Genomic DNA, 96,972 nt, shown 5'->3' on the forward strand with positions numbered 1-96,972 from the left:
CCTTCCTGGGCATGGATGTCCGGGTCCGGGACTCCGGCCAGAAGCGAGGCCGACGCCGGCTCACCAAGCAGGGAGACCCGGAGCTGCGACGCCTGCTCTACATGGCGGCCATGCAGGCCAAATCCAAACCCGCCTGGAGCGACTACTACCAGCGCTGTCTCGATCGGGGATTGGCCACGACGCAGGCCCTCAATGCCCTGGCTCGCAAACTCGCCCGCGTCGCCTTCGCCCTCATGAAAAACCAGACCGACTACCGACCCCCGAACCCTTGCACGCAGACATAGAATCTCCTACGTGGCCGGGTGCAACCGTAGGAGCCAGCCCGCTGGCCGATTAAAGGCCCGATCGGGCAGGGCGCCGGATACAAAAAAGGCCCGACCGGAAGGCCGGGCCCGGGGGCAGCGCGAGGCTGCCGGTGCGTTTCCTGGACGGGATCAGTTACGGGCGCAGGCCACCCATTCGTCGACCAGCCCGGCCTCGTCATTGAAGAACTTGTCCACCGCGTGGCCGGTGGACTCCTCGTCGGCCAGGTACATGTACTCGTTGAGCAGGTCGATGTCGATGTTCATGCAGCCGGCAAAGGCGGCGACCTCGGGATGGTCGTCGGCAAAGCCGGTGCGCGACATGGCGTGGATGGATTCGGCACCGCCCAGGGCACCCTTCGGATCCTCAAGGTACTCAAGCTCGTAGGCACCCAGCTTCCAGTGCGGGCTCCAGCCGGTGACCACGATGGCGTCGTCACGACGGATGGCGCGGTCGAGCGCGGCGGTCATGGCGGCGTCGGAGGCCTCGATCAGGGTGTAATCCAGCTCGTATTCCTCGATGGTGTCGTGCGACAGGCGGGTCAGGCCGGCGCCCGGGTCGATGCCCTGGATCTCGCCGTTGAGGCGATCGCGCCATTCGTCATCGCGCAGGTCTTCGATGGAGGTCAGGCCTTCGGCGTGCAGCGAGGCGGGCACCAGCCAGCCCAGCTTGGCATTGTCGTACAGCACGCCCAGGTCAACGATGTCATCGCCGAACTGGTCGATGTAGTCCTCGTGGGTGATCGGCTGCCAGGACATCAGCATCAGGTCGAGGTCGCCGCCGGCCAGACCGGCGTACTGCGGGGCGATGTCGGTCTGCACCAGCTCCACGCCGGTGTCCAGGCGTTCCTGGATCACGCGGTCGGCGACCTGGGTGATGAACTCGGCATCGGCCCAGGCGGTCCAGCCGATGCGCACGTCGTCCGCCTGCGCGGCGGAGGTCGCCATGCCCAGGGACAGGGCAGCGGCCGTGGCGGTCGTCAGCAGTTTCTTCTTCATCATGGTTACGGTTCTCCTTGTTGCTTCTTGAGCATCCGGCCGCCGGGATTCTCGGCGGCCGCGTGGATGAACGGATGATCAGGCATCGGCCTTCTGCCGGCCGCTGAAGAACCAGCGCAGCAGATTGCCGTAGGCATTGCCCTCGCGCCGGCGCTGGCCAAAACTCTGACTGATACGGTCGAGCAGAATCGCGAGGAATACCACGGCCAGACCGCCCTCGAAGCCGACGCCGACCTGCAGACGCTGGATGCCGGTGAGCACGGTGCCGCCGAGGCCGCCGGCGCCGATCATCGACGCGATCACCACCATGGACAGCGCCAGCATGATGGTCTGGTTGATGCCGGCCATGATCGACGGCATCGCCAGCGGCAGCTGGATCTTGAACAATAGCTGACGCGGGGTGCAGCCGAAAGCCTGTCCCGCCTCCACGTGCTCGCGGCTGACCTGGCGGATGCCGAGGTTGGTCAGACGCACCGCCGGCGGCATGGCGAAGATCAGCGTGGCGATCGCGCCGGGCACGGTCCCCAGACCGAAGAAGATCGCCGCCGGGATCAGATACACGAACGGTGGCATGGTCTGCATCAGATCCAGCACCGGGCGTACCAGCATCTCCACGGTGTCGTTGCGCGACATCGCGATGCCGATCGGCAGGCCGATGATCAGGGCGGCGATGGACGAGGCGACCACCAGCGACAGGGTGCGGATGGTCTCCGGCCACAGCTCCATCGAGAAGATCAGCAGCAGCGCCACCGCCGCGAACAGGCCGAAACGCCAGCCGACCCGCCAGATCCCGCCAAGAACAATCAATACGGCGAGTACCCAGGGTGGCGGGAACCACAGCAGCGCCTGAACGGTTTCCGAGAACACCCCGAGGCCAAAGGCCACGAGCAGCGCGCCGGTGGTGACGGCGCCGGCCTTGAGGCCGAAGCGCATCCACACGCCCGCGGCGATCAGGAAGGCGGTCAGCCACAGCGGGTAAAGCAGGAGGAACTCGGTCGCGTCCACCAGGGCACGGATGACCGCCTCGATCCCGTCCAGCAGCCCCTCGAGGTTGTCGCTGATCCAGTCGACCCCGTCCTCGATCCAGTCACCGATGGTGATCGGTTCCAGTACGGTCTCGCTGAACCACTCGGCCAGTGATTCGAGCGGTCCGACGGTTTCGTGGTCCTGGATGTCCGGTTCGTCTTGCGTCATGGGGGATGGGCCTACTGATGGGTCCGGTCGAGGGTTTGCAGGAGGTCGCGCTGCGAGAGGGTCCCGATGAAACGGCCGTCTTCCACCACGACCAGCGGCCAGTCACTGGCGGCGGCGCGGCCGAGGACATCGGACATGGCGGTGGAGGCCTCCACCGTGTCGATGCCGTCGATGCGTGCGGCGTCGAGATCGGCGGCGTCCGTCAGGCTGCGTGCGGAGACCAGGCCGCGGAAGCGTGCCCCTTCGTCCAGCAGCACGGCACAGCCATCGGCACCCAGCTGTTGCCGGGTCCCGGCGGCGTCCGCCTGCCCGGTCTGCAGCAGTGGCATGGCATCGTGGCGGGCGATGTCGCCGGCGGAGTACACCTGGCTCACGTCCACGCCGTAGAAGAACGAGCGGACGTAGTCGTTGGCCGGGTTCGACACGATCTCCTGCGGCGTGCCGATCTGGACCACCTGCCCGCCCTGCATGATTGCGATGCGGTCGCCGATGCGCATGGCCTCGTCGAGGTCGTGCGAGATGAACACCACCGTGCGGCTCTTTTCCTGCTGCAGGCGCAGCAGCTCGTCCTGCATCTCGGTGCGGATCAGCGGGTCCAGCGCGGAGAAAGCCTCGTCCATCAGCAGGATGGTGGGGTCGGTGGCCAGGGCGCGGGCCAGGCCGACACGCTGCTGCATGCCGCCGGAGAGTTCGTCGGGGTAGCTGTTGGCGTGCGCGCCGAGCCCCACGGCCTCCAGGGCCTGCAGGGCCCGTTCGTGCTGGCGGGCACGATCGAAACCGGAGACGTCCAGGCCCAGCGAGGCGTTCTCGATGACGGTCTTGTGCGGGAGCAGGGCGAACGACTGGAATACCATCGACATGTCGCGCCGGCGCAGGTCGATCAACTGCCTGCGGCTCATGCGGGTGATGTCCTCGCCGTTCACGTACAGGTGTCCGGCGGTGGGTTCGATCAGGCGGTTGAACATCCGGACCATGGTCGACTTGCCCGAGCCGGACAGGCCCATGATCACGAAGACCTCGCCCTCGCGGATGCTGAAACTGGCCTCGCGCACGCCCACGGTATTGCCGGTGCGGGCGAAGATCGCGTCCTTGTCCAGACCCTGCTCCATCAGTTCCAGGGCGCGGTGCGGGCGCGGCCCGAAAATCTTGTAGAGATCTTCTACGACGAGCTTGTCACTCATGCGCGTACCGTTCGGGGTTCGGGTGGGGCGTTGTGGTGCGGCTCGCGGACCGGGTGCTTCCGGCGGTTCCGCATATACTGATACAGAAGTTGTCGCTTTCCTGCAACGTGTTCCCCGTATTTGCAGGGAAGTGCATGGATCTGTGGTGCCCGTCCCGGTCTTTTCGGCGCCGGACTGCTATACAGAGAAGAACGCTCGGTATCTCGAGGCAAGTATGAATGAATTGCTGCACGTCGTCTGCCCGCATTGCGATGCGGTGAACCGGATACCGTCCGGCCGGCTCGCCGAGGCGCCGGGCTGCGGCCGATGCCACGGGGCGCTGTTCATCGCGCGCCCTGCGGAGCTCAACGGACACAATGTCGACCGTCACCTGGAGCGCAGCGACATCCCGGTGCTGATCGATTTCTGGGCGCCGTGGTGCGGGCCGTGCAAGATGATGGGCCCTGAATTCGAGCTCGCGGCCGCCGAGCTGGAGCCGCGGGTGCGGCTGGTGCGGATCAACACGGACGCCGAGGAAACCCTCGGCAACCGGTTCGGGATCCGGAGTATCCCGACCCTCGCGCTGTTCGAACAGGGCCGGGAGGTGGCCCGGCAGCCGGGGGCGATGCGCGCCCCCGACATCGTCCGCTGGGTCCGCGACGAACTCTGACGCCGTCCCGGCCTACTCGGGGCGGCAGATCTCCCCGGCGCGGGCCGCCTTCAGGGTGCGCAGCGCCAGGCCGACGATCAGGATGGTGGTCAGCGCCAGCAGGATCACGCCCAGGGTTTCCATCAGCGGCAGGGCCGCATGCCTGCCGAATTCCATGGTGGCGATGCTGAATGCCGCGACCGGGAACGAATAGGCCCACCAGGAGAGGAAGAAGGGCAGGCGGAAGAACGCCGGCAGCCGCACCAGCAGGAGCAGGAACAGGAACGCGCCGGTGTAGTAGAGGATGCGCGCGAAGGCGTCCACCTCGCCGGTCAGTTCGATCCACGCGAGAAAGCCCACCGCCGGGGGTGCCAGCAGGATGGCCAGGGTCGGCATCATCCGCTCGGGCAGCGGATCGTGGAAGATGAAGCGATAGAACACCAGCGTCATCAGCACGATCCAGAACACCAGGCCGATGCTGAAGAAGAACCACGACAGCTCGATCAGGCCGAAGGCCACGCCGGGCAGCGGGATCAGGATGTTCCCCACCACCGGAATGAACCAGGCCGGGTTGATCGACTCGATCGGCATCGGCTGGGCTCCGGTCCAGCGCGCCATCGCAGTCAGTGTCAGCAACAGGTGGGCGATCACGCCGACGATCCACAGCGCCAGCGCCCAGCCTTCGGCCACCGGCAGCCAGAGCATGGACAGCAGGATCAACGAGATGGAGGTGGCGGCGAAGAAGTTCAGCTTGACCGGATGGTTGAATTCTTCTTTCACCTTGTCCGGCCAGCCCTTGAGTTTCGACAGGTAGGCGATCGCGAGGAAGATGAACAGCACCGTGGTCAGTCCGGTCAGTGCCGCACTGATCGTGGACGGGCCGTCCCAGACGATTTCGCCGGTGCGCCAGGCCAGTGTCAGGCCGGCCATGCCCATCACGGTGGCGAACAGGGGTACGGGCAGGTTGGGGAGTCGTCCCTCGGTGTTTTCCGTCATGATCGTCCTCGCTTCCATTGTGGTGCCCGTATCCTAGGGAAACGCCGATCAATGTGCACGTTCGCGCCCGGCGTTTGCCGGCTACTCCTCCAGCAGGCCGCGGATCTGTTCGACGACCCCGGGTTCCATCCATTCGATGGCCCCGTACAGGGCGTAGCGCACGCGCCCCTCGCGGTCGATGACGTAGCTCGTGGGGAAGGCCAGGGCGCGCCAGTCTTCCAGCGATTCCTGCTGCGGGTCGAGCAGGATGGTGAAGTCGGTCTGCACCTCGTCCTCGATGAACGCGCGGATGGTGTCTTCCGGTTCGCCCAGGTTCACCGCGAGGATGCGAAAGCCCTCGTCGCGCAGTTCGTCTTCCAGGCGCTGCATCGACGGCATCTCGTGCACGCAGGGCGGGCACCAGCTGGCCCAGAAGTTGATGAGAATGACCTCGCCGCGGTAGTCGCGCAGGTCGTGTTCCTCACCGGCCAGATCGGGACGGATCAGTTCCGGCGCGTCCGGTTGCTCTTCCACCGGATTGAGGCGGGCGTCGGTGCCCGACGGGGTGCGCACCGCGAGATCGACATCCGCCGCGGGCACGCGCGGCTCGCGTGCCGAGGGTGTGCGGGCCAGCAGGTCCATGCCGCGCAGCAGTTCGCCCGGCAGTGCCTCGCGTGCGAGGCGTTCGCCGGCGGTGGCGTCCGGCCGGAAGAAATAGCGGTCGCGCAGCTCGGGGAGCAGCCTCACGCCCACCGAACTGCCGGCATCGGCCAGCGCCGCGCGCACGCGGCCGAGGTGCTGGAACTGCGGAGACTGTACGGGCTGCAGGATGAAGACCGGCAGGTTGCTGTAGTGGACGATCGGCTGGAGCTCGGGCTCGGCGGCGTCCGCCCCGGTATGCAGGAACGGGCTGAGCATCAGCACGCCGGCGAGATCTTCCGAGTCGGGGTTGGCCTGCTGCCACTGGTGCAGCCCGGTGAGCAGCCAGGGCCAGGCGCGGTCGCTGGCGAAGACGAACACCGGGCGCTCGGTCTCCTCGCGTGCGGCGTCCAGCAGATCCGGGACGGTGGCCAGCGGCATGTCGTCGAACGACGAGGCGGCCTCCGGCAGGAAATGCCCGGTGAACGGATCCGCCAGCCAGACTTCGACGCCGCGTGCCTGCAGGGCCAGGGCCTGTTGGCGGTGCTCGTCCTGCAGGCCATGCTCGGAGGGAAACCACAGCAGGACGGGACCGTGTTCGGCAGGGTAGCGCTGCACCGGGACGGGCTCACCCCCGGCGGTGACGGTGGTGGCGGCCGGGGAATCGGCAAGGGCCGTTCCCGACCCGGCAATGCCGGCCGTCAGCAACAGCAGGCACAGCGCCGGCAGCAGCCGAAGGACGGGCAGGCGAACGCCTCGGGGCCTCATCCGGGCTTGCGGAGAGGGGATCAGTCGGCGGGTGTGCGCTCGACGCGGTCACGCGAGCGCAGGTCGCCGGAGGTGCGCTCCAGCTCGCGATCCAGGGTCAGCACCATGGTGTCGTCGCTCTCTTCCATGGTGACCTGATCGGCATCCACGCCCGGCGGCGGGAGCTGCGGGCGGAATTCCGTGACCTCGGCCGAACCCGGCGCTTCGCTGCCCGGCCAGTCCACCTGAGACCACTCCGCCTGGGTCACCGTGGCCACCGGGGAGTCGTAGCCCGGCGGGGCCCAGAACGCCAGCACCGCGGCAGTGGCTGCCACCAGCAGGTTGAGCGAACGGCGCCGGGCGCGCAGCTCGCGTTCCTGTTGCCGGGGATCTTCCTGGATGGCGTGCATGGATCGAGGCCTCGAAAACGTTGTTCTCACGGACTCAAACGTTACGCCGGCGGCGTCCGTGCTGCAACATACCCCCGCGCTATACGGATTTCATGACCCAGTCGGTCAGGTGCCGGAAACCGCGCTTGCGCATGGCCTTCTGGATCGCCTGATAGCCGGCCTGGACCTGTTCTTCCCTGGGATATTTCTGTTCCACGGCGAGGATGTCGGCATAGATCTTCGACCATTCCTCGACGGCCTCGCGTTTGGGGCGGATGCGCACCGAGCTGTAGCCGGTGATTTCGCCGCTCGCCGAGGTGCGCGGGGCCACCCGCACGAAGACCCAGTAGTTGTCGCCGCTCTTTGCGCGGTTGTTGACGAAACCGAAGAACTCGTCGCCTCCCTGGATGATCTGCCACATCGCATAGAAGGCGGAGCGCGGCATGTGCGGGTGGCGCAGGATGCTGTGGGGGGCGCCGATCAGTTCCTCGCGGCTGTACTGCGAGATGCGCACCATGGTGTTGTTGGCCAGGTCGATGACGCCGCGGGTATCGGTGCGGGACTGGATGGTGTCGTGCGGTTCGAGAATGATTTCGTGCCCGGTCAGGCTGCGGTCGACCATGCTGGCCCCCTCGTTCTGTTGGGTGAAAAGAATCACAACCGTCCGGGGCCGGTCAAACCGGAAGCCGGCGCGGGCGGGTATCCGGGCGCTCGGGGAGCCGGTCTATACTGGGGCTCATTTTCCACATCCAGGAGCGCTCATGGCGGGGAAGCGGAATCCGACGGTGGAACGGATCCTGCGCGGGCTGCGTTCGCGCTATCCCATTATCTACCTGCAGGGCTGGGACGAGGACCGCATCGAGAGGCTGCTGCAGCAGGTGGCCCGCAAGTACTACGGCGAGGAGGGGCGTCTGCAGGTATGGTCCGCCGCGCGCGGCTTTGCCGCCCCGGAGGAGGCGGTTTCCGGTGCGGCGGTGGAGGCCGAGCCGGCGGTCCATGATCCCGGGGCGGCGCTGACACGCATCGCCGGTCATCGTGATCCGCCCCGCATGAGTCTGTTCAAGGATCTGCCGGTGTGGTTCGACCAGCGCCCCGGGCTGGTGCGCGGGCTGCGCGATCTTTACTACGAGCTGAAAGGCACCAGCAATGTGGTGTTTGTCAGCTGCCCGCAGCTGCATCTGCCGGACATCATCAAGAAGGAGATCTTCCTGGTCGACGTGGATCTGCCCACCGAAGAGGAACTGCTGGAGTTCCTCGAGGGGCGTCGCGGCGCCGAGGCCCATTCGCGCGAGCTGCTCTTCCGTCTGGCGGCGGGCATGCGCGGGCTGTCGCTCAACGAGGCCGGCCACCTCGCCTCGCGCCTGCTGCGCATGCAGGACGTCGACGAGGATACCCTGCTGCGCGAGGTGCAGGAGGAGAAGGGCCAGATCCTGCGCAAGGAGAGCGTACTGCAGTTCTACCCGCCGCAGCGCTCGCTGGAGGACATCGGCGGTCTGGATGTGCTCAAGGAATGGGTCACCACGCGCGCCGACCTGTTCTCGGAGAAGGCCTACGAGGACGGCGTGCCGCTGCCCGCCGGGGTGCTGTTCATGGGGGTGTCGGGCTGCGGCAAGAGCATGGCGGCGAAGGCCATCGCGGCGGCCTGGGACCTGCCGCTGGCGCGGCTGGACATGAGCCTGGTGCTGTCGGGCAGTTTCGGCACGCCGGAATACGCGTTCGCCCGCGCGACCCGCATCGCCGACGAGATCGCGCCGGTGGTTTTGTGGATCGACGAGCTGGAGAACGCCTTCGGCTTCGATTCCACCGGCAGCGGTGGCAACGTGAACATCTTTTCCAGCTTCCTGACCTGGCTGCAGGAGAAGTCGCCCAAGGTGTTCGTGGCGGCCACCGCCAACCGCATCGAGCTGATGCCGGCGGAACTGATGCGCAAGGGGCGCTTCGACCAGCTGTTCTTTCTCGACCTGCCCAATGCCGACGAGCGCCGGGAGATCCTGGAGCTGCACATCCGCCGCCATGGCGGCGATCCGGGCCAGTTCGACCTGGGGTATCTGACCGCCACCACCAAGGAATGGAGCGGGGCCGAGATCGAGCAGGTCGTGCGTTCGGCGCGCATCGAGGCCTATCGCGAAGACCGCGCCTTCAACCAGAAGGACATCATCCGCGCGGCCATCAACACGGTGCCGCTGTCGAAGACCATGGTCGAGCAGATCCGCGAGCTGCGGAACTGGAGCTTCAAGCGCGCGGTGAATGCTTCGAAGTCCGAGAGCAAGAAGAAACCCGCCGGTTCCTGAGCCGGTTCCCGAGTCGGCTCCCGAGGCTGGCTCCGGCCACCGGCGCCCGGGTCAGTCGGCCGGTGTCAGGGGCTCCACCGATACCTCCATGCGAGTGGGGATCGCCGGCGGTCCGAACAGATGATAAAGCGGGACATCGGCGGCATCGCGGCCGTAGGCCAGGCGCACCCGGCCGTTGCCCGGCTGCGCCTGGGTCGGGTCGAAGGTGTGCCAGCGTCCGCCGACCCAGGCCTCGAACCAGGCGTGCAGGTCTATCGGTTCCAGTCCGTGCACGTAGCCCACGGTCAGCCGCGCGGGGATGCTGAGGCTGCGGCAGAGCGCCATGCCGAGATGGGCCAGATCGCGGCAGACGCCACTGCCCCGGTTCAGCACCTCGCTGGCGGAGATCGGTGCCGGGTCGGTTTCCGGGCAGTAGCGGATGTGCTCATGGATCCAGCGCGAGATCGCGGTCACCTGCTCGTGGCCGGGCCGCCGCCCGTCCACGATCTCCCATGCCCGGGTACCCAGCCGGTCCGCTTCGCAGAAGCGGCTGGGCAGGAGATAGACCAGGACCTCGTCGGGCAGTTGTTCCACCGGCACGAACGGGGCGTCGGTGACGTCGATATCCTCCGGGCGGATCCGGACATCCGCGCTGACGTGCACCGCGAAGGGGCCGGCGGGCGCCATCAGCCGCTGGCACAGGTTGCCGTGACGGTCGGTGTATTCGGCGACGTGGATGTCGGGGGTGACCCGGTAGCGGTCGCTGGCCACCCATTGGTGGGCGTCGCTGTGCGGCCGCAGAAGCAGCAGCATCGGGCTGGCCACCTGCAGGTTCATCTCGAGTTCGGTGGTGACCCTCAGCCACATGATGATTCCGGCCCCTCGCCCGCGGTTGTGGTGACAGTTCGCCGCAGTGTAACCCGGGTGGCGACCTCCCGGTGGAGGGGCCCGGTAGAGGGACACACGACGCTGTGGCATGATCCCGCGTCGACGGCATGCCCTTTCGGGCTGTCGACAGGGGGAACGGGGGGAGAGGCGATGCGGGCAGTGCTGCCCACGGAAGCGGATGACGCCGGGCGTTGCGGGTGCGTCGCGCGGCGGCTCCCGGCGGAGTGGGAACCGCGGGCCGGAACGCTGCTGGCCTGGCCGTCGGCCGAGCAGGCCTGGCGCGGGCAGTACGCCGGCGTGCTGGCGGCCTTTCGCGCGCTGGTCGCCGAGTTACGCCAGGTGGAACCCGTCTGCGTGCTGGTATCGCCCGAGGAACGCGAAGATGCGGCTGCGTTGCTGGGGGGCGAGGACGGGATCTCGCTGCGGCTGGAGCCGCTGCCGGTCAACGACATCTGGATGCGCGATGCCGGTCCCCTGTGGGTCCGCGAGGGTTCACGGATGTTGCTGGTCGACGGTGGCTTCAACGGCTGGGGCAACAAGCACCCCTGCGAACTGGATGCGCTGGTCCCGCTGCTGCTGGCGCGTCGCTGGGGGCAGCGGCGCGAGCGTCTGCCGCTGACGCTGGAGGGCGGGGCCCTGGAGTCGAACGGGGCCGGAGATCTGCTGACCACCGAATCGGTGCTGTGCGCGCCCGCGCGTGACAATCCCGACATGCCGGAGATGGAACGGGCCTTGCGCACAACCCTGGGCGTGCGGCGGGTGCACTGGCTGCCGCGTGGCCTGAGCGGGGATGATACCGACGGTCATATCGACAACCTGGCCCGTTTCGTGGCCCCGGATCGCATCGTGTCGATGCGTTCGGCGGACGGGGCGCATCCGGACGCGGCGATGCTGGAGGACATGCATCGGCGTCTGAGCGCGCTGGACCTGGTGGCCGGCCCGCCCGAGGTCGTGAGTCTGCCGGCCCCCGTGGTGCAGGGTCCCGATGATGAATGCCTGCCGGCGAGTTACGCCAATTTCTACATCGCCCCCGGGCGCGTGATCGTGCCGCAGTTCGGGGTGCCCGAGGATGCGGTCGCGCTGGGAGTGCTGGCCGACTGCCTGCCGGATCACCGGCCGGTGGGGCTGGATGCCCGCGCGCTGGTGCATCTGGGCGGTGCCTTTCATTGTCTGGCCCAGCCGCTGGGCGTGTTTCCGGATGGGGCGCGAGATGTACACGGATCATAAAGTCTATCTGTTGCAGAAGATGATCGGGCCCCTGATGATCGGGGTGTGGGTCGGCGCCCTGTCCGCGGTCTTTTTTTATGAGGCCGACATCTTCTGGCCGGACACCGGTGTGGTGTTCGGGATGGCGCTGGTCATTTCCTTCTTTGGCCTGCTCTGGAACCGTGCCTCGCGCCTGCACCCGTTGTATCGGCGGGGCAATGCGGCGATCGGCGCGGTGCGTCTCGGGATCATCCTCGGTTTTGCCTGGTGCCTGTGGGTGCTGGTGCATCACGCCGACCCGACCATCCAGGGGTTCTGGTTCGTGCTCTACGCCCTGATGGCGTTCGCCGCGATCAAGGTCTTCGGCCAGGTGGCCGGGCAGCTGTTCGGCCCGCGCCTGCAGGTGGACGTGTTCGAGCGTGGCAATCTCGCCGCCGGGGTCTTCCTCGGTGCGTTCGTGCTGGCGACCGGGATGATCTTCGGCGGCGCGAGCTGGGGCGATCTGGAGGCCGGCGGGCTGGAGTACGGCTGGATTTTCGAGGTCCTGCCGGGCTACGAGGATGGCTGGTGGATCACCCCGTGGTTCTTCGGCATGGGCTGGCTGATCCTGGTCGTCACGCTGGGGCTGTGGATCCGGCGGGAGAAGACCGATTTCTACCGCCGCGTGGTGCGTGACCGCAACATGGAGGACGCCAAGGCAGCCGCGTATTTCATGATCGCCTGTGCCATCACCCTGACCTACGCGGTGCACGGCGACTATCGCGGATTCGGTGATGCGCTGATCGGCTTCAGCGTGATCGCGCTGCCGGTGCTGGGCCACGAGGTCATGCGCCCGCCCGCGCCGCTCCATACCGGTAATCAGGCCGGTGATCAAACCGGAGACGAGGGCGTGCCGGCGGTCCGGTCGCGCGATCGCGAGGGCGTGGTCTACATCCTGCTGGCGCTGGGCGGGGTCGTGCTGGCACCGCTGGTCTCGACCCTGCTGGGACTGCGCGGGTGAGGACCGAGCCCTGGCCGCTGGAGCCGCCGCAGGCGAGCCGCCTGCTGGATCGGCTGTCGCTGCAGCTGGGCAAGTGGGACATGCACCAGGCCGGCGATCCCACGGTGCTGCCGGATTTCCTGGTGCTGGGCCCCGAAGAGCACCGGGCGCTGGTGCGGCGTGCGCAGACCGCCTGGGCGGCACAGTGCGAGATGGAGGAGGCGGTGTGCGCGCAGCCGGCCTGTCTCGAGGCGGTGGGCGTGCCGGCCGAACTGTGCGAGGTCGTGGCCACGGCGCCCGCGCCCGGACCGCGGCTGACGCGCTGCGACTTCCACTGGAGCACCGACGAATGCTGGCGGATCAGCGAGTTCAACCAGGACGTGCCCGGCGGGCTGGCCGAGACCGCGGAGCTGGACGCCACCGTTGCCGCGGCCACGGGCGTGCGCGGGATGCAGCCGGCCGGGGACCTGGCCGCCGCGATCACCGCCGCGCTGGCGCCGTGGCCGTGTATCGGCCTGGTCCACGCAACCGCCTGGTCGGTGGATCTGCAGCAGGTCGCCGCGGTGGCGCGGTGGCTGGAGGCGGCCGGGCATGCGACGGTCATCGGCTCGCCGGCCAATCTGCAGTGGCGGGATGGTCGTCCGCACCTGTTCGATCGGCCGGTGGATGCGCTGTTCCGGCACTACCCAGCGGAATGGATCCCCGGGCTGCCCGACCCGCAGGCGTGGCTGCGGGTTGCGCAGGAGGTGCCCTGCATGAACCCGCTGACCGCCGTGGTGGCGGAGAGCAAGCGCTTTCACGCGGCCCCGGCCGAACATGCGCTGGGCCTGTCCGAGGACACGCTGGCCACGCTGGCGCGTGACTTCACCCGGTCGTGCTATCCCCGGGCGGCGGGGCGTGACGCCTGGCTGGCCGAGCGCGAGGAATGGGTGCTGAAACGCAGCTACGGACGCATGGGCGAGGGCATCCGGATTGGCGCCGCGCTGTCGGCGCCGGCCTGGGAAGAGGCCCTGGATACCGCGCTGCAGGACCCGCAGGGCTTCGTCCTGCAGGAATTCTTCGAACCCGCACCGCTGTGGTTTTCCCATGGCATGGGCTACCCGGTGGTGGGGGTCTTTCTCGTGGACGGCGAATTCGCCGGGTATCACACCCGGGTCAGCCGCCACCCCGTCATCCGGCACGATGCGAATTATGTCCCAACGATGGTTGAAACTGCTTGAGCGCCTCGGGTCCCCGCTGGGGACCGGCGCCGAAGACCCCGATGCCGCACCGCCGGTGGAGGGTCAGACGGTCTCCGAAGACTGGCGTGACTACATGCACCATGAACGGCTGTACCGCCTGTACGGGCCGCATCCGGAGGGGCCGTGGCGGCCGTATCACTGCCCCACGCTGTTCGCCGGGATCGACCGCCTCAAGCTGCAGCCACACGAGCAGCAGCTGCACGAGCGGATTGCCGCCGAGCGTCCCCCGGGCACCTGGGACTGGCTGCGTCCGGATACCCTGACGGTGGTGGATCTGCCGGGTGGACTGAGCGTGCAGATGGCGGCGACGCTGTTTGCCGAAGGGACCTGTCAGCTGATCGCGACCTTTGATCACTGGCCGCGGGCCAACTCCGAGCCCGCGGGCATGATACGCCGGCTGGACGCGGAACCCACGGCCGCGCCGCCGCACGCGGGGGATCCCCGCATCATGGTCGACTCGCGTGAAGTCGTGAACGCGATGGTGACCATGGCGCCGCGCGTGGCGGCGCGCTGGGCGCGCGGCGTGCCCGCGGACGCGCCGCCGGTGTGGGTCTGCGATGCGCGACGACTGACGCACGCGGAGCCGGAGGCGGGCGATTACGACAACCGCTATTTCATCGATGACTCCATCCTTCCGGGGCCGGAGCGCCTGCGCTCCGCCGGGATCGCGCGGGTCGTACACGTGGCCGCGGACGCCGACGCCACGCCCGAGGACGACCTGGCCAACTGGCTGCACGAGCTCTACACCGCCGGCTTCGACACCGCCCGCATGACCCTGGGCGACCCCGAGACCTGGGTGATCCCGATGCCGATCATCCCGGCGCGGGGCGAGCCCATCGCCGGCCGGGTGAACAACCGCTCCGATCGTGGCGGGTTCGGCCAGACCATATCCGAGCGGGGCAGTTCGGGTGGCGTCTACTCGGGCGCCGGGGCCGGGGGCTGAGCGGATGCAGGTCGCGGAGTTCATCGAACGCCACTACGCGCATTTCAATGCCCGCGAGCTGCGCGCGGCGGCGCGCGCCTGGCGCGACCACGCCGATGCCGGCGGGCGCATGTTCCTGTCGATGTCGGGAGCGATGTCCACCGCCGGGTTCGGTCGCATCCTCGCGCGCGCCATCCGCGCCGGCCTGATCCACGGGATCGTCTGCACGGGCGCGAATCTCGAGGAGGACGCCTTTCGCCTGATCGGCGCCGACACCTACGAGACCCTGCCGGACTGGCGCACTCTGGGGCCGCAGCGCGAGGCCGAACTGTACGCCCGCGGGGTCAGCCGGGTGACGGACACCGGGATCCCCGAGACGGCGATGCAGCCGATAGAGTCGCTGCTGATCCGGCGCTGGGAGGCGGCGGCCCGTTCCGGGCGCCAGGCCTCGCCCGCCGATTTCCTGCAGGACGTGCTGCGTGACGCGTGGCTGCGCGAGCGATTCATCGAGCCCGAGGCCAGCTGGCTGCTGGCCGCCGATGAATGCGGCGTCCCGATCTGGACCCCCGGCTGGGAGGACTCCTCCACCGGCAATGCGTTTTCCGCCGCGGTCATGCGCGGCGACGTGGCCCGTCACGACTGCGTGGAGCCGGGCACCGCGCAGATGAACCGCCTGGTGCGCTGGTATCTGGAGAACTGCGACCCGGCCCCCGGGATCGGCTATTTCCAGATCGGCGGCGGGATCCCCGGCGACTTCGCGATCTGCGTGGTGCCGCTGATCACCCGCGAGCTGGGACTGGAAGACACCCCGACCTGGGGTTATTTCTGTCAGGTCACCGATGCCGAGACCACCTATGGCGGCTATTCCGGTGCGCCCCCGGACGAGAAGATCACCTGGGGCAAGCTGCGCCCCGGGACCCCGCGCTTCGATATCCACTCCGACGCGACCATCGTCGCGCCGCTGATCCTGGCCTACATGCTGGAGGACTGACCTTGCGACGTTTACCGATCCTGCGCCCGGCCGCATGGCCGGGCCTGTTGCCCGTTGTGCTGCTGCTTCTCGTCAGCGGCTGTGCCACGCCTCCGTCGCCGGGCGAACGTCTGGTGGAGACGGTCAACGAACACCGCGAGGATCGGGGGCTGGAACCGGTGGCCTGGTCACCCGCGCTGGCGGAGGTCGCAAAGATCCATCTGGAGGATCTGGAGTCCGCGGATGCCGCGGAGGGCGAACAGTGCAACCTGCACAGCTGGTCCGAGGAAGGAGACTGGACGGCCTGCTGCTATCGCCCCGGCGACGAGGCTTCGGCGGACTGCATGCGGCGCAAGCCGCGCGAGATTACCGGCGAGGACTATCCCCATGCCGGTTACGAGATCGCGGCCTGGCGCAGTTCCGGCATGGACCGCGAGGAGGCGCTGCGGATCTGGCGCGACAGCGACGCGCACTACGAGGTGATGGTCAATCGAGGCGTATGGTCCGGGGTCGAATGGGAGGCCATCGGCGCCGCACTGTCGGAGGAATATGCCCTGGTGTGGTTCGGCGAAGAGCCCGAAGGCGACGCGGCCGGCGCCGAATAGCGAACGGGACGGCGTCCAGCATGCGCCGCTCGCGGGAATGCGTTCAGGTGGTCGTGCGCGGGGTCGTGCCGGAGTCCGGGCCCGGTAGCGGGTCGGGCGGGGGAACGACGCGGTTGCGGCCTGCGGCCTTGCCGGCGTAGAGCTGGCGGTCGGCGCGGGCGAGGAGAGATTCGCGGTCGTCTTCCGGGGTGAATTCGGCCACGCCCAGGGTGGCCGTGATGCCGAGGCCCGCCACGGGCTCCTCGGCCAGGGCCCGCCGGCAGCGCTCGGCCAGCGCCGTGGCCTCCTGCAGGTCGATGCCGGGGGCGATCACCAGGAGTTCCTCGCCGCCCCAGCGGGCGGTCAGGTCGCTGTCGCGCACGCGCGCCTGCAGCCGGGCGGTGACCTCGCGCAGCACCCGATCGCCATGGGCATGGCCGTGGGTGTCGTTCACGTCCTTGAAATGGTCGAGATCGGCGATGATCACGCTCATTGGCTGCCCGTAGCGGCGCGCATAAGCAATCTCGCGTTCCAGCCCGGCCTCGGCGGCGCGGCGGTTGGCCAGCCCGGTGAGCGGATCGGTGGTCGCCCAGTCGTGCAGGATCTCGGCGCGCAGCAGGGCGCGCTGCAGCTGGTCGCGCATCCCGGCGACCCCGGCCAGCAGGGCCAGCAGCAGGCCGAGGAACACATGTACGCGCACCAGGTACATCAGGGTCTCGGCCGCGGGCGGGGTGGCTGCCATGTATTCCCGCAGGACCCCGGTGACCGTCAGCAGGATCGAGATCCCGAGGATGGCGAGCCCGGCGATCACGCCGCGGCGCCGGTCAAGCATCACGAAGGCGCCGGCGATCAGCAGTCCCACGGCCCAGAAGTGGCCGCCGACCAGCACCATCAGTTGCTGCTCGATCCCGGCGGCGAAGTGCATGTGCCAGGCCAGCCGCCCGAGGATCAGCGCGGAGGCGACCAGTACCATCAGCCCTTCGATGTGTTCCAGCGTCAGCCATTGCCGCCACAGCACCACCAGCAGCCCGGCGAGGGCAGCCGCGAACGGCGGATAGACCCGGGTCAGGAAGGGATCGTCGGGACCGCGGAACCACCAGCTGAGAAGGGTGATCGTGATCCCGCCGACAAGCACCAGGGCATACACCAGGCGCTTGCGGGCCCGGAGTTCGCGGATCTCGGTGCTGGATTCGTCCGGTTGTTCGGTCATCGGGCTTCGGTCGCGTGCGGGCACGGGGCCCGTTGCCGGGGTCCCGGCCGACAGGTGGCGGCCGCCCCGTTTATAGTGATGGGTCATAGTGACATTTCGAACGCGGGCGGGCCATGGCGAGAGGTGACCCTTGATGGCGGGATACGGACGGTGGATCGCGGCCGGGGGCATCGTGCTCCTGGCGGTGGCCTGGATCGCCTCGGGTGTGCTGACCCGCGAGCCGCCGGCGGAACCGGAGCCCCGGGCGGCGCAGTCGATGGCGGTGGCGGTGGAAACCCGGGCGGCCGAACCGGTGGAGCGGATCCTGGTCCTGCAGGGACAGGTGGAACCCGACCAGCGGGTGCGGGTGCGCGCCGAGACCGCCGGGCAGGTGGCCGAATGGGCGGTGACACGGGGGGCCGAGGTGGCAGCGGAGGACCTGCTGGCCCGTCTGCGCATCGACGACCGCGAGGCACAGCGTCGCCAGGCCATTGCGCGCGAACGCGGCGCCGAGAGCGACTTCGAGGCGACCCGTCGTCTGCATCAGCAGGGGCACGCCTCGCGCACCGAGCTGGATGCGCGCGAGGCCGAGCTGGAGGCGGCACGTGCCGCGCGCGAGGCGGCCGAGCTGGATCTGCGCAACACGCGCATCCGCGCGCCACTGGCAGGTATCGTGCATCAGCGGCTGGCGGAACCGGGGGATTTCGTCGGCCGCGGTGACCCGGTGGCCGAGATCATCGACAACGATCCTTTGCTGGCGGTGGTGCAGGTGCCGCAGCACCAGATCGGGCGGGTCGAACGCGGGCAGATGGCGCGTATCCGCTTCCTCGACGGGCGCACCGCGGAGGGCGAGGTGCGCTTCGTCGCACGAGTGGCCGAGCCGGGCACCCGCACCTTCCGCCTCGAGGTCGAGGTCCCCAATCCCGATGGCGCGTTGCCGTCGGGCCTCAGCGCCGGTGTGGAGATCCCCACCGACATCGTCCGCGCCCATCGCGTGTCGCCGGCGGTCATGTCCCTGGGCGATGACGGTCGCGTCGGGGTGAAGACCGTGGACGATGCCGATCGGGTGGCCTTCCACCCGGTGGAAGTCGTGCGGACCGCGGCGGATGGCGTGTGGGTGACCGGTCTTCCGGACGAGGCCCGGGTCATCACCGTGGGGCAGGGCTTCGTGACCGAGGGCGAGCGGGTGCGTCCGCAGGCGGCCGGGGAGACCGAGCGGTGAATGCGCTGATCGCCTGGGCGGTGACGCATGCCCGGACGGTCCTGCTGTTCCTGCTGCTGATCCTGGTCACCGGGTCCATGGCCTGGGTGGTGGCGCCGAAGGAGGCCGCTCCCGAGATCGACATCCCGATCTTCTTCGTGTCCGTGCCCTACCCGGGAATTTCGCCGGAGGATGCCGAACGCCTGATGGTGCAGCCGCTGGAGCGCGAGCTGCAGGGCATCCCCGGGGTCGATGAAATACAGTCCTGGGCCGGCGAGGGCTTTGCCCTGCTGCGCATCGATTTCGAACCCGGCTGGGACAACCGCGAGGCTCTGTCGGATCTGCGCGAGGAGGTCGATCTGGTTCGTCCGGAGCTGCCGGACGGGGCCGAGGAGCCGTCGGTGTCCGAGGTGGACCTGTCGCTGTTTCCGGTGGTGACGGTGAATCTCTCGGGGCCGCTGGAGGAGCGCACGCTGGTGCGCCTGGCACGCGAGCTGCGCGACCGCGTGGAGGCGCTGCCGGGCGTGCTGGAGGCCGACATCGGCGGCGACCGCGAGGAGCAGATGGAGGTGCTGGTCGATCCGCTGGTGCTGGAGACCTACGAGCTGTCCTTCGGCGATCTGAGTCGCGCGATCGAACGCAATAACCGGCTGGTGGCCGCCGGCGCGGTGGACACCGGGGTGGGACGCATCCCGTTGCGGGTGCCGGGCACCATCGACGACATCGATGACGTGCTGGACACCGCGGTACGGGTGGAGAACGACACCGTGGTGCGCGTGCGCGACGTGGCCGAGGTGCGCCGCAGTTATCGCGATCCGGAGGGCTTCACCCGCATCGACGGGCAGCCGTCGGTGTCGCTGGAGATCCGCAAGCAGACGGACGCCAATATCCTCGAAGTGGTGTCGGCCGCGCGCGCGACCATCGAGGCCTCGCGCGCCGAATGGCCCGACTCGCTGGAGGTGACGTATACCCAGGATCAGGCGAAGGACGTCGCCGATCTGCTGGGTGATCTGGAGAACAACGTGATCACCGCGGTGCTGATCGTGGCCCTGGTGATCCTGGTGATGATGGGCGCGCGTGCCGCGCTGCTGGTGGGACTGGCGATCCCCGGGGCCTTCCTCGGCGGGATCCTGGCCATTCATCTGCTGGGCTTCACGCTCAACATCGTCGTGCTGTTCGCGCTGATCCTGGTGGTGGGGATGCTGGTGGACGGCGCGGTGGTGGTCGTGGAACTGGCGGACCGCTATATCGCGGAGGGGCGCGGGCGGGTCGAGGCCTTCCGCGCCGCGGCTCAGCGCATGGCCTGGCCGATCACGGCCGCCATCGCGACCACCCTGGCGGTGTTCGCACCCATGCTGTTCTGGCCGGGGATGGTGGGCGAGTTCATCGTTTATCTGCCGGCGACGGTGATCGTGACCCTGATCGCCTCTCTGGCAATGGCGCTGGTGTTCATCCCGGTGCTGGGTTCGGTGATCGGCCCGTCGCATCCGATCAACGCGGAACAGACGCGTTTCGTGCGCGCGGCCGAGGAAGGGCGGTTCGACCAGCTGCATGGCTTCACCGCCCGCTACATCCGTATGCTGCGGCCGCTGGTGGACCGGCCGGGGCTGACCCTGGGGGCCACGGTCGGGTTGCTGGTCCTCGCGTACGCCGCCTATGCGAGTTTCGGTCGCGGGGTGGAGTTCTTCCCGTCGATCGAGCCGGAGAACGTGCAGGTCCAGGTGCAGGCGCGCGGCGATCTCTCGGTGCGCGAGGCAGACGCGCTGGTGCGCCAGGTGGAGGGCCGCCTGATGGCGTCGCCCGAGGTGAAACACGCCTATGCCCGCACCCTCGGGACCCAGCTCGCGCGCCTGCAGGGCGATTATCCGGAGGACGTGGTCGGGGCGATCCAGCTGGAGCTGACCCACTGGCGCACCCGCCCGCCGGCGGAGGCGGTCATCGCCGAATTGCGCGAGCGCACCGCGGATCTGCCCGGACTGCGGCTGCAGTTCCGGGCGCAGGAACACGGCCCGGGCGAGGGCCGGCCGATCCGCATCGTCGCCTCCGGCGAGCAGCCCGGGCGCATCCCGCCGGTGATCCGCGAGATCCGCGCGCAGATGGACGAACTGGGGGGCTTCGAGGACATCGGCGACGACTTGCCGCTGCCCGGGGTGGAGCTGGAGGTGCGCTTCGACCGCGAGCAGGCGGCGCGTTTCGGCGTCGACGTGCCGCTGCTGGGCGACGGCGTGCAGCTGCTGACCGACGGCATCCTGCTGGGGAGCTGGCGCCCCGATTTCACCGACGAGGAGGTGGACATCCGCCTGCGGCTGCCGGCCGAGCAGCGCCACCTGCAGCAGCTGGCCAATCTCAACCTGCCGGCGCCGGGCGGGCTGGTGCCGCTGGCGAATTTCGCCGAGCTGGTACCGGTCCCCGCGACCGGTCTGATCAAGCGCCTCGACGGCCAGCGCGCCTACACCATCGAGGCGGATGCCGCGCCCGGTTACCTGGTGGACGAACGGGTGCGGGCGCTGCAGGCACGGCTGGACACCCTCGAGCTGGATGACGCGGTGGAGATCCGGTTCCGCGGCGAGGCCGAGGAGCAGGAGGAGGCCGCGCGCTTCCTGCTGGGGGCCTTCGCGATGTCGCTGTTCCTGATGCTGGCGATGATGGTCACCCAGTTCAATCGGTTCTCCCAGGCGCTGCTGGTGATGTCCGCCATCGTGTTCTCCACCGCCGGAGTGCTGCTGGCGCTGCTGGCGCGCGGCGAGCCGTTCGGCATCGTGATGAGCGGGATCGGCGTGCTGGCGCTGGCGGGGATCGTGGTCAACAACAACATCGTGCTGATCGACAACTACAACGAACAGCGCGGTCGCGGCCTGACGGCGCACGAGGCGGCCCTGCGGGCGGCGGCCCAGCGCATGCGGCCGGTACTTTTGACCGCGATCACCACCATCCTCGGCCTGCTGCCGATGGTGCTGGCCTGGACGGTGGATTTCGCCGGGCGGGATTTCTACATCGGCGCCCCGGTCACCGGCTTCTGGGTCCAGCTGGCCACGGCCATCGCCGGCGGGCTGCTGTTCGCCACCCCGCTGACCCTGCTGTTCACCCCCGCGATGCTGGTGCTGCTGGATCGCATGCGCGGGCGCTATGAGTCATTGCGCGTATCCATGCGTCCGGGGAGCTCCAGCGAGCCGTAGCGCCAGGCCTGCAGGCCCTCGGGCCACGGATGGCGCGGCAGCCCGGCCTTGCGCAGCAGGGCGTCGACGAAGGCCTCCGGATCGGGCAGGGATTCCCAGACCGCCGGGAGGAAGGTGGCGCGCCGCGGCCCCGCCTGCAGGATCAGCCCATCCTCGCGCGGGCGCAGCCGGTCCAGCAGGGTGTGGCGGCTGGTGGCCGCCAGCGGTTCGGAGGGCCCCAGCAGGGTCACCGAGTACTCCAGCCCCGCGAGTTCGCCGGGGTCCAGCGGGGCGAAGCGCGGGTCGCGCGTGGCCGCGGCGACCGCGTTGTGCAGCACATCTTGCGCCAGCGGACGGCGCGCTTCCAGCGATCCGATGCAGCCACGCAGCTCGCCCCCGCACTTGAGGGTCACGAAGCTGGCCCCGGGGGCATTCAGGGGCGCGGGTTCCGCCTCCGCGAGGAGTTCGGGCGCGGGGCCGTCACCGGCGGCGTGGCGGATGGCGTCGCGGGCCAGTCCGGTCAGCCGTTCACGCGCCGAAGTATCGGGTTCGAACGGGACCGTCATTGCAGGGCCCAGGCACCGTAACCCACCACCTGGTCGCGCGGGCCGGCGGTATCCGCCGAGGTGCGCCGGTCCAGGGTGGTGATGCGCAGTCCGCGGCGTCGCGCCGCCCGCAGCAGTCCGGCCAGCGGGCGGCAGCCGCAGGCGTCTTCCGGCCCCAGCGCGGTGTCGTCCATGCGCTCGATGACCTGCTGGGTCGCCGCATCCAGGCGCTGTGCGGTCGCCTCGTCGTGGAAATGCGACAGGTCCGAGCTCACCACCACCAGGGTCTCCGGGTCGTCCCACAGCCGGTCGAGCACCGCCTCGACCTGGTCCGGGGACGCATCGCCGACGACCAGCGGGACCAGGCGGAAGTCCTCGAGGGCCACCTGCAGGAACGGCAGCTGGGCCTCCAGGCTGTGCTCCGGGCCGTGGGCGGCGTCCAGGCACTGCACGCCGGGCAGACCGGCGAGGGCATCCACGGCCTCGCGGTCCACGGGGATGTCGCCCAGCGGGCTGCGGTAGTACGCGCTGTCGGTGGTGGCGATCCCGCGAAACGGCACGCGGTGCGAGGGCCCGAGCAGGACCACGCGCCGGATGCGGCCGGCCAGCGGACGCACTCGGGCGTAGGCTGCCGCCGCGACCGGACCGGAGAACGGGAAACCGGCGTGCGGGGCGACGATCGCCCGGGGCGCCGGGGCATCCGCCTCCGGCGGCGACACCTCGGCGAGAAAGCGCTCCACCATCTGCCGCAGTGCGGCGGCATCGGCGGGGTAGAAGCGCCCGGCGACGGCGGGTTCGCGGATGGCGGCGGTGGCGGACATGTCGGGCTCCACAATATCGGGACTCATGGCTTGAATTGTGGGACCTCGGGGGCCACATTCAAGAGTATGAGCCGTACGACCGACACTCCGCAGCACGACGCCTTCACGGTGTCCACGCGCTACTGGCACGCCCTCGACGACGGCCGTGTGCAGTGCGACCTGTGTCCGCGTTTCTGCAAGCTGAAGGAAGGGCAGCGCGGCGCCTGTTTCGTGCGTGCCCGGCTGGACGACGAGGTCGTGCTGACCAGCTACGGCCGCTCTTCCGGTTATTGCGTGGATCCGATCGAGAAGAAGCCGCTGAACCATTTCCTGCCGGGGACACCGGTGCTGTCGTTCGGGACCGCCGGCTGCAACCTGGCCTGCAAGTTCTGCCAGAACTGGGACATCAGCAAGTCGCGCGAGGTCGATACCCTCGCCGACCGGGCGGATCCGGAGACCATCGCGCGGGCGGCCGAGGAGCTGGAATGCCGCTCGGTGGCGTTCACCTACAACGACCCGGTCATCTTCCACGAATACGCGATCGACGTGGCGGCGGCCTGCCGTGCGCGCGGGATCCGCACGGTGGCGGTCACCGCGGGCTACATCACCGAGGCCGCGCGCGGCGAGTTCTTCTCCGCGATGGATGCGGCCAACGTGGATCTCAAGGCGTTTACCGAGCGCTTCTACCACCGCCTGACCGGGGCGCATCTGCAGCCGGTGCTGGATACCCTGGAGTGGCTGGTGCACGAGACCGATGTGTGGACCGAGATCACCACCCTGCTGATCCCCGGAGAGAACGACAGCGATCCCGAGATCGTGGCGATGGCCGACTGGGTGTACCGGCATCTGGGTCCGGACGTGCCCATGCACTTCACCGCCTTCCACCCCGATTTCCGCATGACCGACCATCCGCGCACGCCGCCGGAGACCCTGCAACGGGCGCGCAACATCGCCCGCGAGCGGGGACTGCATCACGTGTATACGGGGAACGTGCACGACCGTGATGGGCAGAGCACCTGGTGTCCGTCCTGTGGCCGGCGGCTGATCGGGCGCGACTGGTACCGGCTGTCGGACTGGAACCTCACCGCCGACGGCTGCTGCAATGCCTGCGGGGCAGCCGTTGCCGGGGTGTTCGAGGCGCGGCCGGGGGACTGGGGGCCGCGCCGCCAGCCGGTGCATCTGGCGGACTTTGCCCGCTGACCGGCGCCGGCCTGCGCCCCGGCGAGTCCCTCGGCGATTCCCTCAGCGCGGGACGCCGGCGGCGGCCACACCGCCCTCGCAGTCTTCCAGCAGCTGCGGCAGTTCCTCCGCCGGGACCGGCGGGCTGCACAGAAAACCCTGCCAGGCATCGCAGTAGCGGGTCTGGAGGAAGCTGCGCTGGTCTTCGGTCTCGACCCCTTCCGCCAGCACTTCCAGCCCCAGGTTGTGGGCCATGTTGATGATGGTCACGGTCAGTTCGGCATCGTTGGGGTCGTGCGGCAGATCCTGGACGAAGGCCCGGTCGATCTTGAGCCAGTCGATGTTGAAGCGCTTGAGGTAGGCCAGCGAGGAATACCCGGTGCCGAAGTCGTCGATGGCCAGCGCCACGCCCAGGCCCTTGAGCTGCAGCAGGACCTCGCGCGAGCCCTCGGCCTGGATCAGGGTGGTCTCGGTCATCTCCAGCACCAGACGCCCGGGGTCCATCCCGGTGGAATCCAGCACCTCGCGCACGCGCGCGACCAGTGCGGGGTCGTTCATCTGGTGGGCCGAGAGGTTCACCGCCAGCGACAGCTCCGGCAGGCCCTGCCGGTCCCATTCCACCACCTGGCGGCAGGCCTCGCGCAGGACGAACTCGCCCAGCGGGCTGATCAGGCCGGTTTCTTCGGCCACCGGGATGAAGCGTCCGGGCGAGATCAGCCCCTTGTCCGGGTCGCGCCAGCGTACCAGCGCCTCGACCCCGGACACGCGGCGTTCGCGCAGGTCGATCTGCGGCTGGTAGAAGACCTCGAGATGGCCGTTCTTCAGGGCCTCGCGCAGATGATTTTCGGTCTCCAGGCGCTCGCTGGCGGCGGCGGTGAGGTCCTCGCTGTAGAAGCTGTAGGTGTTGCGGCCCTGGGCCTTGGCGCGGTACATGGCCGCGTCCGCCTGGGTGATCAGGGCCTCGGGCGACCCGCCGTTATCGGGGAACAGGGTGATCCCCAGCGAGCCTCCGACCTGCAGCGAGCGCCACCCGCCCACCGCGAAGGGTTCGGCGATCACCGCCAGGATCTCCCGGGCCCGCTCCTCGAGGGCCTCCAGCGATTCGACATCGTCCAGCAGGACGATGAACTCGTCGCCGCCCAGGCGGGCGATGGTGTTGGCTCGTACCCGATCCTTGAGCCGGTCGGCGAGGATCTTCAGGAGTTCGTCGCCGACCTGGTGGCCGAGGCTGTCGTTGATGGTCTTGAAACGGTCGAGGTCCAGGAACAGGATCGCGACCCGCCCGCCATCTTCGGCACTGGTGTTGATCGCCGAACGCATGCGCTGGGTCAGCAGCACCCGGTTGGGCAGGTCGGTCAGCGGGTCGTGGCTGGCGCGATGCGCCAGCTCCGCCTCGTGCCGGCGCAGGCGGGTCTCGGCCTCGCGGCGCTGCTGCACCTCGCGCCCGAGGTCGCGGTTGATCCGGTGGTAGCGCAGGGTCGCTGCGGCCATCAGCGCCAGCAGCCCCAGCAGCAAGGCGATGGTGACCGCCGGGTTCTCGCGCCAGTAGAGCAGCGGGTCCAGGGCCGGGTTGCGTTCGTAGGGCGGGGCGCCCAGGCGTTCCAGCAGCTCATGTGCCGGGGCGTAGGACAGCGGTGCGGCCCAGCCGAAATATTCGCCGGTCCGGCTTGCCGGGTGACCCTCCGGCATCTCCAGCAGGGCCACGGTCACCGCGTTGGCCAGGGCTTCGTCGGCATGTTCCATGCGCGAGAACGGCCATTCCGGGAACAGGCGGGTGGTGTGCTCGAACGGAAAGCCGGGGGTGTCGCGCGGTTCCAGCACCCGCAGCTCGCCGGGTTCGAACGCCCCGGCCCCGGCCATGCGGTCGAGCACGCCGGTGCGGACCGTGCCGGCGTCCGCGCGGCCGTCGAGCACGGCCTCGACCACGCGGTCATGCGGCATGTCGGTGAAAGTCAGTTCGGCGAGATCCTCGCGCGGATCCACGCCGGCATCCAGCAGGGCCTCGTGCCCGGCATGCCAGCCACCCAGCGAGCCCTCCTGTACCGCAAACAGGTGCTGGCCGGCGATGTCCTCCAGCGCGGTGATGTCGTCGCGGTCGGCGCGCGTGAAGATGACGCCGCCGAACAGCCGGACCGGTTCGCCTTCGTGTGACGCGATCAGTGTGGTCAGGCGGCTGATGCCGTGGGCGTATTCCAGCTGGACGTAGTGCCCGGTATTGGTGAGAACGAAATCGATCTCTTCCCCCGCAACCGCGTCTTCCAGCTCGGGGTAGTTCATCGCCCGCATGCGGAAGCGGGCGTCGAAATCCTCGCCAAGGCGTTCGGTCAGGTAGTCCGCGGTCGGTTGCCAGCGGGCCTCGGCTGCGCTTGCCTCGCGCACTGCGAGCACACCGATGTCCACTGTCGTGGCCCCATCCGGAGCGCCGGCGACCGCGCCCGGGAGGGACGGGAGCAGCATCACGGCCAGGACAAGGGTGCGGGGCAGCCAATTCATGCCGGTCAGCCTACTACGAACCGGGCGGTGGATGCTTGTCCGTGCAGACAACGGTTTGATTCGGGAACCTTTCGTTCCCGCGAGGGGCAGGGAAATGCAGGGAGGGCAGAGAGGGCAGGCAGGAAAGGCCGCCAGGGCCGCGCCCGGGCCACGGCCACGGGCGGGCGAGAGGGCGAGTGGCCGGCGTTCACCAGCTCTTGTAGGGCAGGAACTTGCCGTTCCAGGTGATCTTCACCCGGTCACCCTTCGGGTCCTCGACCTTGTCGATGTCCATGGTGAAGTCGATGGCGCTCATGATGCCGTCGCCGAACTTCTCGTGGATCAGCGCCTTCATGGTGTCACCGTACACGTTGATCGCCTCGTAGAAGCGGTAGATCACCGGGTCGGTGGGGATGGTCTTGTCCCAGTGCTTGTGCGGGAACGCCTGCAGGGCCTTCGACACGTCGGGCCCGAGATCGAGAAACGCGGTGAGCCGGTCGGCCGCCTCGGCGTCGAGATGATTCATGCCGTAGCAGGCCGAGGTCACGTAGACCTCGTGCAGGCCGGTGGCCTCGGCGATGCCGGCCCAGGTCGCGGACCGGCCCTCCTTGGCTTCGAGGATGGTGGCGGTCATTTCGGTCTTGCTGAGGGTCATGGATGGCCTCCCGGTTGGTGTCGGATCAGTGTTGCCACCCAATGCTCTGCAGATCCCGTGCCAGCTGGACGCCGTTCACCGGATCCGCTCCGGGACGGCCGTACGGCAGCACGGGTCGGGTGAGGCGGACACTTTGTCCGCTCCCGGTGCGGACAAAGTGTCGACAATGTCCGCACCGGGGTCTCAGGCCAGTCCCAGTTTCTTCAGGCGGTAGCGCAGCTGGCGCGGGGTGAGGCCCAGGTCCATGGCGGCGCGGGTCTTGTTGCCGCCGCTGCGTTCGATGGCGTCCCGCAGCTGGTCGGCCTCGGAGGCGTGCACGCGGCGGTAGGGGCGGACGATGCCGGGGCCGGCCGCCCCGTCGGAGTGCGCCTCGTTGCCGTGCGTGCCGGGAAAGGCCGGGGTGTCCGGCGATGGTGCGGCGTCCGGTTGCGGGGAAGCGGCGGGACCGGTGGCGTGCAGCCCCGGGCTGATGCGCGATTCCTCGTGCAGGATCTCGTCGATCAGGGCGGTGCCGATGCGGCCCTCGCTGGAGAGCAGGACCGCCCGCTCCAGCACGTTCTCCAGCTGGCGGATGTTGCCCGGCCAGTCGAAGGTCTCCAGACGCTCCATCACCCCGTCGTCCAGGACCACGTTCCAGCCATGGACGTGGGTGTAACGGTCGAGAAAGTGCCGTGAGAGCAGGCGAATGTCGCTGGCGCGATCGCGCAGCGCGGGCATGTGCAGCGGGATCACGTTGAGGCGGTAGAACAGATCGAGCCGGAATTCCCCGGCATTGACCGCTTTCTGCAGGTCCTTGTGGGTGGCGGCGACCACGCGCACGTCCACCGGGATGTCGCGCGATCCCCCGATCGGCTGCACGACCCGTTCCTGCAACACGCGCAGGATCTTGGACTGCAGCGCCTCCGGCATGTCGCCGATCTCGTCGAGGAACAGGGTGCCGCCGTCGGCCAGGGCGATCTTGCCGGTCTTGGCGCTGGAGGCCCCCGTGAAGGCCCCTTTCTCGTGGCCGAACAGTTCCGATTCCAGCAGGTCGGCCGGGATCGCGGCACAGTTCAGGGAGATGAACGGTCGCGCGTTGCGCTGGCTGATCCGGTGGATCATGCGTGCGATCTTCTCCTTGCCGGTGCCGGAGTCGCCGGTGATCAGCACCGTGGCCTGGGTATCGGCGATGCGGTGGACCTGCTTGAGGACGCTGCGCAGGGCCGGGCTCTCGCCGAGGATCCCGTATTTCGCCCCCTGGGTGTCGAGGGCGCTCTTGAGGTAGCGGTTTTCCGAGACCAGTTCGGCCGTGCGTTCGGCGATCAGCTGGTTGATGCGCAGGACCTGGCCGATCATGGAGGCGACAACGCGCAGCACGTTGAGATCGTCCTGGAACTGGCGCGAGCGGCGGCGCAGCCGGTGGACCCCGAGTACGCCGATCGGCTGTTCGTCCTGCACGATGGGGACCCCGATATATGCCACGGTCTCCTGCGGCAGGGTGGAGCGGTCGACCGCCCGGGCGAGGTATTCCGGCTCGTTGTCGATGTCCTGGATCAGCGCGATCTGCCCGGTCTTCATCACCCGGCCGGTCACGCCCTCGCCCAGCGAGTAGCTGCCGCGCTCGCGTTCGGCGTCGGTCAGGCCGTAGGCATGCCGGATCTTCAGCTGTCCGCTGTCCGGGTCGGGCAGCAGGACCCGGCCGCGATTGAGGCCCAGCAGCTGGGACATCATGCCGAGGATGCGGTAGATGGCGGCGTCGGGGTCGCGCGAGCGGCCCATCAGCCGGGCGACCTCCAGCAGCAGGGTGATCTCCTGCTCGCGGGTCGCCTGGTCGGTGCGGTCTTCGGTGGCGGTGTCGTTCATGCCCGGTGGGCATGCAGAAACCCTGCCAGCGCCGCGGACCGGGCCGTGGCGGGGCACGGAGCGGATTCGGGAGGAACCTGGCGACGGATTTTGCACCGCGATGGTGCGCTCGGTTCCGGTACGCGCCCGAAGGGTGCAGTGCATGCCGCGGGCCGTGGACAAAAAAGGCCCGGCCGCGCACGGCCGGGCAGACGGAGGGAGTGAGGGGGCAGCTCAGCTTTCGGCGTGGTAGCTGCTGCGCCGGATCAGGCGCACGCAGATCGCGTCCAGCATGTAGCCGATCAGCCCGATCACCAGCACGAAGGCGGCCAGCTTGTCGTACTCGAGCGTGTCGCGGGCATCGTTGATGGCGTAGCCGAGTCCCGAGGTCACGCCCAGGTATTCCGCCGGCACCAGTACGATCCAGGCCACGCCCACCGCCAGGCGGATGCCGGCGAACACGTCCTGAGCGATCGCGGGCATCACGATGTAGCGCAGGGTGTGGTAGGGGTTGGCGCCCAGGTTGTTGCCCACCTTCAGCCACATCGGATCGATGCGCTGCACGCCGTGCGCGGTGGCGTAGGTGATGGGCCAGACCGCGGCGATGGCGATCAGGAAGATGATCGCCGCATCCCAGGTGGCGAAGGCCAGCACCGCGATCGGCATCCATGCCAGCGGCGAGATCATGCGCAGGAACTGGAACGGCACATGGGTGGTTTCGCGCAGCACGTTGAAGTAGCCGATCATCACGCCCAGCGGGACCCCGATCAGGATCGCGTAGAGCAGACCGAAACCGACCCGGTGCAGGCTGGACTCGATCGGCGACCACACCTGGCCCGAACTCACGATGTCCCAGAACGCGGTCAGCGTGGGCCCGGGGGCGAAGCTGGCGAACGCCATGGTGTCGGGGTTGTTGGCGATCAGCCAGCCACCCCACCACCACAGGGCGAGCAGTCCGGCGATGCCGAGCAGCGGGTACTGCAGCCGCCGGCGCAGGTGGTTCAGGGAACGCAGGGAGGCCCACCCCCACTCCCCGGGGGTGGCCGGCATGTCGAATGTGACGTCGCGGTTCATAGCTGTACGATCTCCTCGCGGGCAAACGGCGAATCCATGTCCACGCCGGGTGCGTTGTGCCAGGCGGTGTATTTCTCCATGGCCTTCTCGACGAACTCGTAGTTGACCAGGTCATCGGCCACCTCTTCGGGGTCCAGGCCCGAGAGGAAGGTGGTGTCGCCGCCGACCAGGGTCTCGTTCATCGCCCCGACCAGCATCTTCGTCGCCGAGGGGTACGGCCACGGGGAGAAGTCGATGCGGCCGTTAGCCCAGTCGGCATGGCGGATCGCGCCGGAGTCGATGTAGGTACTGTCGTCGGCGTAGTTGGTCATCGCACGTTCGACCACCCCGGACGGCATCGGCAGATACCCCTTGCCGTCGCGCGACAGCAGGTGGGCGATCTCCTTCTTGTTGTCCTGGATGTGACCCTGGGCGCGAACCACCGCGTTCATGGTCTTCTGCGTCCATTCCGGCTGGCGGTCGGTGAGCGTCTCGTTCATGCACACCACGCAGCAGGGGTGGTTCTTCCAGATGTCGCCGGTGAAGCGCAGCAGGTTGCCGTGGGCCAGCATCTCGCCGGCGGCGTTGAAGGGCTCGGCGACGATGAAGGCGTCGATCGAGCGCGCGGCCAGGGCCGGCGGCATGTCCGGCGGCGGCATCAGCATCAGGTTGACCTCGTCCGGGGCCAGATCGTCGCCCTGATCCTTGATCACCGGCTTCAGGCCGGCGTCGCGCAGGGCCATCTGCATGACCACGTTGTGCATGGAGTACCAGTAAGGCACGGCCACGCTCATGCCGCCCATGTCGGCGAAGTCGTTGACCTCCACGTGACGGCCGGTGACCACCGCCGAGCCGTTGGTGTGGGCCCAGGACATGATCTTGGCCGGGAAGTCGTTCTGGTAGCGCATCCACAGCGGGATCGGCTTGAGCAGGTGGACCAGGTTGAAGCGGTTGGCCGCGAAAGATTCGATCAGCGGCGACCAGCCGCGGATCAGCTGCGGTTCGGCCACCTCCAGGCCTTCGTCCTCGAAATAGCCCTCGGAATGCGCGACCAGCAGGGCCGCGGCGTCGGTGATGGGGATGTAACCGATGCGCACGACGCCGTCGAAGTCGTCCACTTCGGGGTCGACGCCACCCAGGTCGGGCTGCTGGGCGAGCAGCGAACCCGGGGCGGTCAGGCCGGCGCCGGCGACCAGCGAGCCGGCCGCCGCCGAGCGCAGGAAGGTGCGGCGGGACAGGCTGCCGCCAAGGATGCGGTCGAGTTCCGCGTCGATGTGGTGGTGGTTGTCACAGTTGCACATGGTGAGGTTCCTCTCGGGTAACGGGCTAGGGACGGTTCAGGCCGCGCGAATCGCGCGACGGGCGGGGGCGGATCCGGACCCGGCGGAATCGTCGGCTTCGGGGGCTTCGGGGGCTTCGGGGGCTTCGGCGGATGACGACGTGTCATCGGTCGGGTCGAGGCGCGAGGCGGGGTGGCGTGTCGCGCCAAAGAACTCCATCAGCTCGGCCTTCAGTTCGGTGAATCCGGGGCTGGTGCGGTCGCGCGGATGCGGCAGGGCCACCTTGAGCTGGTGCTGCAGCGTGCCCGGGTTGGAACCCATCACTACCACGCGATCGGCCATGGCGACGGCCTCTTCGATGTCATGGGTCACGAACACCACGGTGATGCCGCGATCCCGCGACAGCCGCACGACCTCGTCCTGGAGCTCGGTCTTGGTGAACGCATCCAGGGCGGAAAACGGCTCGTCCAGCAGCAGGAGTTCCGGGTCGGTGGCCAGGCTGCGCGCCAGGGCCACGCGCTGCTGCTGGCCACCGGACAGCGACTGCACGTTGACCTCGGCCTTTTCGGCCAGGCCCACCGTCTCCAGCAGGGCGTCGACGCGCTTGTTCATGCCTTCCTGACGGCCCTGAAAGATCAGGCCGAGGGAGGCGTTGCGGCGCACGGTCATCCACGGGTAGAGCGAGGGCTTCTGGAACATCATGTTCCAGCGCGGGCTGGGCTTGATGACCTGGTGGCCGTTGATGCGTACCGCGCCCTCGCTGGGGATCAGCAGGCCCGCGAGCATGTGCAGCAGGGTGGATTTCCCGCAGCCGCTCTGCCCGATCAGGGCGATGGTCTCGCCGGGGCTGACGGTCAGCTCGATGTCCTGGAGCGTCGGGTCCGTCTGTTTCGGATAGTGATGCGTGATGTAGTCGATGGAGATGGCTGCGCCCATGGCGATGCTCCTCTTCCGGGAACGTTGATGGGCCGTGGTTCTCACGGCGCGCTCACAGGAACCCTTACAAGAGGCGTGCCAGATGCAGAACGGCGGCGGACCGGGCGCGAAACGGGGTGGCTCCGGAGGGGGTGAAACGGCTGCAGGACGCGGATCAGCGGGGACCGGGCGGGGGGCACGGGCCGGCGCGGGCGGTGACGCCGGGTGGCGGTGGCCGACGTTTCGTCGTGGTGCAACGGGGCATTGTGTCGACAATGTTGGTGCAAGGGGCAGACAAAGTGTCCGCTTTGTCCGCCCGCGGGGCAGGGCGATCTCCCCGGATGGCCTGCCGATCGGCCGGGAATCGCGGCATGGCGCCATCGGGGGCAACATGGCACGGCTTCTGCAACGGGACTGGCGACCCGGCCACAAAGGTTCGGGCATTGACCAAACAACCGTCAGGAGACCTGATCATGTCGACCGCAGAAGCCACCACCGCCATTTCCATGAATGCCCTGGATCCCATCGACCAGGACGGCCTGAACAAGCTCGCCGACAAGGGCAAGGCCAACCCCGACAGTGTCGTGACCCTCAAGGCGCGCACCGTGTGCGAGGGCAAGTTCCGCAACCTTACCTACGTGCGTGACCTCGATGCCCACGTGATCGACGAGCCCCCGCATCTGCTGGGCGACGACACTGCGCCCAACCCCTCGGAGGCCGCGCTGGCCAGCCTGGGGGCCTGCCTGTCGGTGGGGATGCATGCCAACGCCATCGATCGCGGCATCACCCTCACCAAGCTGGAGCTCTCGCTGGAGGGCGACATCAACGTGACCGCGGTCTGGGGCGTGGGCGATACCGACAAGTCCAAGCGCCTGGGCTTCACCGACATCCGCGTGAAGGTCGACCTCGAGGGCGACGCCAGCGAGGAAGAGCTGAAGGAACTGGTGGCGCACGCCGACTTCTGGTCGCCGGTCGCCAACACCATGCGCAACCCGGTCAACGTGGCCGTGGAAAAGGCCTGAGGCCGAGGAGACCCGTAATGCTCGAGACCCGTGAACAAGCAACGGGGGTGGCGCCGGTCTCCGCACCGGTGTACGCCGAGGACGGGCTGCGGGACCTGGTGGCGGGGCAGCTTGCCCCGCTCACCGTCCGCATCGACCGTGACGGCCATTACCCCGAGGAATTCCTGCATCAGGCGGGTCAGCTGGGTGCGTTCAATGCCCATCTGGCCAGTCAGAACCCCGCTGGGGCCACGGACCTGGTGTCCGCGATCCGCGCCGAGGAGGTGATCTCCGCCGAATGCATGACCACCGGCTTCGTTGCCTGGTGCCAGAACGCCTGTGCCTGGTACGTGGAGAACAGTGATTCCTCCACGCTCAAGCGCGAGGTCCTGCCGAAGCTGGCCAATGGCGAGGCGTTCGGCGCCACCGCCCTGTCCAATCCGATGAAATGGTTCGCCAGCATCGAGGAGCTCAAGCTCTCGGCCGAGCGCGTGGAGGGCGGCTACGTGGTGTCCGGGGCGCTGCCGTGGGTGTCCAATCTGGGCGACGATCACTACTTCGGTGCGATCTTCCGTACCACGGATGACAACCCGCGTCCGCTGATGGCGGTCATCAACTGCGCCGACCCCGGCTTCAGCCTGACCCCGTGCCCCGAGTTCATCGCTCTGGAGGGTTCGCGCACCTTCGGCTGCCATTTCGACCGGGTGTTCGTGCCCGACGAGCACGTGCTGGCCGATCCCCTGCCGGAGTACATCCAGCGCATCCGTCCCGGTTTCGTGCTGCTGCAGATGGGCATGGGCCTGGGCCTGATCGAGGGCTGCATCAACACCATGCACGAGGCCAACGAGACCCTGTCGCACGTGAACGGTTACCTCGATGACCAGGCGGGCGAGCTGGAGGAGGTCCTGGAAGACGCACGCCAGGCGACCTATGCCCTGGCCCGCGATCCCTTCGACACCAGCGACGCGTTCTTTGCCGACGTGCTGCAGATGCGTCTGACCGGTTCGGAACTGGCGCTGCGGGCCTCGCAGTCGGCGCTGCTGCACAGCGGGGCACGCGGTTACCTGTCCAGCGCGGCTGCCCAGCGCAAGCTGCGCGAATCCTATTTCGTGGCCATCGTTACGCCCGCCATCAAGCACCTGCGCAAGGAGCTGGCGCGTATCCACGCCCACTGACCGGCGCCCGGAGGAGACATCATGCTGGAAACCACCACCAAACTCGATGCCGAAGCGGCCGTGGCCGCCCTGAAGGAGTCCGTGGAGGCGCAGGGACTGCGCGTGGCCGGAGAAATCAACGGCCAGGCCAATGCCGCGATGATCGGGGCCGAGGTCCCGGTCGACCGTATCCTCGAGGTCTTTCATCCACGCTATGCCCTGCGCGTGTGGGAGGCCTGCAAGCCCGCGGGTATCGACATCCCCCTGCGCATCCATGTCTGGAGCGACGGCGAGCAGCTGCATGTAACGGCGCGGCGTCCGTCGGAGGTGTTCGCCCCCTGGGGCAGCGCCGAGCTGGATGCGCTGGGCGCGGAGCTGGACCCGCTGTTCGAGGCGATTGTCGCCCGTCTGCCGGAGGTTGCGTGATGTCTGCTGAAGCCGAAACCGAAACCGAATATCGACGCTACATCTGCCGCGTGTGCGGCTACATCTACGACGAGGCGAAGGGCGACCCGGACTCGGGCCTGCCACCGGGGACCCGGTTCGAGGACATCCCGGACGACTGGTACTGCCCGGACTGCAACGTCACCAAGGCCGACTTCGACCGCCTGCAGCCGCGTGCCGAGGACCCGGTCGAGGCACAAGCGGCGCAGGCCTGGCGCACCCCGCTGGCGGACGACCCGGATGCGGTGGTGGTCGTCGGCGGCGGCATGGCCGGCTGGGCAATGGCCGGGGAACTGCGCGCCCGCGACCCGGAGCGCAGCATTCGTCTGGTGACCGGGGATCGCGGCGATTATTACACCAAACCGCGGATCTCCACGGCCTGTGCGCGCGGCGTGGACCCGGACGACCTGATGGAGGAATCCGGCGTGGCGCGGGCCGCGCGCCTGGGCGTCGAGCTGCTGCCGCACGTGCGCCTGCTGGACATCGACCGTCAACGCCGGCGTCTGATCACCCCGCGCGGCGGCATTCCCTACGGCGATCTGGTGCTGGCGACCGGCGCGAGCCCGATACGGCTCGACATCCCGGGTGACGGACCCCCGCCGCGGGTGGTGAACACCCTGGATGACTACCGCGCGCTGCGTGCGGAGCTGCAACCCGGGGCCCGCGTGGCGATCGTGGGCGCGGGGCTGGTCGGCAGCGAGCTGGCCGATGATCTGGCGGCCGGCGGCTATTCGGTGGATCTGATCGAGATGGCCGAGCGCCCGCTGGCGCGGCTCGCGCCGCCCGAGCTGGGAGATGACCTGGCGGCTGCACTGGCGCAGCGCGGGGTCGCCCTGTACACCGGGACCTCGGTGGCTTGTCTGGAGGCCTTGCCGGCGGCGGGCGAAGGTCCCGTGGCGTCCCGGCTGACACTGGCCGGTGGCGAGACCCTGGAGGCGGACGTCGTGATTACCGCCCTCGGTTTGCGGCCGAACATCGACGTGGCTGTCGGGGCCGGCCTGGACTGCGGGCGCGGCATCCGGGTGGACGCCACGCTGGCGACCTCCGATCCGGCGATCCGCGCCCTCGGGGACTGTGCCGAATACGACGGCGTCCTGCGCCCCTACGTGGGTACGCTGCGGGCCCAGGCGGAAGTGATCGCCGATCGCCTGGCCGGGGGAACGGCGCGCTATGCACCGGACGCCGGCACCGTGCAGGTCAAGACCACCAGCCTGCCGATGCAGGTCTGCCCGCCGTCGGCCGTGGATGCGGCCACCGGTGAGTGGGTGTCCGTGGAGGGCGATGCCGACGGCCGCCGGATGGAGTTCCATGCCGACGGCCGCCTGGCGGGCTTCGCCCTGTCCGGGGCCCTGACCCGCGAGGCCGGGCCGATGGAGGCCCGGCTGGGCGAGCCGGTGACGCAGCCGGAGGTTCGCGCGCGGATGGCGTCCTGACGGACGCCTCCCGGCCGGGCTCCGGCGGCGCCCGGGGCTTCAGCCTCCGGTCGGCTCCAGCAGCAGGGCGGTCAGTGGCGGCAGGTCCACATGCAGCGTGGCCGGCTGGCCGTGATAGGCCTCGGTCGTGGCCTCGCACTGCAGCGGGCCGCGCGAGGCGCCGCCGTAGAACTCCGAGTCGGTGTTCAGCATGACCCGCCAGGTCCCGGCCCGCGGGCTCGGGATCGGGTAGCCGCTGCGTTCCACCGGCGTCAGGTTGAGGATCACGATGCGTTCGTGGCCGTCCACGTCACGGCGCACGAAGCTGAGCACCGAATTGTCGGCGTCGTCGGCATTCAGCCAGGCGAAGCCATCGGGCTCGAACTCGCGACCGTGCAGCGCGGGCTGTTCGCGATACACCCGGTTGAGGTCCTTCACCAGCTGCTGCAGACCCTGATGCAGCGGATACTGCAGCACGTACCAGTCCAGCTCCCCGGCCTCCGACCACTCGGTTCCCTGGCCGAACTCCTGACCCATGAACAGCAGCTTCTTGCCCGGATACAGCCACTGCCAGGCGTACAGCAGGCGCATGTTGGCGTGCTGTTCCCACTCGTTGCCGGGCATGCGCCCGCGCAGGCTGCGCTTGCCGTGCACGACCTCGTCGTGCGAGAAGGGCAGCACGAAATTCTCCGAATAGGCGTAGATCTGCGCGAACGTGAGCTGACTGTGGTGGTAACGCCGGTAGACCGGATCCATGCCGAAATACGTCAGGGTGTCGTGCATCCAGCCCATGTTCCACTTCATGGTGAAGCCCAGCCCGCCCATCGACGGCGGCCGGCTCACGCCGGGCCAGGCGGTGGATTCCTCGGCGATCATCACCACGCCGGGGTGGCCGGTCTGCACGGTCTCGTTGACGTCGCGCAGGAACTCGATCGCCTCCAGGTTCTCGTTGCCGCCGTGGATGTTGGGGATCCACTCGTGATCCTCGCGGTTGTAGTCGAGATAGAGCATGGAAGCGACCGCGTCCACCCGCAGGCCGTCGAGGTGGAAGTCTTCGATCCAGCACAGCGCCGATGACAGCAGGAAGTTGCGCACCTCGGGGCGGCCGTAGTTGAAGATCAGCGTGCCCCATTCGCGGTGCTCGCCCAGACGCGGGTCCTCGTGCTCGTACAGCGCGGTGCCGTCAAAGCGGGCGAGGGCGAAGTCGTCGCGCGGGAAATGCCCCGGCACCCAGTCGAGGATCACCCCCAGACCGGCCTGGTGGGCGGTGTCGACGAAGCGGCGGAAGTCGTCCGGGTCGCCGAAGCGCGAGGTGGGCGCGAAGAAGCCGGTGGACTGATAGCCCCAGGAGCCGTCGAACGGGTGCTCGGTGACCGGCAGCAGCTCGAGATGGGTGAAGCCCATGTCGCGGGCATAGGGCACCAGGCGTTCGGCCAGTTCGGCGTAGTTCGGCCAGTCGCCGTCGGGGCTGCGCTGCCAGGAGCCCAGGTGCACCTCGTAGATGCTCATCGGCCGGTGCTTCCAGGCTTCGGGGTCGCGGTTGTCCATCCATTCGCGGTCGTTCCACGCGTAACCGCTCTCCGGGATCACCCGCGAGGCGGTCTCCGGGCGTACCTGGTAGGCGGCCGCGTAGGGGTCGGACTTCAGACGCAGCTCGCCGGTGTCACGGTTGCGGATCTCGTACTTGTACAGGGTTTCCGGACCCAGCCCGGGGATGAACAGCTCCCAGATGCCGCTGGAGCCGTGCACGGTCATCGGATGGCAGCGTCCGTCCCAGTGGTTGAAGTCGCCGACCACGCTGACCCGTTCGGCCGCCGGCGCCCAGACGGCAAAACGCACGCCGTCGATCCCGTCACGGTTTTCGCAGTGCGCGCCGAGCATGCGGTGGGCATGCCAGTGGCGGCCTTCGCCGAACAGGTGGCGGTCGAAATCCGGGATGTTCGGGGCAAAGCTCCACGGGTCGATGACGCTGACGATCTCCTTGTGGCCGGACGGGCGCCAGCGCAGCTCCGGATGCTCCGCCAGCTTGCGCGATGGCCCCTTCCATACGAACAGCCCCGGGGTGTCGGTGGTGTCCATCGGCTCCGGCGGGGCGTCGGGTTCCGGAACCAGCCAGACCTCGTCGGCCTGCGGGAACCAGGCGCGATAGCAGGTGGTCTGGCGATTGAGGGCGTGGGCCCCCAGGACCGCATGCGCGTCGTGCAGACGGGCCTGTGCCAGACGCCGGATTTCATCCGCGACTTCCGTAATGCAATTGTTCCGGTCAGTTGTCATACTCGAGGCATCCGCTTCACGTAGAGTGGGGCCGGTCAACGGAATCCGCGGGGGAACCCGCAACCAGCAGCTTTCTGCAAGGATGGGCCTATGAACCCTCAGCCGCAACGGTTCGTCAGCCGACTGACCCGGGAAACCCTGGCACTGGTGCTTGCCGGAGGTCGCGGGTCGCGACTCAAACAACTGACGCTGTGGCGGGCCAAGCCCGCCGTACCCTTCGGCGGCAAGTTCCGCATCATCGATTTCCCGCTGTCCAACTGCATCAATTCCGGGATCCGCCGGGTGGCGATCCTGACCCAGTACAAGGCGCATTCGCTGATCCAGCACATCCAGCGCGGCTGGAGCTTCCTGCGCGGGGAATTCGGCGAATTCATCGAACTGCTGCCGGCGCAGCAACGCATCGAGACCTCCTGGTATTCGGGGACTGCCGACGCGGTCTACCAGAACGTCGACATTATCCGGCAGCACGCCCCCAGTTATGTGCTGATCCTCGCCGGCGATCACATCTACAAGATGGACTACGGGCAGATGATCGCGCAGCACGTTGAAAGCGGGGCGGACATGACCGTGGGCTGCCTGGAGGTACCGAAGGAGGAGGCCACCGGGTTCGGCGTGATGGGCGTGGATGCCGAGGGGCGCGTGACCTCGTTCGAGGAGAAACCCGACGATCCGGCGACCATCCCGGGCAGCGAGACCCATTCGCTGGCCTCCATGGGGATCTACGTCTTCAACCGCGATTTCCTCTTCGAACAGCTCATTCAGGATGCCGACGACACCTTCTCCAGCCACGATTTCGGCAAGGACATCATCCCCCGCATCATCGAGAAATACCGCGTGATGGCGTACCCGTTCCGCGACGAGGCCGGCCAGCGTCAGGGTTACTGGCGCGATGTCGGCACCATCGATTCCTACTGGAAGGCCAACCTGGAGCTCATCGGCGTGACCCCCGAACTCAACCTGTACGACAGCGAATGGCCGATCTGGACCTACCAGGAGCAGCTCCCGCCGGCCAAGTTCGTGTTCGATGACGACGACCGCCGTGGCATGGCGATCGACTCGATGGTCTCCGGGGGCTGCATCATCTCCGGTAGTCGGGTGCGGCATTCGCTGCTGTTTTCCAGCGTGGAGGTCAGCGCCTGCGGCGAGGTGGAGAACTCGGTGATCCTGCCCGACGTGCAGGTGGGCGAAAACGCCGTGATCCGCAACGCGGTGATCGACAAGGCCTGCCGCATCCCGCCGGGGACCGAGATCGGGCTGGACGACGAGGCCGATGCCCGCGATTACTACGTCTCCCCCGGGGGCGTGCGCGTGGTCACCCCGGAGATGCTCGGCCAGGCGCGTCACCATGTCCGCTGAGCGCTCCTCGAAGGCCCTCGCCCGTGTTCCGGACAAGCTGGACGTGGTGCTGTGCTGGCACATGCACCAGCCGCAGTACTTCGACGGCGGCCGCCGGGAGTATGCCCTGCCGTGGACCTACCTCCATTCGCTGAAGGACTACACCGACATGGCGGCCCATCTGGAGGCCTGCCCGCGGGCGCGGGCGGTGGTGAACTTCGCCCCCATCCTGCTGGAACAGATCGCCGACTATGCACGGCGCGTGGACCGGGCCCTGAAGAACTGTGTGCCGGTCGGGGATCCGGTGCTGGACATGCTCCACATGGACATCGTGCCGGTGGAGCCGGACCAGCGCCGCGAGATCATCCGCGCCTGTCTGCGCGCCCACGCGCCGCGCATGATCGACCCGTTTCCGCTGTTTGCCCGGCTTGCGGCCATCGGACGCCAGGCGCTGGAGGACGACATTCTGCTGGCGCATCTGGACGGGCGCTTCTTCCAGGAACTGGCCACCTGCTATCACCTGGCCTGGACCGGCGAGACCGTGCGCCGCGCGCGGCCCGAACTGCAGGGCTGGCTGAAGGCCGAAGCCGGCTTCGAGTCCGGGGTGCGCCGACGCCTGCTGGAGATCCTGCGCGACGAGCTGCACAACGTGATCCCGCGCTACCGCAAACTGGCGGAACAGGGGCGGGTGGAGCTCTCGTTCACCCCGTATGCCCACCCGATCATGCCGCTGCTGCAGGACCTGGCTTCGGCCCGCGAGGCCATGCCCGAGGCCGAACTGCCGGAGGCCCCGGCGTATCCCGATGGTGAAGCCCGGGTGCGCTGGCACATCGAACGCGGGCTGGAGGTGTTCGAGAAGCACTTCGGCATGCGTCCGACCGGTTGCTGGCCGTCCGAGGGCAGCCTGAGCGAGGCCACCATTCGCCTGCTGGACGAATACGGCCTGCGATGGACGGCCAGCGGCCAGGGCGTGCTGGGCAACAGCCTGGAAGCCGCCGGCGGCATGCCGGATGCGGAGGACAATGGCAACGGCAACGGCGAGGGCGAGGAAGACGGGCCCCGCGACCTGCAGGGCTGGCTGCACCGTGGCTATCGACTGCGGGACACCGAGATTGCGCTGTATTTCCGCGATGACGGACTGTCCGACGCGATCGGCTTCCGCTACGCCGACTGGCACGCCGATGACGCGGTGGCCGACTTCGTGCACCACATCGGAAACATCGCCGAGGTGGCCCCGGCCGGCAGCGTGGTGTCGGTGATACTCGACGGCGAGAACGCCTGGGAGTACTACCCCGAGAACGGCTTCCATTTCCTCAACGGGCTGTACGAGGCCCTGGCGCAGCACGAGCGGCTCAACCTGTGCACCTTCGACGACGTGTGCGCCCATGCGACGACTGCCGGGGGTGCGGAGCCGGTGGAGCTCCCCGGCGTGGTGGCCGGCTCCTGGGTCTACGGGACCTTTTCCACCTGGATCGGCGACCCCGACAAGAACCGTGGCTGGGATCGGCTGATCGAGGCCCGCGAGGCCGTGGATGCCGCGATTGCGGAGGACCCCTCGCTGGATACACCGGAACTGCGCGAACAGCTCGCCATCTGCGAGGGTTCCGACTGGTGCTGGTGGTTCGGGGCCTACAACCCGGCGGGTTCGGTCAGCGACTTCGAACAGCTCTATCGGCGCCACCTGGCGCGGCTCTACCAGCTGGCCGGACTGACGGTGCCCGAGGCCCTGGACGAGGTGCTGTCGGTGGGCGGCGGCGATCCGGCTGCCGGAGGGACCATGCGGAAAGGGCAGGACTGATTGATGGAAGAAACGCAGCATTCCAATCCGCTGCTGCAGCGTCGGCGTGCCGGCGTGCTGCTGCACCCGACCTCGCTGCCGGGGCCGCATCCGGTGGGCACCCTGGGCGACGACGCGTTTCGCTTCGTCAACTGGGCCGCTTCGGCGGGATTCACCCTGTGGCAGATCCTGCCGCTGCACCCGGTGCAGAGCGACGGGTCGCCTTACGCCAGCATCTCGGCCTTTGCCGGGGATCCGCGAATGATCGATCCGGCGCGGCTGGCGGAGGCGACCGGGATCGTCGATGACGGCCGCCCGGTGGAAGAACTGCTGCAACGGGCCGGTGAGGCGGTGGCACGGGAAGAACATGCGCTGCATTCGGCCTGCCGTGCGTTCCTCGAGGAACAGGGGCCGATCTGGCTGGATGACTTCGCGCTGTTCTGCGTGATCCGGGCGCGCCACGACGATCGCCCGTGGTGGGAATGGGACCCGGAGTTCCGCGACCGCCAGCCGGAGGCCCTGGAGCGGGTGGCCCGCGAAGAAGCGCAGGCGCTGGAGCAGGTCCGCTTCGTGCAGTTCGCGTTCGCCGATCAGTGGCGTACGCTGCGCCGCCATGCCAACGACTGTGGCCTGATGCTGCTGGGGGACATGCCGATCTTCGTTGCCCATGATTCGGCGGACGTGTGGGCGAATCGCGAGCTGTTCGACCTGGATGCGCAGGGACAGCCGCGCACCGTGGCCGGGGTGCCGCCGGATTATTTCTCCGAGACCGGACAGCGCTGGGGCAACCCGCAGTACCGCTGGGACCGCCTCGCCGAGACCGGCTACGCCTGGTGGATCCTTCGCGTGCGGCGGGCGCTGGAGACGGTGGATGCCCTGCGGATCGACCACTTCCGGGGGTTCGAGTCGAGCTGGGCAATCCCGGCCGAGGAGCCGGACGCGACCCGGGGTTACTGGTTCGAGGGGCCCGGTGCCGAATTCTTCGAGGCGCTGGCCGACGAACTCGGGTACCTGCCGGTGCTGGCCGAAGATCTGGGGGTGATTACGCCGGAGGTCACCGCGCTGCGCGAGCGCTTCGATTTTCCCGGCATGCGGATCCTGCAGTTCGCGTTCGAGGGCGGCGAGGCCAACCCGTACCTGCCGGCGAATCATGACGAGATGAGCGCCGTGTATACCGGCACCCATGACAACGACACCACCGTGGGCTGGTTCGCGTCACTGGATGAATCCATGCAGCAGCACGTGCTGAATGTCCTGGCCGAACCGGAAGATGCGGCCGACACCATGCCCTGGCCGCTGATCCGCACGGCGTACGCCTCGCCGGCGCGTATCGCGATCCTGCCGATGCAGGACGTGCTCGAGCTGGACAGCAAACACCGGATGAACCGTCCCGGGACGGTGGAGGGTAACTGGGACTGGCGTTTTGACTGGGAGTGGGTGCCCGGAGAGCGAGCCGGCGAGATGCGGGCACTGGCCGAGGCGCACGCGCGCCTTCCGCCCGACTCCTGAGCTCGCGGTCCCCGCGGGGAATCCCGCGGGCCACAATGAAAAAGGCCCGGTCCTGAGAGGACCGGGCCTTGCTGGCTGCCTGCGATTTCGCCTGCGAGCCGGCTCTTACTGCTGGGGCGCCATGCCGGGCGCGCCACCGCCACCCCCGGGTTGCTGCTGCTGCATCATTTCCTGCTGCAGGGCTTCCATACGCTCGATGACATCGTCAATGTCGGCGTTTTCCGCACGCATGGCGCTCATCAGGTCCTCCCGCAGGGATTCCTGGGCGTCCAGGATTTCCGGATCCTCGGCCACGGCCTGCTGGGCTTCCTGCAGGTTGCGCTGCGCCTGCTGAACGTCTTCGGACTGGATCAGCTGCTGGCGTTCTTCCGCGCTCAGGTCGGGATCACGCAGGCCTTCCTCGGCGGATTCCAGGGTGTCCAGATCGGAACGCGGTTCAAAACCGGCGGCTTCCATCTTGTCGAGGACCAGTTCTTCCAGTTCCTCGCCCTTGCGCTCCAGCTCGGGGTTGTTTTCGATGGCCTGCTGCTGGGTCTGCGCGAGGGTCTGCTGGAGTTCCTGCATCTCCATCTGCGGGCCGCCCTGCTGCGGCTGCTGCTGGCCGCCCATGCCCTGGCCCATGCCCTGGGCGTGGGCCATGCCGCTGGCCAGTGCAAGGACTGCGGCGGCGGTGAGGCCGATGATCGACCGGGAGTGTTTCTGCATCGTACTGCTCTCCTGAAAGGATGTCTCTTGCCACTCTGAAGGCGAGTGATGAACCACAGCTTAACAGCCTCGAGGGCCGGGTGTCGGCCCGCCAACGGGCCGTGATGCCGGCTGTGGCGGTGATGGAGAGACCGCGCAGATGGCCCGTACGTTCCGTTGACAGGAGATTCGCCCGATCAGCGCCGCAGATAGCGGAACCACGAGGCGATGTTGAGCAGGCTGGCCAGTGACTGGGCGAGATAGGTATAGGCGGCGGCACGCAGGATGCGCTCTGCGTGGCGGTAATCCGGCTCGTGGAGGTAGCCGCCCTCGCGCAGCATGGGCATCGCGCGGCGGAAACTCGCGTCCAGTTCCGTGGGCAGGGTCACGAAATGGACCAGCGCCGCCATGCCCATCGACAGCACGCCGGCCAGGAAGAACAGGATGCCCGGCGCCGGGTGGCGGGTGATCAGGGTGATGATCGGGATGCCGATCATCAGGATCGCGCCCAGCCGCTGGGCGTGACGGGTGGCGGTCACCAGGGTGCCGCGCAGTTGCAGCGGGCGGTAGCCCCGTGCGTGCTGCACCGCGTGGCCGACCTCGTGGGCCGCCACGGTGACCGCGGTCAGCGAATGGCCGTGATAATTCTGCTGCGACAGCCGCACCGTGCGGTCGGCGGGGTCGTAGTGGTCGCCGTCTTTGGTGGTCTCCACGTCCACATGGGTCAGACCATGGCGGTGCAGCAGCTCGCGCGCCATGGCCGCGCCGCTGTAGCGGTAGCGGTCTTCGGGGCGGTGATATTTCTCCATGGTGCGCCGAACCCACCAGCCCGGCAGCCAGGCGATCAGCAGGAGCAGCGGTATGACCAGGATCAGCAGACGCATGCCATGATCTTCACCGGAGCGGCCCGCCGGTCCAAGAACCCCCGGCAGCCCGCGGGGCGGATACCGGCCGGCCGGTCACTGGTCCGTCATTCGTCGACGTCGTCGTAGTCGCCCTTGTGTTTCGGATTGGGGCGTGCCCGGCGGTCCCGCGAGTAATCGGTATCGTCGGTTTCCGCTTCGGGCATGCGCCGCGATTCCAGCACCCGGAGGTTGGCCGCCGGCGCCGACCCGTCCTTGTCCTCGCCGAAGTACAGCGTGGTGTGCGGGAACGGGATCTCGATGCCGGCAGCGTCGAAGTGGCGCTTGACCAGGCGGTTGAACGCGCGGCCCAGGCCGAACTGGGTGCCGGGCGCGGTCATGATGCGGATGCGGATGTTGACCGAGGAGTCGTCCAGCGCGGTGACCCCGTGCACCTCCATCTCGTCGAGCACGTTGGGGCCCTGTTCCGGGTCCTGCTTGAGCTCCTCGAAGGCCTCGCGCAGGCGGACGATGACCTCGTCGATGTCCTCGCGATAGGCCACCCCGTATTCGCCCACGTGGTAGGCGTACTCGCGCATGTAGTTGGAGACCGCATCCACCGCGGAGAACGGGATCAGGTGGTAGGTGCCGGCGAGGTCGCGCAGCCCGAGCGAGCGGATGGTGAGTTTCTCCACCGTGCCGGTGGTGCCGGTAACGGTGATGACGTCGCCGACGTTGATGGCGTTTTCCAGCTGGATGAACACCCCGGTGATGATGTCCTGCACCAGCTTCTGCGCGCCGAAGCCGATGGCCAGGCCCAGTACGCCGGCGCCGGCCAGCAGGGGGCCGATGTTGATGCCGAGCTCGGCGAGCACGATCATCACGGTGAATACCAGCAGGGCGATCGCCACCGCATTGCGGAAGATGGTGAGCAGGGTCTGCTCGCGCGCGGTGGGCTCGCCGTCGCCGGTCGCGGGGTTGAGCCGGTGCTCGATCCAGCTGGCGAACACCAGCCACACCAGCGCCGCCGCCAGCAGGATCAGGGCGACGGAGATCGCCGTGCCGAGGATCAGCGCACCGGCATCCGAACGCACCCAGTCGATCAGGTTGAACGCGCCCCAGCCATCGGCGATGACCGCGAGCACGATCAGCAGGATCACCAGACGCATGGTTTTGAGGGCCCGCGGTACGTAGGCATTGAGACGGGCCTGCAGCAGCGGGAACTTCTCGCGGGTCTCGTCGGGGATGGCGATCTCGCGCCCGATGATCTGGGTCAGCAGGGTCGCGATGAAAAAGCCGACGAAGGCCGCGATCAGGGTCTGCAGCGTGGCCGTGGCCATGAACGGCAGCGCGTCGTCCGGACGGACGATGCTGACGACGGTCAGGGCGAGGAAATAAAGCAGCGCCAGCAGGTGCCAGAACCGTGCCAGCAGGCTGGTGACGATGCGGGTGAACGAGAAATACGAGCGGTTCGCCAGCGCCATCAGCCGGTCATGCACCCGCTGGCGGTTCTGCAGGATGATGGTGGCGGCGTACAGGAAGGCCGTCAGCATCACCAGCAGGCCGAGGGACCGGCCGGCCTCCGCGGAGACATGCATGCCGGTCAGTGGCACCAGCAGCAGCAGGCCGTAACCGATGTAGGACACGATGCGCGCGAGCCAGGCGTTCCAGTAGGCGGCTTCTTCCCCGGCCATGGGCAGCAGGCGCAGGCCCTGGTAGCGGGTGGCGAAGATCAGCCGCAGCGCGGCGCGCGCCAGCTCGATCAGCAGGAAGGCATTGAGGAACAGCGAATGCCGGGTCTCCATGGCGCCGGGTTCGCCCAGTACGAACAGCGCCAGGCCGTAGCCGGCAACCCAGGCCAGGACCACCGCCACGAAGTCGATGATCGCGGCCAGGCCGACCCCGGGCAGGGTCCGCAGCAGGCGGTACTGTTCGGCCGCGTTGAGGACCCAGCGATCGATGCCGCCGAACATCGGCGACGCCACGCGGCGCAGGACCCAGTAGATCACCAGGGTGATCAGGATGATGATCGCCAGGTCTCCGACCGCCATGCCGAAGGGGATCGGGTCGATGGCGCGCAGCTGCGCAATGGTGTCTTCGGCCACCGTGCCCAGCGCGCGGACCTCGGCCACCGTGCCCTCGGCCAGTCCCTGGGTCAGCCGGGCGATGCGGCGGGGCAGGGTCACCGCCTGTTCGGCGGTCTCGTCTTCCGCCGTGGTCTCCGCCGGATCCGCGGCGCCTCCCTCCGCGCGCAGGGTCTCCAGCAGCCGTTCCCGCGCCTCCGGATCTTCCAGCAGCTCGATCAGCGCCGCGTGGGTCTCGGCGGAGGAGGGGGCATCGTCCGCCATGGCCGGGCCGGTGGTCAGGGCCAGCGTGGTCAGGAGCAGGGCCAGGAGGACGAAAAGCGGGTGCTGCGGCGAGCGAAGTGGTGCGGCCACGCGGAACCTCGGACGGGCGGGATGGAACTTCGCAGTGTAAAGGTCCGGAAGCCCGGACCAAAGTCCCGTTCAGTGTTTCCCCGGGCATTCCCGCACCGGCCGCAGCCAGCCGGGTCCCAGCACCCCCATCTGCTCCTCGATCCACGCAATGCGGCGCTCGAGGGTTTCGCCCGGGGTCACCGGATCGAGGCGTCCGGGGGAGGGCAGGATGGCCGCCAGACGCGCGGCCTGCTGCGGGGTCAGTTCGCTCGCGGGGACATCGAAATAATGCTGTGCCGCATTTTCGATCCCATAGATCCCGGGGCCCCACTGGGCCAGGTTGAGATAGACCTCGAGGATGCGTTCCTTGGACCACAGCAGTTCCATGCCCACGGTCAGACCCGCCTCCAGGGCCTTGCGCAGCCAGGAACGCTCATGCCAGAGAAACAGGTTCTTGGCGGTCTGCTGGGTGATGGTCGAGGCCCCGCGCAGGCGTCCGCCGCGCGCGTGGTCGGTCAGGGCCTGGCGCACCGACGACCAGTCGAATCCGCGGTGCCGCGGGAAGCGCTGGTCCTCGGACGCGATCACCGCCAGCAGCACCGCGTCCGGCAGTTCGTCCAGCGAGCGCCACTCGGGCCGGTGCCGGGAGGCGGCCGCGCGGTCGGTGGCCGTGACCATCGCCATGCCGTAAGGTGGATCGACCCGGGCGAAATACAGCAGCACCGCGACCACCGCGGCCAGCACCAGCCCCAGCAGGGCGACGAGCAGCCACAAGAGGTAACGCAGCGGCCCCGGTGGCCGGGCGCGGCGACGTCGACCCAGGAGCATCATCGCGGGCGCCGCTCCGCCGTCGGGGTTTCGTGGTGGTTGTACCCGGAGTACCGTTTCATCGGAAGCAAGAATAGCGCAGGAAAGGTCCGGCTGTGGCGAACTCCGGGACCTTCGCACGGCCCAAGGATCACGGAGATCGCCATTCGCCGCGGATCACGCGACAGGTCGGCCGGACGCGTTCCGGCCCATCAGAGACAACAACAAGGAGGCGAGCCATGGAATACCTGCCGTATCGCTACACCAGCGGAAGCGGGGAGCAGCTGACCTTCGAGTTCGCGCTGCATCCCGAGACCGATTCGGCCGTGCGCGTGCAGCAGTTGCTGGATCGCGTGCTGACCACGGTGGATCACGAAGTGGCGGTGCTGGGTGACACCTGCAACGGTGATCTGCTGCAGGCGCTGGCGATGGCGCTGGCGGTGCGCACGGAAATGATCCCCGCCGACGGCGAGATGACCCGCGGTCTCGCGCGCGATGTGGTGGAGCGTGCGCTCCGGGCGCTGCCCGAGGCGCGCCACGAAATGAGCGGGCCCGTCGGCCATGCCTGAACCGCGCGAACGGCCCGTGGTGTTCTTTGACGGCGGCTGCCCGCTGTGCCGCCGCGAGATCGGCCACTACCGGCGCCTGGACACGGCCGGGCGGATCGACTGGCGGGACATCCATGCGGACGCCGCGGCGCTGGAAGGCCGCGGCATCGCGTGGGAGGACGCCATGCGGCGCATGCATGCGGTGGACGAACACGGCCGGGTGGTGAGCGGGGCTTACGCCTTCGTCGCCACCTGGCGGCACCTGCCGTACTACCGCGTGGCGGGGGTGGTGCTGCATCGGCTGCCGCCGGTGGTCTGGCTGATGGACCGGGTGTACAACGTGTTCGCCCGTTCGCGCTGGCGTTCCCGCTGTCGCGACGGGGTCTGCCCGCCGCAGTGAGGCCCCGGTGAGCCGCGCGGCGCGCGGGCCGCAAAGGCCGCAGAAGACCTGTGTGGTCTGCGGCCGTCCGTTCACCTGGCGGCGGAAATGGGCGCGTTGCTGGGACGAGGTGAAATACTGCTCGCAGCGCTGCCGGCGGATGCGGGGCCGGCGCGGTCCGGTATAATCGTGGCCTGGTCCAGGCATGCCCGGGAGGGCCGATGTCCCGACACGATGCGCCCGACGAGCTGGAGCTGACCCTGGAGGCGGTTCTTTTTGCCGCCACCGAACCCGTACCCCTGCGCGATCTGCGCGCCGCCTGCGCGGAATCGGGCGAGGTCGAGCGCGCGTCGGTGGAAGCGGCGCTGGCGCGTCTGGAGACGCGCTATGCCGACCGCGCGATCGAACTGGTGCGTTCGGCCGGCGGGTACCGTTTCCGCGTCCGGCCGCAGTACTCGGGCAGCGTGCGCGCGGCGCGGCCGGAACGCCCGCAGCGGCTGTCGCGCGCGTTGCTGGAGACGCTTGCGATCATCGCCTATCGCCAGCCGGTCACCCGCGCCGAGATCGAATCGGTGCGCGGGGTGGCGGTCAGTTCGGGGATCATGCGCGGGCTGCAGGAACGGGAATGGATCTACGTGGTGGGGCACAAGGAGCTGCCGGGGCGACCGGCGCTGTACGGCACCACCCGCACCTTCCTCGACGATCTCGGACTGCAGGCCCTGGACCAGCTGCCGCCGCTGGACGAGATCCGCGATCTGGCCGACGTGGCCACGGACGCCGGGCTGTCACTGGCGACCGACGAGGCCAGTGAGGCCGACGATGACGGCGACGGGGAGGGCGACGCAGCGGCAGCCGGCGAATCCCGGGCACCGTCCTGATCAGCGTTTCCTTCAGCGGTCGCGGCCGTTGTACATGGTCGCGATCGCCTCCCGGTAGTGCTCCCGGATCACCGGCCGCTTGAGTTTCATGGTCGGGGTCATCATGCCGTTCTCCACGCTCCACGGTTCGTGGATCACGTACACGTGGCGGATGCGCGCGTAGCCGGGGAAGTCCTCCAGCTGGTGGTGAATGCGGTCGAGGATCGCGCGTTCCACCTTGCGCGGTGGTTCTCCCGCGGTCGCCGGGTCGATCCCCTGGTCGGAGGCGAAGGTCTGCCAGGCGTCCGGTTCGGGAACCATCAGGGCGGTGAGGAACGGCTGCCCGTCGCCCACCACCATGATCTGGTCGAACAGGCCGTCGAGGCCGATGGCCATCTCCATGTCCGCCGGCGGTACCTTCTCGCCGTTGGTCAGCACCAGGATGTCCTTGATCCGGCCGGTGATGAACACGTGGCCCGTGTCGTCGATGCGCGCCTGGTCGCCGCTGCGCAGCCAGCCGTCGGCGTCGATGGTCTCGCGCGTGGCCTCTTCATTTTTCCAGTAGCCCAGCATCACGCAGTTCGAGCGCGTCTGCAGCTCGTGGTTTTCACCGATGCGTACTTCGACGTCCTTCAACGGTTTGCCGATGGAGGCGGGCAGGTTGTCGTCCGGGGTGTTCACGGTGACCACCGGGCCGGCCTCGGTCATGCCGTAGCCGTGCAGTACCGGCAGCCCCAGCCCGATGAACAGCTGCGCCACCGGCGGAGGCAGCGGGGCCCCGCCGCAGACCGCGAACCGCACCTGGCCGCCCAGGCGGTCGAGTACCTTGCGCGCGACCAGGCGGTCGAGCAGTGGCCACAGCAGGAAGGCGGGGGACCAGCGACCCCGGCCCTGCTGGTGTTCGAACCGGCGCCAGCCGACGGCGGCGGTCTTCTCGAACAGCCAGCGGCCGAGCGCCGACTTCTGCCGGAGACCGGCGCGGATTCGCCCGTGCACGCGTTCGTAGATCCGTGGCACCGAGATCAGCACCGTCGGCCGGATGGTCTGCAGGTCTTCGCCCAGGCGCTGGATCGAGCGGGCGAAGGCGACCTCGGCCCCGACCATCATGGGCATGTAGCAGCCGGCGGTGCGTTCCAGCATGTGCGACAGCGGCAGGAACGACAGGAAACGGTCGGACGGTCCGAGCGGGCCCGTGAGGGACGAGGCCCAGGCGTTTTCCACGATGTTGCGGTGCGAAAGCATCACGCCCTTGGGCCGGCCGGTGGTGCCGGAGGTATAGACGATGGTCGCGAGGGCGTCGGGGTCGAGTTCCGGATAGCGGATCGCGGACGGGTCGCCGCCCCGCAGCCAGTCTTCCAGTGGCAGGACCCGCGGATCGCCCGAGGTGCCCGCGCTGTCGCTCAGGCGTACCACGCGCTTGAGCGACGGCATCTTCTCCAGATGCTCCAGCAGGCGGCGGCCATGCACGGTGTCGCCGATCAGCAGGGCGCGCGCCTGGGTCTGCCCGATGATGTAACCGACATTTTCGGGACGGTCATCGGTGTACAGCGGTACCGTGACCAGGCCCATTTCCATGGCGGAGAGGTCGGCGGCGATCCACTCGCGCGAGTTGCCGACCATGATGGCGACGCGGTCGCCCGGCCGCAGGCCCTCGGTGGCCAGCGCAGCCTGCCAGCGGTCGACCGTGCGGCCCATCTCGCCCCAGCTGCTGGAGGTCCATTCCTCGCGCTCGGGGTCGAACTGGCGGTAGGCCGGGGCATCGGGGGTCGCGGCCACGCGGGCGCGGAACAGCGCCGGCAGGGTGGGGGCGTCTTCCGGACGGATGGTCGCGGGGTGGACCCGGGCGTTGGACATGCGCGGTCTCGCTGGACTGGTCTTGCCCTGCAAAGTAGAGGACGGCGCGGGGCGGGGGCAAGCGCGGGACGGCCGCCCTACATGCCGAGCGGATGCATCGCCGGGCCCGCGGCCACGGCCCCCAGCACCAGGCTGAAGCCGAGTACCGCGATGATCGCGCCGCCGGTCAGGCCGAAGGCCGGCCCGATCCAGGTCAGACGCGCGGCGCGGGTGCCGGTGAAACGCCGCCGGGTCCAGTCGCGAGCGTAGACCGCGAGCATGGCCAGCACGGAGACCGTGATGGCGGTGCCCGCGGACATCGCGAGCACGGCCGCCACGCCGGCCCAGACCAGACCGACGGCCGCGGATACCGCCATGATCAGCACGGCGCCGGAGCAGGGGCGGATGCCCACGGCCAGCACGGTGCCCCACCAGGTGCCCTTGTGATCGGGGTCGACGTGGTGGGGTGTGCCGCAGCCGCAATCATGCCCGTGGTCGTGCTCGTGCTCGTGGTCGTGCCCGTGCGCGGTGGCTGCCCGGCGCCGCCAGGCCTGCCGCAGGGCGCGCCCCATCAGCCAGACGCCCAGCAGTCCCACCAGGGCGAAGCTGGCGATCTCCAGGTGGCGGACCTGTCCCAGGGTCTCGCGTGTCAGCCAGCCGAGCAGGCCGACCAGCAGACCGACCAGCAGGATGGCCGTGACGCCCTGGGCGAGCGATGACGCCGCCGACAGCGCGATGCCGCGGCGCAGGTTCTGCGGCTGGGTCAGCAGATAGGTGGTGATCACCGCCTTGCCGTGCCCCGGTCCTGCGGCGTGGAAGACCCCGTAGAGAAAGCTCACGAGGATCAGCAGGGCGCCCGCCTGTGCCGAGGGCGCGTCGCGCAGCCCGTGCAGTCCCCGGGTCAGTTCGCGGTGCAGCTGGCGCTGGGTATGCAGGACCCAGCCGACCAGCCGTTCCAGCGGTCCGGCGTCATCCCCTCCCGGGAGCCCGGCGTCGGCGCGAGCGTCCGGGGCATCGGCGGATCCCCTCGTTTCGGCGGGCGGTGGCTGTTCCGTGGCATCGGCATCCGCGTCGGACTCCGGGCCGCCGCCAAGGGGGTGGCCGGCCAGCGCGAGCGCGGGCAGCAGGATGCCGACCAGGAGCAGCAGCATCGCAGCAGCCCGTCCCGGGCGGCGGTTGCGAGAGAGGGCGTGTCGGATCATTGCGTTATTGTATAACGTTCCAATGGCGCGAGGAACCCGACGTCATTCACATTCCAGGCGCGCAATCTCGGCAAAATGGCGTCCGAGATCTTCGATCGGGCTGCGGGATTCGCGTTCCAGGGTGGCGGCATAACGCACCAGTTGTGGATCCGGGCGTGGTTCCTCGAGTTCGACCCGGCAGCCGTCGCCGCGGTTCACCTGGATCACGTCACCGGGGTCATGGCGGATCTCGATCCAGTAGGTGGGGTCATAGACGCGGTAGGTGAAATCCTCTGCGGCGCCGATGTCGTGCCGGTCCAGCGGGATCTCGAAGCCCAGGTGCAGGCGCCGGTCCTCCAGGCGCAGCTCGGGGGATTCGGCGGGCGGGGTGTCCAGCGTTTCGCCGTCCGCCTCGAGTTCGGTGAAGTGGTCGTATTCCGCAAGGTTGTCGAGCATGCGCGGGCCGACCTTATCCAGCACCGAGTCGATGCCGGCATCGCCGTCCATGTCGCGGGTCATCTCCTCCAGCAGCATGTGGCTGTAGGTCGGGTCGATGACCCACAACTGGTGCATCGAGGCCAGTCGGCCGTCGGCGTCGAAGTCGAGGGTGACACGCAGATCGATCCAGGCATGCGGGTGGGCGGTGGCCATCGCGGGCAGACCGGCGGCCACCGCGATCAGGAGCGCCAGCGCCAGCCGGGCGCGTGCCCGGGTGGCGCTGCGGACAGCCCGCTCAGGCGCGTTGCCAGCGGGTGCCATCCGGCGTGTCCTCCAGTTCGATGCCGCTGGCGGTCAGCTCGTCGCGGATCGCATCGGCAGTGGCAAAATCCCGCGCGCGCCGCGCCTCGGCACGCGCGGCGATGCGTTCCTCCACCCATGCGGCGAGATCGGCATCATCGGCGACGTCGCCGCGGAACCAGGCCTCCGGGTCCTGCTGCAGCAGGCCCAGGAGTTCGCCGGCGGCCAGCAGCTCGCCCTTGCGGCGGGCGCGTTCGTCCTCGCTGTCGGCGGACTGCAGGGCATCCGCCATGCGGTGCAGGGCGGCGAGCGCCCCGGCGGTGTCGAGATCGTCCAGCAGTGCGGTGAAGACCGGGGTGTCCGCCGCATCGGCGGGGGTGGCCACGACCCCGGCGTGCTCGCGCAGCAGACGGTAGAAGCCGTCCAGCGCGTTGCGGCTCTGTTCCAGGGTGTCCTCGGAAAAGTTCAGCGGCGCGCGATAATGGCGCGACAGCAGCGCCAGGCGCAGGACCTCGCCGGGCCAGACCTGCAGCAGGTCGTGCAGCAGGCGGAAGTTGCCCAGCGACTTGGACATCTTCTCGCCTTCGATGGTCACGTGTCCGTTGTGCATCCAGTAGCGCGCGTAATGGCCACCGTGTTCGTCGCAGCCTTCGGCCGCGCAGCCCTGGGCGATCTCGTTCTCGTGGTGCGGGAACACCAGATCGTGGCCGCCGCCGTGGAGGTCGATGCTGCGGCCCAGATGGGTGCGGATCATCGCGGTGCACTCCAGGTGCCAGCCCGGGCGCCCGTTGCCCCAGGGGCTGTCCCAGCCGGGTTCGTCCTCGCCGGCCGGCTTCCACAGCACGAAGTCGCCGGGATGGCGCTTGTAGTCGGCGACTTCCACCCGGGCCCCGGCCTGCATCGCCTCGAGGGTACGCCCGGACAGGGCGCCGTAGGCAGGGTAAGAGGTCACGTCGAACAGTACATGGCCGTCCGCCGCGTAGGCGTGGCCGCGCGCGAGCAGATCCTCGATCAGGGCGATCATCTCGTTGACGTGATCGGTGGCCCGGGGCTCGAGGGTCGGCTCCAGGGTGCCGAGCCGGGCGATGTCCTCGTGGAAGGCCCGGGTGAAGCGTTCGGTCAGCGCGGCGATGGGTTCGTCGTTCTCGCGCGCGGCCTGGTTGATCTTGTCGTCCACGTCGGTGATGTTGCGGGCGTAGACCACGTTCTCCGGGCCGTAAAGCGCGCGCAGCACGCGGAACAGCACGTCGAACACCACCACCGGGCGGCCGTTGCCCACGTGCACGCGGTTGTACACGGTCGGCCCGCAGACATACATCGTCACCCGCTGCGGGTCGGCGGGAACGAAGGGCTCGCGCTGCCCCCCGAGGGTGTTGTGGATGACGAGCTGCGGTGCGCTGGCGTCGGCCATGGTCGGTGTTCCTTGTCGCGGTTTCAGGAGGCGCCGTAGAGGGTTTCGGGGTCGATCTGCGGGTCGCTGGTCACGGCAACCTGATCGCCGTCGACCTGCAGATAGAAACAGCTGCGCCGCCCGGTGTGGCAGGCGGGGCCGGTCTGATCGACCTTCGCCAGCACGGTGTCGCCGTCGCAGTCCAGATGCAGGGAATGCAGCTGCTGGACCTGGCCGGATGACTCGCCCTTGCGCCACAGCGCCCCGCGCGAACGCGACCAGTAGCAGACCCGCCCGGTACGCAGGGTCTCCTCCAGGGCCTCGCGGTTCATCCAGGCCATCATCAGGACCTCCCCGCTGTCGCCCTGCTGGGCGATGGCGGGCACCAGCCCGTCGGCGTTGAAGCGGACGCGGTCGAGGACATCGGCGAGCGGCTCGTGGTGGCCGGCCGGGGCTTTTTCCAGATTCTTGAACATGGCGGGTCGTTCAACTTGGTCGCAAACGTCAAAGAATAACATTCCGCGCCACGGGGCGGCCGGGTCTTGCGTCGTGTGCCCGTCCGGCGGATTCTTGGGGGAAGGAAGCACCGCGCAAAGAGGAGGGGGGCATGACACGCGACGCGAGTCCCGGGATCCGCCGCGGTGCCGCAATCACGGCTCTGGGTATCACCCTGATCTATCTGGTGCTCGGCCTGATGTGGATCGGGTTTTCCGACCGGGCGCTGCTGGCGCTGGTGGACGACGTGGAACTGCTGTCCCGGCTGCAGACCGGTAAGGGCTGGGCCTACGTGGTGGTGACCGCCGGGCTGCTGTTCGTGCTCATCCATCGCGCGCTGGCCGCCCGCGACCGGGCGGCCGCGGAGGCGGGGCGGGCCGCGCGCATCATCGATCACTCGCCGGTGCTGGCGATCGAATGGGAGGCGCGTGACGGCTGGCCGGTCACCTATGTCTCGCCCAATGCCGCGGACTGGGGGCTGGATCGCGAGGCCCTGCTGGCGGGCGATCCGGATTACGCCAGCCTGATTCACCCTGACGATCTGCCGTCCATCGTCGAGGAGGTGCAAATGCACCTCGAACACGGCCCCGATCGCTATACCCAGCTCTACCGCCTGGTGCTGCCCGTGCTGGGTACGGTCTGGGTGGAGGACCGGACCTGGCTCAGTCGGGACACGGACGGCCGTGTGACGCGCATTCATGGGGTGCTGCTGGACGTCACCGAACGCCGGCGGCTGGAGCTGGAGCGTCAGCGGCAGATGGAGCGGCTGGAACGGGCCGAACGCGATGCGGGCCTGGGCAGCTGGGAATACGATCCGGTGAACGGGTTCTGGTGGTCGGACCAGCTGTTCCGGTTGCTGGGGCGCCCGCCCGACGGTCCCGAACCGGACGTGGCCACGCTGCTGGAGCGCGACCTCGACACCGAGTCCGCCGACGGGCCACGCCTGGCTGCCACCTTGCGGGGCATGGCTGCCGGTACCCCGCCGCAAAGCCAGTACCTGCACGTACGCCGACACCCGGGGCGCGGGCCGGAGACCTGGCTGCGCTTCGGCATTCAGCGCGCGTCGTCGTTTACGGGTGACGGCCCCGGTGGCGCGTGGCGGGTGCAGGGTACGGCACTGGACATCACCGAACTGCACCAGGCCGAGCTGGAGCTGCGTGCGCTCAATGCCGATCTGGAGCGTCGGGTCGAGCGACGCACGGCGGAACTGCAGATCGCCAACCAGGAGCTCGAATCCTTCTCCTACGCGGTTTCCCATGACCTCAAGGCGCCGCTGCGCGGGATCGAGGGCTACAGCCAGCTGCTGGAGGCGGAGCATGCCGGGCGCCTGGATGACGAGGGGCGCGAATTCCTGCGCAATATCCGCCAGGGCGTGGCGCAGATGAACGAACTGATCGGCGACCTGCTGACGTACTCGCGCATGGAGCGGCGACCGCTGGAACAGCGCCGGATCCGGCTGCGTGACCTGGTGGCGGAGACCCTGCGCGCGCTGGAGCCGGAATACCCGGCGGCGGCGACGGCCGCGATCGACGTGCCGGAAGAACTGGAGGTCGAGACCGATCCCGACGGTCTGGGATTGATCCTGCGCAACCTGCTGGAGAACGCCTTCAAGTTCAGTGCCGGTCGCGACGAACCCCGGGTCCGGGTCGCCGCTCAGCGGCGGACGTCGGTGGTGCGTCTGGAGGTGGAAGACAACGGGATCGGCTTCGACGAGGCGTTCCGGGAACGCATGTTCGAGATCTTCCAGCGTCTCAACCGCGCCGAGGACTATCCCGGCACCGGCGTGGGCCTGGCCCTGGTGCGTCGCGCGGCCCGCCGACTGGACGCCCGGATCGAGGCCGAGGGCCGCCCCGGCGAGGGCGCGACCTTTCGTGTGGAGCTGCCGCAATGAGCGCCCCAATGAGTGACCCGGGCTCGCCACCGCCGATCTGCGTGGTCGAGGACAGCCCGGTGGATCTGGATCTGCTGCGCCATGCCTTCCGTCGCCGCCGCCTGGCCAATCCGCTGACGGTGGCGCGCGACGGGGAGGAGGCCCTGGCGGGGCTGGAGCGCTGGGCGCGGGGCGAGGAACCGGTGCCTGCGGTGGTCCTGCTGGACATCCGGCTGCCACGGATCAGCGGTCTGGAGGTGCTGCGGGCACTGCGCGCGCATCCGGAGTGCGGGCACATCCCGGTGGTGATGCTGACCTCGTCCGCGGATGACGCCGACATCCGTACTGCTTATGAATGCGGCGCGAATTCCTATATCGTGAAGCCGGTGGACTTCGACCGGTTCATGGACGTGGCCGAACAGATCGAACTCTACTGGTGCGTGTTGAACCAGCCTCCGGCCTCGGTGTTTACCTCAGGGAGGTCCCCGCCAGATGAAGATTCTGCTCGTTGAAGACAATCCGGTGGATGCCGATCTGCAGCGTCGGGCGCTGAGCCGTGACGGGGCGGAGGTCGAGATCCGCACGGCGGGGTCGATGGCCGAAGCCTGGGCGGCGCTGGAGGAGACCCGCTTCGATTGCGTGCTGCTCGACCTGCGGCTGCCGGACGGCAACGGCATGGACCTGATCCCGCGTCTGCGCGAGGCCGGGCGCGAGGAGGCGATCATCGTGATGACCGGCCACGGCGAACAGGAAACCGTGGTGACCGCCTTCCGCGTCGGGGCCGACGACTATCTGCCGAAGAACGAGACCTACCTGGATCACCTGCCGGCGCGTGTGCGGGACGCCCTCGGGCGTCGTCACCGGCGGCCGGAGGAGCTGGAAACGGTGCGCGTGCTCTACGCCGAGCACAACAGTTTCGACGTCAGCCTGACGCGGCGGGAATTCGCCCGCGCGGCGCCGCATCTGCAACTGGAAGTGGTCGATTCGGCCGACGAGGTCCTGGCGCGTCTGGACGGCGGGGCCGCGGCGGACGCGGGGTACCCCGACATCCTGTTGCTGGATTATCGCCTGCCGGGGATGGATGGCCTGGAGCTGGCGCGCCGCATCCGCAGCGAGCGGGGGCTGGACATCCCCGTGATCCTGGTGACCGGGCAGGGGACCGAGGAACTGGCCGCGCAGGCCCTGCGCCTCGGGGTCGACGACTATGTGCTCAAGAGCGGGGGCTACCTCAAGGGACTGCCGGTACTGGTCGACCAGGTGGTGGCGCGCGGACGGCTGCGGCGCGAACAGGCCGCCCTGGCGGAGAGCGAACGTCGCTATCGCCAGGTCATCGACAGCGCCGGTGACATCATCTTTCAGACCGATGCGCAGGGACGGCTCACGTTCCTCAACCCCGCCTGGACCCGCATGACCGGACGTTCGGTCGAAGAGGCCCTGGGGCATCCGCTGACGGACTTCGTCGAGGCGGGGGAGCGCGAGGCGCTGGCGGACGTGCTGCGCGGCGAGGCGGCCGTGTCGACGCTCCCGGACGAAGCCACGATCGGGATCGTGACCCGCTGGGGCGGGCTGTACTGGATGGAGCTGGAGGGGCGCTGCGAGCAGGATGCCGCCGGGCAGCCAACCGGGTTTTCCGGCAACCTGGTGGACGTGACCCGGCGCGTGCGCGACCAGCGACTGGCGGCCGTGCGTGCACGGGTGCTCGACCGGCTGGCCACCGGGACACGTGATCCGGGGTTCCTGTCGGACGTGATCCAGGAGCTGGAGTCACTGCTGCCGGAGCTGTCGGCGTCCATCATGCTGCGGGACCGCGAGACCGGGATGCTCGAATGCGTGGCGGCGCCGTCCCTGCCGGGTTCGCTGCCGTGGCTGCACAGCCCGGTGCCGGCCAGTGATGGCGTGGGCTCCTGCGGCACCGCGGCTTTTCGCGGCGAAACGGTGGTGGTGCCGCAGGTGACGGGCCATCCGTACTGGGAGGGCCTGGAGGCGCCCATGGAGGCCGCGGGGCTGCAGGCCTGCTGGTCGTTCCCGTTCTTTGATGACGACGGGCACGTGCTGGGCACGCTGGCCACCTACCTGAACGAGGCGCGCGAGCCGCGCGACGAGGAACAGGGTCTGATCGACGAGTTCACGCAACTGGCCGGTCTGGCGGTGCAGAAGCTGCACGCGGCGCAGGCCCTGGACCAGCGCGAGCAGGCGCTGGAGAGCTCGGCCCGCATGACCCTGGCACTGCTGCAGGCGGAGACCCCGGACCGGGTCATGAATGCACTGCTGGGGCGGCTGGGCGAGACCCTGGCCGGGGATCGCGCCTGGGTGGTGGTCATGGCCGCCGAGGAACCGGGCCGGGAGAACCGCGAGACGCATCGTTACTACTGGTTGCGCGGCGATTCGGCCGTTCCGGTCAGGCCACCCGCCCTGCGCAACCTGACGCCCGACAGCCTGCATGCGCGCTGGACCGAACGCCTGCGGGCCGGCGAGGCGGTCGCCGGCACCCGGGCGGAGTTCCCGGCGGAGGAACAGGCACTGCTGGAGCAGCAGGGGCTGCAGTCCCTGCTGCTGGCGCCGGTGTTCCTGGAGGGCGAATATCGCGGGTTCGTCGCGGTGGATGCGCTGGTGCGGGCGCGCAACTGGAGTGCGACCGACGTGAGCGTGGCGCGCATCTTTGCCAGCAGCCTGGGGGCCGCGCTGGCGCGGCGCGAGACCGTGGTCGGCCTGCGCCGGCTGGAAGCGGTGTTCCGCAGTACCCGCGACGGCGTGGTCATCACCGACCTGTCATCGCGCATCATCGCGGTCAATCCGGCGTTCACCGAGATCACCGGATACGCGGAATCCGAGGTGCTGGGGAAGAATCCGCGCATCCTCCAGTCGGGGTATCACGATGCCGAGTTCTATCGCGCCATGTGGCAGGAGCTGGAGAGCACGGGTTACTGGGCCGGCGAGCTGTGGAATCGCCGTCGCGACGGCACCGTGTACCCCGAATGGCTGAGCCTGTCGGTGGTGGTGGACGAGAGCGGGCAGCCAATCCATTACGCCGGCACCATCACCGACATGACCGAAATCAAGCGCTCGGAGAGCGAGCTCAACTATCTGGCCGAGCATGACCCGCTGACCGACCTGCCCAACCGGACGCGGCTGTATGCGCTGCTGTCGCGCGCGGTGGACGAGGCGCGCTCGGAGGGTCACCCGCTGGGCGTGCTGAGCCTCGACCTGGACCGTTTCAAGGACGTGAACGACAGCCTGGGGCATCCGGCCGGCGACGAGGCCCTGGTCGAGGTCGCCCGGCGCCTGGGCGACACGGTGCGCCCGCCGGACATCCTCGGCCGGCTGGGTGGCGACGAATTCATGGTGGTCAGTCAGCGGGCCGCCGACCACGAATCGCTGGGGGAGGTGGCGCGCGAGCTGCAGGCCGCGCTGGATACCCCGGTCCTGCTGGACAGCGGGCACAGCGTGCATCTCAATGCCTCGATCGGCATCGCCCGCTTTCCTGATGATGGCGATACCGCGACCACACTGATCCAGCATGCCGACGCGGCCATGTTCCATTCCAAGGAAAACGGGCGCGAGGTCTGGAGTTTCTACGAGGCGGAGCTGACCCGGGCGGCCAGCGAACGGCTGGAGCTGGAAGGTCGCCTGCGCGAGGCCCTGGCGAGCGGAACCGGCGAGCTGCACGTGCATTTCCAGCCGCAGGTGCGCCTGAGCGATGGCGTACCCGCGGGTGTGGAGTGTCTGGCGCGCTGGGAGACCCCGCAGGGCGAGAGCATTACGCCGGACCGGTTCATTCCGGTCGCCGAGGCAACCGGCCTGATCGTCCCGCTGGGCGAACAGGTGCTGCGCGAGGCCTGCCGGCATGGTGTGCGCCTGCTGCGCAAGGTGCGCAGCGACCTGGTGGTGGCGGTCAATCTGTCGCCGGTGCAGCTGCGCAGTGCCGGACTCGTGCGCCGGGTCGGCGAGATCCTGGCCGAGACGGGGTTCCCGGCGGAACAGCTGGAACTGGAGGTAACCGAGACCGCCATCATGAGCCAGGGCGATCAGGCCGTGTCCCGGCTCAATGCATTGAAATCGCTGGGTGTGCGTCTGGCGATCGATGATTTCGGCACTGGGTATTCGTCACTGGCGGCCCTGCAGGATTTCCCGCTGGACGTGCTCAAGATTGACCGGAGTTTCGTCGATCAGGTGGACCGCGAGGGCCGGGGGCGCTGGATTGCCGCGACCATCATCGCGATGGCGCGCAATCTGCATCTGGAGGTGATCGCCGAGGGCGTCGAGACGGCGGCCCAGGCGGCGTGGCTGAACGCCCACGGCTGTGATGTCGGCCAGGGATTCCTGTACAGCCCGGGGCTGCCCGCGGACCGGGCCGAGGCCTGGCTGCAGGCGCCCGGCCGGGTGGCGGCACTGGCCTCCGTCCGGCCGGGCTGATCCGACCGTCTCAGAACATCAGGGCTTCGGTAACGATCCGGTCCACCAGTTCGTTGACGTCGCCGAGGGACTCCTGCGAGGCCTCGTCGCCGATCTGCGGCACGCGCTGATAGCTCATGTAGATAGTGCCCGGCTCCGCGGCCAGCTCGTAGATGGCGATGACGTAGGGGCAGAAGGTGATGTTGTGCGGGTCGGCTTCCATGGTCGCCCGCGAATAGGTGGCCGAGCAGAAGTCCACCGAGCGGCCGTTCAGGTAGATGCCCTCGCCGGATTCCTGGCCCGCGGTGCGGTCCAGCATGTCGGCGATGTGGCCGACGTTGTTGATCACCAGCCCCTCCGTTTCGATGGCGAACTCGACCATCTCGAAGTAGTGGTCGAAGTCCCCTTCGACGCTGTAGATCACGCGCTCGTCGCTCTCCTCGACGACCTCATAGGCCAGCGCGGGCAGGGGGAAGGCCAGCGCAGCCGTCAGGGCCAGCGCGGGCAATCCGGCGGTGATACGGCGGGCGGCCTGGCGGGTCTTGTTGCGGAATCCGGACATGGGGTGACTCCTGTGTGGCTCGCGGACAACCGATGGTATCTCTATTCTACGTCAAATGAACTGACCGCCGTCACGCCGGGCGTTCCAGCCGCTGTGCCAGAAGCTCGACTTCCAGGGGCTGTCCGGGGCCCGCTTCCACGGCATGCTCGTCGGCGCCGGGCCATTCCTGGCGCGGGCGCTGCTGCTGCATGACCTCCACGTCGGCATCCGACGCATCCCGGCCCTGCGCGGCGCGGGCCTCCAGGCGTTCGCGCAGCAGGTCCTCGTCGGCGTGGCAGGCGACGACCGCGAAGCCGGCCTCCATGCGCGCGGCAAGATCGCGGAACGGCTCCCGCTGCCCACGTTCGAGAAAGGTCGCGTCGACGATGACGGTATGCCCCAGCTCCAGCAGTTCCCCGGCGCGTTCCAGCAGGTGGTCGTAGATCCGCGTGCGGGCCTCTTCGCTGTAGGAAACGGTATCGGCCATGCGCTTGCGTTCGACGTCGCTGCGCAGACGCACCGCGCCCAGGGCCTGGAGGACGCGGGTGCTGATCACGGTCTTGCCCGACCCGGACACCCCGTGCATCAGGATCAGGCGGGGCCGCCGCGGTTCGGTCAGGCGTTCGGCCAGCGCGAGGTAGCGCCCCATCTCGGCCTGGTGGGCGGCCTTCTCGTCCGAGGGCAGGCTGGGCTCGGCGGCATGGATGCCCTGGACCTTGGCCCGCACCAGCGCCCGATAGACCTGGTACAGCGGCAGCAGGGCCAGGCCGTCGAAATCCTCGCGTTCTTCCAGCCAGGCGTTCAGCAGCCGCCAGGCATGCGCCGGGTGCTCGCGGGCCAGCAGGTCCATGGTGGTGAAGGCGATTTCGGAGATGACATCGATCCAGCGCAGCTCCGGGTCGAACTCGATCGCATCGAAAGCCACCGGGCGCTCGCCGCCGGCATCGTCCCCGGCTTTGATGTAGACCATGTTGCCCAGATGCAGATCGCCGTGGCAGTGACGGACGTGGCCGCCGTCGTGGCGCGCCTGCATCAGCGGGCGCAGGCGGTCCAGTTCCTTCTCGGTCCAGGTCTGCAGGCGCTGCAGCCGCTCGCGTTCGCTGGGCTGCCGGGCGGATTCGAACAGGCCGGGGAAGTTTTCGCGCATCGGCGCGGCCTCGGTCTCGGGGGTGCCGTGGGCGGAATCCGGGCCGGTGCGTTCGACGCTCTCGTGGAAGCGGGCGATATAGCGGCCCAGCTCGTCCATCGCCTCGGGCGGCAGGGCGCCGCGCTCCAGCAGCCGATCGAGCTGGCGTTCGCGGTCGAAGCGGCGCATGCGTACCGCGTATTCCAGTACTTCGCCGGGGCCGTTGATCACCGGGTGTTCGGGATCGCCGTTGATGCTGACGACCTCGTGGTAGATCTCCGGCGCCAGCCGGCGGTTGATCTCGAGCTCCGTCTCGCAGAAATGGCGGCGCGCCTGCAGGGTGGAAAAGTCGAGGAAGCCCAGGTCCAGCGGTTTCTTGAATTTCCACGCCCAGTCCCCGGCCAGGATCACCGTGGAGATGTGCGTTTCGATGCGCCGGATCCGTTCGGCCGGACCGCCATCGGGGAACGCCCCGCTCTCGATCAGCCGGGTGAGAATGCGGTGCTGCTCGTCCAGCGCGGTCATGCGGCCTCCATCAATGTTGCCCCGGGTCAGGTTATCATTGCGCGAGTTGCGGGCGAGATGCCCGTGTTCACCCGTCCCTGTTGCAGACCGCGAGAGCCATGCCGCGTTCCTCCCGCTCCCGATCTTCGCGCAAGCGCCGCCCCGCCGGCGGCTGGCTGCGCCGCGTGCTGCGTGCCGGCACCTGGACCCTGCTCGGCCTGCTGCTGGCCGGTGCCGGCGTGGGTGTGCTGTATGTGCAGAACCTGGATCGCGAGATCCGCGCCCAGTTCGAAGGTCAGCGCTGGGCCCTGCCGGCGCGGGTGTATGCACGGCCGCTGGAGCTGTATCCCGGTCGGCACCTGGACCGCGAGCGCCTGGTGACGGAGCTGGAGGCGCTGAATTACCAGCGAAGCGGCCAGGGCGCCCGGGCCGGGGAATACGCGGTCAACGACGGCACGGTGGCCCTGACCACGCGCCCGTTCACCTTTGGCGACGGGCCCGAGCCGGCGCGTTCCGTGCGGGTGCAGATGGACCGTGGCCATGTGCGCTCGATCACGGATCGCGAGACGGGCGACGCGGTCGACCTGATGCGGGTGGAGCCGCTGCTGATCGGCAGCATCTACCCGACGCACGGGGAAGACCGCGTGGTGGTGGATCTTGACGAGGTCCCGCCGGCGCTGATCGGTGCCCTGATCGCGATCGAGGACCGGCGTTTCATGTCACATCGCGGGGTGGACCCGGCCGGCATCGCCCGCGCGGCCTGGGCCAATCTGCGCGCCGGCCGCACGGTGCAGGGAGGCAGTACGCTGACCCAGCAGCTGGTCAAGAACTTCTACCTCACCCGCGAACAGACCCTGTCGCGCAAGCTGAACGAGGCGGTGATGGCCCTGATCCTGGAGCATCGCTACTCCAAGGAAGCCATCCTCGAGGCCTATGTCAACGAGGTGTTTCTCGGGCAGGCCGGCGAACGTGCCATCCATGGTTTCGGGCAGGCGGCCCGGTTCTATTACCAGCGCCCGCTGAACGAACTGCGCCTGGATCAGCTGGCCCTGCTGGTGGGGCTGGCGCGCGGGGCCAGCTACTACGACCCGCGCCGCCATCCGGAGCGGGCCCGGGCGCGGCGCGACCGCGTGCTGAACGCGATGCACGAGACGGGCCTGGCGGACGCGGACACCGTGGCGACGGCCCGTGGCATGCCACTGGATGTCTCGCCGGCGATGCCCGGCGGCAGTCGCTTCCCCGCATTCCTCGATCTGGTGCGCCGCGAGCTGCGCGCCGAATACGCCGACGAGGACCTGCGCTCCGACGGGCTGCGGATCTTTACCTCGCTGGACCCGGTGATTCAGCTGGCGGTGGAGGAGCGCGTGCGCGAAGAGGTGGCGGCGGTGGCCCCGCGGGCCGGCGAACATGCGGAGGATCTGCAGGCCGCCGCGGTGGTGACCGATGCGCGCTCCGGCGAGGTGCTGGCACTGGTCGGGGACCGCAACCCGGCGTATCCGGGTTTCAACCGGGCGGTGGAGGCGCGCCGCCAGATCGGTTCGCTGGTCAAGCCGTTCGTCTACCTCGCGGCGCTGACCAACCCCCGGCGCTACACCCTGGCGAGCCTGCTGGAGGACCGGCCGGTGACCCTGCAGCTGGCGCACGGGGAACCCTGGACCCCGCGCAATTTCGACCGTGAACATCGGGGCGAGGTCACGGCCTGGGAGGCGCTGGTCCAGTCCTACAACGTGCCCACGGTGCGCCTGGCCGATCGTATGGGAGTCTCCCAGCTGGTGGAGATCCTGCAGACCTTCGGGCTGCAGGCTACCCCGGCTCCCAACCCCTCGCTGGCGCTGGGCGCACTGGAGCTGTCCCCGCTGCAGGTGGCGGGGCTTTATCAGGGGCTGGCCAGCGGCGGTTATGCCACGGGCACGCGCGCGATCCGCGACGTCCTGGATGCCGACGACGAGGTCCTGTCGCACTACGGGCTGGAACTGCGCGGCGCGGTGCCGGACGGCGCCGTGCGTCTGCTCGGCGAGGCCCTGCATGACGTGACGGTGGACGGCACCGGTCGCGTGATTGGTCAGCGCCTGCCGCAGCGCCGCCTGGCGGGCAAGACCGGGACCACCAACGATTTTCGTGATGCCTGGTTCGCCGGGTACGACGATCGCCACGTGGGCGTGGTCTGGCTGGGCATGGACGACAATCGGGCGACCGGCCTGACCGGTGGTTCCGGGGCGGCGCCGGTCTGGGCCGGCATCATGGGGGAGCTGCCGGGTGGATCGATCGAGCACGGTCGGCATCCTTCCATCGAATATCACGAGATCGACCTGGAGTCCGGGGCACGGATCGTGGACGGGGATCACGCCTGCGAACGCGTCAGGCGCCTGCCGTTCTGGCAGAATTCGGCCCCCGAGGCGGTGGCCGAGTGCGAAGGCGAGGCGGACGGCGACGCCGGCGGCTGGTTCGGCCGCATGTTCCGCAACCAGGATTGAGCGGGTATATCCGATGATGATGAAACTGCGACAAGGCGAACTTTCCGTGCACCGCACCCCGCGCGCGCTGCGGCTGCTGGGCGGTTGTGCCGTGTTCGCGATCCTGGCCGGCTGTGCGACCCCGGAGCCACGGCCCGCGCCGGAGGAACCCGCGACCGATGTGCCCGAACCCGAGGTCCTGGAGGTCGAGCCCGGGGCGGCCGAGGACCCGGAGCTGGCGGCCGGGGTGGACAGCGCCGCATCGGGGCTGGCGCAGCGCGCCGAGCAGGCGCGCGCGGATGCCGATCTGGCGCGCGCCGGCCAGTTGCTGGAGCGGGCCCTGCGCATCGCGCCGCGGGATGCCCGGCTGTGGCAGCGCCTGGCTGTGGTGCGACTGGAACAGCGTGACTTCGATCAGGCCGAGCGGCTGGCGCAGCGTTCGCTGGGCATGGCCGGGAACGACCGTGACCTGCAACGGGAGAACTGGACCGTGATCCTGCAGGCCCGCGAGGGCCGGGACGATACGCAGGGCGCGCGCGAGGCGCGCGAAGCCCTGCGCGCGCTCGGGGGCGAACGTGTCTGAGTCCGCCGCTTCGCCGGCCGTGCGGGCCCTGAGCCCGGGCGGCGATATTGCCGAGGCGGTCCCCGGGTTCCGGCCGCGCGAACCCCAGCAGGCGATGGCCGCGGCGGTGGAGGAAGGCGTGGCCACCGCGCCATCGGCCCTGCTGGTGGAGGCCGCCACCGGGGTCGGCAAGACCTATGCCTATCTGGTCCCGGTCCTGCAGCGGCGCAAGCGGGCGCTGATCTCCACCGGCACCAAGACCCTGCAGGACCAGCTCTACCATCGGGACCTCCCGGTGGTCTGCGGCGCGCTGGGCTATCAGCCGAAGACCGCGCTGCTCAAGGGGCGCTCGAACTACCTGTGCCACTACCGGCTGGAGGTCGCCGAGGCCGAGGCGTCCGGGGCCACCGGCGCCGGCGCGCGGGCCGAGCGCCTGCATACCCTGCAGGAGCTGCAGGCCATGGCGCGTACCGACGACAGCGGGGATCTCAGCCAGTCCGGCCTGCTGGCCGAGGACTCGCCGCTGTGGCCGCAGGTGACCTCGACCGTGGACAACTGCCTGGGCAACGAATGCCCGCATCTGGATGACTGCTTCGTGGTGCGTGCGCGGCGCCGCGCGCAGGAGGCGGATGTCATCGTGGTCAACCACCACCTGCTGCTGGCGGACATGGCGCTGAAGGAAGAGGGCTTCGCCGAGCTGCTGCCCGAGGTCGATGCGGTAATCGTCGACGAGGCGCATCAGCTGCCCGAGATCGCCGGGGCGTTCTTCGGCGTGGCCCTCAGCACCCGGGCCCTGCGCGAACTGGCGCGCGACACGCGCCGCGAGCAGGAGCAGCATGCCCCGGAGATGACCGACATGCGCCAGCGCGTGGCCGAGGTGGAGGCCGCGGCGGGCGGGCTGCTCGAGGTGACCGAGGGGCACGAAGGGCGCGCCAGTCTGGAGGATGCCGACCCCGAGGGCGCGCTGGGCCCGAAGCTGGACGCCCTGGACGACGCGCTGCGCTGGCTGCACGACGCCCTCCAGGTCGCGGCGCCGCGGGCGCCCGGACTGGAACAGCTGCGCGCGCGCTGCGAGCTGCTGCGCGAGCGGCTGTCGGCGTGGCGCGAGGATACCGAAGACACCGTCGCCTGGCTGGAGCGTTTCCGCCAGAGCCTGACCCTGCATCGCACCCCGCTGGATGCCGCACGCCCGCTGGCGCAGCGGCGCGCGGCGCGCCCGGCGGCCTGGATCTTTACCTCGGCGACCCTGGCGGTGGGCGAGGACTTCACCCACGCGGCGCGCCGCCTGGGGCTGCCCGGAGACGTCGCCACCGCGCGTCTGGACAGCCCGTTCGACTTCGCGCGTCAGGCCTGCCTGCTGCGCCCGGATCCGCCGCTGCCGGACCCCAACGCGCCGGATTACACCCGTGCCTGCCTGCGCTGGGCCTGGCCGCTGTTGAAGGACGGACCGGGTGGCGGATTTTTCCTGTTCACCAGCCATCGCGCGCTGCAGGAGGCCGCGATCCTGCTGCGCGAGCATCTGCCGGAGGACCGCGAACTGCTGGTGCAGGGAGAGCAGTCGCGTGGCGAGCTGCTGGAGCGTTTCCGCGCCGCCGAACGGCCCTGGCTGCTGGGCGCGCACAGTTTCTGGGAAGGTGTCGACATCCGCGGGACCGGGCTGTCGGTGGTGGTGATCGACCGCCTGCCGTTCGCCGCGCCCAACGATCCCGTGCTGCAGGCCCGCGCCGCGGCGCTGGAAGCCGAGGGCCGGCACCCGTTCATGGAGTTCAGCCTGCCGCAGGCGGTGCTGGCGCTGAAGCAGGGCGCCGGCCGTCTGATCCGCGACGGTTCGGACACCGGCATCCTCGCGCTGTGCGATCCGCGCATCGACGGCAAGCCCTACGGCAAGCGCTTTCTCAACAGCCTGCCGCCATTCCACGAGGCGACCCGCCCGCGGGCGGCGCTGGACTTTCTGCAACAGGCCCGGGAGCGCCACGCATGCGCCTGATCGCCATCGACACCGCCACCGAACGCTGTTCCGCCGCCCTGTGGGTGGACGGCGAACTGTACTCGCTGTCGGAGCGGGCACCGCAGCGTCACGGTGACCTGATCCTGGGGCAGGTCGAGACCCTGCTGGCGGAGGCCGGGATCGACCGCCATTCGCTGGATGCGGTGGCGGTGGGACGCGGTCCGGGGGCCTTCACCGGGGTGCGGCTGGGGCTGGGGGTGGCGCAGGGCCTGGCGTTCGCCCTGGATTGCCCGGTGGTCCCGGTGTCGTCGTTGCAGGTGCTGGCCCAGCAGGGCCTGCGGCTGGCGCCGGAGCCGGCCCCGGCGGCGGTGCTGGCGGCGCTGGACGCGCGCATGGGCGAGGTCTACTGGAGCCTGTGCCCGGTGGCGGGGGAGCGGGTCCTGCCGGCGCCGGAGGCCGTGGCGCCGCCGGAGGCGGTGGTGCCGCAGTGGCCGGCGGGCGAACGTCTGGGGCTGGGGACCGGCTTTCGTGCCTTCCCCGAACTCGCTGGTCAATGCGGACTGCCTGCGGAGCGCGTGGACCCCGATGCCCTGCCGGACGCCTTTGACCTGGCCCTGCTGGCGGTGGACGCGCGGGAACGCGGCGAGGGGGTGGATCCGGCCGATGCGCAGCCGGTCTATCTGCGTGACGACGTGGCACGTCCGGCGGCGACCCCGTGAGCGCGCCCGGGAATGCCCCGGTGTGGCCCTGGGAGCCCCCGCTACAGGGCCGGCTGAAGGCGAGTGCGGAGGATTTCCGGGTGGAGGAGCTTCCGGCCACCCTGCCGGACGGCACGGGCGAACACCTGTGGCTGGAGATCGAAAAGCGCGGTCTGAACACCGAGGACGTGGCCGTGTGGATCGCGCGGTCCGCGGGTGTGGGCCGCGGCGCGGTCAGCTACGCCGGGCGCAAGGATCGTCATGCCGTGACCCGGCAGTGGTTCAGCGTGGCCTGCGCGCCGGAAGTCGATCCGGGGTCATGGACGGTGCCGGAACCCGGCGAGGCGATCGCCGCGGACGCCTGGCTGCGCATCTGCCGCCACGACCGGCATGCGCGCAAGCTGCGCACCGGGCACCTGGCGGGTAATCGCTTCACCCTGCGCCTGCGCGAGCTGGAGGGCGATGGCGACATCGCCGAGCAGGTGCTGGAACGGATCCGCGCCGGCGGCGTGCCGGCGTATTTCGGCGAACAGCGCTTCGGGCATGCCAACCGCGAGCGGGCGTACGCCTGGCTGGGTGGCGGTCGGCGTCCGCGCGGGCGTAATCAGCGCAGCCTGCTGCTGTCCGCAGCGCGGGCGGAGCTGTTCAACGCGGTACTGGCCGAGCGCGTGCGCCGTGGCGACTGGGACCGCATCCTGCCGGGCGAGCGGGTCAACCTCGACGGCAGCGGCAGTGTGTTCACCGCGGATACGGTGGATGCGGAGCTGGAGGCGCGCGCCGCGCGGCTCGACGTGCATCCCACCGGGCCGCTGTGGGGGCGCGGGGATCCGGGCACCGGGGGCGAGGTGCGCGAGCTGGAAGATGCGGTTGCCGCCCAGCACGAGGTGCTGGCCCGTGGCCTGGAGGCCGAGGGTCTGAAGGCCGCGCGCCGGGCGTTGCGTCTGGTGCCGCGATCCATGGAGTGGGAATGGGAGACGTCGCGGGTGCTGCGTCTGCAGCTGGAACTGGGCCCGGGAGAATATGCCACGAGTGTGGCGGAGGCCCTGATGCGCACGTCGGCCGGGGACTGACCCCCGGATCACTCCGGGGTTGCTGGCGGGTCAGCCGGAGCCGGCCAGCTGACGCTCCGCACGTTCGGCGCGTTCTTCGGCCTCGACGCGCGCGGTGATGTCCTTCTGGATCCCGATGTAGTAGGTCAGCCGGTCTTCGTCGTTGAAGATGGGCGTCAGCGACAGCTCGTTCCAGAACAGCGAGCCGTCCTTGCGATAGTTGCGCAGGGTCACGCGGCAGGGGCGATCCTCGTCCAGCGCGGCGCGGATTTCGCGCACGGCATCCTGGTCGCTGTCGTCGTTCTGCAGAAAACGGCAATCGCGGTAGAGGATCTCCTCGGAACGATACCCGGTGAGCTCCTCGAACGCGCGATTCACGTAGATCAGGATATTGTCGTTGCCTTCGCGTTCGGCAATCACCACCCCGTCGTTGGAGGCGTCGACCGCGAGGGCGAGCAGCTCGGCATCAATGGTTCGCGTCATGTCTTCGGTTCGATAGGTTCCATCCGTCAACTTTACAGATTGTCATAAAGCCGCTTGTCTGTCCCTTTGTCCCTGCCGGAATTCGGTTTGTTCAATCGTCCTGCCGGGGGGCTGTTGGAGTAGAGCGCAAAAAGAAAGGGCCGCACCATCGCTGATGCGGCCCTTCTCGTATCGCCATTCCCGGAGAGCGTTACATCTCCTGGGTGATGGTGAATGCCCCGCGCACCTGCCCGGCCTGGTAGCCGGTGGCCTCGTCTTCCGGATAGAGACGTTCCAGCGCGTGCTTGATGTCGGAATCGATGTCCTCGCCGTGGCAGGCCAGGCACTGGCCGCCGGTCGGGATCGCTGCCATGAACCGGAACCGCGCGCCATCCTCGGTCTGGATCACTTCGTGCGTCGGGGCGACTTCGTCGGCCGGGGTGCCGGCAGCGACTTCGGCGTCAAAGCTTTCCAGCACCGCGCGCTCCCACTCGTCCGGGGCGTTGTCGGGGTTGCGCAGCTTGAGGCTGGTGCGCCCGACGTCCCAGCCGGTGTCGGCGGAGATGTCCGCGGCGATCTCCGGGGCCACCTCGTTGCAGACCTGGATGGCCTCGGTGGGGCCGCCGGTTTCCATCGCGCTCATCAGTTCGCCCTGCAGGGTGCTGGCGAATTGCTGGATGGCCTCACGGCTCTCCATGGCGCGCTGTTCGATTTCCTCTTCGCTGACCTCGGTGGCTGCCGGTTCTTCGGCGGTCGTGGTCGCCTCGTTGTTGGAGCAGCCTGCGGCGAGGGCCGCGATGCCGAGGGCGATGGGGGCAAGTTTCCAGTGATTCATGAGCAGGACCTCTTCGTCGCAGTTTCCGTTGCCTTTGGATGCATTCATTGTACAAGGCTTGTACAGGATGGTCTCGCAGCCGGTGCGGGATTGCAACCCGGGCGGCATGCGGCTGCGGCAATCCGCTGATAACGGTCAAGGTAACTCTGGACTTGATCTAAATCAACACGCCGTTCAGTGCTAATGTTCGCGGGCGATACCGGTGTCACTCAGGACGAATCCCGGCGTTTCTTGAGCAGGACGTACACGGCCCCGGTGCCACCGTCCGCGGGACGTGCCGAGCAGAACGCGAGCACGTCGTCGCGTTGGCGCAGCCAGTGGTCGGTCAGCCCCTTCAGGACCGGGCCCCGCGGGCTCGAGCGCTGGCCCTTGCCGTGGATGATGCGCACGCACAGGCGGTCATCCGCGCGCGCCTCGTCAATGAAACCGGCCACCGCCTGGCGGGCCTCGTCGGCGAACAGGCCGTGCAGGTCCAGTTCGTCCTGAATCCGGTAATGGCCGCCGCGCAGCTTGCGGAACACCCGCTGGCTGATGCCCGCGCGGCTGAAACGCAGCTCGTCGCCGGGCTGGAGGTCGCCGAATTCCAGCGGGTCGCTCATCCAGTCGAGCCGGGCCTGTTCCTCGTCACGGTCGCGCTGGGCCGCGCGGGCGGGCGGGCGCGGCGTATCCTTCTCCGCGCGGTCGCTGTGAATCCGGCGCACCGGGCCCACCGCACGCAGAAACTCGTCGAAATCGCTGGGACCGTCCCCGGAATTCATGGCAGGATACTCGCTTTCCGAGGCTCCGGCACAGGCAGGAAACTGCATGTCCCGAAGCCGTTTCCAGTATATTGAAGACCCTTTTAAAGCCTCCGGCTCCCGAATGCGCATTCTGGTCAGTAACGACGATGGAATCCATGCCCCCGGCATCCAGTGCCTGGCCGGCCACCTGCGAACGGTGGCCGAGGTCCGGGTAGTGGCACCGGACCGCGACCGCAGCGGCGCCAGCAACAGCCTGACGCTGGTGCGGCCGCTGCACGCCCGATCGGTGGGCGACGCCGGTGTGCAGGTCGATGGTACACCCACCGACTGCGTGCATCTGGCGCTGACGGGGTTGCTGGAGGAGGAGCCGGATCTGGTGATCTCCGGCATCAATGCCGGGGCCAACATGGGCGACGACGTGCTGTACTCCGGGACCGTGGCCGCGGCCATGGAGGGTCGCTTCCTTGGCCTGCCATCGATCGCGGTGTCGCTGGTGGGGACCGACCTGCGGCATTACGACACCGCGGCGCGCGTGGTGCTGGATCTGCTGGATCGGCTGCGGCAGGTCCCGCTGCCGGCGGCGACCATCCTCAACGTGAACGTCCCGGATATTCCGTTCGAGTCGATCCAGGGCGTGCAGACCACCCGCCTGGGGAACCGCCATCGCGCCGAACCCATGGTCGCCGACCAGGATCCGCGCGGGCGGGAGATCTACTGGGTGGGTCCCGCAGGGCCGGAGCAGGATGCCGGTCCCGGGACCGATTTTCATGCCGTGCGCGAGGGCTACGTCTCGATCACGCCGATCCAGGTGGACCTCACTCGTTACGACGCGATCGACACCGTCGGGCGCTGGCTGGAGGGTGCCGCGCCGGGGGATCACCACCAGGGAGGTACACCATGGTGAGCGACGCCTCGGGTGCCGGGCTGACCTCGGGGCGGGCGCGCGACCGCCTGGTCCGGATCCTCGAGCAGCAGGGTATCCGCGATCCGCGGGTGCTGGAGGCCATCCGCAGCGTGCCCCGGCACCTGTTCGTGGAGGACGCGCTGAGCCACCGCGCCTACGAGAACATCGCGCTGCCCATCGGGCACCGCCAGACCATCTCCCAGCCGTTCATCGTCGCCCGCATGACCGAGGCCCTGCTGGAGGGCGGGCCGGTGAGCACCGTGCTCGAGATCGGCACGGGTTCCGGTTATCAGGCGGCGGTGCTGGCGCAGATCGTCGACCGGGTGTACTCGATCGAGCGGATTCAGGCGCTGACCCGCAGCGCGCGCGAGCTGCTCAGCCGGCTGGGCATCAACAACGTGAACCTGCGCCACGGCGACGGGGCGGAGGGCTGGCCCGAGCGCGCACCGTTTGACGGGATCATTCTCACCGCGGCTCCGCGTGAGGTGCCCGAGACTCTGCTCACCCAGCTGGCTCCCGGCGGGCGTCTGGTGGCCCCGGTGGAGAGCGCGGACGGTCGTCAGCATCTGGTCCGCTATACGCGCACCGAGGATGCGTTCGTCCGGGACGTCCTCGACGGGGTGATGTTCGTGCCCATGCTCCCGGGTGCGGAGCAGTAGCGACGTGTCCGGATTCGCGCCGCGATGAAACTGTTCGAGCCGGTCTACGATCGGGTGATGGGATGGTCCCGTCACCGCTATGCGCCTCGCTACCTGGCCGGTCTCTCCCTGGTGGAGTCGTTCGTGCTGCCGTTCCCGCCGCCGGATGTCATGCTTGCGCCCATGGCGGCCGCGTCGCCGGCGCGGGCATGGTATCTGGCCGCCCTGACCACGGTTGCCTCGGTGATCGGCGGGGTGCTGGGTTACCTCGCCGGCTGGCTGGCGTTCGAGTCGCTGGGCCCGTGGCTGCGGGACATCGGCTACGCCGCGGAGCTCGCGCAGGCCGAGGACTGGTTCGCCACCTGGGGGGTGTGGGTGGTGCTGGTGGCGGGGTTCTCGCCGCTTCCCTACAAGCTCTTCACCATCACCGCCGGGGCCCTGGCCATGGCGTGGCTGCCGTTCGTGCTCGCCTCGCTGCTGGGGCGCGGTGCGCGTTTCTTTCTGGTGGCCCTGTTCATGGCCTGGGCGGGGCCGCGCGCCGAGCGCCATCTGCGCCCCTACATGGAACGCATCGGCTGGGCCGGGATCGGCGTGCTCGCGGTGGCCATCGCGGTGTATCTGGCCCTGGAGTGAGCATGCACGAGGGGGTGCTGCGCGGCCTGATTTTCGTGTTGCTGGCGGCCCTGCTGGCGGCGGCCGTGAGCGGATGTGCGCTGCGCACGCCGGGCGATTCCCGGGTTCCCGATACGCATACCGTGTCGCGCGGTGAAACCCTGTACAGCATTGCCAGCCGCTACGGGCTGGAGTGGCGGGCGGTGGCACGACGCAACGCGATCGGTGCGCCCTATGTCATTCATCCCGGCCAGCGCCTGCGCCTGACCGGTCCGGCGCGTTCGTCGCCGCCCCCGGTGCCATCGCGCGAAACGGCGAGCGGATCCGGGGCTTCATCGAGCGAGCGGGAGCACTCTTCCGGCACCGGTGACGAGCCTGCGTCCGCCCCGGAACCCGAGCCGGAACCCGAGCCGCCGCCGGCCCCGAGCGGTGACGGCGAATGGGTGTGGCCGGCCGATGGTGACGTGGTGCGTGCCTTCTCCGACAGCTCCAGCACCCGACGAGGGCTGGGTATCGGTGGCGAGCCGGGGGATCCGGTGCGGGCCGCGCGCAGCGGCGAGGTCGTCTATGCAGGTGGCGGTCTGGTGGGGTATGGTCGTCTGATCATCGTGCGTCACGACGAGCGTTTTCTGTCGGCCTACGGACACAACGACGAGCTGCTGGTCGAAGAAGGCGACACGGTGGAAGGCGGCGATCCGATCGCGCGCCTGGGTGCATCGGGGACGGACCGGCCGATGTTGCATTTCGAGATCCGCGTGGACGGCTCGCCGGTTGACCCGGCGGGCTACCTTCCGGATCGTTGAACCGAGCAATCGACTGGCAGGATCACGCATGAGCGACCCCCGGTACCCGGCCGATCTCGACGGCCGTGAAGGCGAGGATCCGGAATCTCCTCTGGAGGAGCCGGCATTGCATGAACCGGCGGAAGAAGAACGGGTCGAGGACGGTGTGGTCCCCCCGGAAGAAGCCCCCGACCCGGTCGAGGCGGGAACGCCCGAGGACGAGGTTCCGGTGCGTCCGCGCACCCTGCGCGATGCGCGCCCCGCGGAGCTGGACGCCATCCAGCTCTACCTGCGCGACATCGAGTTCCGCCCCCTGCTGACGCCGGACGAGGAACGGCATTACGCGCGCCTGGCACGCCAGGGAGACGAGGCCGGCCGGCGGCGCATGATCGAATGCAACCTGCGTCTGGTGGTGAAGATCGCCCGGCGCTATCTCAATCGCGGTCTGCCGCTGCTGGACCTGATCGAGGAGGGCAACCTCGGGCTGATGCATGCGGTGGAGAAATTCGATCCCGAGCGCGGTTTCCGCTTTTCCACCTATGCCACCTGGTGGATCCGTCAGACCATCGAACGCGCCCTGATGAACCAGGGGCGCACCATCCGCATCCCGGTGCATGTGTCCAAGGAACTGCGTACCCATACGCGGGTGGCGCGCGAACTGGCCCAGGAGCTGGGGCGCGACCCCAGTGAAGAGGAACTGGCCGCGCGCCTGGAAAAGCCGGTGGCCGAGATCCAGAAACTGCGGGCGATGTCCGAACCCTCGACCTCCATGGACCTGCCGCCGGGGCCGGATGGTGATCGCTCATTGACCGACATCCTCGCCGACGTGAATGCGGTGGAACCCTCGTCCATCCTCGAGGATCAGGACATCCAGGATCTGGTGGAGGAATGGCTGGGTCAGCTCGACGAGAAGCAGCGCGAGGTACTGGTGCGCCGTTTCGGTCTGCACGGCTTCGAGCGCTCCACGCTGGAGAAGGTCGGCGCGGAGATCGGGGTCACGCGCGAACGCGTGCGCCAGATCCAGATGGATGCGCTCAAGCGACTGCGGAGGCTGCTGGAATCGCGCGGGATGAAGGGTGACGAGGTGCTTCCCGGATCCTGAGTGCTGCCGGGCTCGCGAGCCCGGTTGGGCATCGACTCAGTCGCCGGCGGAGGCTTCTGCCGGTTCCACGATCAATGCTGCGGCCACGTCGCGCCCTTCGGCCATGATCAGGTTGTAGGTGCGGCAGGCCGCCGCGGTGTCCATGATCTCCACCCCCAGCTCGCGCCGCTGCAGTTCGCGGCGCAGCTCGCGCGGCGGAAAGCGGCTGACCTCGCCGGTGCCGATCAGCAGGACCTCCGGGGGGTCTTCCAGGACCGGGCCCAGTGCCGCCAGGTCCAGTTCGCCGGCCGCGCGCACCGGCCAGTCCGCATGCAGCGAGCGCGGCCGCACGATCAGGCTGGCGTGATAGGCGACATCATTGATCCCGATCGCACCCGGGGCATGTCCGGTGATGCGATAGGTGACGCCGTCGGAGGTGAGTTCGGAAAACAGCATGACGCAGACGCTACCCCGCGACGGCGCCGGGCTCAAGAGCTCGCAGCCGCTGCAGGGATCAGCGGCGCGGCCGGATGGGATCGCCGGGGTGGGCGCCGGGGAGGCCCATGCGCATGCGGCAGCGCGGCGGCGGATTGGTCACGAAGTACTCCGGCCCGGCCAGATCGCCCATGCAGCCAATGCGATCGGGCTGGAAGGCGCGCCGCGCCAGCGCGTGCAGGGCGTCGTCCAGCGGCCCTTCCTCGCGCACCCGTTCGCTGCTGATCGGTTGCCATTCACCGTTTTCGCGTTCGGCGATGGCGAAGCCGAAGGGGAAGTAGCCGGGACCGCCCAGGCGGATGTCCGTGGCGACCAGGCGCGGCGGACGGTCCTCGTCGTACTGCGCGTGAAAGCGCAGGAACGGGCCGCTGAACTCGCGCAGGCGCCGGCCGTCTTCGAGTTCCATGGCGGCTTCTTCGAGTCCGTGCGGGTCGCGGCGGAAGGTCTCGAAATCGGGACGGATCGGCTGGTCGAAGATCCCGACCCAGGCCTCGTGGAAGTGGTTGCCGTCGAGCACCGTGACCCGCCACACGAGCATGTTGAACGGGGTGGGCTGGACCAGCCGGGGCTGGTCCTCCAGTCCGGCCTGGGCCAGCGCGGGCTGGATGTGACGGTCCAGCCACGCCTGCAGGGCCAGGCCGCTGCCGGCGTAGGCGGTGGAAAGCACCAGCCCGGCCACCAGCGCCCGCGGCGCGAAGCGCCAGAAGGCCGCGACGATCACCCCGATCAGCAGCGGCAGGGTGTACAGCGGGTCGATCACGAAGATCGAGGCCGTCCCCACCGGGTCGACTGGCAGCGGCCAGAGGATCTGGGTGCCGTAGGTGGTCAGGGCATCGTTGAGGACATGGGTGACCAGGACCAGCGCAAAGAACCACCACCAGCGGGCAAAGCCGATGTCGCGGGTCGCCGGGATCCGCGAGGCCAGCCCGGCGGCCGCCAGCGAGAACAGCAACAGCACCGGGATCGAATGGCTGAACCCGCGGTGCAGGGTGAAATCGGAGACCGCATCACCGTAAGCTATGAGGATGTCGAGATCCGGAATCAGGGCGACCAGCGCGCCGAGTACCAGGGCCTTGCGGCCCAGCCGTGAACCGAGGACGAGGCCGCCGACGGCGGCACCGAGACTGGCGTGGGTGACGGGATCCATGGGGGTCTGCGTTTCCCTGCGATGCGTGGGCGGGTGGTCCTGCGACCGGCCGCGGCGCGGCGAGTTCGGGGCGCAATGATGGCGGGCGGCGACGATCACGCACAAGCCCGCGGCCGGCACGCGGATACGCGGGCCTGGGATTTCTGGATCGACCGCGGTGGCACCTTCACCGACATCGTGGGGCGCGACCCCGAGGGCCGGCTGCATTCGCACAAGCTACTGTCGGAGCACCCCGAGGCCTATGCCGACGCGGCGGTGCAGGGCATCCGCGACCTCCTCGGGCTCGCGCCGGGCGAACCGGTGCCGGCGGCGCGCATACACGAAGTGCGCATGGGCACCACGGTGGCCACCAACGCCCTGCTGGAAGGCAAGGGCGAGCCGGTGGTGCTGGTGATCACCGCGGGCCTGGAGGATGCGCTGCGCATCGGGCATCAGGCGCGCCCGGAGCTGTTCGCGCGCGACATCCGCCTGCCGGTCCCGGTGTACGACCGGGTGGAACCGGTGGACGAGCGCGTGGATGCCGCCGGACGGGTGCTGCGCGCGCCCGATCTGGACGCCCTGCGGTCGCGCCTGCAGGCGGCGCGGGCGGACGGCTATCGCGCGCTGGCGGTGGCCTGCGTGCACGGCTACCGCTTCCCGGCGCACGAGCAGGCGGTGGCCGAGCTGGCGCGCGAGCTGGGCTTCGAGGAGGTGGTCGCCAGCCACGAGGTCAGCGGCCTGATCAAGCTGGTGCCGCGCGGCGAGACCGCGGTGGTGGACGCCTTTCTGTCGCCGGTGCTGCGACGCTACGTACGACAGGTGACCGCCGAGCTGGGGACGGTGCCGCTGCGCTTCATGCAGTCCTCCGGCGGACTGGTGGATGGCGAACGCTTTCGCGGGCGCGATGCGGTGCTGTCCGGTCCCGCCGGTGGCATCGTCGGGGCGCTGCGCACCGCGGGCCCGCTGGGCTTCGAGCGCCTGATTACCTTCGACATGGGCGGGACCTCTACCGACGTGGCGCATCTGGCGGGCGAGCTGGAGCGGCGTCAGGAGAGCGAGGTGGCCGGGGTCCGCCTGCGCGTACCGATGCTGGACATCCACACCGTGGCGGCCGGCGGCGGGTCGATCTGCCGGTTCGACGGCATGCGCCTGCGCGTGGGGCCGGAGTCGGCCGGGGCGCAGCCGGGTCCGGCGGCGTACGGTCAGGGCGGTCCGCTGACGGTCACCGACTGCAATCTGCAGCTGGGACGGTTGCGGCCCGAGTATTTTCCGGCGGTGTTCGGGCCGGATCGCGACCGGCCGCTGGATGCCGGGGCGGTGGCGGAGGGCTTTGCCGCGCTGGCGGCCGAGGTGGGGGCGACCCAGGACGAGCCCCCGTCGCCCGAGGCGCTGGCCGAAGGCCTGCTGGAGATCGCGGTGGAACACATGGCGCGCGCGATCAAGACGATTTCGGTGCAGCGCGGGCACGACGTCGGCGGTTATGCGCTGGTCTGCTTCGGCGGGGCCGGCGGGCAGCATGCCTGCCGGGTCGCCGAGCGTCTGGGCATGCGGCACGTGCTGCTGCATCCGCTGGGCGGGGTGCTGTCGGCCTTCGGCATGGGCCTGGCCGAGCTGCGGGCGCTGCACGAGGCGAGCCTGGAGTGTCCACTGGACGGCGATGGCGTGGCGCGGCTGGAGACGGCGCTGGGCGAGCTGGAGGCCCGGGCCCGGGACGAGCTGGCCGGGCAGGGCGTGGAGCCCGCGCAGTTGCGACTGCATCGGCGGGTGCAGCTGCGGGTGGAGGGCTCGGATTCGACCCTGGAGGTGGAGGCCGGGAGCCCGGAGGCGATGCAGCATGCGTTTGCCGAGGCCTGGCGCCGGCGTTACGGCTTCGCCCCGCCGGACCGGCGGCTGGTGGTGGCGGTGGCCGCGGTGGAGGCCGTGGGGCCGGGGGCGGAACACCCCGCGGAAGCGGCGGGCGCCGCCGCGGATGACGAGGCCGCGGCGGGCGAAGCGGAATGCGCGGAACGGGTGTCGATGTTCACCGCAGGGCAGTGGTGCGAGGTGCCGCTGTACCGCCGCGAGGCCCTGAGCCCCGGCATGCGTCTGGAGGGCCCGGCGATCGTGATCGAGGCCACCGGCACGGTGATCCTGGAGCCGGACTGGCGGGGCCGCATGGCCGCGGACGGCACGCTGGTGCTGGAGCACGACCCCGCCGCGGGGGCGCGTGATCGCAAGCGGAGCGAGGATCCGCAGCGTCGCGACCCGGTGCGGCTGGAGGTCTTCAACAACCGCTTCATGGCGATCGCCGACCAGATGGGCTTCACCCTGCAGAACACCGCCCATTCGGTGAACATCAAGGAACGCCTGGATTTCTCCTGCGCGCTGTTTGACGGGGCCGGCCGGCTGGTGGCGAACGCGCCGCACATGCCGGTGCATCTGGGCTCCATGGGGGCCAGCGTGCGCGCGATCGTGGCGGCCTTCGGCGACGACCTGCGTCCGGGCGATACCTACGTGCTCAACGATCCGTTCAACGGCGGGACCCATCTGCCGGACATCACGGTGATTACGCCGGTGTTCCTGGATGCCGCGGGCGGGGTCACCAGCGATCCGGCGACCCCGGCGGTGCTGCGGTACTTCGTGGCCTCGCGCGGGCATCACGCCGATGTCGGCGGGATCACGCCGGGGTCGATGCCGGCGTTCTCTTCAGCTCCGGAGGAGGAAGGTGTGCGAATCCCGCCCGTGCGGCTGGTGCGCGACGGCGAGTTCGATGGCGAGATCCTCCAGACGCTGCTGATGTCCGGTCCGTGGCCGGCGCGCAATCCGGCGCAGAACCGTGCCGATCTGGAGGCGCAGGTGGCGGCCAATCGGCGCGGTCTGGAGGAACTGGATCGCCTGCTGGCCGAAAGCGGCCCCGCGCTGGCAACTGCCAGCATGCAGCATGTGCAGGAGAACGCGGCCGCGGCCGTGCGGCGGCTGATCCCGGAACTGGAGCCCGGCCACTTTCGCTGTGCCCTGGACAACGGGGCGGAGATCGTGGTGTCGGTGACCCCGGATCGGCCCGGATCGGCGGAGGATGCGCGGCTGGTGATCGATTTCGACGGGACCTCGGCCCAGCGCGCGGACAATTTCAACGCGCCGGTGTCCATCGTGCGTGCGGCGGTGCTGTACGTGCTGCGTTGCCTGCTGGACGACCCGGTGCCACTCAACGACGGCTGCCTGGATCCGGTGGAGCTGCGGGTGCCGGAGGGCTGCATGCTCAATCCGGTGCCGCCGGCCGCGGTGGTGGCCGGGAACGTGGAGACCTCGCAGGCGGTGACCGACGCCCTGTTGGGTGCCCTGGGGGCGCAGGCGGCCGCGCAGGGGACGATGAACAACCTGACTTTCGGCAACGACCGTTACCAGTACTACGAGACCATCGCCGGGGGTGCCGGCGCAGGCCCCGGCCACCACGGCGCCAGTGCGGTGCAGACCCACATGACCAATTCGCGCCTGACCGACCCGGAAGTGCTCGAGAGCCGTTTTCCGGTGCGGGTGGAGCGCTTTGCGCTGCGCACGGGCTCGGGCGGCACGGGGGCCTGGCGGGGCGGCGACGGGGTTATACGCCGTCTGGGTTTCGACGAACCGATGGAACTGACCCTGCTGGCCAATCGCCGCCGCGTGGCGCCGTTCGGCCTGTGCGGCGGTGGCGATGCGGCGGCGGGCGAGGACTGGCTGATCCGCGCGGACGGGCGCCGCGAGCGCCTCCAGGGCTGCGACCGGCGTGCGCTGGAAGCGGGCGATGCGGTGGAGATCCATACACCGGGCGGCGGGGGATACGGGACCCCGCAGACCGACCCGCAGACCGACTAGAGCCGGTCGTTCGGCGGGGCGGCCCGCGCGAGGCGTCAGCCGGTGGCGCCGGCCGATTCCCCCGTGCCCAGCTTCTGCTCCATCAGATGATCGAACAGGGATTCTTCCGGGATGATCTGTGCGCGCCCGGTGCGGAACTCCTGGGCCAGCCCCTGGAGGCTGTGCTGGCGCTTGCTGCGGCCGGCGGCATCGGTGAACAGGAAGCGCCCGGAGTGGGTGCCGCGCCAGACCAGCTTCATGCGCGTGACCCGGGTGCCGGCGGGCGAGGTGAACTGGATCCAGGTGCCCGATTCCAGGCTGTCGGCGGTGTCCACGTGCTCGTCGTCGTGGTCGCGCATCAGTGACGGGTCGTCGTCCGGGAGGCGCGCTGCGGTGGCGAACGGGCTGGCCGCCGAGCGGCCCTCGCTGCGCCGGCTGCGTTCGCGCGAGCGTTCTTCGTTGCCCTTGTCGGAGGCCTGGCCGCGGTGGCTCGTGGTGTCCGTGGCGTCGGTACCGTCCGTTGCGGGGGCTGAGCCAGTCGCCGGTTCCTCTTCTGCCGCCGGTTTCGCCTCTTCGGTATGGCTTGGCTTGCGCCCGGCGGCCATCAGGTGGGCGCTGACCAGGTCCGACTTGATGCGGGCACGTTCCTCCGCCGACAGCGGAGCCCGGTCGAGATAGGCGCGGATACGGGCCAGCAGTGGCGCCGAGGACTTGAAGTCCGGGGCCTCGCGCATCAGCTGCAGCAGTTCCTCCAGCAGAGCCAGACCGGCGGGGGACTCCCGGCCGTCGTCTGCTTCCTGGCTGTCATCGGCGGCGGATGCGGCGGTGTCCGCAGGCTGTTCGCCGGGGGTGGCGGCCGGGGTCTCGTCGTCGGTCCCGTCCGTGGTGCCCGTTTCCGCGGCGCCGGCCGGGACGTCGGACGCCCGAGAGGATCCCGGACCGCCGTCCTGCACAGGGGCCGGCGCGGTGGCGGCGTCCGTACTGCCCGGCGATTCAGGGGCTGTCGCCACGCGGGCGGTCTCCTCCGCGGTGAGCAGCGGGACCCAGGCGTCCATCAGCTGCTGGCGGGCCTGGTCGGGCAGGCCGCGTCCGGCGGTTTCCACGGTCTGGTGGACGGTGGTCTCCATCTGCCAGGAGACCTCGATCCGGGTCTCCTCCTGTTCCGCCTCCCGACGTTCCTCGGCCGCCTCGGTTTCGATCTCGGATTCGACCTGCTCGAGATCCTCGCGCAGGGCCTGCAGCGCGCTGTGGTAGGCGTCGGCACTGTCGAGGCCGGCACCCCGCAGACGCTCGACGTGTTCCGCGACCAGCCGCGCCAGTGGCAGTTCGCGGGCGTCTTTGAGGTCGAGATCGGGGTCCACGCGCAGGGCGATATTGAGCAGCTGACCGGTCATCTGGCGTGCCGGGTGCTGCTTGTCGCGGAAGAAGCTGCTGTCGCGCATGGCGATGCGCACCAGCGGGAGCTGGAGGTCGGCCAGGGGTTCGCGCAGGGCCGGGTTGAGGTCGTCGCGCTTGAGGATCAGGTCGAACAGCCCCTGCAGCAGGTCCATGATGAACGGTTCCAGCGACTCGCGGCTGGGGGCGTTCTGGACCATGGTGGCCACGGCCAGCGTGCCGGGCATGCCCTGCGGCATGGCTCCGCCCTCGGCGGGGACCATGCCGCGCTCCCCGGCCGGCACCACGTAGCCGAACTGGCCCCAGTGGCCGGCGGGGGCGGCCGGTCCCGGCTCGTGCCGGGCCGTCGCGGTGGTCGCCGGGCCGGCGTGCGCTGGCGGCTCTTCTGTCCCGGCCCGGGTGGCTCCGCCGCCGGTGCTCCGCGTGCGCGCCACGGGACCCGTTTCGGGGACAGCCAGCCCCGCTTCGCCAAAGGCACGGAGCAGCGCCTGCATCTCCGGCTGCAGGTCGCGGACCACGTCGCGGTCGAACCAGTGCAGCAGCATCAGACAGTCTTCGGGGGGCAGGGGGACGGCTTCGACGGCCTGAAGGAAGGCATCCCCGAGGGCATGCGGATGCCAGGGGGCCGCCTCCGGGGATGCTGCGAGCCGGTAATCCCGCGTGAGCTGCTCCAGGGCGTCGATCTCTTCCGACATCACCGAGCGCGCCCCGGCGACTACCTTGCGCAGGGCGACTTCGCGTTCGGTGGCCTCCTGGTCCATCACGCTCAGCTCGAGGCCGACATCGTCGGCGCCGGGGTTCGTGCCCGAGGGCGGCTGTGCCGGGGTCAGTCGTTCCGCCAGTCCGCTGCGGAACTGAACGAGCACGGATTGAGCCGCCATGCGAATCTGCCGCGACAGCATCATGTTCTGCTGCGCGCGCTGGGAATCGATCGCCTTCTCGGCCGAGTCCATCAGGCGGTCGTCGAGCTCGTTCATGAAAGCGCGGTTCTTTTCCTCGAGCGCATCCATGAACGGGGTCCAGACGCGCTGCAGCAGCCGGGGCGGGATTCGGTAGGTCTGGGCCATGATCACGTGGAAATTGAGCGTTGGGTCTCACTCTATCACCGCTGTCGGGGGGCGAGGGGTGACCGCGGTCACGTCAAACCCGACGTCTGGCGGGGTTGTGATCGGCGGGTCGCGCGGAACCGGGTCGGCCGCAGTCGGTCCATGGTGTTGCGGACGGCGGGCCTCCGGCCCGGGCACCGGCAGACGGAGGGGACGATGGAACGACTGATTGACTGGGCCGAGCGCGGCTGGTTGCCGGATGCGGCCATCCGTGCCGGGATCCGGCATCTGCTGCGGCGGCGGCTGCGCGAGAGTGGCGGGTCGCCGGAGACCCTGCGTGCACGGCGCGAGGCGCTGGTACGGGCCATGCGGGAGGCGCCCGTCGCTCTGTCCACCGATACGGCCAACGAACAGCATTACGAGCTGCCGACCGAGTATTTCGAGGCGTGCCTGGGGCCGTGGATGAAGTATTCCTCCGGATGGTGGCCGGAAGGCGTGGAGGATCTGGCCGGAGCGGAGGCGGCGATGCTGCAGCTGACCACCGAGCGCGCCGGGCTGGCCGACGGCCAGCGGATCCTGGAACTGGGCTGCGGATGGGGGTCGCTCTCGCTGTGGATGGCGGAACAGTTCCCGCAGTCCACGGTCCTCGCGGTATCCAACTCGACGACTCAACGGGAGGCGATCGAGCGTCGGCGTGACGCCCTGGGTCTGAGCAACCTGGAGGTGGTCACCGCCGACATGAACGATTTCAGTCCTCCGTACGGCGACTTCGACCGGGTGGTTTCCGTCGAGATGTTCGAACACATGCGCAACTGGCCGGAGCTGTTCCGTCGCATCCATGACTGGCTGCGCCCGGGCGGGTGGTTCTTCATGCATGTGTTCGCCCATCGCGACCGCGCCTATTTCTTCGAGACCGACGGTGACGCGGACTGGATGGCCCGGCACTTCTTTCGCGACGGGCTGATGCCGTCCGAGGATCTGGTGCACCACTTCCAGGAGCATCTGCGGGTACGTGACCAGTGGCGGGTGGGCGGCGAACATTACGCGCGCAGCCTGAACGCCTGGCTGGAACGCCAGGATGCCGCTCGCCAGCGGCTGCTGCCGCTGTTCTCGCGGACGCTGGACGCGGCGGAGGCGGCGCGGGTCTTCCAGCGCTGGAGGATGTTCTACATGGCCTGCGCCGAGCTGTTCGCCCGGGACGGCGGGGGTGAGTGGTTCGTCTCGCATACCCTGCTGGAACGCCCGCTGCGGGGGGACGCGGAATGAGCCTTTCGGTCGCTTTCCTTTGGGGGCTGCTGGCGGCGCTGGGTCTGATGATCCTGGTCTGGGGCGCGGCGATGCGTCGCCGCGACGCCAGCCTGGTGGATCGTTTCTGGGGTATCGGCTTCATCGTCGTCGGCGTCCTGTGGTGGGGGATGGCCGGGTTCCCGGCAGCGGGACTGTGGATGCTGGTGCCGGTGGCCCTGTGGGGTCTGCGCCTGTCGGCCTACATCACCTGGCGCAACTGGGGCCATGGCGAGGACACGCGGTACACCGCGATGCGCGGAGAGCTGAGCGATGCGGCCTTCGCGCGCCGCAGCCTGGTCACGATCTTCGGTCTGCAGGGTGCACTGGTGGCGGTGATCGGCCTCCCGGTGCTGGCGGGGGTCAGTGCGCAGTCGATGCAGCCGCTGCTGCTGGCGGCGGGCCTCGCGGTATGGGCCTTCGGTTTCGTCTTCGAGACCGTGGCCGATCTGCAGATGGCCCGCTTCCGCGCCGATCCGCAGCGGCGTGGCGAGGTCATGGACCGGGGGCTGTGGCGCTACAGCCGGCATCCCAACTACTTCGGCGAAATCGTGGTGTGGGTGGGCTACGGCCTGCTGGCACTGGCGGCCGGCGGCTGGTGGGGTATCCCGTCGGCGGTTCTGATGATCGTTCTGATCCTGCGGGTATCCGGGGTGACGCTCCTCGAATCGCACCTGCACGAGACCCGCCCGGGTTATGCCGACTACGTTGCGCGGACCCCGGCGCTGGTCCCGGGGCGCCCGCGCCGGCGGTGAATGGCGCGCAGGCTTGCCGGACCCGGGGCCGGCACGCTATAAATGCGCGATTCCGCCCCGTCCGGGGCGACGCCGACCATCCTCCGAACGTGGAACCGAGCATGAGCGCTTCCCCCAGCTCCGTCCAGGCCATGGAACTCAAGGGCCGCATGCTGCTGGTCTCGGTGCTGCGGGTGCACGACGCCGAGCCGCACAACCTCGGCCACATGCTCGCCGCGCGACGCGACGAGGCGCCCGATCTGATGCGCGACATGCCCATTGTGCTGGATCTGCAGCCGGTGGCGGATGCCGGGGACGCCGCGCTGCGCGCGGTTGTGCAGCAGGTGCGGGCCGCGGGATTTCGCCTGATCGGGCTGCAGGACGGCGAGGCGGCGCAGGCGCTTGAAGCGGCGGATGCCGCCGGACTGCCGCCGCGTCTGGCCATGGGTGGCCGCGGCGGTTCCGGCGAAGTGGCCCTGGGCGAGGGCCGTGCGCGGCGGGAGGCCCCATCCGCGGAGGCCGCGGAGGAAGGCGATTCCGCGGCGTCGGCTTCGGCGGCGCCGGTGGCGGTGCACAGCGCGACACGCGTGGTGGACCAGCCGGTGCGCTCGGGGCAGCAGGTCTACGCACGCGGCGGGGATCTGCTGGTGACGGCTCCGGTCTCCGCCGGTGCGGAGCTGCTGGCGGACGGCCACATCACCGTACTGGGGCCGTTGCGTGGCCGCGCCCTGGCCGGAGTGCGCGGGCTGGTGAGCGCGCGCATCTTCTGTCGCCGCCTGGAGGCCGAGCTGCTGTCGATCGGTGGACACTACCGGATTGCCGAAGACATCACGGAAGCCGAGCGCGGCGACAACCGGCTGGTGACACTGGCGGGCGAAAGCCTCAACATCACGGAGTCCTGAGCGGATTCCGCTTCCCTCGATTCTCAAGGAGACGCAGCCAACATGGCACGTATCGTAGTGGTGACTTCCGGCAAGGGGGGCGTGGGCAAGACCACGACCTCGGCCGCGATCGCGACCGGCCTGGCCCAGCGGGGCCACAGGACCGCAGTGATCGATTTCGATGTCGGTCTGCGCAATCTCGACCTGATCATGGGCTGCGAGCGGCGCGTGGTTTATGACTTCGTCAACGTGATCAACGGTGACGCGAACCTGAAACAGGCGCTGATCCGCGACAAGCGGGTCGAGAATCTGCACATCCTTCCCGCATCGCAGACCCGCGACAAGGAAGCGCTGACCGAGGATGGCGTAGAGCGCGTGCTCGGCGAGATGGCGGAAGAGTTCGATTACATCATCTGCGACAGCCCGGCCGGCATCGAGCGGGGTGCCCTGATGGCTGCCTATCACGCCGACGAGGCGGTGGTGGTCACCAATCCCGAGGTGTCCAGCGTGCGTGACTCGGACCGGATCCTGGGAATCCTCGCCTCCAAGACCCGCAAGGTCGAACAGGGCGGCGATCCCATGCCCGGGCGCCTGCTGCTGACCCGTTATTCCCCCGAGCGGGTGGAGCGCGGCGAGATGCTCAGCATCGAGGACGTGGGGGATATCCTGGCGATCGACCTGCTGGGCGTGATTCCGGAATCCCAGGCGGTGCTGAATGCCTCCAACGCGGGGCAGCCGGTCATCCTCGACGCGGAGTCGGATGCCGGGCAGGCGTACGACGACGCCGTCGGCCGCTTCCTGGGCGAGGAGCGTCCGCTGCGTTTCGTGGACGTGCCGAAGCGGGGCTTCTTCGGCCGTTTGTTCGGAGGCTGAGTCCATGGGCATCTTCGATTATTTCCGTCAGCCACGGCAGAAGAGTGCGAACGTTGCGAAGGAGCGCCTGCAGATCATCGTGGCGCGCGAACGTGCCGCGCGTTCCGGCCCGGACTACCTCCCGGCAATGCAGCAGGAGCTGCTGCAGGTGATCCGCAAATACGTCGAAGTGGACGACGACGCGGTGCAGATGAACGTCGATCGCGAAGGGGACTGCGAGGTGCTCGAGCTCAACATCACTCTGCCCGACCATGAGGAAGGGGCCCGCTGAGGCAACTGCGGGAACGTGGCCGATCCACCGTTTGTCCACCACGGACAACCATCGGAAGGAGACGGCGCCATGATGCAGACCATCCTGATCGTGACCACCAGTCACGACGAGCTCGCCCCGGGGCATGCGACCGGACTCTGGTTTGACGAATTCGCAGACCCCTATCAGCGGTTTCGCGAGGCCGGATACGAGATCAAGGTCGCCAGTCCCCGGGGCGGCCCGGTTCCGCTGGACCCGCGGAGCCTCGAGGCGGCCCACCCCGGGCCCGCGGCGGCGACCGCGCAACAGGCCCTGGATGACACCATCCCGCTGGACGAGTCGGTGCAGCACGAGCAGTACGCAGCGCTGTTCTTCCCCGGCGGGCACGGCACCATGTTCGATCTGCCGGATAATCCGCATGTCCAGCGGCTGGTCGGCGAATTCCTCGAGCACGACAAGGTACTCGGCGCGGTTTGCCATGGCCCGGCCTGTCTGGTGGGCGCCATGCTCCAGGATGGCAGCCCCGCGGTCTCCGGCCGGCGGGTGGCCGCCTTCACGAACAGCGAAGAAAAAGGCGTCGGTCTCGATGCCGCGGTCCCCTTTCTGCTGCAGGATCGCCTGGCGGCTCGCGGTGGCGAGGTGGACGCCGCCGACGACTGGGCGGAACACGTGGTGGTTGATGGCCGCCTGGTGACCGGACAGAACCCGCAGTCGGCGCGGGCGGTCGCCGACGCCATGGTGCGCCTGCTGCGCGGCACCTGACACCTCCCGGGCCCTTCCCGGAGTCGCCCGGCGTCCCGGGCGGCTCCGTTCCTTCCCTTCGTCGCAGTCCAGGCCGGCGTGCTGCGGGTGCCTGCCGGCCGGCGTCCGCGAAACCGTGTCGTCATTGGCATGCACCGTCCGGGGTTTTCGGCTAGAATCGCGGGCGGCTCATCAGCGGGAGCGTGCGGGAAAGGTCGCGTGCCCCCCATCGCCGGGAACCCGTAAACGACGGATCCCGGGAAACCATAGATGAACGTCAATCGGTCGTATCTAGATTATTTATTTGTTATTAGTGGTTAACCTTCCTAACCTAGGCGACCGTCACGATTAACCAACGCGTAGGAGAAAGCCACATGGCCGCCAAGAAGTACTCCGCGGGTGTCAAGGATTACCGCGAAACCTACTGGATGCCGGAATACATGCCGCTGGATACCGACCTGCTGGCATGTTTCAAGATCACCCCGCAGCCGGGCATCGACCGCGAAGAAGCCGCAGCCGCCGTGGCCGCCGAGTCCTCCACCGGGACCTGGACCACGGTGTGGACCGACCTCCTCACCGACATGGACTACTACAAGGGCCGCGCCTACTCCATCGAGGACGTGCCGGGTGACGACGAGTCCTTCTACGCGTTCATCGCCTATCCGATCGACCTGTTCGAAGAAGGTTCGATGGTCAACGTGTTCACCTCCCTGGTGGGCAACGTGTTCGGTTTCAAGGCCATCCGTGCCCTGCGTCTGGAAGACGTGCGCTTCCCGATCGCCTACGTGAAGACCTGCGGTGGCCCGCCCGCCGGCATCCAGGTCGAGCGTGACAAGATGAACAAGTACGGCCGGCCGCTGCTGGGCTGCACCATCAAGCCCAAGCTGGGTCTGTCGGCCAAGAACTATGGCCGTGCCGTGTACGAGTGCCTGCGTGGCGGCCTCGACTTCACCAAGGACGACGAAAACATCAACTCGCAGCCGTTCATGCGCTGGCGTGAGCGTTTCGAGTTCGTCCAGGAAGCGACCGAGAAGGCCGAAGCCGAAACCGGCGAGCGCAAGGGTCACTATCTGAACGTGACCGCGCCGACTCCGGAAGAGATGTACAAGCGTGCCGAGTTCGCCAAGGAGATCGGCGCGCCGATCATCATGCACGACTACATCACCGGCGGTTTCTGCGCCAACACCGGCCTGGCCAACTGGTGCCGCGACAACGGCATGCTGCTGCACATCCACCGTGCGATGCACGCCGTCCTCGACCGTCATCCGAAGCACGGTATCCACTTCCGCGTGCTGGCGAAGATCCTGCGCCTGTCCGGCGGTGATCACCTGCACACCGGTACCGTGGTCGGCAAGCTGGAGGGCGACCGTGCCGCGACCCTCGGCTGGATCGACATGCTGCGCGAATCCTTCGTCCCGGAAGATCGCTCCCGCGGTATCTTCTTTGATCAGGACTGGGGCTCCCTGCCGGGCGTGTTCGCGGTGGCCTCCGGTGGTATCCACGTCTGGCACATGCCGTCGCTGGTCACCATCTTCGGCGACGACTCCGTGCTGCAGTTCGGCGGCGGTACGCTGGGCCATCCGTGGGGCAACGCCCCGGGTGCGACGGCCAACCGCGTGGCGCTGGAAGCCTGCGTCCAGGCCCGTAACGAAGGCCGCGACGTCGAGCGCGAAGGCAAGGAGATCCTCACCCAGGCCGCGCAGCACAGCCCCGAGCTGAAGATTGCGATGGAAACCTGGAAGGAGATCAAGTTCGAGTTCGACACCGTCGACAAGCTCGATTCCCAGCACAAGTGATCGCCCGAGTGCGGACGGCCGCTGGCGGCGCCGTCCGCACCCTGAACGAACCAGACACAGGATGACCGACATGTCCGATATTCAGAACTTCAAGCCGGTGCAGAAGTACGAAACCTTCTCCTACCTGCCGGAGATGAACGCCGACCAGGTGCGCAAGCAGATCGAATACTGCCTCGCGCAGGGCTGGAACCCCTCCGTGGAGTACTCCGAGAAGGAGCACGCCATGTCCCCCTACTGGTACATGTGGAAGCTGCCCTTCTTCGGTGAGCAGTCGGTGGAAGCCGTGCTGCAGGAAATCGAAGAGTGCCGTCGCAGCAATCCCGGCATGATGGTGCGCTTCGTCGCGTACGATAACTACGCCCAGAGCCTGGGCATGGCCTTCGTGGTCGATCGCGGCCGCTGATCCGGCTGCGGCCGGGTCGGCTGTCGCCGGCCCGGCCATTCCATACAGGGTTTTACTGTTGCCGTCGCCAACTGTAAGGAAGTGCCATGAGTAATCCGACATCCGCGTCTGCAGGCCTCTCCGGTCGCGAGCTGGCCCGCGAACGGCGCAAGGCCATGTCCCGCAATGGCAAGGCCGCCGTGAAGGGCTCGAACCAGGGCGTCTCGCGGTCCCAGGTGGTTCGTCAGAACCCCGCGCCCGCGGCGCCTGCGCCCGAGCCGGCTCCCTCGGCCCCGGAATCGGGGCGTGAGTCCGACGCGCCCGCGCAGCCCGAGCCCCGGTTCGCCGAACCGCGGGCGGAGCGGCAGACCGATGGGTCCGACGCGCCGCCTCCGGGCGCCCACCAGGGTGCCTCCAACGGGCGTCAGGCCGCGCTCGAGCGTCGGCAGAAGATGGCACGTCAGGGCAAAAAGGCCCTGGGGCGGGGCAGCACGCGCGGCTCGGGCGGATTTGCCCGGGCCGGCTCCGAACGCTCGCGGCAGCTCGAAGTCCTTGCGCAGAGCCAGGACGTGGACTGCGAGAACATGAGCGGCCGCGAGATCTGCCGCCTGCGCCGTCAGGCGCTGGCGCAGAACGGCAAGAAGGCGATGGCGACCGAACCGCGGCGCGAGGATCGTCTGCGTGGCCGTGAGCGCGACCCGGAACCGCCGCGCCCGACGCGTCCGCCGCGGGAGGCCGCGCGGCAGCCGGAATCGCCGGCGGCCGATGAATCCGCCGAACGTGCGGGAGAGGCGCTGGACCAGGGGCTGGATCGCCTGTGCGAGCAGGTGGAACAGCGTCAGGACGAGAACGATCGCGAGATCAAGCCGATGATCTCCGACGTGCGGGCCATCTGCATGGCGCGCCGGGACGCAATGGCGAGCCAGGGCAAGAAGGCGCTGCGTCGGCGTTATCAGGCCGGCACCAAGCGGCCTTCCGATCTGCCGCGCGAGGGCTCGTGGAAAGCGGCCCAGCGCAAGGGCATGACGACCCGGGAGATCGCGCGTCAGCGGCGCCAGGAACTGTGCAGCATTGGCCGCGGTTCGTCCGAGCCGGGCCGGCCTTGCGGCCGGCCGCGGCACGACGCCCAGCATGATGCGCCGCCGAAAGTCGAGGAAGGGACCACCCTTTCCGGCGGGCACGTGAGCGGCACCCAGGTCGAGAGCACTTATGCCGTGACCGGTGGCGAAGCCGGCAGCTGCTACGACGTGACCGGGACCGAATACCTGGGCGCGGAACATTTCGATCGCTACTGCGGGACCCTCCCGGAGGCCCATTCGCCCAAGGTCGGCCATTCGCATACGAGCCACGGGCAGGAAGTCAGTGGAACCGAGGTGGGGCGGTCCCGCCAGGTCACCGGCGACGAGCGCGGCAGTTGCGAGGCGATCACCGGCACCGAGTATCTCAGTACGGAACAGTACGAGGGCTTCTGCGGCACCCGTCCGGCCCCCGGTACTCTGCGCACCGGCGTGATGCACACCGGTCGCGGCGAGGATGTCTCCGGCACAACGGTCGGTCGCAGTCCGAAGGTAACGGGTGATGAGTCGGGTTCCTGCCGGAGCGTGACCGGAACCGAGTATCTGAATACCCGCGACAGTGAGGTTCCCTGCACGGGAAAGCCTGACGGAGCGCCGGCCCGGGCCGGTGTGATGCACACCCTGCGGGGTCGTGAACTGACCGGCACCGACGTCGGGCGCTCCTCTTCAGTGACGGGTGTTGAACACGGGGACTGCAAGCCCGTGACGGGTACGGAATACCTGGGTAGCGAGGACTTCCAGCGCTGCGGGACGCGGGGCGAACCGGCGGCCTCCCGTGTCAGCGAGATGCACACCGCGCACGGCCGGTCCCTGACCGGTGTGGCCGTGGATCGCAGTCCGCGGGTGACCGGAGACGAGACGGGTTCCTGCGCCTCGCTGACGGGGACGCCTTACTACAACCGGGCCGATTTTGCGGAGCTCTGCGAGCAGCCGGCGGCCGGTGGCGTCCACAAGGTCGGCGTGATGCATACCCTGCATGGCGGCGAGGTGTCGGGAACGCGGGTGGAATCGTCCAGTCGCATCACCGGCGATGAATACGGGGGCTGCAAGCCCATTACCGGGACGGAATACGTGGGATCCGATCATTACGAAACACTGTGCGGCACCACGCCGGAGGCCGGCCCGGACAAGGTCACGATGAGCCGTACCTGGAAGCAGCAGGGTGTCTCGGGCCCGGCGATGGGACCGTCCTCGCGCGTGACCGGCGATGAGTACGGGGCGTGCAAGCCGATCAGCGGCACCTCGTACGTGGGGCCGGACCAGTATCAGCAGTACTGTGCCCCCGAGGAAGCGCGTTCGGCCGGCGTGCGCGTCGCACAGCGGCACTCGACCCCGGGGCACGCCGTTTCCGGCAGTCAGCCGGGTTATGACGACCGGGTGACCGGAACCGAACACGGTGCTTGCCAGGACGTTTCCGGCGCGCCCTATGTCGGTGCCGACGAATTCGCGTCCACCTGCGCCAATGTGGCCGGCGACCTGCATCCCCGCCTGCGTCCGGAAGGATTCGAAGGGAACGCGGTGATGCAGACCACCGCTGCATACCAGGCCGCCCCGGCGGCGGGTGATGCCGAAGTGCCGGCGCGCGGCTTCAGTGTGCCGTCTCCGGCCCGCGAGGCGCGTGAACGGCGCGTGACGGGTACGGCCTACGGTTCGAGCGGATCCATCACGGGTTCGGTGAACAAGGCGGTGGGCCTGGTGTCCGGCACCGAGGAGTTCCGTTACGGAGAGGCGCGTGCCCGGGCAGGCGCACCCATGGCCATGGCCCAGGCTCAGGCCCGGGCGGCGATGGCCGAGGTTGAGGCTGCGGAGCAGGACCGTGCCGGTGCCGAACGCGTGACCGTCAATGGGGCCGGCGGAGACTTCGCGATTACCGGTGATGACTGGCAGCGCGGGGAGTCGGTGACCGGTACCGAAGGCTTTTCTACGCGGCGCAACGTCAGCATGCGCGGGAATCCGCGGGGCGAGGGCAGCAGTGCCTGGAGCAACCGCGAGCTGGAACGCAAGGAAGTGCCTGCGAGCCGGATCACCGGGTCCTCGGGCAGTACGGACGCCGGGTCGCTGGTGACCCTGTCCGGCGGCGCCCGCGGCTGATCCGGGGAGTCGGGAGCTCATGGTCGTTCGCCGCCGCCGCAAACCGACGTCTCTGCGCCCTCGCGGGAATGTGAGCGGGCGTGGCTCGGCGTCGGCGCCGCAGGCTCAACCGGCACCCCTCGTGGGTACGGAGCCGGCGGGCGGGCCCGAGCTAGGCGAGGTCGGGCGTTATGCGCCGGTCGACGACGGCAGCGGTGTGCGGCCGGGGCATCCTCTGGCGGATGTGCGTGGTAACGAACGCCTGCAGGGATTCGAACAGGGGTTTCGCGATCGCTTCGCCGCCCTGATCCCGGTGCTGCGTGAGATCCATGCAAAGCAGCACGAAAAGGACTTCGCCGAACGGGCTCAGTCGGTGGCGGAACGTCGCCTGGGGGTGAGCCTGCCGCGGCAGGTGCTGGAAGATGCCTGGATCAATCATCTGGATACCCGGCGGCTGTACCTCGAAGGAAGTTTCCGGCTGTTTGACCGGATGGTGAACGAGTACTGGGCCGGCCGCGACGATCTGGTGGCCGAAGCGGAGTCGGCGATCGCGTGGTTCCTGGACTGCGATTTCCACGAAGTGGATATCTCGCCGTGCTCTGACGGCCGCCTGCTGGGCCTGCGGCGTTTTATCCTGCGCCTGCCCGACATGGCGGTGCGGGTGAAGAGCTACGCGGGCGCCCTGTTCGATATCGAGGAGGACGTGCGGCACTGGACCAAGCGGGAGCTGTTGCGGTTTCGTGAAGGGCGGCCGACCACTGCGGACGTGCCGAGCCGGTACCTGAAGGTGGCGGCGTACCATTACAGCAGTGCGGACCCTGATCACCAGGGCTGCACCGCTCATGCTTCCTGCGAACGGGAGGCGGCGGACGCCGCGCTGCGGCAACTGCGGGCGTTCCGGCAGGCGGTGGAAAACACCTACTGCTGCGGCGCGTCGGTGGACACCCTGCTGATCGGGGTGGACACGGACACGGATGCCATCAAGGTCCACGTGCCGGATGGCGAGACGCGGATGAGCCTGTACCGCTTTGTGGACAGCGCGGCGCTGTACCGCGAGACGCAGGACATGAACGAACAGGACGCGTCGCTCGCGGTGTATCGCGCGATTCAGGACACGGTGCATCAGCAGGGCTGGGGCACCGGGAACGGGGCGCCGCACGAGGGCATGCTGCGATTCATCTCGCGGCTGTTGATGAACAACCTGTCGCAGCTGGACTACGTCGCCCGCTATCACGGTGGCCATTACGCCGACGTCGGGCATCGCGAACGGATGATCATCGTGGGCCAGGAAGTGGAAGAGATGCAGGTGCGGAACTTCGCCTACATCGCCCATCTGGACACCATGGAAGAGGGTGCCGAGAGCATGGATGTCGGCGTGAACAAGGTGTTCCGCAAACTGAACGTGGAACGTGGTCTGCCAGTGCCGGTGGTGGTGCATTTCCGCTACGACCGCAAGGTGCCCGGTTCGCGCGAGCGGGTGGAGGCGCGCTGCCGGCGGGTACGCGACGAGATCATGAAACGCTATCGGGATCTGTCCGAAAAGGGACTGATCGGCTGCCACATGGTGATTCGGGACAAGCGCAGCGGTTCGCAGCTGGAGCCGCTGGAGGCCTGAGGCCAACGGGAACGACATGAAGATCTGCAAGGTAGAGAAGACGCTGGTATCGACCAATCGCATTCGCGATCTGGGACATCGGCCCCTGCTGGTGGTGCAGGAGAAGGTCGGCGGTCCGCGGACCGTGGCGGTGGACGCCGTGGGCTGCGTGCCGGGGGACTGGGTGATCGTGGTGGGCTCGTCGGCGGCGCGCGAAGCGGCCGGGGACAAGTCCTACCCCAGTGACGCGACGATCGTCGGGATCATCGATCACTGGGAGGAGCAGTAACCCATGGACATCATGCGCGTGGAGGACGAGCTGACCGTGACCCGTCGTGTGGACGGGTTGAAAACGGCGTCCCTGCGCGTGCTGGTGGACGCGAAAGGCGGCCGGGCGGTCGCGGTGGATCCGGTCGGTGCGCACCCGGGGAACTGGGTGTTCACGATCAGCGGATCGGCCGCGCGCCTGGCGCTGGACGACAATTCGATCCTGACCGACCTGACGATCGGGGGGATCATTGATTACTGGGATGACGGCAGTGACGACACGTCGTCGTCGACCAGGGACAAGGCTGGGCAGGACCAGACCGATACCGGGCGCTCGGATGGCGGACGCAGGGCCGCGTGAGCGTCGAATTTTCGAAGTAACCGTAACTCCGGGAGAAAATAGCAATGGCGAGTGAAAACTTTGGTGTGGCCCTGGGCATGATCGAGACCCGCGGTCTGGTTCCGGCGATCGAGGCGGCGGATGCGATGACCAAGGCCT

Annotated in this window: 85 protein-coding genes; 50 read left to right on the forward strand and 35 right to left on the reverse strand. The window is 68.9% G+C overall.

Features of this window, described 5'->3' with window-relative positions:
* A partial coding sequence (locus C998_RS14060; protein ID WP_018870508.1) for an IS110 family transposase occupies positions 1-284 on the forward strand: 284 nt, incomplete at its 5' end.
* 150 nt (positions 285-434) lie between these two features.
* Here the strand turns inward: C998_RS14060 and C998_RS0108870 are convergent.
* The 3 genes from C998_RS0108870 to proV form a co-directional block, all read right to left on the reverse strand.
* A complete protein-coding gene (locus C998_RS0108870; RefSeq protein WP_018870509.1) occupies positions 435-1,304 on the reverse strand; it encodes a glycine betaine ABC transporter substrate-binding protein in 870 nt (289 codons plus the stop codon).
* Positions 1,305-1,379: 75 nt separating this feature from the next.
* Entirely contained in the window at positions 1,380-2,495 is a 1,116-nt protein-coding gene (locus C998_RS0108875; RefSeq protein ID WP_018870510.1) for a proline/glycine betaine ABC transporter permease, read from the reverse strand.
* Between the two features lie 11 nt (positions 2,496-2,506).
* Complete coding sequence (gene proV, locus C998_RS0108880) at positions 2,507-3,676, reverse strand: glycine betaine/L-proline ABC transporter ATP-binding protein ProV (protein ID WP_018870511.1); 1,170 nt, start codon at positions 3,674-3,676, stop codon at positions 2,507-2,509.
* Between the two features lie 214 nt (positions 3,677-3,890).
* Between proV and trxC the strand changes: the two genes are divergently transcribed.
* Positions 3,891-4,325 (forward strand): thioredoxin TrxC, encoded by a 435-nt coding sequence (gene trxC, locus C998_RS0108885; protein WP_018870512.1) that lies wholly within the window; start codon positions 3,891-3,893, stop codon positions 4,323-4,325.
* A gap of 12 nt (positions 4,326-4,337) precedes the next feature.
* On the opposite strand, the gene C998_RS0108890 is transcribed toward trxC, so the two are convergent.
* The 4 genes from C998_RS0108890 to C998_RS0108905 form a co-directional block, all read right to left on the reverse strand.
* Positions 4,338-5,300 carry an SLAC1 anion channel family protein gene (locus C998_RS0108890; RefSeq protein WP_018870513.1) on the reverse strand — a complete coding sequence of 321 codons (963 nt, stop codon included), beginning with the start codon at positions 5,298-5,300 and terminating at the stop codon, positions 4,338-4,340.
* Between the two features lie 81 nt (positions 5,301-5,381).
* The gene (locus C998_RS0108895; protein ID WP_018870514.1) at positions 5,382-6,686 is read right to left on the reverse strand and encodes a peroxiredoxin; all 1,305 of its coding nucleotides are present in this window, start codon (positions 6,684-6,686) and stop codon (positions 5,382-5,384) included.
* Between the two features lie 20 nt (positions 6,687-6,706).
* Positions 6,707-7,075 (reverse strand): hypothetical protein, encoded by a 369-nt coding sequence (locus C998_RS0108900; RefSeq protein WP_018870515.1) that lies wholly within the window; start codon positions 7,073-7,075, stop codon positions 6,707-6,709.
* Between the two features lie 79 nt (positions 7,076-7,154).
* Complete coding sequence (locus tag C998_RS0108905) at positions 7,155-7,676, reverse strand: PAS domain-containing protein (RefSeq protein WP_018870516.1); 522 nt, start codon at positions 7,674-7,676, stop codon at positions 7,155-7,157.
* 139 nt (positions 7,677-7,815) lie between these two features.
* Between C998_RS0108905 and C998_RS0108910 the strand changes: the two genes are divergently transcribed.
* Positions 7,816-9,345: an AAA family ATPase gene (locus C998_RS0108910; RefSeq protein WP_018870517.1), complete on the forward strand. Its 1,530-nt coding sequence runs from the start codon at positions 7,816-7,818 to the stop codon at positions 9,343-9,345.
* A gap of 51 nt (positions 9,346-9,396) precedes the next feature.
* Here C998_RS0108910 and C998_RS0108915 read toward each other — a convergent pair whose 3' ends face one another.
* On the reverse strand, positions 9,397-10,191 hold the full coding sequence (locus C998_RS0108915) for a transglutaminase family protein (protein WP_018870518.1): 795 nt from the start codon (positions 10,189-10,191) through the stop codon (positions 9,397-9,399).
* A 171-nt stretch (positions 10,192-10,362) separates the two neighbouring features.
* On the opposite strand from C998_RS0108915, the gene C998_RS0108920 reads away from it, so the two are divergent.
* From C998_RS0108920 to C998_RS0108945, 6 genes are read left to right on the forward strand one after another with little or no spacing between them, the layout of a single operon-like run.
* On the forward strand, positions 10,363-11,439 hold the full coding sequence (locus C998_RS0108920) for an agmatine deiminase family protein (RefSeq protein ID WP_018870519.1): 1,077 nt from the start codon (positions 10,363-10,365) through the stop codon (positions 11,437-11,439).
* On the forward strand, positions 11,423-12,418 hold the full coding sequence (locus C998_RS0108925; protein ID WP_018870520.1) for a hypothetical protein: 996 nt from the start codon (positions 11,423-11,425) through the stop codon (positions 12,416-12,418). The genes C998_RS0108920 and C998_RS0108925 overlap by 17 nt, the downstream gene beginning before the upstream one ends.
* Complete coding sequence (locus tag C998_RS0108930; RefSeq protein WP_018870521.1) at positions 12,415-13,617, forward strand: glutathionylspermidine synthase family protein; 1,203 nt, start codon at positions 12,415-12,417, stop codon at positions 13,615-13,617. Before C998_RS0108925 ends, C998_RS0108930 begins: the two co-directional genes overlap by 4 nt.
* Positions 13,604-14,581 (forward strand): hypothetical protein, encoded by a 978-nt coding sequence (locus tag C998_RS0108935; RefSeq protein WP_018870522.1) that lies wholly within the window; start codon positions 13,604-13,606, stop codon positions 14,579-14,581. The genes C998_RS0108930 and C998_RS0108935 overlap by 14 nt, the downstream gene beginning before the upstream one ends.
* 4 nt (positions 14,582-14,585) lie before the next feature.
* Entirely contained in the window at positions 14,586-15,551 is a 966-nt protein-coding gene (locus C998_RS0108940) for a deoxyhypusine synthase family protein (protein WP_018870523.1), read from the forward strand.
* 2 nt (positions 15,552-15,553) lie between these two features.
* Positions 15,554-16,135 (forward strand): CAP domain-containing protein, encoded by a 582-nt coding sequence (locus C998_RS0108945; RefSeq protein WP_018870524.1) that lies wholly within the window; start codon positions 15,554-15,556, stop codon positions 16,133-16,135.
* Positions 16,136-16,178: 43 nt separating this feature from the next.
* On the opposite strand, the gene C998_RS0108950 is transcribed toward C998_RS0108945, so the two are convergent.
* Positions 16,179-17,324 carry a GGDEF domain-containing protein gene (locus C998_RS0108950; protein ID WP_018870525.1) on the reverse strand — a complete coding sequence of 382 codons (1,146 nt, stop codon included), beginning with the start codon at positions 17,322-17,324 and terminating at the stop codon, positions 16,179-16,181.
* Between the two features lie 133 nt (positions 17,325-17,457).
* Here C998_RS0108950 and C998_RS0108955 point away from each other — a divergent pair, with 133 nt between their 5' ends.
* On the forward strand, positions 17,458-18,525 hold the full coding sequence (locus tag C998_RS0108955) for an efflux RND transporter periplasmic adaptor subunit (RefSeq protein ID WP_018870526.1): 1,068 nt from the start codon (positions 17,458-17,460) through the stop codon (positions 18,523-18,525).
* On the forward strand, positions 18,522-21,680 hold the full coding sequence (locus tag C998_RS0108960; RefSeq protein ID WP_018870527.1) for an efflux RND transporter permease subunit: 3,159 nt from the start codon (positions 18,522-18,524) through the stop codon (positions 21,678-21,680). Before C998_RS0108955 ends, C998_RS0108960 begins: the two co-directional genes overlap by 4 nt.
* On the opposite strand, the gene amrA is transcribed toward C998_RS0108960, so the two are convergent.
* Positions 21,629-22,225 carry an AmmeMemoRadiSam system protein A gene (gene amrA, locus C998_RS0108965; protein ID WP_018870528.1) on the reverse strand — a complete coding sequence of 199 codons (597 nt, stop codon included), beginning with the start codon at positions 22,223-22,225 and terminating at the stop codon, positions 21,629-21,631. The two genes, C998_RS0108960 and amrA, sit on opposite strands and share 52 nt — an antisense overlap.
* Positions 22,222-23,025: an AmmeMemoRadiSam system protein B gene (gene amrB / locus C998_RS0108970; protein WP_026279553.1), complete on the reverse strand. Its 804-nt coding sequence runs from the start codon at positions 23,023-23,025 to the stop codon at positions 22,222-22,224. Before amrB ends, amrA begins: the two co-directional genes overlap by 4 nt.
* 66 nt (positions 23,026-23,091) lie before the next feature.
* On the opposite strand from amrB, the gene amrS reads away from it, so the two are divergent.
* Positions 23,092-24,204 (forward strand): AmmeMemoRadiSam system radical SAM enzyme, encoded by a 1,113-nt coding sequence (amrS, locus tag C998_RS0108975; protein ID WP_018870530.1) that lies wholly within the window; start codon positions 23,092-23,094, stop codon positions 24,202-24,204.
* Positions 24,205-24,246: 42 nt separating this feature from the next.
* Here amrS and C998_RS0108980 read toward each other — a convergent pair whose 3' ends face one another.
* The 6 genes from C998_RS0108980 to C998_RS0109005 form a co-directional block, all read right to left on the reverse strand.
* Complete coding sequence (locus C998_RS0108980; protein ID WP_026279554.1) at positions 24,247-26,676, reverse strand: EAL domain-containing protein; 2,430 nt, start codon at positions 26,674-26,676, stop codon at positions 24,247-24,249.
* A 187-nt stretch (positions 26,677-26,863) separates the two neighbouring features.
* Complete coding sequence (gene cynS, locus C998_RS0108985; RefSeq protein ID WP_018870532.1) at positions 26,864-27,310, reverse strand: cyanase; 447 nt, start codon at positions 27,308-27,310, stop codon at positions 26,864-26,866.
* Between the two features lie 183 nt (positions 27,311-27,493).
* The gene (locus C998_RS0108990; RefSeq protein ID WP_018870533.1) at positions 27,494-29,152 is read right to left on the reverse strand and encodes a sigma-54-dependent Fis family transcriptional regulator; all 1,659 of its coding nucleotides are present in this window, start codon (positions 29,150-29,152) and stop codon (positions 27,494-27,496) included.
* 213 nt (positions 29,153-29,365) lie between these two features.
* Positions 29,366-30,181: an ABC transporter permease gene (locus tag C998_RS0108995; protein WP_231364975.1), complete on the reverse strand. Its 816-nt coding sequence runs from the start codon at positions 30,179-30,181 to the stop codon at positions 29,366-29,368.
* A 20-nt stretch (positions 30,182-30,201) separates the two neighbouring features.
* Positions 30,202-31,485 (reverse strand): ABC transporter substrate-binding protein, encoded by a 1,284-nt coding sequence (locus C998_RS0109000; protein ID WP_018870535.1) that lies wholly within the window; start codon positions 31,483-31,485, stop codon positions 30,202-30,204.
* A gap of 36 nt (positions 31,486-31,521) precedes the next feature.
* Positions 31,522-32,400: an ABC transporter ATP-binding protein gene (locus C998_RS0109005; RefSeq protein ID WP_018870536.1), complete on the reverse strand. Its 879-nt coding sequence runs from the start codon at positions 32,398-32,400 to the stop codon at positions 31,522-31,524.
* Positions 32,401-32,852: 452 nt separating this feature from the next.
* On the opposite strand from C998_RS0109005, the gene C998_RS0109010 reads away from it, so the two are divergent.
* From C998_RS0109010 to C998_RS0109025, 4 genes are read left to right on the forward strand one after another with little or no spacing between them, the layout of a single operon-like run.
* Complete coding sequence (locus C998_RS0109010; RefSeq protein WP_018870537.1) at positions 32,853-33,401, forward strand: OsmC family protein; 549 nt, start codon at positions 32,853-32,855, stop codon at positions 33,399-33,401.
* Positions 33,402-33,418: 17 nt separating this feature from the next.
* Positions 33,419-34,555: an acyl-CoA dehydrogenase family protein gene (locus C998_RS0109015; RefSeq protein WP_018870538.1), complete on the forward strand. Its 1,137-nt coding sequence runs from the start codon at positions 33,419-33,421 to the stop codon at positions 34,553-34,555.
* Between the two features lie 21 nt (positions 34,556-34,576).
* On the forward strand, positions 34,577-34,960 hold the full coding sequence (locus C998_RS0109020; protein ID WP_018870539.1) for a DUF302 domain-containing protein: 384 nt from the start codon (positions 34,577-34,579) through the stop codon (positions 34,958-34,960).
* Positions 34,960-36,411: an FAD-dependent oxidoreductase gene (locus C998_RS0109025; RefSeq protein ID WP_018870540.1), complete on the forward strand. Its 1,452-nt coding sequence runs from the start codon at positions 34,960-34,962 to the stop codon at positions 36,409-36,411. The genes C998_RS0109020 and C998_RS0109025 overlap by 1 nt, the downstream gene beginning before the upstream one ends.
* A 39-nt stretch (positions 36,412-36,450) precedes the next feature.
* Here the strand turns inward: C998_RS0109025 and glgB are convergent, their stop codons facing one another.
* Positions 36,451-38,664, reverse strand: coding sequence for a 1,4-alpha-glucan branching protein GlgB (gene glgB, locus C998_RS0109030; RefSeq protein ID WP_018870541.1), 2,214 nt, complete (start codon positions 38,662-38,664; stop codon positions 36,451-36,453).
* 90 nt (positions 38,665-38,754) lie between these two features.
* On the opposite strand from glgB, the gene glgC reads away from it, so the two are divergent.
* Genes glgC through malQ form a run of 3 tightly spaced genes read left to right on the forward strand, consistent with a single transcriptional unit; the run spans position 38,755 to position 43,285 of the window.
* Positions 38,755-40,020 (forward strand): glucose-1-phosphate adenylyltransferase, encoded by a 1,266-nt coding sequence (gene glgC / locus C998_RS0109035; RefSeq protein ID WP_018870542.1) that lies wholly within the window; start codon positions 38,755-38,757, stop codon positions 40,018-40,020.
* Positions 40,010-41,797 (forward strand): glycoside hydrolase family 57 protein, encoded by a 1,788-nt coding sequence (locus tag C998_RS0109040; protein WP_018870543.1) that lies wholly within the window; start codon positions 40,010-40,012, stop codon positions 41,795-41,797. Before glgC ends, C998_RS0109040 begins: the two co-directional genes overlap by 11 nt.
* A gap of 3 nt (positions 41,798-41,800) precedes the next feature.
* On the forward strand, positions 41,801-43,285 hold the full coding sequence (gene malQ, locus C998_RS0109045) for a 4-alpha-glucanotransferase (RefSeq protein ID WP_018870544.1): 1,485 nt from the start codon (positions 41,801-41,803) through the stop codon (positions 43,283-43,285).
* 105 nt (positions 43,286-43,390) lie between these two features.
* Here malQ and C998_RS0109050 read toward each other — a convergent pair whose 3' ends face one another.
* From C998_RS0109050 to mtgA, 4 genes are all read right to left on the reverse strand, one after another.
* A complete protein-coding gene (locus C998_RS0109050; protein ID WP_018870545.1) occupies positions 43,391-43,990 on the reverse strand; it encodes a hypothetical protein in 600 nt (199 codons plus the stop codon).
* A 176-nt stretch (positions 43,991-44,166) separates the two neighbouring features.
* Positions 44,167-44,853: a zinc metallopeptidase gene (locus C998_RS0109055; protein ID WP_018870546.1), complete on the reverse strand. Its 687-nt coding sequence runs from the start codon at positions 44,851-44,853 to the stop codon at positions 44,167-44,169.
* Between the two features lie 86 nt (positions 44,854-44,939).
* A complete protein-coding gene (locus C998_RS0109060; RefSeq protein WP_018870547.1) occupies positions 44,940-47,249 on the reverse strand; it encodes a mechanosensitive ion channel domain-containing protein in 2,310 nt (769 codons plus the stop codon).
* 69 nt (positions 47,250-47,318) lie between these two features.
* Positions 47,319-48,059, reverse strand: a complete 741-nt coding sequence (gene mtgA / locus C998_RS0109065) for a monofunctional biosynthetic peptidoglycan transglycosylase (protein WP_018870548.1) — start codon at positions 48,057-48,059, stop codon at positions 47,319-47,321.
* A gap of 215 nt (positions 48,060-48,274) precedes the next feature.
* Here mtgA and C998_RS0109070 point away from each other — a divergent pair, with 215 nt between their 5' ends.
* From C998_RS0109070 to scpB, 4 genes are read left to right on the forward strand one after another with little or no spacing between them, the layout of a single operon-like run.
* Entirely contained in the window at positions 48,275-48,604 is a 330-nt protein-coding gene (locus tag C998_RS0109070) for a hypothetical protein (RefSeq protein WP_018870549.1), read from the forward strand.
* The gene (locus C998_RS0109075) at positions 48,597-48,983 is read left to right on the forward strand and encodes a thiol-disulfide oxidoreductase DCC family protein (RefSeq protein WP_018870550.1); all 387 of its coding nucleotides are present in this window, start codon (positions 48,597-48,599) and stop codon (positions 48,981-48,983) included. Before C998_RS0109070 ends, C998_RS0109075 begins: the two co-directional genes overlap by 8 nt.
* A 7-nt stretch (positions 48,984-48,990) precedes the next feature.
* Entirely contained in the window at positions 48,991-49,149 is a 159-nt protein-coding gene (locus tag C998_RS14495; protein WP_081617424.1) for a DUF2256 domain-containing protein, read from the forward strand.
* Positions 49,150-49,183: 34 nt separating this feature from the next.
* Entirely contained in the window at positions 49,184-49,840 is a 657-nt protein-coding gene (gene scpB, locus C998_RS0109080; RefSeq protein WP_018870551.1) for an SMC-Scp complex subunit ScpB, read from the forward strand.
* A 12-nt stretch (positions 49,841-49,852) separates the two neighbouring features.
* Here the strand turns inward: scpB and C998_RS0109085 are convergent, their stop codons facing one another.
* From C998_RS0109085 to hisI, 5 genes are all read right to left on the reverse strand, one after another.
* Entirely contained in the window at positions 49,853-51,673 is a 1,821-nt protein-coding gene (locus C998_RS0109085; RefSeq protein ID WP_018870552.1) for a long-chain fatty acid--CoA ligase, read from the reverse strand.
* Positions 51,674-51,750: 77 nt separating this feature from the next.
* Entirely contained in the window at positions 51,751-52,854 is a 1,104-nt protein-coding gene (locus C998_RS0109090) for a nickel/cobalt transporter (protein ID WP_026279555.1), read from the reverse strand.
* A gap of 42 nt (positions 52,855-52,896) precedes the next feature.
* A complete protein-coding gene (locus tag C998_RS0109095) occupies positions 52,897-53,592 on the reverse strand; it encodes a DUF1007 family protein (protein ID WP_018870554.1) in 696 nt (231 codons plus the stop codon).
* Complete coding sequence (gene cysS, locus C998_RS0109100; protein ID WP_018870555.1) at positions 53,567-54,982, reverse strand: cysteine--tRNA ligase; 1,416 nt, start codon at positions 54,980-54,982, stop codon at positions 53,567-53,569. Before cysS ends, C998_RS0109095 begins: the two co-directional genes overlap by 26 nt.
* A 23-nt stretch (positions 54,983-55,005) precedes the next feature.
* Positions 55,006-55,437 (reverse strand): phosphoribosyl-AMP cyclohydrolase, encoded by a 432-nt coding sequence (hisI, locus tag C998_RS0109105; protein WP_018870556.1) that lies wholly within the window; start codon positions 55,435-55,437, stop codon positions 55,006-55,008.
* 131 nt (positions 55,438-55,568) lie between these two features.
* On the opposite strand from hisI, the gene C998_RS0109110 reads away from it, so the two are divergent.
* Genes C998_RS0109110 through C998_RS0109120 form a run of 3 tightly spaced genes read left to right on the forward strand, consistent with a single transcriptional unit; the run spans position 55,569 to position 61,739 of the window.
* On the forward strand, positions 55,569-57,347 hold the full coding sequence (locus C998_RS0109110) for an ATP-binding protein (RefSeq protein WP_018870557.1): 1,779 nt from the start codon (positions 55,569-55,571) through the stop codon (positions 57,345-57,347).
* An 8-nt stretch (positions 57,348-57,355) separates the two neighbouring features.
* Entirely contained in the window at positions 57,356-57,838 is a 483-nt protein-coding gene (locus C998_RS0109115) for a response regulator (RefSeq protein WP_018870558.1), read from the forward strand.
* Positions 57,819-61,739: an EAL domain-containing protein gene (locus C998_RS0109120; RefSeq protein ID WP_018870559.1), complete on the forward strand. Its 3,921-nt coding sequence runs from the start codon at positions 57,819-57,821 to the stop codon at positions 61,737-61,739. The genes C998_RS0109115 and C998_RS0109120 overlap by 20 nt, the downstream gene beginning before the upstream one ends.
* A gap of 10 nt (positions 61,740-61,749) precedes the next feature.
* On the opposite strand, the gene C998_RS0109125 is transcribed toward C998_RS0109120, so the two are convergent.
* Both C998_RS0109125 and C998_RS0109130 read right to left on the reverse strand, forming a co-directional pair.
* Positions 61,750-62,280, reverse strand: coding sequence for a hypothetical protein (locus C998_RS0109125; RefSeq protein ID WP_018870560.1), 531 nt, complete (start codon positions 62,278-62,280; stop codon positions 61,750-61,752).
* Between the two features lie 70 nt (positions 62,281-62,350).
* Positions 62,351-63,910 carry a bifunctional aminoglycoside phosphotransferase/ATP-binding protein gene (locus tag C998_RS0109130; RefSeq protein WP_018870561.1) on the reverse strand — a complete coding sequence of 520 codons (1,560 nt, stop codon included), beginning with the start codon at positions 63,908-63,910 and terminating at the stop codon, positions 62,351-62,353.
* 98 nt (positions 63,911-64,008) lie between these two features.
* On the opposite strand from C998_RS0109130, the gene mrcB reads away from it, so the two are divergent.
* Genes mrcB through truD form a run of 5 tightly spaced genes read left to right on the forward strand, consistent with a single transcriptional unit; the run spans position 64,009 to position 70,620 of the window.
* Positions 64,009-66,363, forward strand: a complete 2,355-nt coding sequence (gene mrcB / locus C998_RS0109135; RefSeq protein WP_018870562.1) for a penicillin-binding protein 1B — start codon at positions 64,009-64,011, stop codon at positions 66,361-66,363.
* Positions 66,364-66,376: 13 nt separating this feature from the next.
* Positions 66,377-66,925: a tetratricopeptide repeat protein gene (locus tag C998_RS0109140; protein WP_018870563.1), complete on the forward strand. Its 549-nt coding sequence runs from the start codon at positions 66,377-66,379 to the stop codon at positions 66,923-66,925.
* Positions 66,918-68,891 (forward strand): ATP-dependent DNA helicase, encoded by a 1,974-nt coding sequence (locus C998_RS0109145; protein WP_026279556.1) that lies wholly within the window; start codon positions 66,918-66,920, stop codon positions 68,889-68,891. The genes C998_RS0109140 and C998_RS0109145 overlap by 8 nt, the downstream gene beginning before the upstream one ends.
* A complete protein-coding gene (gene tsaB / locus C998_RS0109150) occupies positions 68,882-69,571 on the forward strand; it encodes a tRNA (adenosine(37)-N6)-threonylcarbamoyltransferase complex dimerization subunit type 1 TsaB (RefSeq protein ID WP_018870565.1) in 690 nt (229 codons plus the stop codon). Before C998_RS0109145 ends, tsaB begins: the two co-directional genes overlap by 10 nt.
* A 20-nt stretch (positions 69,572-69,591) precedes the next feature.
* On the forward strand, positions 69,592-70,620 hold the full coding sequence (gene truD, locus C998_RS0109155; protein ID WP_018870566.1) for a tRNA pseudouridine(13) synthase TruD: 1,029 nt from the start codon (positions 69,592-69,594) through the stop codon (positions 70,618-70,620).
* 30 nt (positions 70,621-70,650) lie between these two features.
* On the opposite strand, the gene C998_RS0109160 is transcribed toward truD, so the two are convergent.
* The 3 genes from C998_RS0109160 to C998_RS0109170 form a co-directional block, all read right to left on the reverse strand.
* Positions 70,651-71,082, reverse strand: a complete 432-nt coding sequence (locus tag C998_RS0109160) for a PAS sensor domain-containing protein (RefSeq protein ID WP_018870567.1) — start codon at positions 71,080-71,082, stop codon at positions 70,651-70,653.
* Between the two features lie 190 nt (positions 71,083-71,272).
* A complete protein-coding gene (locus C998_RS0109165; protein ID WP_019591621.1) occupies positions 71,273-71,896 on the reverse strand; it encodes a DUF3365 domain-containing protein in 624 nt (207 codons plus the stop codon).
* 209 nt (positions 71,897-72,105) lie between these two features.
* Positions 72,106-72,654: a Smr/MutS family protein gene (locus C998_RS0109170; RefSeq protein ID WP_018870569.1), complete on the reverse strand. Its 549-nt coding sequence runs from the start codon at positions 72,652-72,654 to the stop codon at positions 72,106-72,108.
* Between the two features lie 103 nt (positions 72,655-72,757).
* Between C998_RS0109170 and surE the strand changes: the two genes are divergently transcribed.
* Genes surE through rpoS form a run of 5 tightly spaced genes read left to right on the forward strand, consistent with a single transcriptional unit; the run spans position 72,758 to position 76,674 of the window.
* Complete coding sequence (gene surE, locus C998_RS0109175) at positions 72,758-73,540, forward strand: 5'/3'-nucleotidase SurE (protein ID WP_018870570.1); 783 nt, start codon at positions 72,758-72,760, stop codon at positions 73,538-73,540.
* Positions 73,534-74,199, forward strand: a complete 666-nt coding sequence (locus C998_RS0109180; RefSeq protein WP_018870571.1) for a protein-L-isoaspartate(D-aspartate) O-methyltransferase — start codon at positions 73,534-73,536, stop codon at positions 74,197-74,199. The genes surE and C998_RS0109180 overlap by 7 nt, the downstream gene beginning before the upstream one ends.
* Before the next feature lie 24 nt (positions 74,200-74,223).
* Entirely contained in the window at positions 74,224-74,811 is a 588-nt protein-coding gene (locus C998_RS0109185; RefSeq protein WP_018870572.1) for a YqaA family protein, read from the forward strand.
* A 2-nt stretch (positions 74,812-74,813) separates the two neighbouring features.
* Entirely contained in the window at positions 74,814-75,593 is a 780-nt protein-coding gene (locus C998_RS0109190; RefSeq protein WP_018870573.1) for a peptidoglycan DD-metalloendopeptidase family protein, read from the forward strand.
* A gap of 28 nt (positions 75,594-75,621) precedes the next feature.
* Positions 75,622-76,674, forward strand: a complete 1,053-nt coding sequence (gene rpoS, locus C998_RS0109195; protein ID WP_018870574.1) for an RNA polymerase sigma factor RpoS — start codon at positions 75,622-75,624, stop codon at positions 76,672-76,674.
* A 36-nt stretch (positions 76,675-76,710) separates the two neighbouring features.
* Here rpoS and C998_RS0109200 read toward each other — a convergent pair whose 3' ends face one another.
* Positions 76,711-77,109, reverse strand: a complete 399-nt coding sequence (locus C998_RS0109200) for an Mth938-like domain-containing protein (protein WP_018870575.1) — start codon at positions 77,107-77,109, stop codon at positions 76,711-76,713.
* A gap of 58 nt (positions 77,110-77,167) precedes the next feature.
* Positions 77,168-78,295 carry a metal-dependent hydrolase gene (locus C998_RS0109205; protein WP_018870576.1) on the reverse strand — a complete coding sequence of 376 codons (1,128 nt, stop codon included), beginning with the start codon at positions 78,293-78,295 and terminating at the stop codon, positions 77,168-77,170.
* 75 nt (positions 78,296-78,370) lie between these two features.
* Between C998_RS0109205 and C998_RS0109210 the strand changes: the two genes are divergently transcribed.
* Complete coding sequence (locus C998_RS0109210) at positions 78,371-82,105, forward strand: hydantoinase B/oxoprolinase family protein (RefSeq protein WP_018870577.1); 3,735 nt, start codon at positions 78,371-78,373, stop codon at positions 82,103-82,105.
* Between the two features lie 35 nt (positions 82,106-82,140).
* On the opposite strand, the gene C998_RS0109215 is transcribed toward C998_RS0109210, so the two are convergent.
* Positions 82,141-84,546, reverse strand: a complete 2,406-nt coding sequence (locus tag C998_RS0109215) for a DUF1631 family protein (RefSeq protein ID WP_018870578.1) — start codon at positions 84,544-84,546, stop codon at positions 82,141-82,143.
* A gap of 195 nt (positions 84,547-84,741) precedes the next feature.
* On the opposite strand from C998_RS0109215, the gene C998_RS0109220 reads away from it, so the two are divergent.
* The 13 genes from C998_RS0109220 to C998_RS14065 all read left to right on the forward strand — a co-directional run.
* Positions 84,742-85,791, forward strand: a complete 1,050-nt coding sequence (locus tag C998_RS0109220; protein ID WP_018870579.1) for a cyclopropane-fatty-acyl-phospholipid synthase family protein — start codon at positions 84,742-84,744, stop codon at positions 85,789-85,791.
* Positions 85,788-86,564: a DUF1295 domain-containing protein gene (locus tag C998_RS0109225; RefSeq protein WP_018870580.1), complete on the forward strand. Its 777-nt coding sequence runs from the start codon at positions 85,788-85,790 to the stop codon at positions 86,562-86,564. The genes C998_RS0109220 and C998_RS0109225 overlap by 4 nt, the downstream gene beginning before the upstream one ends.
* A 101-nt stretch (positions 86,565-86,665) precedes the next feature.
* Positions 86,666-87,445: a septum site-determining protein MinC gene (minC, locus tag C998_RS0109230; RefSeq protein ID WP_051076737.1), complete on the forward strand. Its 780-nt coding sequence runs from the start codon at positions 86,666-86,668 to the stop codon at positions 87,443-87,445.
* A gap of 42 nt (positions 87,446-87,487) precedes the next feature.
* Positions 87,488-88,297 (forward strand): septum site-determining protein MinD, encoded by an 810-nt coding sequence (gene minD / locus C998_RS0109235; RefSeq protein ID WP_018870582.1) that lies wholly within the window; start codon positions 87,488-87,490, stop codon positions 88,295-88,297.
* Between the two features lie 4 nt (positions 88,298-88,301).
* Positions 88,302-88,568 (forward strand): cell division topological specificity factor MinE, encoded by a 267-nt coding sequence (minE, locus tag C998_RS0109240; RefSeq protein ID WP_018870583.1) that lies wholly within the window; start codon positions 88,302-88,304, stop codon positions 88,566-88,568.
* Between the two features lie 69 nt (positions 88,569-88,637).
* Entirely contained in the window at positions 88,638-89,309 is a 672-nt protein-coding gene (locus C998_RS0109245; protein ID WP_018870584.1) for a type 1 glutamine amidotransferase domain-containing protein, read from the forward strand.
* A gap of 353 nt (positions 89,310-89,662) precedes the next feature.
* Positions 89,663-91,084 carry a form I ribulose bisphosphate carboxylase large subunit gene (locus C998_RS0109250; RefSeq protein ID WP_018870585.1) on the forward strand — a complete coding sequence of 474 codons (1,422 nt, stop codon included), beginning with the start codon at positions 89,663-89,665 and terminating at the stop codon, positions 91,082-91,084.
* A gap of 70 nt (positions 91,085-91,154) precedes the next feature.
* A complete protein-coding gene (locus C998_RS0109255; protein WP_019022376.1) occupies positions 91,155-91,487 on the forward strand; it encodes a ribulose bisphosphate carboxylase small subunit in 333 nt (110 codons plus the stop codon).
* A gap of 86 nt (positions 91,488-91,573) precedes the next feature.
* Positions 91,574-94,633 carry a CsoS2 family carboxysome shell protein gene (locus tag C998_RS0109260; protein WP_018870587.1) on the forward strand — a complete coding sequence of 1,020 codons (3,060 nt, stop codon included), beginning with the start codon at positions 91,574-91,576 and terminating at the stop codon, positions 94,631-94,633.
* Between the two features lie 121 nt (positions 94,634-94,754).
* A complete protein-coding gene (locus C998_RS0109265) occupies positions 94,755-96,227 on the forward strand; it encodes a carboxysome shell carbonic anhydrase (protein ID WP_018870588.1) in 1,473 nt (490 codons plus the stop codon).
* A gap of 16 nt (positions 96,228-96,243) precedes the next feature.
* The gene (locus C998_RS0109270; protein WP_018870589.1) at positions 96,244-96,495 is read left to right on the forward strand and encodes a carboxysome peptide A; all 252 of its coding nucleotides are present in this window, start codon (positions 96,244-96,246) and stop codon (positions 96,493-96,495) included.
* Positions 96,496-96,498: 3 nt separating this feature from the next.
* Positions 96,499-96,834, forward strand: a complete 336-nt coding sequence (locus tag C998_RS0109275; RefSeq protein WP_018870590.1) for a carboxysome peptide B — start codon at positions 96,499-96,501, stop codon at positions 96,832-96,834.
* Between the two features lie 44 nt (positions 96,835-96,878).
* Positions 96,879-96,972: BMC domain-containing protein (locus C998_RS14065; RefSeq protein ID WP_038030644.1), on the forward strand; the 94-nt coding region annotated here is incomplete at its 3' end.

The sequence above is a fragment of the Thioalkalivibrio sp. ALgr3 genome (assembly GCF_000377325.1).
Taxonomy (GTDB): Bacteria; Pseudomonadota; Gammaproteobacteria; order Ectothiorhodospirales; family Ectothiorhodospiraceae; genus Thioalkalivibrio.

What these genes read in the sequence shown, in the direction of transcription:
- C998_RS0108875 (WP_018870510.1), bottom strand. Translation starts at nt 2,495, where the DNA reads ATGACGCAAGACGAACCGGACATCCAGGACCACGAAACCGTCGGACCG.
- C998_RS0109170 (WP_018870569.1), bottom strand. Translation starts at nt 72,654, where the DNA reads ATGAATTCCGGGGACGGTCCCAGCGATTTCGACGAGTTTCTGCGTGCG.
- C998_RS0108995 (WP_231364975.1), bottom strand. Translation starts at nt 30,181, where the DNA reads ATGCCGGCCACCCCCGGGGAGTGGGGGTGGGCCTCCCTGCGTTCCCTG.
- C998_RS0109130 (WP_018870561.1), bottom strand. Translation starts at nt 63,910, where the DNA reads ATGACCGCGCTGGACGAGCAGCACCGCATTCTCACCCGGCTGATCGAG.
- C998_RS0109190 (WP_018870573.1), top strand. Translation starts at nt 74,814, where the DNA reads ATGCACGAGGGGGTGCTGCGCGGCCTGATTTTCGTGTTGCTGGCGGCC.
- malQ (WP_018870544.1), top strand. Translation starts at nt 41,801, where the DNA reads ATGGAAGAAACGCAGCATTCCAATCCGCTGCTGCAGCGTCGGCGTGCC.
- C998_RS0109250 (WP_018870585.1), top strand. Translation starts at nt 89,663, where the DNA reads ATGGCCGCCAAGAAGTACTCCGCGGGTGTCAAGGATTACCGCGAAACC.
- C998_RS0109245 (WP_018870584.1), top strand. Translation starts at nt 88,638, where the DNA reads ATGATGCAGACCATCCTGATCGTGACCACCAGTCACGACGAGCTCGCC.
- C998_RS0109225 (WP_018870580.1), top strand. Translation starts at nt 85,788, where the DNA reads ATGAGCCTTTCGGTCGCTTTCCTTTGGGGGCTGCTGGCGGCGCTGGGT.
- C998_RS0109050 (WP_018870545.1), bottom strand. Translation starts at nt 43,990, where the DNA reads ATGCAGAAACACTCCCGGTCGATCATCGGCCTCACCGCCGCCGCAGTC.
- mrcB (WP_018870562.1), top strand. Translation starts at nt 64,009, where the DNA reads ATGCCGCGTTCCTCCCGCTCCCGATCTTCGCGCAAGCGCCGCCCCGCC.
- minD (WP_018870582.1), top strand. Translation starts at nt 87,488, where the DNA reads ATGGCACGTATCGTAGTGGTGACTTCCGGCAAGGGGGGCGTGGGCAAG.
- C998_RS0108915 (WP_018870518.1), bottom strand. Translation starts at nt 10,191, where the DNA reads ATGTGGCTGAGGGTCACCACCGAACTCGAGATGAACCTGCAGGTGGCC.
- minC (WP_051076737.1), top strand. Translation starts at nt 86,666, where the DNA reads ATGAGCGCTTCCCCCAGCTCCGTCCAGGCCATGGAACTCAAGGGCCGC.
- C998_RS0109075 (WP_018870550.1), top strand. Translation starts at nt 48,597, where the DNA reads ATGCCTGAACCGCGCGAACGGCCCGTGGTGTTCTTTGACGGCGGCTGC.
- minE (WP_018870583.1), top strand. Translation starts at nt 88,302, where the DNA reads ATGGGCATCTTCGATTATTTCCGTCAGCCACGGCAGAAGAGTGCGAAC.
- mtgA (WP_018870548.1), bottom strand. Translation starts at nt 48,059, where the DNA reads ATGATGCTCCTGGGTCGACGTCGCCGCGCCCGGCCACCGGGGCCGCTG.
- C998_RS0109180 (WP_018870571.1), top strand. Translation starts at nt 73,534, where the DNA reads ATGGTGAGCGACGCCTCGGGTGCCGGGCTGACCTCGGGGCGGGCGCGC.
- glgC (WP_018870542.1), top strand. Translation starts at nt 38,755, where the DNA reads ATGAACCCTCAGCCGCAACGGTTCGTCAGCCGACTGACCCGGGAAACC.
- C998_RS0109040 (WP_018870543.1), top strand. Translation starts at nt 40,010, where the DNA reads ATGTCCGCTGAGCGCTCCTCGAAGGCCCTCGCCCGTGTTCCGGACAAG.
- C998_RS0109070 (WP_018870549.1), top strand. Translation starts at nt 48,275, where the DNA reads ATGGAATACCTGCCGTATCGCTACACCAGCGGAAGCGGGGAGCAGCTG.
- C998_RS0109025 (WP_018870540.1), top strand. Translation starts at nt 34,960, where the DNA reads ATGTCTGCTGAAGCCGAAACCGAAACCGAATATCGACGCTACATCTGC.
- C998_RS0108895 (WP_018870514.1), bottom strand. Translation starts at nt 6,686, where the DNA reads ATGAGGCCCCGAGGCGTTCGCCTGCCCGTCCTTCGGCTGCTGCCGGCG.
- C998_RS0109220 (WP_018870579.1), top strand. Translation starts at nt 84,742, where the DNA reads ATGGAACGACTGATTGACTGGGCCGAGCGCGGCTGGTTGCCGGATGCG.
- glgB (WP_018870541.1), bottom strand. Translation starts at nt 38,664, where the DNA reads ATGACAACTGACCGGAACAATTGCATTACGGAAGTCGCGGATGAAATC.
- surE (WP_018870570.1), top strand. Translation starts at nt 72,758, where the DNA reads ATGCGCATTCTGGTCAGTAACGACGATGGAATCCATGCCCCCGGCATC.
- C998_RS0108900 (WP_018870515.1), bottom strand. Translation starts at nt 7,075, where the DNA reads ATGCACGCCATCCAGGAAGATCCCCGGCAACAGGAACGCGAGCTGCGC.
- C998_RS0109215 (WP_018870578.1), bottom strand. Translation starts at nt 84,546, where the DNA reads ATGGCCCAGACCTACCGAATCCCGCCCCGGCTGCTGCAGCGCGTCTGG.
- C998_RS0109110 (WP_018870557.1), top strand. Translation starts at nt 55,569, where the DNA reads ATGACACGCGACGCGAGTCCCGGGATCCGCCGCGGTGCCGCAATCACG.
- C998_RS0109015 (WP_018870538.1), top strand. Translation starts at nt 33,419, where the DNA reads ATGCTCGAGACCCGTGAACAAGCAACGGGGGTGGCGCCGGTCTCCGCA.
- C998_RS0109090 (WP_026279555.1), bottom strand. Translation starts at nt 52,854, where the DNA reads ATGATCCGACACGCCCTCTCTCGCAACCGCCGCCCGGGACGGGCTGCT.
- C998_RS0109160 (WP_018870567.1), bottom strand. Translation starts at nt 71,082, where the DNA reads ATGACGCGAACCATTGATGCCGAGCTGCTCGCCCTCGCGGTCGACGCC.
- scpB (WP_018870551.1), top strand. Translation starts at nt 49,184, where the DNA reads ATGTCCCGACACGATGCGCCCGACGAGCTGGAGCTGACCCTGGAGGCG.
- C998_RS0109260 (WP_018870587.1), top strand. Translation starts at nt 91,574, where the DNA reads ATGAGTAATCCGACATCCGCGTCTGCAGGCCTCTCCGGTCGCGAGCTG.
- C998_RS0109275 (WP_018870590.1), top strand. Translation starts at nt 96,499, where the DNA reads ATGGACATCATGCGCGTGGAGGACGAGCTGACCGTGACCCGTCGTGTG.
- C998_RS0108955 (WP_018870526.1), top strand. Translation starts at nt 17,458, where the DNA reads ATGGCGGGATACGGACGGTGGATCGCGGCCGGGGGCATCGTGCTCCTG.
- C998_RS0109085 (WP_018870552.1), bottom strand. Translation starts at nt 51,673, where the DNA reads ATGTCCAACGCCCGGGTCCACCCCGCGACCATCCGTCCGGAAGACGCC.
- C998_RS0109165 (WP_019591621.1), bottom strand. Translation starts at nt 71,896, where the DNA reads ATGAATCACTGGAAACTTGCCCCCATCGCCCTCGGCATCGCGGCCCTC.
- C998_RS0109055 (WP_018870546.1), bottom strand. Translation starts at nt 44,853, where the DNA reads ATGCGTCTGCTGATCCTGGTCATACCGCTGCTCCTGCTGATCGCCTGG.
- C998_RS0108940 (WP_018870523.1), top strand. Translation starts at nt 14,586, where the DNA reads ATGCAGGTCGCGGAGTTCATCGAACGCCACTACGCGCATTTCAATGCC.
- C998_RS0109140 (WP_018870563.1), top strand. Translation starts at nt 66,377, where the DNA reads ATGATGATGAAACTGCGACAAGGCGAACTTTCCGTGCACCGCACCCCG.
- amrB (WP_026279553.1), bottom strand. Translation starts at nt 23,025, where the DNA reads ATGTCCGCCACCGCCGCCATCCGCGAACCCGCCGTCGCCGGGCGCTTC.
- C998_RS0109000 (WP_018870535.1), bottom strand. Translation starts at nt 31,485, where the DNA reads ATGTGCAACTGTGACAACCACCACCACATCGACGCGGAACTCGACCGC.
- C998_RS0108890 (WP_018870513.1), bottom strand. Translation starts at nt 5,300, where the DNA reads ATGACGGAAAACACCGAGGGACGACTCCCCAACCTGCCCGTACCCCTG.
- C998_RS0108920 (WP_018870519.1), top strand. Translation starts at nt 10,363, where the DNA reads ATGCGGGCAGTGCTGCCCACGGAAGCGGATGACGCCGGGCGTTGCGGG.
- C998_RS0108905 (WP_018870516.1), bottom strand. Translation starts at nt 7,676, where the DNA reads ATGGTCGACCGCAGCCTGACCGGGCACGAAATCATTCTCGAACCGCAC.
- C998_RS0109095 (WP_018870554.1), bottom strand. Translation starts at nt 53,592, where the DNA reads ATGGCACCCGCTGGCAACGCGCCTGAGCGGGCTGTCCGCAGCGCCACC.
- C998_RS0108990 (WP_018870533.1), bottom strand. Translation starts at nt 29,152, where the DNA reads ATGAACGACACCGCCACCGAAGACCGCACCGACCAGGCGACCCGCGAG.
- cynS (WP_018870532.1), bottom strand. Translation starts at nt 27,310, where the DNA reads ATGACCCTCAGCAAGACCGAAATGACCGCCACCATCCTCGAAGCCAAG.
- C998_RS0109185 (WP_018870572.1), top strand. Translation starts at nt 74,224, where the DNA reads ATGAAACTGTTCGAGCCGGTCTACGATCGGGTGATGGGATGGTCCCGT.
- hisI (WP_018870556.1), bottom strand. Translation starts at nt 55,437, where the DNA reads ATGTTCAAGAATCTGGAAAAAGCCCCGGCCGGCCACCACGAGCCGCTC.
- C998_RS0109200 (WP_018870575.1), bottom strand. Translation starts at nt 77,109, where the DNA reads ATGCTGTTTTCCGAACTCACCTCCGACGGCGTCACCTATCGCATCACC.
- C998_RS0109205 (WP_018870576.1), bottom strand. Translation starts at nt 78,295, where the DNA reads ATGGATCCCGTCACCCACGCCAGTCTCGGTGCCGCCGTCGGCGGCCTC.
- amrA (WP_018870528.1), bottom strand. Translation starts at nt 22,225, where the DNA reads ATGACGGTCCCGTTCGAACCCGATACTTCGGCGCGTGAACGGCTGACC.
- trxC (WP_018870512.1), top strand. Translation starts at nt 3,891, where the DNA reads ATGAATGAATTGCTGCACGTCGTCTGCCCGCATTGCGATGCGGTGAAC.
- rpoS (WP_018870574.1), top strand. Translation starts at nt 75,622, where the DNA reads ATGAGCGACCCCCGGTACCCGGCCGATCTCGACGGCCGTGAAGGCGAG.
- C998_RS0109270 (WP_018870589.1), top strand. Translation starts at nt 96,244, where the DNA reads ATGAAGATCTGCAAGGTAGAGAAGACGCTGGTATCGACCAATCGCATT.
- C998_RS0109010 (WP_018870537.1), top strand. Translation starts at nt 32,853, where the DNA reads ATGTCGACCGCAGAAGCCACCACCGCCATTTCCATGAATGCCCTGGAT.
- C998_RS0109005 (WP_018870536.1), bottom strand. Translation starts at nt 32,400, where the DNA reads ATGGGCGCAGCCATCTCCATCGACTACATCACGCATCACTATCCGAAA.
- C998_RS0108980 (WP_026279554.1), bottom strand. Translation starts at nt 26,676, where the DNA reads ATGAATTGGCTGCCCCGCACCCTTGTCCTGGCCGTGATGCTGCTCCCG.
- C998_RS0109115 (WP_018870558.1), top strand. Translation starts at nt 57,356, where the DNA reads ATGAGTGACCCGGGCTCGCCACCGCCGATCTGCGTGGTCGAGGACAGC.
- C998_RS0109210 (WP_018870577.1), top strand. Translation starts at nt 78,371, where the DNA reads ATGATGGCGGGCGGCGACGATCACGCACAAGCCCGCGGCCGGCACGCG.
- proV (WP_018870511.1), bottom strand. Translation starts at nt 3,676, where the DNA reads ATGAGTGACAAGCTCGTCGTAGAAGATCTCTACAAGATTTTCGGGCCG.
- cysS (WP_018870555.1), bottom strand. Translation starts at nt 54,982, where the DNA reads ATGGCCGACGCCAGCGCACCGCAGCTCGTCATCCACAACACCCTCGGG.
- C998_RS0109020 (WP_018870539.1), top strand. Translation starts at nt 34,577, where the DNA reads ATGCTGGAAACCACCACCAAACTCGATGCCGAAGCGGCCGTGGCCGCC.
- C998_RS0108950 (WP_018870525.1), bottom strand. Translation starts at nt 17,324, where the DNA reads ATGACCGAACAACCGGACGAATCCAGCACCGAGATCCGCGAACTCCGG.
- C998_RS0108925 (WP_018870520.1), top strand. Translation starts at nt 11,423, where the DNA reads ATGTACACGGATCATAAAGTCTATCTGTTGCAGAAGATGATCGGGCCC.
- C998_RS0109125 (WP_018870560.1), bottom strand. Translation starts at nt 62,280, where the DNA reads ATGTCCGGATTCCGCAACAAGACCCGCCAGGCCGCCCGCCGTATCACC.
- C998_RS0108910 (WP_018870517.1), top strand. Translation starts at nt 7,816, where the DNA reads ATGGCGGGGAAGCGGAATCCGACGGTGGAACGGATCCTGCGCGGGCTG.
- C998_RS0109255 (WP_019022376.1), top strand. Translation starts at nt 91,155, where the DNA reads ATGTCCGATATTCAGAACTTCAAGCCGGTGCAGAAGTACGAAACCTTC.
- C998_RS0108870 (WP_018870509.1), bottom strand. Translation starts at nt 1,304, where the DNA reads ATGATGAAGAAGAAACTGCTGACGACCGCCACGGCCGCTGCCCTGTCC.
- amrS (WP_018870530.1), top strand. Translation starts at nt 23,092, where the DNA reads ATGAGCCGTACGACCGACACTCCGCAGCACGACGCCTTCACGGTGTCC.
- C998_RS0109120 (WP_018870559.1), top strand. Translation starts at nt 57,819, where the DNA reads ATGAAGATTCTGCTCGTTGAAGACAATCCGGTGGATGCCGATCTGCAG.
- tsaB (WP_018870565.1), top strand. Translation starts at nt 68,882, where the DNA reads ATGCGCCTGATCGCCATCGACACCGCCACCGAACGCTGTTCCGCCGCC.